Source organism: Streptococcus mitis (genome assembly GCF_013305725.1).
GTDB classification, from domain to species: Bacteria; Bacillota; Bacilli; order Lactobacillales; family Streptococcaceae; genus Streptococcus; species Streptococcus mitis_BO.
On the sequence record NZ_CP047883.1, the window covers coordinates 280344 to 395686 of the forward strand.

Annotated in this window: 107 protein-coding genes, 6 pseudogenes and 1 riboswitch (2 of these 114 cut by a window edge); of the genes and pseudogenes, 80 read left to right on the plus strand and 33 right to left on the minus strand. The window is 38.8% G+C overall.

From position 1 onward, the window contains the following. Window positions 1-1212 carry the 5' portion of a TrkH family potassium uptake protein gene (locus M594_RS01440; protein ID WP_173875776.1) on the minus strand. The gene continues 228 nt to the left of window position 1, outside the view, so the window shows 1212 of its 1440 coding nt (coding positions 1-1212); it begins with the start codon at window positions 1210-1212; its stop codon lies beyond the left edge, outside the window. 3 nt (window positions 1213-1215) lie between these two features. Beyond that, window positions 1216-2565, minus strand: coding sequence for a Trk system potassium transporter TrkA (gene trkA, locus M594_RS01445; protein WP_173875777.1), 1350 nt, complete (start codon window positions 2563-2565; stop codon window positions 1216-1218). A gap of 188 nt (window positions 2566-2753) precedes the next feature. On the opposite strand from trkA, the gene M594_RS01450 reads away from it, so the two are divergent. From M594_RS01450 to pheT, 11 genes are all read left to right on the plus strand, one after another. Continuing rightward, window positions 2754-3602: an SAM hydrolase/SAM-dependent halogenase family protein gene (locus M594_RS01450; RefSeq protein ID WP_001063590.1), complete on the plus strand. Its 849-nt coding sequence runs from the start codon at window positions 2754-2756 to the stop codon at window positions 3600-3602. 15 nt (window positions 3603-3617) lie between these two features. Next, window positions 3618-4163 (plus strand): ECF-type riboflavin transporter substrate-binding protein, encoded by a 546-nt coding sequence (locus M594_RS01455; RefSeq protein WP_004257224.1) that lies wholly within the window; start codon window positions 3618-3620, stop codon window positions 4161-4163. 167 nt (window positions 4164-4330) lie between these two features. Beyond that, on the plus strand, window positions 4331-6013 hold the full coding sequence (locus M594_RS01460) for an ABC transporter ATP-binding protein (protein ID WP_173875778.1): 1683 nt from the start codon (window positions 4331-4333) through the stop codon (window positions 6011-6013). Then, window positions 5998-6828, plus strand: coding sequence for an energy-coupling factor transporter transmembrane component T family protein (locus M594_RS01465; RefSeq protein WP_001148089.1), 831 nt, complete (start codon window positions 5998-6000; stop codon window positions 6826-6828). The genes M594_RS01460 and M594_RS01465 overlap by 16 nt, the downstream gene beginning before the upstream one ends. A 192-nt stretch (window positions 6829-7020) precedes the next feature. Next, the gene (locus M594_RS01470; RefSeq protein WP_000181382.1) at window positions 7021-7524 is read left to right on the plus strand and encodes a tRNA (cytidine(34)-2'-O)-methyltransferase; all 504 of its coding nucleotides are present in this window, start codon (window positions 7021-7023) and stop codon (window positions 7522-7524) included. A gap of 59 nt (window positions 7525-7583) precedes the next feature. Continuing rightward, a riboswitch (FMN riboswitch) is annotated at window positions 7584-7802 on the plus strand. 153 nt (window positions 7803-7955) lie between these two features. Next, window positions 7956-8519 carry an ECF transporter S component gene (locus M594_RS01475; RefSeq protein WP_000185833.1) on the plus strand — a complete coding sequence of 188 codons (564 nt, stop codon included), beginning with the start codon at window positions 7956-7958 and terminating at the stop codon, window positions 8517-8519. Continuing rightward, window positions 8509-9159 carry a phosphatase PAP2 family protein gene (locus tag M594_RS01480; RefSeq protein WP_173875779.1) on the plus strand — a complete coding sequence of 217 codons (651 nt, stop codon included), beginning with the start codon at window positions 8509-8511 and terminating at the stop codon, window positions 9157-9159. Before M594_RS01475 ends, M594_RS01480 begins: the two co-directional genes overlap by 11 nt. Before the next feature lie 27 nt (window positions 9160-9186). Continuing rightward, complete coding sequence (locus M594_RS01485; RefSeq protein ID WP_000867293.1) at window positions 9187-9606, plus strand: hypothetical protein; 420 nt, start codon at window positions 9187-9189, stop codon at window positions 9604-9606. A gap of 4 nt (window positions 9607-9610) precedes the next feature. Continuing rightward, window positions 9611-10060 (plus strand): GNAT family N-acetyltransferase, encoded by a 450-nt coding sequence (locus M594_RS01490; protein ID WP_025171197.1) that lies wholly within the window; start codon window positions 9611-9613, stop codon window positions 10058-10060. A 270-nt stretch (window positions 10061-10330) separates the two neighbouring features. Then, window positions 10331-11377, plus strand: coding sequence for a phenylalanine--tRNA ligase subunit alpha (pheS, locus tag M594_RS01495; RefSeq protein WP_031237702.1), 1047 nt, complete (start codon window positions 10331-10333; stop codon window positions 11375-11377). Window positions 11378-11506: 129 nt separating this feature from the next. Next, window positions 11507-13912, plus strand: a complete 2406-nt coding sequence (pheT, locus tag M594_RS01500; protein WP_173875780.1) for a phenylalanine--tRNA ligase subunit beta — start codon at window positions 11507-11509, stop codon at window positions 13910-13912. Here pheT and M594_RS10170 read toward each other — a convergent pair. Beyond that, a complete protein-coding gene (locus tag M594_RS10170) occupies window positions 13909-14031 on the minus strand; it encodes a hypothetical protein (RefSeq protein WP_265182512.1) in 123 nt (40 codons plus the stop codon). The genes pheT and M594_RS10170 overlap by 4 nt on opposite strands. 116 nt (window positions 14032-14147) lie before the next feature. Between M594_RS10170 and M594_RS01505 the strand changes: the two genes are divergently transcribed. The 4 genes from M594_RS01505 to rpsI all read left to right on the plus strand — a co-directional run bounded on the left by M594_RS01505 (window position 14148) and on the right by rpsI (window position 17310). Continuing rightward, window positions 14148-15041, plus strand: coding sequence for an ABC transporter ATP-binding protein (locus M594_RS01505; RefSeq protein ID WP_000895284.1), 894 nt, complete (start codon window positions 14148-14150; stop codon window positions 15039-15041). Beyond that, window positions 15038-16237, plus strand: coding sequence for an ABC transporter permease (locus tag M594_RS01510; RefSeq protein WP_173875781.1), 1200 nt, complete (start codon window positions 15038-15040; stop codon window positions 16235-16237). Before M594_RS01505 ends, M594_RS01510 begins: the two co-directional genes overlap by 4 nt. Before the next feature lie 215 nt (window positions 16238-16452). Further along, on the plus strand, window positions 16453-16899 hold the full coding sequence (gene rplM, locus M594_RS01515) for a 50S ribosomal protein L13 (protein ID WP_001044624.1): 447 nt from the start codon (window positions 16453-16455) through the stop codon (window positions 16897-16899). Between the two features lie 18 nt (window positions 16900-16917). Beyond that, the gene (rpsI, locus tag M594_RS01520) at window positions 16918-17310 is read left to right on the plus strand and encodes a 30S ribosomal protein S9 (protein WP_000075973.1); all 393 of its coding nucleotides are present in this window, start codon (window positions 16918-16920) and stop codon (window positions 17308-17310) included. Window positions 17311-17442: 132 nt separating this feature from the next. Here rpsI and M594_RS01525 read toward each other — a convergent pair whose 3' ends face one another. Then, on the minus strand, window positions 17443-18597 hold the full coding sequence (locus M594_RS01525; RefSeq protein WP_173875782.1) for a tyrosine-type recombinase/integrase: 1155 nt from the start codon (window positions 18595-18597) through the stop codon (window positions 17443-17445). A gap of 51 nt (window positions 18598-18648) precedes the next feature. Continuing rightward, window positions 18649-19167 (minus strand): helix-turn-helix domain-containing protein, encoded by a 519-nt coding sequence (locus tag M594_RS01530; RefSeq protein WP_000181350.1) that lies wholly within the window; start codon window positions 19165-19167, stop codon window positions 18649-18651. 147 nt (window positions 19168-19314) lie between these two features. Between M594_RS01530 and M594_RS01535 the strand changes: the two genes are divergently transcribed. The 6 genes and pseudogenes from M594_RS01535 to M594_RS01555 all read left to right on the plus strand — a co-directional run. Continuing rightward, window positions 19315-19596 (plus strand): hypothetical protein, encoded by a 282-nt coding sequence (locus tag M594_RS01535; RefSeq protein WP_000005472.1) that lies wholly within the window; start codon window positions 19315-19317, stop codon window positions 19594-19596. 8 nt (window positions 19597-19604) lie between these two features. Further along, window positions 19605-20444 (plus strand): phage replisome organizer N-terminal domain-containing protein, encoded by an 840-nt coding sequence (locus M594_RS01540; RefSeq protein ID WP_001014727.1) that lies wholly within the window; start codon window positions 19605-19607, stop codon window positions 20442-20444. Beyond that, a complete protein-coding gene (locus M594_RS10025) occupies window positions 20437-20796 on the plus strand; it encodes a hypothetical protein (RefSeq protein ID WP_000092745.1) in 360 nt (119 codons plus the stop codon). The genes M594_RS01540 and M594_RS10025 overlap by 8 nt, the downstream gene beginning before the upstream one ends. A gap of 7 nt (window positions 20797-20803) precedes the next feature. Further along, window positions 20804-21136: a hypothetical protein gene (locus M594_RS01545; protein WP_001220782.1), complete on the plus strand. Its 333-nt coding sequence runs from the start codon at window positions 20804-20806 to the stop codon at window positions 21134-21136. Further along, entirely contained in the window at window positions 21117-21311 is a 195-nt protein-coding gene (locus M594_RS01550; RefSeq protein ID WP_000469564.1) for a hypothetical protein, read from the plus strand. Before M594_RS01545 ends, M594_RS01550 begins: the two co-directional genes overlap by 20 nt. Window positions 21312-21623: 312 nt before the next feature. Then, window positions 21624-22143: pseudogene (locus M594_RS01555) on the plus strand (methylase); the annotation flags it as partial. A 256-nt stretch (window positions 22144-22399) separates the two neighbouring features. Here the strand turns inward: M594_RS01555 and M594_RS01560 are convergent. Together M594_RS01560 and M594_RS01565 are read right to left on the minus strand one after the other, a co-directional pair. Next, window positions 22400-23859 (minus strand): annotated as a pseudogene (locus M594_RS01560) (IS1182 family transposase). Between the two features lie 398 nt (window positions 23860-24257). Next, the gene (locus M594_RS01565; RefSeq protein ID WP_084888180.1) at window positions 24258-24725 is read right to left on the minus strand and encodes an 8-oxo-dGTP diphosphatase; all 468 of its coding nucleotides are present in this window, start codon (window positions 24723-24725) and stop codon (window positions 24258-24260) included. Between the two features lie 311 nt (window positions 24726-25036). On the opposite strand from M594_RS01565, the gene M594_RS10185 reads away from it, so the two are divergent. From M594_RS10185 to M594_RS01635, 14 genes and pseudogenes are all read left to right on the plus strand, one after another. Then, entirely contained in the window at window positions 25037-25258 is a 222-nt protein-coding gene (locus M594_RS10185; RefSeq protein WP_368039306.1) for a helix-turn-helix domain-containing protein, read from the plus strand. Continuing rightward, a complete protein-coding gene (locus tag M594_RS01575; protein WP_173875783.1) occupies window positions 25248-26294 on the plus strand; it encodes an S-adenosylmethionine:tRNA ribosyltransferase-isomerase in 1047 nt (348 codons plus the stop codon). The genes M594_RS10185 and M594_RS01575 overlap by 11 nt, the downstream gene beginning before the upstream one ends. A 187-nt stretch (window positions 26295-26481) precedes the next feature. Then, window positions 26482-26763 carry a hypothetical protein gene (locus M594_RS01580; protein ID WP_084930088.1) on the plus strand — a complete coding sequence of 94 codons (282 nt, stop codon included), beginning with the start codon at window positions 26482-26484 and terminating at the stop codon, window positions 26761-26763. Further along, window positions 26738-27646, plus strand: coding sequence for a thymidylate synthase (locus M594_RS01585; RefSeq protein WP_084930089.1), 909 nt, complete (start codon window positions 26738-26740; stop codon window positions 27644-27646). The genes M594_RS01580 and M594_RS01585 overlap by 26 nt, the downstream gene beginning before the upstream one ends. Beyond that, complete coding sequence (locus M594_RS01590) at window positions 27609-28211, plus strand: RuvB-like domain-containing protein (protein WP_084930090.1); 603 nt, start codon at window positions 27609-27611, stop codon at window positions 28209-28211. Before M594_RS01585 ends, M594_RS01590 begins: the two co-directional genes overlap by 38 nt. Continuing rightward, window positions 28201-29184: a hypothetical protein gene (locus tag M594_RS01595; RefSeq protein ID WP_084930091.1), complete on the plus strand. Its 984-nt coding sequence runs from the start codon at window positions 28201-28203 to the stop codon at window positions 29182-29184. Before M594_RS01590 ends, M594_RS01595 begins: the two co-directional genes overlap by 11 nt. A gap of 2 nt (window positions 29185-29186) precedes the next feature. Beyond that, window positions 29187-29447 carry a PqqD family protein gene (locus M594_RS01600; protein WP_158086604.1) on the plus strand — a complete coding sequence of 87 codons (261 nt, stop codon included), beginning with the start codon at window positions 29187-29189 and terminating at the stop codon, window positions 29445-29447. Between the two features lie 18 nt (window positions 29448-29465). Continuing rightward, window positions 29466-30146, plus strand: coding sequence for a hypothetical protein (locus M594_RS01605; RefSeq protein WP_084930093.1), 681 nt, complete (start codon window positions 29466-29468; stop codon window positions 30144-30146). Window positions 30147-30441: 295 nt separating this feature from the next. Beyond that, the gene (locus M594_RS01610; protein WP_173875784.1) at window positions 30442-31242 is read left to right on the plus strand and encodes a phosphotransferase; all 801 of its coding nucleotides are present in this window, start codon (window positions 30442-30444) and stop codon (window positions 31240-31242) included. Beyond that, entirely contained in the window at window positions 31226-32272 is a 1047-nt protein-coding gene (locus M594_RS01615; RefSeq protein ID WP_173875785.1) for an NUDIX domain-containing protein, read from the plus strand. Before M594_RS01610 ends, M594_RS01615 begins: the two co-directional genes overlap by 17 nt. 58 nt (window positions 32273-32330) lie before the next feature. Next, window positions 32331-33125 carry an ABC transporter permease gene (locus tag M594_RS01620; protein WP_173875786.1) on the plus strand — a complete coding sequence of 265 codons (795 nt, stop codon included), beginning with the start codon at window positions 32331-32333 and terminating at the stop codon, window positions 33123-33125. 15 nt (window positions 33126-33140) lie between these two features. Next, window positions 33141-34112 (plus strand): ABC transporter ATP-binding protein, encoded by a 972-nt coding sequence (locus M594_RS01625; protein ID WP_173875787.1) that lies wholly within the window; start codon window positions 33141-33143, stop codon window positions 34110-34112. A 34-nt stretch (window positions 34113-34146) separates the two neighbouring features. Further along, window positions 34147-34917, plus strand: a complete 771-nt coding sequence (locus M594_RS01630; RefSeq protein ID WP_173875788.1) for an ABC transporter permease — start codon at window positions 34147-34149, stop codon at window positions 34915-34917. Window positions 34918-34975: 58 nt separating this feature from the next. Next, window positions 34976-35728, plus strand: a pseudogene (locus tag M594_RS01635) (ATP-binding protein); the annotation flags it as partial. Between the two features lie 513 nt (window positions 35729-36241). On the opposite strand, the gene M594_RS01640 reads toward M594_RS01635, so the two are convergent. From M594_RS01640 to M594_RS01665, 6 genes are all read right to left on the minus strand, one after another. Further along, window positions 36242-37459: a tyrosine-type recombinase/integrase gene (locus tag M594_RS01640; RefSeq protein ID WP_173875789.1), complete on the minus strand. Its 1218-nt coding sequence runs from the start codon at window positions 37457-37459 to the stop codon at window positions 36242-36244. Between the two features lie 68 nt (window positions 37460-37527). After that, on the minus strand, window positions 37528-37788 hold the full coding sequence (locus tag M594_RS01645) for a helix-turn-helix transcriptional regulator (RefSeq protein ID WP_125837281.1): 261 nt from the start codon (window positions 37786-37788) through the stop codon (window positions 37528-37530). A gap of 48 nt (window positions 37789-37836) precedes the next feature. Next, on the minus strand, window positions 37837-39207 hold the full coding sequence (locus tag M594_RS01650) for a Rep family protein (protein WP_254597175.1): 1371 nt from the start codon (window positions 39205-39207) through the stop codon (window positions 37837-37839). Between the two features lie 409 nt (window positions 39208-39616). Beyond that, the gene (locus M594_RS01655; RefSeq protein ID WP_173875791.1) at window positions 39617-40339 is read right to left on the minus strand and encodes a hypothetical protein; all 723 of its coding nucleotides are present in this window, start codon (window positions 40337-40339) and stop codon (window positions 39617-39619) included. Window position 40340: 1 nt separating this feature from the next. Continuing rightward, window positions 40341-40877: a hypothetical protein gene (locus M594_RS01660; protein WP_173875792.1), complete on the minus strand. Its 537-nt coding sequence runs from the start codon at window positions 40875-40877 to the stop codon at window positions 40341-40343. A 15-nt stretch (window positions 40878-40892) separates the two neighbouring features. After that, a complete protein-coding gene (locus M594_RS01665; RefSeq protein ID WP_049548126.1) occupies window positions 40893-41285 on the minus strand; it encodes a hypothetical protein in 393 nt (130 codons plus the stop codon). Window positions 41286-41467: 182 nt separating this feature from the next. On the opposite strand from M594_RS01665, the gene M594_RS01670 reads away from it, so the two are divergent. Further along, window positions 41468-42208: a hypothetical protein gene (locus M594_RS01670; RefSeq protein ID WP_173875793.1), complete on the plus strand. Its 741-nt coding sequence runs from the start codon at window positions 41468-41470 to the stop codon at window positions 42206-42208. A 75-nt stretch (window positions 42209-42283) separates the two neighbouring features. Here M594_RS01670 and M594_RS01675 read toward each other — a convergent pair whose 3' ends face one another. Then, complete coding sequence (locus M594_RS01675; protein ID WP_173875794.1) at window positions 42284-42622, minus strand: helix-turn-helix domain-containing protein; 339 nt, start codon at window positions 42620-42622, stop codon at window positions 42284-42286. A gap of 131 nt (window positions 42623-42753) precedes the next feature. Between M594_RS01675 and M594_RS01680 the strand changes: the two genes are divergently transcribed. The 6 genes from M594_RS01680 to M594_RS01705 all read left to right on the plus strand — a co-directional run bounded on the left by M594_RS01680 (window position 42754) and on the right by M594_RS01705 (window position 49600). Continuing rightward, entirely contained in the window at window positions 42754-45465 is a 2712-nt protein-coding gene (locus M594_RS01680) for an SEC10/PgrA surface exclusion domain-containing protein (RefSeq protein ID WP_173876728.1), read from the plus strand. Window positions 45466-45982: 517 nt separating this feature from the next. Continuing rightward, on the plus strand, window positions 45983-46669 hold the full coding sequence (locus tag M594_RS01685) for an XRE family transcriptional regulator (protein ID WP_173875795.1): 687 nt from the start codon (window positions 45983-45985) through the stop codon (window positions 46667-46669). A 3-nt stretch (window positions 46670-46672) separates the two neighbouring features. Next, window positions 46673-48088, plus strand: coding sequence for a Y-family DNA polymerase (locus tag M594_RS01690; RefSeq protein WP_173875796.1), 1416 nt, complete (start codon window positions 46673-46675; stop codon window positions 48086-48088). After that, window positions 48085-48447, plus strand: a complete 363-nt coding sequence (locus M594_RS01695; RefSeq protein WP_173875797.1) for a hypothetical protein — start codon at window positions 48085-48087, stop codon at window positions 48445-48447. The genes M594_RS01690 and M594_RS01695 overlap by 4 nt, the downstream gene beginning before the upstream one ends. Then, complete coding sequence (locus tag M594_RS01700; protein WP_173875798.1) at window positions 48440-48733, plus strand: DUF5960 family protein; 294 nt, start codon at window positions 48440-48442, stop codon at window positions 48731-48733. The genes M594_RS01695 and M594_RS01700 overlap by 8 nt, the downstream gene beginning before the upstream one ends. 78 nt (window positions 48734-48811) lie before the next feature. After that, window positions 48812-49600, plus strand: a complete 789-nt coding sequence (locus M594_RS01705) for an ADP-ribosylglycohydrolase family protein (RefSeq protein ID WP_173875799.1) — start codon at window positions 48812-48814, stop codon at window positions 49598-49600. A 139-nt stretch (window positions 49601-49739) separates the two neighbouring features. Here M594_RS01705 and M594_RS01710 read toward each other — a convergent pair whose 3' ends face one another. The 6 genes from M594_RS01710 to M594_RS01735 all read right to left on the minus strand — a co-directional run bounded on the left by M594_RS01710 (window position 49740) and on the right by M594_RS01735 (window position 58997). After that, window positions 49740-56486 (minus strand): G5 domain-containing protein, encoded by a 6747-nt coding sequence (locus M594_RS01710; RefSeq protein ID WP_173875800.1) that lies wholly within the window; start codon window positions 56484-56486, stop codon window positions 49740-49742. A gap of 342 nt (window positions 56487-56828) precedes the next feature. After that, window positions 56829-57305, minus strand: a complete 477-nt coding sequence (locus tag M594_RS01715) for a glutathione peroxidase (protein WP_173875801.1) — start codon at window positions 57303-57305, stop codon at window positions 56829-56831. Next, window positions 57302-57880: a DUF3278 domain-containing protein gene (locus M594_RS01720; protein ID WP_173875802.1), complete on the minus strand. Its 579-nt coding sequence runs from the start codon at window positions 57878-57880 to the stop codon at window positions 57302-57304. Before M594_RS01720 ends, M594_RS01715 begins: the two co-directional genes overlap by 4 nt. A 12-nt stretch (window positions 57881-57892) precedes the next feature. Next, a complete protein-coding gene (locus M594_RS01725; protein WP_173875803.1) occupies window positions 57893-58234 on the minus strand; it encodes a hypothetical protein in 342 nt (113 codons plus the stop codon). 10 nt (window positions 58235-58244) lie between these two features. Continuing rightward, a complete protein-coding gene (locus M594_RS01730) occupies window positions 58245-58787 on the minus strand; it encodes a DUF3278 domain-containing protein (protein ID WP_173875804.1) in 543 nt (180 codons plus the stop codon). Between the two features lie 15 nt (window positions 58788-58802). After that, window positions 58803-58997, minus strand: a complete 195-nt coding sequence (locus M594_RS01735) for a helix-turn-helix transcriptional regulator (protein ID WP_001082471.1) — start codon at window positions 58995-58997, stop codon at window positions 58803-58805. Between the two features lie 165 nt (window positions 58998-59162). Here M594_RS01735 and rsmH point away from each other — a divergent pair, with 165 nt between their 5' ends. Genes rsmH through mraY form a run of 4 tightly spaced genes read left to right on the plus strand, consistent with a single transcriptional unit; the run spans window position 59163 to window position 63683 of the window. After that, window positions 59163-60113 carry a 16S rRNA (cytosine(1402)-N(4))-methyltransferase RsmH gene (gene rsmH, locus M594_RS01740; RefSeq protein ID WP_173875805.1) on the plus strand — a complete coding sequence of 317 codons (951 nt, stop codon included), beginning with the start codon at window positions 59163-59165 and terminating at the stop codon, window positions 60111-60113. An 11-nt stretch (window positions 60114-60124) separates the two neighbouring features. After that, complete coding sequence (ftsL, locus tag M594_RS01745; RefSeq protein ID WP_125452823.1) at window positions 60125-60442, plus strand: cell division protein FtsL; 318 nt, start codon at window positions 60125-60127, stop codon at window positions 60440-60442. A 3-nt stretch (window positions 60443-60445) separates the two neighbouring features. Then, window positions 60446-62701 carry a penicillin-binding protein PBP2X gene (pbp2X, locus tag M594_RS01750; protein WP_173875806.1) on the plus strand — a complete coding sequence of 752 codons (2256 nt, stop codon included), beginning with the start codon at window positions 60446-60448 and terminating at the stop codon, window positions 62699-62701. A gap of 1 nt (window position 62702) precedes the next feature. Then, on the plus strand, window positions 62703-63683 hold the full coding sequence (gene mraY / locus M594_RS01755) for a phospho-N-acetylmuramoyl-pentapeptide-transferase (protein WP_173875807.1): 981 nt from the start codon (window positions 62703-62705) through the stop codon (window positions 63681-63683). A gap of 53 nt (window positions 63684-63736) precedes the next feature. On the opposite strand, the gene M594_RS01765 is transcribed toward mraY, so the two are convergent. Continuing rightward, complete coding sequence (locus tag M594_RS01765) at window positions 63737-69190, minus strand: SIALI-17 repeat-containing surface protein (RefSeq protein ID WP_254597178.1); 5454 nt, start codon at window positions 69188-69190, stop codon at window positions 63737-63739. 327 nt (window positions 69191-69517) lie between these two features. On the opposite strand from M594_RS01765, the gene M594_RS01770 reads away from it, so the two are divergent. The 10 genes from M594_RS01770 (at window position 69518) to yidD (ending at window position 75680) form a co-directional block, all read left to right on the plus strand. Continuing rightward, window positions 69518-69766 carry a YneF family protein gene (locus M594_RS01770; protein ID WP_173875808.1) on the plus strand — a complete coding sequence of 83 codons (249 nt, stop codon included), beginning with the start codon at window positions 69518-69520 and terminating at the stop codon, window positions 69764-69766. 198 nt (window positions 69767-69964) lie between these two features. Beyond that, window positions 69965-70759, plus strand: a complete 795-nt coding sequence (gene racE, locus M594_RS01775; protein ID WP_033684754.1) for a glutamate racemase — start codon at window positions 69965-69967, stop codon at window positions 70757-70759. Continuing rightward, a complete protein-coding gene (locus M594_RS01780) occupies window positions 70756-71727 on the plus strand; it encodes a nucleoside-triphosphate diphosphatase (protein ID WP_173875809.1) in 972 nt (323 codons plus the stop codon). Before racE ends, M594_RS01780 begins: the two co-directional genes overlap by 4 nt. Next, a complete protein-coding gene (locus M594_RS01785; RefSeq protein ID WP_173875810.1) occupies window positions 71703-72224 on the plus strand; it encodes a metallophosphoesterase in 522 nt (173 codons plus the stop codon). Before M594_RS01780 ends, M594_RS01785 begins: the two co-directional genes overlap by 25 nt. Continuing rightward, complete coding sequence (gene cbpB, locus M594_RS01790) at window positions 72221-72682, plus strand: cyclic-di-AMP-binding protein CbpB (protein WP_173875811.1); 462 nt, start codon at window positions 72221-72223, stop codon at window positions 72680-72682. The genes M594_RS01785 and cbpB overlap by 4 nt, the downstream gene beginning before the upstream one ends. Further along, a complete protein-coding gene (gene xerD / locus M594_RS01795; protein WP_302478534.1) occupies window positions 72679-73413 on the plus strand; it encodes a site-specific tyrosine recombinase XerD in 735 nt (244 codons plus the stop codon). Before cbpB ends, xerD begins: the two co-directional genes overlap by 4 nt. Beyond that, complete coding sequence (locus M594_RS01800; RefSeq protein ID WP_173875813.1) at window positions 73413-74141, plus strand: segregation/condensation protein A; 729 nt, start codon at window positions 73413-73415, stop codon at window positions 74139-74141. The genes xerD and M594_RS01800 overlap by 1 nt, the downstream gene beginning before the upstream one ends. Before the next feature lie 18 nt (window positions 74142-74159). Beyond that, on the plus strand, window positions 74160-74729 hold the full coding sequence (scpB, locus tag M594_RS01805) for an SMC-Scp complex subunit ScpB (RefSeq protein ID WP_173875814.1): 570 nt from the start codon (window positions 74160-74162) through the stop codon (window positions 74727-74729). Further along, the gene (locus M594_RS01810) at window positions 74716-75438 is read left to right on the plus strand and encodes a pseudouridine synthase (RefSeq protein WP_001222228.1); all 723 of its coding nucleotides are present in this window, start codon (window positions 74716-74718) and stop codon (window positions 75436-75438) included. Before scpB ends, M594_RS01810 begins: the two co-directional genes overlap by 14 nt. Next, complete coding sequence (gene yidD, locus M594_RS01815; RefSeq protein ID WP_173875815.1) at window positions 75438-75680, plus strand: membrane protein insertion efficiency factor YidD; 243 nt, start codon at window positions 75438-75440, stop codon at window positions 75678-75680. Before M594_RS01810 ends, yidD begins: the two co-directional genes overlap by 1 nt. A gap of 111 nt (window positions 75681-75791) precedes the next feature. Here the strand turns inward: yidD and M594_RS01820 are convergent, their stop codons facing one another. The 4 genes and pseudogenes from M594_RS01820 to M594_RS01835 form a co-directional block, all read right to left on the minus strand. Then, on the minus strand, window positions 75792-76757 hold the full coding sequence (locus M594_RS01820; RefSeq protein ID WP_173875816.1) for a siderophore ABC transporter substrate-binding protein: 966 nt from the start codon (window positions 76755-76757) through the stop codon (window positions 75792-75794). Between the two features lie 95 nt (window positions 76758-76852). Beyond that, window positions 76853-77605: pseudogene (locus M594_RS01825) on the minus strand (ABC transporter ATP-binding protein). Then, window positions 77602-78558: an iron chelate uptake ABC transporter family permease subunit gene (locus tag M594_RS01830; RefSeq protein WP_173875817.1), complete on the minus strand. Its 957-nt coding sequence runs from the start codon at window positions 78556-78558 to the stop codon at window positions 77602-77604. The pseudogene M594_RS01825 and the gene M594_RS01830 overlap by 4 nt, the downstream one beginning before the upstream one ends. Then, entirely contained in the window at window positions 78548-79507 is a 960-nt protein-coding gene (locus M594_RS01835) for an ABC transporter permease (protein WP_173875818.1), read from the minus strand. The genes M594_RS01830 and M594_RS01835 overlap by 11 nt, the downstream gene beginning before the upstream one ends. Window positions 79508-79743: 236 nt before the next feature. Here M594_RS01835 and pepA point away from each other — a divergent pair, with 236 nt between their 5' ends. Together pepA and M594_RS01845 are read left to right on the plus strand one after the other, a co-directional pair. Continuing rightward, entirely contained in the window at window positions 79744-80808 is a 1065-nt protein-coding gene (gene pepA, locus M594_RS01840; RefSeq protein ID WP_033684763.1) for a glutamyl aminopeptidase, read from the plus strand. Between the two features lie 19 nt (window positions 80809-80827). Beyond that, a complete protein-coding gene (locus M594_RS01845) occupies window positions 80828-81124 on the plus strand; it encodes a bacteriocin immunity protein (RefSeq protein WP_173875819.1) in 297 nt (98 codons plus the stop codon). Between the two features lie 97 nt (window positions 81125-81221). Here M594_RS01845 and M594_RS01850 read toward each other — a convergent pair whose 3' ends face one another. Continuing rightward, window positions 81222-82853, minus strand: a complete 1632-nt coding sequence (locus M594_RS01850) for a Na/Pi cotransporter family protein (RefSeq protein ID WP_004255933.1) — start codon at window positions 82851-82853, stop codon at window positions 81222-81224. Between the two features lie 337 nt (window positions 82854-83190). On the opposite strand from M594_RS01850, the gene M594_RS01855 reads away from it, so the two are divergent. The 5 genes from M594_RS01855 to glnA all read left to right on the plus strand — a co-directional run bounded on the left by M594_RS01855 (window position 83191) and on the right by glnA (window position 92595). Beyond that, the gene (locus tag M594_RS01855; protein ID WP_173875820.1) at window positions 83191-88455 is read left to right on the plus strand and encodes an endo-beta-N-acetylglucosaminidase; all 5265 of its coding nucleotides are present in this window, start codon (window positions 83191-83193) and stop codon (window positions 88453-88455) included. 273 nt (window positions 88456-88728) lie between these two features. Then, window positions 88729-89928 carry a phosphoglycerate kinase gene (locus M594_RS01860; protein WP_084861906.1) on the plus strand — a complete coding sequence of 400 codons (1200 nt, stop codon included), beginning with the start codon at window positions 88729-88731 and terminating at the stop codon, window positions 89926-89928. A 323-nt stretch (window positions 89929-90251) separates the two neighbouring features. Beyond that, complete coding sequence (locus M594_RS01865) at window positions 90252-90779, plus strand: FUSC family protein (protein WP_000119915.1); 528 nt, start codon at window positions 90252-90254, stop codon at window positions 90777-90779. A gap of 76 nt (window positions 90780-90855) precedes the next feature. Continuing rightward, window positions 90856-91212 (plus strand): transcriptional repressor GlnR, encoded by a 357-nt coding sequence (gene glnR / locus M594_RS01870; RefSeq protein ID WP_000659548.1) that lies wholly within the window; start codon window positions 90856-90858, stop codon window positions 91210-91212. Between the two features lie 36 nt (window positions 91213-91248). Next, entirely contained in the window at window positions 91249-92595 is a 1347-nt protein-coding gene (gene glnA, locus M594_RS01875) for a type I glutamate--ammonia ligase (RefSeq protein ID WP_173875821.1), read from the plus strand. Window positions 92596-92684: 89 nt separating this feature from the next. Here the strand turns inward: glnA and M594_RS01880 are convergent, their stop codons facing one another. After that, on the minus strand, window positions 92685-92792 hold the full coding sequence (locus M594_RS01880) for a glutamine synthetase (RefSeq protein WP_173876730.1): 108 nt from the start codon (window positions 92790-92792) through the stop codon (window positions 92685-92687). A gap of 116 nt (window positions 92793-92908) precedes the next feature. Here M594_RS01880 and M594_RS10230 point away from each other — a divergent pair. From M594_RS10230 to M594_RS01900, 3 genes and pseudogenes are all read left to right on the plus strand, one after another. Next, window positions 92909-94267: pseudogene (locus M594_RS10230) on the plus strand (restriction endonuclease subunit S); the annotation flags it as partial. Between the two features lie 56 nt (window positions 94268-94323). Next, a pseudogene (gene psrA, locus M594_RS01895) lies at window positions 94324-95120 on the plus strand (tyrosine-type DNA invertase PsrA). A gap of 10 nt (window positions 95121-95130) precedes the next feature. Beyond that, window positions 95131-95730, plus strand: coding sequence for a restriction endonuclease subunit S (locus M594_RS01900; RefSeq protein ID WP_173875822.1), 600 nt, complete (start codon window positions 95131-95133; stop codon window positions 95728-95730). Here M594_RS01900 and M594_RS01905 read toward each other — a convergent pair. Genes M594_RS01905 through hsdR form a run of 3 tightly spaced genes read right to left on the minus strand, consistent with a single transcriptional unit; the run spans window position 95684 to window position 101028 of the window. After that, window positions 95684-97219, minus strand: a complete 1536-nt coding sequence (locus tag M594_RS01905) for a restriction endonuclease subunit S (RefSeq protein ID WP_173875823.1) — start codon at window positions 97217-97219, stop codon at window positions 95684-95686. The genes M594_RS01900 and M594_RS01905 overlap by 47 nt on opposite strands. Continuing rightward, window positions 97219-98682, minus strand: a complete 1464-nt coding sequence (locus M594_RS01910) for an HsdM family class I SAM-dependent methyltransferase (RefSeq protein WP_173875824.1) — start codon at window positions 98680-98682, stop codon at window positions 97219-97221. Before M594_RS01910 ends, M594_RS01905 begins: the two co-directional genes overlap by 1 nt. Before the next feature lie 12 nt (window positions 98683-98694). Next, window positions 98695-101028: an EcoAI/FtnUII family type I restriction enzme subunit R gene (gene hsdR, locus M594_RS01915; protein ID WP_173875825.1), complete on the minus strand. Its 2334-nt coding sequence runs from the start codon at window positions 101026-101028 to the stop codon at window positions 98695-98697. A 537-nt stretch (window positions 101029-101565) separates the two neighbouring features. On the opposite strand from hsdR, the gene M594_RS01920 reads away from it, so the two are divergent. The 7 genes from M594_RS01920 to dnaJ all read left to right on the plus strand — a co-directional run bounded on the left by M594_RS01920 (window position 101566) and on the right by dnaJ (window position 108435). Then, a complete protein-coding gene (locus M594_RS01920; RefSeq protein WP_173875826.1) occupies window positions 101566-102078 on the plus strand; it encodes a DUF2812 domain-containing protein in 513 nt (170 codons plus the stop codon). A gap of 160 nt (window positions 102079-102238) precedes the next feature. Beyond that, window positions 102239-103273: a heat-inducible transcriptional repressor HrcA gene (gene hrcA / locus M594_RS01925; RefSeq protein WP_173876731.1), complete on the plus strand. Its 1035-nt coding sequence runs from the start codon at window positions 102239-102241 to the stop codon at window positions 103271-103273. Between the two features lie 26 nt (window positions 103274-103299). Beyond that, window positions 103300-103824, plus strand: coding sequence for a nucleotide exchange factor GrpE (gene grpE, locus M594_RS01930; RefSeq protein ID WP_000046029.1), 525 nt, complete (start codon window positions 103300-103302; stop codon window positions 103822-103824). Between the two features lie 376 nt (window positions 103825-104200). Beyond that, window positions 104201-106024, plus strand: coding sequence for a molecular chaperone DnaK (gene dnaK, locus M594_RS01935; protein ID WP_000034661.1), 1824 nt, complete (start codon window positions 104201-104203; stop codon window positions 106022-106024). Window positions 106025-106156: 132 nt separating this feature from the next. Continuing rightward, a complete protein-coding gene (locus tag M594_RS01940; RefSeq protein ID WP_173875827.1) occupies window positions 106157-106399 on the plus strand; it encodes a hypothetical protein in 243 nt (80 codons plus the stop codon). Window positions 106400-106469: 70 nt separating this feature from the next. Then, a complete protein-coding gene (locus tag M594_RS01945) occupies window positions 106470-107102 on the plus strand; it encodes a DJ-1/PfpI family protein (protein WP_173875828.1) in 633 nt (210 codons plus the stop codon). Between the two features lie 196 nt (window positions 107103-107298). After that, on the plus strand, window positions 107299-108435 hold the full coding sequence (gene dnaJ / locus M594_RS01950) for a molecular chaperone DnaJ (protein WP_136936942.1): 1137 nt from the start codon (window positions 107299-107301) through the stop codon (window positions 108433-108435). A gap of 279 nt (window positions 108436-108714) precedes the next feature. Here the strand turns inward: dnaJ and M594_RS01955 are convergent, their stop codons facing one another. Then, the gene (locus M594_RS01955; RefSeq protein WP_000777752.1) at window positions 108715-109002 is read right to left on the minus strand and encodes a hypothetical protein; all 288 of its coding nucleotides are present in this window, start codon (window positions 109000-109002) and stop codon (window positions 108715-108717) included. 9 nt (window positions 109003-109011) lie between these two features. Further along, the gene (locus M594_RS01960; protein WP_001278317.1) at window positions 109012-109422 is read right to left on the minus strand and encodes an HIT family protein; all 411 of its coding nucleotides are present in this window, start codon (window positions 109420-109422) and stop codon (window positions 109012-109014) included. Between the two features lie 67 nt (window positions 109423-109489). Here M594_RS01960 and M594_RS01965 point away from each other — a divergent pair, with 67 nt between their 5' ends. Then, a complete protein-coding gene (locus M594_RS01965; RefSeq protein WP_050251578.1) occupies window positions 109490-110221 on the plus strand; it encodes an ABC transporter ATP-binding protein in 732 nt (243 codons plus the stop codon). Beyond that, window positions 110218-111267, plus strand: a complete 1050-nt coding sequence (locus M594_RS01970) for an ABC transporter permease (protein WP_173875829.1) — start codon at window positions 110218-110220, stop codon at window positions 111265-111267. The genes M594_RS01965 and M594_RS01970 overlap by 4 nt, the downstream gene beginning before the upstream one ends. Before the next feature lie 62 nt (window positions 111268-111329). On the opposite strand, the gene M594_RS01975 is transcribed toward M594_RS01970, so the two are convergent. Further along, window positions 111330-111659 (minus strand): helicase BlpT, encoded by a 330-nt coding sequence (locus tag M594_RS01975; protein WP_084947397.1) that lies wholly within the window; start codon window positions 111657-111659, stop codon window positions 111330-111332. A 295-nt stretch (window positions 111660-111954) separates the two neighbouring features. Here M594_RS01975 and M594_RS01980 point away from each other — a divergent pair, with 295 nt between their 5' ends. From M594_RS01980 to M594_RS01995, 5 genes are all read left to right on the plus strand, one after another. Continuing rightward, a complete protein-coding gene (locus M594_RS01980; protein ID WP_173875830.1) occupies window positions 111955-112692 on the plus strand; it encodes a response regulator transcription factor in 738 nt (245 codons plus the stop codon). Window positions 112693-112705: 13 nt separating this feature from the next. Next, a complete protein-coding gene (locus tag M594_RS01985; protein ID WP_173875831.1) occupies window positions 112706-114055 on the plus strand; it encodes a sensor histidine kinase in 1350 nt (449 codons plus the stop codon). A gap of 68 nt (window positions 114056-114123) precedes the next feature. Next, window positions 114124-114480, plus strand: coding sequence for a hypothetical protein (locus tag M594_RS01990; protein ID WP_120719177.1), 357 nt, complete (start codon window positions 114124-114126; stop codon window positions 114478-114480). Window positions 114481-114800: 320 nt separating this feature from the next. After that, on the plus strand, window positions 114801-114881 hold the full coding sequence (locus M594_RS10085) for a hypothetical protein (protein WP_419991826.1): 81 nt from the start codon (window positions 114801-114803) through the stop codon (window positions 114879-114881). A gap of 454 nt (window positions 114882-115335) precedes the next feature. Beyond that, on the plus strand, window positions 115336-115343 hold the beginning of the coding sequence (locus tag M594_RS01995) for a hypothetical protein (RefSeq protein WP_020903123.1). It continues 397 nt past the right edge of the window; only the first 8 of its 405 coding nucleotides appear in the window; the start codon lies at window positions 115336-115338; the stop codon falls past the right edge of the window.

Below are 115343 nucleotides of genomic sequence, written 5' to 3' on the forward strand. Positions count from 1 at the left end.
CAAAATCATAGCATAGATGACAAAGTACTTGAGAATCTTATGCTGGGTATCTTTGTCAATCACCGTTTTATTAACATGGAGGGTCAAAACACGGTGGGGCGATAGGATTGACAAAATTTGGTTTTTGGCAATTTTTGAAAGGATGAGGCCTCGAACAACCTTGAGTCCACCTGCGGTTGAACCAGCAGAACCACCGATTGCCATGAGGAAGAGAAGGATAAACTGGGAGAAGAGGGGCCAGTTGGTAATATCTCCGTATCCAAAACCAGTCGTTGTAATGATATTGGAAACTTGGAAGAAGGCCATTTCAAAGCTCTTGGAAAATCCTGGGTAGAGATAGAGGGTATTAAGGCTAATCAAGCCTGTAGAAACCAGCACGATGACTAAGTAAGCACGAAGTTCCTCGTCACCAAAGAAGGCTTTAATGCGACGGAGCATGAGATAGTAGTAGAGATTGAAATTTACCCCAAAAACCAAAACCCCGATACTAACCAGATAGGTAATCAGTGAGCTACCATAGTGAGCAATTCCATCGTTATAGACTGTAAAACCTCCTGTACCTGCTGTTCCCATGGCAATGACAAAACTATCAAATAGGGGCATGCCAGCCAGATAATAGATGATGACAAAGAGGGAGAAGAGAGCTAGATAAAGGAGATAGAGAATCTGGGCAGTGTTTTTTAGTTTGGATACAACCTTGCCAAAAACAGGGCCAGGAACCTCAGCCTTCATCACTTCTAGGTGGCTATTCTTGGCATTATCCATAATAGCAAGTGCAAAAACAAGCACTCCCATCCCTCCAATCAAGTGGGTAAAACTTCGCCAGAAGAGGAGGGAACGACTGAGAACCGAAACGTCGTTCAGAATAGTTGCTCCAGTAGTTGTAAAGCCCGAACTGATTTCAAAAAAGGCATCGATAACGCTGGGAATTTGACCAGCAAAAACAAAGGGGAGACCGCCAAAGAAAGACCAAAGAATCCAACAGAGGGCTACAATCAAGATTCCCTCCTTGGCATAAATCCGTTGATTTTTTGGCTTTTGTAAAATTCCTGAACCTCCTAGTAATACGAGAATCCCAATTGTTGTAAAGAGGGCCGTAAAGACTTGGCTCGATTCACGGTAATAGACAGCGACAGACACAGGAACCAAAAGAAGAACAGCTTCAATCAAAAGTAATTTTGAAAGGAGGTAACGAATCATACTTTTATTCATTTCTTACCTCGCAATCAAGTCATAAATCTTGGTGATGTTTGGCAACAGGGTTGTTACTAGGAGCTTGTCTCCAACTTCCAGCATATCCTCCCCAGTTGGGAAAATAGTCTTGCCCTTTCGAATGATAGCTGCAATCAGAACCCCTTTTTTCAATTTCAGTTGAGAAAGAGGTTTGGCAGTCATCTTATTAGCTTCCTTGATATGGAATTGTAGGGTTTCGATTTGGCCATTGGCTAGATGGTGCATGGCCTGAAGGTCTGAATACTGGGCATTAACCCGACCACGAATAAAGTGCATGATTGTATCTACAGCGATGCTTTTAGGTGTGATGATACTTGAAAAATCAGGCGCATTGATAATCTCGAGGAGACTGGTACGATTGACCTTAGTAATATTTTTCTGTACACCTACCCTGTCAAGGAACATAGAGGTAATCAGATTTTCCTCATCGACCCCTGTTAGAGTCGCAACGGCATCATAGTTTTGAGCACTTTCTTCCAGCAGGATATCTTTTGCGGTACCATCTCCTTGAACGATGTAGAGGTTTGGGAATTTCTCGCTAAAGAAGCTAGCGATTTCAGGATTGATTTCAATAACCTTGGTATCGATACGACTGTCTTTGAGGATACCTAGTAGATAATAGGCAATTCTACCAGCTCCAACGATGAGAAGGCTCTTCACAGCACGAGATTTGAAATAATTATGGAAGAGCATCATATCAACACGGTTACCAGTGACAAAGATTCTATCTTTATCATGTATGGTCATATCACCACTTGGGATGATAATTTGATGATTCCTTTCTATGGCGCAGACAATGACGTTGCCAAATTTTTTTCGAAAATCAGAAATGGGCATTTGGCAAAGACCGCTAGTGGATTTGACGACAAATTCCATGAGGCTAACGCGTCCACCCGCAAAGCGTTCGACAGATAGAGCGTTGGGAAAGTCAATGATGTTGGCGATAGCGCGGGCAGCCAAGAGCTCAGGGTTAACGATAAGAGAAAAGCCGAGAATATTCTTTTCTTTGAAATAAGAGTTAGAGTATTCAGGATTTCGCACTCGAACGATGGTCTCTTTAGCTCCCATTTTTTTGGCTAGAACGGCTGCAATCATGTTCACTTCATCGTATTCAGTCAGGGCGATAAAGATATCACAATCCTGGACACTGGCTTGCTCAAGGATGGTAAAATCGGCCCCGTTACCAAGGATACCCATGATATCAAAGCGATTAACAATATGATTGAGGACAGCTTCGTCTTGCTCAATCAGTAAAACATCATGCTTTTCTGCAACCAAGGAGCGACAGAGGGCAGAACCAACTTTTCCCCCTCCGACAAGGATAATTTTCATAATAAAACCTACTTCTTCATTATGTAACTATCATACCTTTTTTCAAGAAAAAATGCACCTACTAGCTAATCACCAGAGTTTTTAGCAGGAAATTTGCTATAAGGTAAAACTATACCCTAATCAATTGAAATAGCTATTAGCACCTTTCTATGAAATATGGTATGATAAAGGATATACAAGGAGATAAAATGAATAATAATTTACTGGTATTACAATCAGACTTTGGTCTGGTTGATGGTGCGGTATCGGCTATGATTGGAGTGGCTTTAGAAGAGTCTCCAACCTTAAAAATCCATCACTTGACGCACGATATCACGCCTTATAATATTTTTGAGGGGAGCTATCGTCTCTTTCAGACGGTGGATTACTGGCCTGAGGGAACGACTTTTGTATCGGTTGTCGATCCGGGTGTCGGCTCAAAACGTAAGAGCGTGGTTGCCAAGACTGCAAAAAATCAATATATTGTCACGCCAGACAATGGGACGCTTTCTTTTATCAAGAAACACGTTGGTATTGTAGCCATTCGTGAAATTTCTGAGGTAGCCAATAGACGTCAAAACACAGAGCATTCTTATACCTTCCACGGTCGTGATGTCTATGCCTATACTGGTGCTAAACTGGCCAGCGGTCACATTAGTTTTGAGGAAGTAGGGCCGGAGCTCAGTGTGGATCAGATTGTGGAACTTCCAGTCGTAGAGACCATCATTGAAGATCATCTGGTAAAGGGAGCTATTGATATTCTGGATGTGCGTTTTGGTTCGCTCTGGACCTCTATCACGCGAGAAGAATTTTACAAGCTGGAACCAGCATTCGGTGACCGTTTTGAAGTGACTATCTATCACGCTGATATGCTGGTCTATCAAAATCAGGTTGTTTATGGCAAATCATTTGCAGATGTGAGAATTGGGCAACCCATCCTTTACATCAACTCTCTCTATCGTTTAGGTCTGGCTATCAACCAAGGTTCCTTTGCCAAGGCCTATAATGTGGGTGTCGGTTCATCTTGGACCATTGAAATAAAGAAAATAGAATCATAAAATAGGAGAATATAGATGAAAAATCAATCAATTAAACAAGTTGTTGCTGTCGGAATTGGCGCTGCCCTCTTTGTCGTCATCGGGATGATCAACATTCCGACCCCTGTTCCAAATACAAGCATCCAGCTTCAGTATGCGGTACAAGCGCTACTTTCTATTATTTTTGGACCGATTATCGGTTTGCTTGTCGGGTTGATTGGTCATGCAATCAAGGACTCTATTGCTGGATATGGTCTGTGGTGGACTTGGATTATCGCTAGTGGGCTCTTTGGTCTAGTCGTCGGACTCTTTAGAAAATACATTCGAGTAACACAGGGTGTTTTTGAGTTGAAGGATATTGTCTTCTTTAACCTCATTCAGATTGTTGCAAATGCTCTTGTTTGGGGTGTCTTGGCACCACTTGGAGATGTTGTGATTTATCAAGAAGCAGCAGAAAAAGTATTTGCCCAAGGGATTGTTGCGGGAATTGCTAATGCTGTAACTGTAGCTATCGCAGGTACCCTTCTCTTGCTAGCTTATTCACGTACGCAGACTCGTTCAGGAAGTTTGAAAAAGGATTAATATAAGGGAAAAGGCTGGGAAACCAGTCTTTTTGCTGTTTATAGGCTAGTCGGGTAAGCAATTTAGGCTAGGAATCTTGTTGGCGCTAAGATTTTAAGAGAAGAGACTGCAAGAAGGGGTAGATTTATGATAAAATAGAAGTCTAAGAAGCGAATGAAGAGAGTAAGATGAAAGAAGCTATAATTGAGTGGAAGGATTTCTCTTTCCAGTATGAAACGCAACAAGAACCGACCTTGCAAGGAGTGGACTTAACCATTTATAAGGGAGAGAAAGTCTTAATTGTTGGGCCATCCGGGTCAGGTAAGTCGACCTTGGGTCAATGTTTGAATGGGATTATTCCCAATATTTACAAGGGTCATATGTCTGGAGAATTTTTGATCAAGGGGCAAGCAGCCTTCGATATGAGCATCTATGATAAATCTCATCTAGTCAGCACAGTTTTGCAGGATACAGATGGGCAGTTTATCGGGTTATCCGTGGCAGAGGATTTGGCTTTTGCTCTGGAAAATGACGTGACAGCTCTAGATGAGATGAAAAATCGTGTTCATAAATGGGCTGAAAAGCTGAACCTTCTTGATTTACTAGCTCAGCGACCTCAGGATTTGTCTGGTGGGCAAAAGCAGCGAGTTAGTCTGGCTGGTGTCTTGATTGATGAGAGTCCGATTCTCTTGTTTGATGAACCACTCGCCAATCTAGATCCCAAGTCAGGTCAGGATATTATCGAATTGATTGATCAGATTCATAAGGAAGAGGGGACGACGACTCTTATTATCGAGCACCGTTTGGAGGATGTTCTGCATTGCCCTGTGGATCGGATTGTCTTGATAAACGATGGTCGTATCCTTTTTAATGGGAGCCCTGACCAGTTACTGGCGACTGATTTATTGACACAAAATGGAATCCGGGAACCCCTTTATCTAACGATTCTCCGTCAATTGGGTGTGGATTTAGTCAAGGAAGAACAATTAGCAGATCTGGATAACTTGTCTATCTCAAAAGGTCAGGTTCAGTTGCAGAATGAACTGGTAAAAGAAACTCCAGAATTGCAGTCACTCTTTAAATTAGAGGAACTGTCTTTTTCTTATGATGATAGACCGATTTTAAAATCCATTTATCTGGATATTAAAAAGGGCGAAAAGATTGCCATTGTCGGGAAAAATGGAGCAGGGAAATCAACCCTAGCCAAGGCCTTAAGTAGCTTTATCCAGACGGAAGGCCGTTATCTGTGGGAAGGACAGGATATCAAAGGAGATTCGGTTGCAGAGCGGGCGGAACGAGTAGGCTATGTGCTGCAAAATCCCAATCAAATGATTTCGACCAATATGATTTTTGATGAGGTGGCTCTGGGACTTCGTTTGCGAGGTGTAGACGAGCAGGAAATTGAAACGAGAGTCTATGAAACCTTGAAAATCTGTGGTCTTTATGAATTCCGTAATTGGCCCATTTCTGCCCTTTCGTTTGGACAGAAAAAACGTGTCACTATTGCCTCGATTTTGGTTTTAGGAGCTGAAATTATCCTCTTAGATGAACCAACAGCAGGTCAAGACCAGAAGAACTATACTGAGATTATGGAATTTCTCGAAGAACTGCATCAAAAAGGTCATACCATTGTCATGATTACTCATGATATGCAATTGATGCTGGATTATTCAGACCGAGCTCTTGTCATGGTGGATGGGGAACTGATTGCCGATACTGATCCAGCTAGTCTTTTGAGCAATCCTGAGCTGTTAGTAAAAGCCAATCTAAAAGAAACTTCAATCTTCAACTTGGCCAAGAAACTAGACGTGGATCCACTTGCTTTAACGGCATTTTATAAAGAAAGGAGAGAAGGATGCAAGCTAAATTAATCGGTTACCAGCATAGAGATACTGTGATTCATCGCTTGTCAGGAGCTGGTAAACTCCTCTTTTTCATCCTTGTATCATTGGCGGCCATGATTAGCTATGATACCAGACTGCTTGTTCTGATTGCTATTTTTTCGGTCTTTCTCCTCTATTTGTCAGAAATCCGCTTTAAAGATGTTTCCTTTGTAGCCGTTTTTGCGACGGTATTTGCCGTTTTAAACGTCTTGATGGTCTATCTCTTTTCTCCCGAGTATGGGGTTGGACTTTACGGAGAGAGGAGTGTGATTTGGCAGGGAATCGGTGCCTACACTCTGACCAGCCAAGAGCTCTTTTATCTGCTAAATCTGGCCATTAAGTACCTTTGCACTATTCCTCTGGCTATTATCTTTTTGATGACAACCCATCCTAGTCAGTTTGCTTCCAGTTTAAATCAAATTGGTGTGCCTTACAAGATTGCCTATTCAGTCAGCCTGACTTTGCGCTATATTCCAGATTTGCAGGAAGAATTCTTTACTATCAAGATGTCTCAGGAGGCGCGTGGGATGGAATTATCCAAGAAAGCTTCTCTTATGCAACGAATCAAAGGCAATCTGCGCATTATTACGCCCTTGATTTTTAGCTCGTTAGAACGCATTGATACCATCGCGACCGCCATGGAGCTTCGGCGCTTTGGGAAAGAGAAAAAACGCACTTGGTATAGTTATCAGGCCTTGAAAAAAGGAGATTATCTTACCTTGCTCTTGGCAGCCTTGTTTTTAGTAGCTAGTTTACTACTTATCTTGCAGAATCAGGGACGATTTTACAACCCTTGGAAATAGCTTGAAAAAATTGAAAAAATCAAGTCGTTTCTATTGACAATGATTCTGAAAGTGTTATACTAAGAAAGTAGTTTCGCTGATTTACTTCAAACCTGTTGTGAGGTAAGTTAACGATGCCTTAACCACGCTGTTTGCTGAGCTTGACTCCGGGCAGTGTGGCTATTTTTTTGCAATGGTGAAAGGAAGCAAGTCATGACAAATCACATTGTATTATTTGAACCTCAAATTCCACAAAATACAGGCAATATCGCGCGTACTTGCGCTGCGACCAATTCTCCCCTCCACATCATCAAGCCAATGGGCTTTCCTATCGATGATCGCAAGATGAAGCGGGCGGGGTTGGATTATTGGGATAAGCTAGAGATTTATTTTTACGAGAGTTTGGAGGATTTCATGTCTCAGATGAAGGGCAAACTCTACCTGATTTCTAAATTCGCTGAGAAAGTGTATTCTGATGTGGATTTATCGACTGACGAGGACCATTATTTTCTTTTTGGACGTGAAGACAAGGGTTTACCTGAAGACTTTATGCGCGAACATCCTGAGAAGGCTCTTCGTATTCCTATGAATGATGAACATGTCCGCAGTCTTAATGTGTCTAATACCGTCTGCATGATTGTCTATGAGGCTCTTCGCCAGCAGAACTTTGCAGGTCTTGAGCTTGTTCATACCTATGAAGTGGATAAATTGAAATAAAAAATGAAAATGAAAATGAACAAAATGCTTGCGCTTGCAAGCGTTTTTTGTTATGATAAAAGAGTCTTCAGGGCAGGGTGTGATTCCCGACCGGCGGTAAATTTGACTAGCTATTTTAGCTTTCTCGTCGTTGTCTTGTCTCGATATACTTTAAGTATTATCTTCGACTGCGACGCCTAGATAAATCTAAAATATCTTAGCCAAATAAGTCCGCGAGCGCAAGCTGATGTGGTGAGATTCCACAACCGACAGTATAGTCTGGATGGGAGAAGACGAAAGAATAGCTTTGTCTGTTCTGATAGATTTATAGCCAAACTGTAACCGCTTGCTCAACGGAGTTAGAGGGAACTTTTGGGATATAAAAAGTGAGAATAGATAGAGGAATCCTTTCTAACTTCTTCTGATTTTATAGAAAATTGGAGGAACCTGTTATGACAAACACACGTCGACTTTCGACCATTGCGATTTTATCAGCCATCTCATTTGTGCTGATGTACTTTGACTTTCCGCTTTTACCAGCGGCGTCCTTCCTCAAGATCGAATTTAGTATCTTGCCAGTCCTTGTGGGCTTAGTGGTCATGGATTTGCCTGCTGCTCTAGGAGTTCTCTTGCTTCGCTCACTCTTGAAACTGCTTCTTAACAGTCAGGGAGTGAATACTTACATTGGTTTGCCAATGAATATCGTAGCTTTGGGAGTTTTTGTCATCGTATTTGCTTTGATTTGGAAAAAGGAACGGACAACCCTTCGTTTCCTACTAGGCTCTCTAGCTGGGACTATTGGTTTAACCGTGGCTATGTTGGTTCTCAATTATGTTTATGCTGTTCCTTTGTACGCTAAGTTTGCTAACTTTGATATTGGAAAAATTTTGGGACTTTCCAACTACCTAATGACCATGGTATTACCTTTTAACTTGATTGAGGGAGTAATCTTTTCCGTTTCATTCTGGTTGTTGTATATTCTCTTGAAACCAACCTTAAAACATTATGAAAGATAAACAAACATTTTTAATGAAGGGCAGTTTTGCCCTTTTACTTTTCGTTATTCTTGGCTACATGGTCAAATTTTACCCTGAAACGCTGGTCGGTTTTGACCAACCGATACAGACTGCCGTTCGAGGAGACTTGCCAGATTACTTGACTATTCTTTTCCGAGCCATCACACGCCTGATTGATATCCCAGTGATTATCACTTGGGTTGTCATCGTAGCCTTTATCTTTTATCGTAAGCGGTGGAAGATAGAAAGTTTCTTCATGCTGGGAAATCTGGCTTTGGCAGGTCTTTTAATCGTGACCTTTAAAAATATCTACCAGCGCCCACGACCAGCTATTTTACACTTGGTTGAGGAGAAGGGATTTTCCTTTCCAAGTGGCCATTCTCTGGCTGTAACCTTGATGGTCGGTTCTCTGATTGTCATTCTCAGTCAACGGATGAAAGATCCAGTCTGGAGAAAAATCGTGCAAATCGTCCTTGTTATCTACCTAGTCAGTGTGTTGGTATCAAGGGTCTATCTGGGAGTTCATTACCCATCAGACGTTCTTGCCAGTCTCTGTGTGGGCTTGGGAGTATTGTTTATCGAATTTCCCTTCTATGACAAGCTCCGCTTCCAATGGCGATTTAAAGGCAAGCAGAAGTGACTATCAAATTCCTTTGAGGAGAAAGAAATGAAAGTCAATATAGCAGATCTTCATCCGACTCAACTATACTTATCAGAAAAGAAGTTGCAAGATATTCAGATGCTTTACCAGTCGGCAGAAACAATCCAAGTCGATCCAATCAGTATTCTTGCCTTTGGAGATTGCTTGTTGATTACAGATGGGCATCACAGGGCTTATCAGGCTTTATTGGCAGGTCGGGATACGATTTCTGCTGAGTGGGATAGAGATGGTGGTGATGAACTATATCATCTCTATGCGCAAGCCTGCGAAGAAAGAAAAATTTACTCTGTTCTGGATTTAAAAAATCATATCTTAGCTCAAGATGAGTATGAAGCAAAATGGTATAACTGGTGTGATGGTTTTAATCAAGCAGCAACTCTTTTGTTGAAAAGGAAAGCAGATGAAACAGACCCTACAAATAGATAATTCACTGCGTCTTGTTCCTTATTATAAGGTCAATCATTGTGAAGAAGCTCTTGCTTGGTATCAGGATGTGAACTTGGTTCACCTCGTAGATGGGGTGAAGCTTCCTTATAGTCAAGAAACTTTGGAAGCCATGTATTCCTATTTGGATCAGCATGGTGAGCTTTTTTGGATTGAAGTCAAGGAGAAGGGTGAATGGTTTCCAATTGGGGATGTTACACTATCTCAGGACAATCTCCCCATTGTGATTGGAAATCCCGCTTACCAACATCGAGGACTTGGAAAAAAGATCCTAAGTACTTTGATTGAATTGGCTCGAATAAAAGGATGGAAAGAATTGAGAGTCAAGGAAATCTACACTTACAATCATGTATCTAGGCGCTGTTTCAAGTCGCTTGGATTTGTGGAAAATGGAGCAACAGAAAAAGGAACGAGTTTTGTATTGAAATTAGTCTAATCTAACTTGTTTTTTAACTCAAAATCTGATAAACTATGTAGTAATTGAATAGAAATCTGCAAGACTAGTAACTCAAGGGAAGTATATCAGGGAGGAGAGCCGTGACTGCAAGCTCTTTATATGAAAGCTGGGTGAATTCACTTGCGCATGGATTTAGAAATGAAGGTCTGACTTGTCAGATGAAAACGGATGGTACCGCGTGTCAACGCTCCGAGTGGAGTTTTTGGCATGTGGTTTTCTTTTTATCTACGAGCGACTGATGGAGGAATTATGTCAACTATTGAAGAACAATTAAAAGCGCTTCGTGAAGAAACGCTGGCTAGCTTGAAGCAGATTACTGCTGAAAATAAAAAAGAGATGCAAGATTTGCGTGTCTCTGTCCTTGGTAAAAAGGGATCGCTCACTGAAATCCTCAAAGGGATGAAAGATGTCTCTGCTGAGATGCGTCCGATTATCGGGAAACATGTCAATGAAGCGCGTGATGTCTTGACAGCAGCTTTTGAAGAAACTGCTAAGCTTTTGGAAGAAAAGAAAGTTGCAGCTCAATTAGCAAGTGAGAGTATCGATGTGACCCTTCCAGGTCGTCCAGTTGCGACTGGTCACCGCCACGTCCTCACACAAACCAGTGAAGAAATCGAAGATATCTTCATCGGTATGGGTTACCAAGTCGTGGATGGTTTTGAAGTGGAGCAAGACTACTATAACTTTGAGCGTATGAACCTTCCCAAAGACCACCCAGCTCGCGATATGCAGGATACTTTCTATATCACTGAAGAAATCTTGCTCCGTACCCACACGTCTCCAGTTCAGGCGCGTGCTATGGACGCCCATGATTTTTCAAAAGGTCCTTTGAAAATGATTTCACCAGGGCGTGTGTTCCGTCGTGATACAGATGATGCGACCCACAGTCACCAGTTCCACCAAATCGAAGGTTTGGTTGTTGGGAAAAATATCTCTATGGCCGATCTTCAAGGAACGCTTCAGTTGATTGTCCAAAAAATGTTTGGTGAAGAGCGCCAGATTCGTTTGCGGCCATCTTACTTCCCATTCACTGAGCCATCTGTTGAGGTGGACGTTTCATGCTTTAAGTGTGGTGGAGAAGGCTGTAACGTATGTAAGAAAACAGGTTGGATCGAAATTATGGGTGCCGGTATGGTTCACCCACGTGTCCTTGAAATGAGTGGCATCGATGCGACTGTTTACTCTGGCTTTGCCTTTGGTCTTGGACAAGAGCGTGTAGCTATGCTCCGTTACGGAATCAACGATATCCGTGGATTCTATCAAGGAGATGTCCGTTTCTCAGAACAGTTTAAATAAGATTGAAACCTGAAACGCAGTCCTATACAGTTCTAGTCATTTTCTCTAGATGAGAATGGCAAAGACTGACTCGAAGAAAAAGAAAGGAATTGAAAAGGTCCCGCTTGGTGGGATCTTACAATTAGAATTATGCTTGTATCTTATAAATGGTTAAAAGAATTGGTGGACATTGATGTGCCATCACAAGAGTTGGCTGAAAAAATGTCAACTACAGGGATAGAGGTAGAAGGTGTGGAATCACCGGCCGCCGGTCTCTCAAAAATTGTCGTCGGTGAGATCTTGTCTTGCGAAGATGTGCCAGAAACTCACCTTCATGTTTGTCAGGTTAACGTTGGCGAAGAAGAAGCACGTCAAATTGTTTGTGGTGCACCGAATGTGCGTGCTGGTATTAAGGTCATGGTGGCTCTTCCAGGAGCTCGTATCGCTGACAATTACAAGATCAAAAAAGGGAAAATCCGTGGCTTAGAGTCACTTGGGATGATCTGTTCACTTGGTGAATTGGGAATTTCTGATTCAGTTGTGCCTAAGGAATTCGCAGATGGCATCCAAATCTTGCCAGAAGATGCTGTTCCTGGGGATGAAGTCTTCTCATACTTAGACTTGGATGATGAAATCATCGAACTTTCTATCACACCAAACCGTGCAGACGCCCTTTCTATGCGTGGGGTGGCTCACGAAGTAGCAGCTATCTATGATAAGGCAGTCAACTTTAAAGAATTTACTCTTTCAGAAACTGACCAAGCTGCAGCAGATGCTCTTTCTGTGGGTATTGAGACAGACAAGGCGCCTTACTATGCCGCTCGTATCTTGGATAATGTTACTATCGCACCAAGTCCACAATGGTTGCAAAATCTTCTTATGAACGAAGGAATCCGTCCAATCAATAACGTAGTGGATGTGACCAACTACATCCTTCTCTACTTTGGTCAACCAATGCATGCCTTTGACTTGGATACCTTTGAAGGAAATGACATTCGTGTGCGTGAAGCGCGTGCTGGTGAAAAATTAGTGACTTTAGATGGTGAAGAACGTGATTTGGACGTGAATGACCTAGTCATCACTGTCGCAGACAAGCCAGTAGCTCTTGCAGGTGTTATGGGTGGTCAAGCAACAGAAATCTCTGAAAAATCTAGTCGTGTTGTCCTTGAAGCTGCTGTTTTCAATGGCAAATCTATCCGTAAGACAAGTGGTCGCCTGAACCTTCGTTCTGAATCATCTTCTCGCTTTGAAAAAGGGATTAATGTGGCAACTGTTAACGAAGCCCTTGATGCGGCGGCTAGCATGATTGCAGAACTTGCAGGTGCGACGGTGCGTAAAGGTATCGTTTCAGCGGGTGAGCTTGATACCTCTGATGTGGAAGTTTCTTCAACTCTTGCTGATGTTAACCGTGTCCTCGGAACTGATCTTTCTTATGCTGATGTAGAAGACGTCTTCCGTCGTCTTGGCTTTGGTCTTTCTGGAAATGCAGACAGTTTTACAGTCAGCGTCCCACGCCGTCGCTGGGATATCACCATCGAAGCAGACCTCTTTGAAGAAATCGCTCGTATCTATGGATATGACCGCTTGCCAACTAGCCTTCCAAAAGACGATGGTACAGCTGGTGAATTGACTGCGACACAAAAACTCCGCCGTCAGGTTCGTACGATTGCTGAAGGAGCAGGTTTGACAGAAATCATCACCTATGCTCTAACAACTCCTGAAAAAGCAGTTGAGTTTACGGCTCAACCAAGTAACCTTACTGAACTCATGTGGCCAATGACAGTGGACCGTTCTGTCCTCCGTCAAAATATGATCTCAGGTATCCTAGATACAGTTGCTTACAACGTAGCTCGTAAGAACAAAAACTTGGCACTTTACGAGATTGGAAAAGTCTTTGAACAAACAGGTAATCCAAAAGAAGAACTTCCAAATGAGATCAACAGCTTTGCCTTTGCCTTGACCGGCTTGGTTGCTGAAAAAGATTTCCAAACAGCAGCAGTTCCAGTTGATTTCTTCTATGCTAAAGGAATCCTTGAAGCGCTCTTTACTCGCTTGGGACTAGAAGTGACCTATACAGCTACAGCTGAAATTGAAAGCCTCCACCCAGGTCGTACAGCAGTCATTTCACTAGGTGACCAAGTTCTTGGTTTCCTTGGTCAAGTGCATCCAGTCGCTGCTAAGGCTTACGATATTCCAGAAACGTATGTAGCTGAGCTCAACCTTTCAGCCATTGAAGCAGCGCTTCAACCTGCTGCTCCATTTGTGGAAATCACCAAATTCCCAGCAGTCAGCCGTGACGTGGCTCTACTCCTCAAGGCAGAAGTCACTCATCAAGAAGTTGTAGACGCTATCCAAGCTGCAGGCGTGAAACGTTTGACAGATATCAAACTTTTTGACGTTTTCTCAGGTGAAAAATTGGGACTTGGTATGAAGTCAATGGCTTATAGCTTGACTTTCCAAAATCCAGAAGATAGCTTAACGGACGAAGAAGTCGCACGCTACATGGAAAAAATCCAAGCGTCTCTTGAAGAAAAAGTCAATGCAGAAGTGCGTTAACTCATCAATCCATCCTCCAGGGTGGATTTTTGCTTTTCAAATAACAATTCAGGATCAAAAATAGACAGTTGAGGAACAGAGAAGATAAATTGGAGTTCACCAGTGTATAATGTACTCATAACTCAAAGTACCCTAAGATTTTTTACTAAAATGAGGATGATAAAAATGGACAGAAATCATTGTAAAGGCTATCAAAAAAGGGTATAATAAGTGCAAGACATTTCGGAGGTGAAAGATGCTAGAAGTAAGAAGTCTAGAGAAAAGTTTTGGACCTAAGCAAGTTTTGTTTGGTATTGACTTTCAAGCGCGACCAGGTCGTATTTTGGGATTAGTCGGAAAAAATGGTGCTGGGAAGACAACAATTTTCCACAGTATTTTGAAGTTTTTAGAATATCAAGGAGAAATTAGTCTTGATAATCAGGATATTCGTCAGGAAACGTACGCTCGGATTGGCTATCTGCCTGAAGAACGCAGCCTCATGCCTAAATTGACAGTCCTTGAACAAGTTCGTTACTTGGCGACTCTAAAAGGTATGGATGCCAAGGAGATCAAGGAAAAACTCCCTCAATGGATGAAGAGGTTGGAAGTGAAAGGGAAGCTGACTGATAAAATTAAGAGTCTGTCAAAAGGAAATCAGCAGAAGATTCAGCTCATTATTACTCTGATTCATGAGCCAGACTTGATTATCTTGGATGAGCCTTTCAGTGGATTGGACCCAGTCAATACAGAATTGCTCAAGCAAGTCATTTTTCAAGAAAAAGAACGTGGGGCAACCATTATCTTTTCTGACCATGTCATGACCAACGTCGAGGAGCTTTGTGACGATATTCTCATGATTCGAGATGGCCGTGTGGTCTTGCATGGACCAGTTCAGGATGTTCGCAATCAATACGGGAAAACGCGTCTCTTTGTTTCAAGTGAACGAAGCAAGGAAGAATTGGAGAATCTTCCTCATGTCAAACAGGTGAGCTTGACCAAACAAGGTAGTTGGAAATTAATCCTAGAGGATGAGAGCGCTGGAAGGGAACTTTTCCCAATCTTGACTCAAGGGCAATATATCGCAACCTTTGATCAACAAGCGCCAACAATTGATGAAATCTTTAAACTAGAATCAGGGGTGGAAGTATGAGAAATATGTGGGTTGTAATGAAGGAAACCTATCTTCGACATGTCAAATCGTGGAGTTTCTTCTTTATGGTGATTTCACCATTCTTGTTTATCGGTCTATCTGGGGGAATTGGCTACCTCCAAGGGTCTTCTATGGCCAAGAATAGTAAGATAGCAGTAGTAACAACTGTGCCATCTGTGGAAGATGGGCTCAAGAGTACCAATGGTATCAACTTTGATTATAAGGATGAAGCCAGTGCCCAAGCTGCTATCAAAGATGAGAAAATCAAGGGTTACTTAACCATTGACCAAGAGGACAGCGTCCTCAAGGCCGTCTATCATGGTGAAACTTCTCTTGAAACAGGCATCAAGCTAGCAGTAACCAATAAGCTCAACGAACTGCAATACCAACTCAATCGCTCGGCGGCTAATTTGTCTCAAGAACAGGAAAAACGCCTGAGTCAAACCGTTGATTTTACTGAGAAAATTGATGAATCTAAGGAAAATAAAAAAATGATTCAAACCTTTGCGGCCGCAGGGCTTGGTTTCTTCCTTTATATGATTTTGATTACCTATGCTAGTGTCACTGCTCAGGAAGTGGCTAGCGAGAAAGGAACCAAAATTATGGAGGTGGTCTTCTCTAGTATCCGAGCTAGTCATTATTTCTACGCTCGCATGCTGGCTCTGCTTCTTGTGATTTTGACCCATATTGGCATTTACGTCGTAGGTGGACTTGCTGCCATTCTTCTCTTTAAAGACCTACCAATCTTGGCACAATCTGGTATTTTAAACCATATAGGAGAGGCTTTCTCGCTCAACACCTTATTGTTTGTCTTGGTTAGCCTCTTTATGTACGTTGTTTTAGCAGCCTTCCTAGGTTCTATGGTTTCTCGTCCTGAGGATGCAGGGAAAGCCTTGTCGCCTTTGATGATTTTGATTCTAGGTGGTTTTTTTGGAGTGACAGCTCTAGGTGCAGCTGGTGACAATCTCCTCTTGAAGATTGGTTCTTATATTCCCTTTATTTCGACCTTCTTTATGCCGTTTCGAACTATTAATGGCTATGCAAATGGGTTAGAAGCATGGATTTCACTTGCGATTACGATTGCTTTTGCAGTAACAGCAACAGTCTTTATCGGGCGTATGTATGCTAGTCTTGTTCTGCAAACAGATGATTTAGGTCCTTGGAAAACCTTTAAACGTGCCTTATCTTATAAATAGAAGAGCCTCGCGAAAGCGAGGTTTTCTACAGATAAAAAGAGTGGAATTCAGAAAAATATTTTTCATATCTATTGACTTTTAGGGGTGAAATTTGGTATTATAGTAGGCGGTATTGTTTACCCCATTTGAAAGGCCCCGGAACCTTCCAAATACTTTTCGATGGGAAGGAACACCCATCACCGTAAACAAAAATCGAACTATATATAGGAGAAATCATGAACAAAACAACATTTATGGCTAAACCAGGCCAAGTTGAACGTAAATGGTACGTAGTTGACGCAACTGATGTACCACTTGGACGTCTTTCTGCAGTAGTTGCTAGCGTACTTCGCGGAAAAAACAAACCAACATTTACACCACACACTGATACAGGTGACTTTGTGATTGTTATCAATGCTGAAAAAGTTAAATTGACTGGTAAAAAAGCAACTGATAAAATCTACTACACTCACTCAAACCACCCAGGTGGATTGAAACAAATCTCTGCAGGTGAACTTCGTTCTAAAAATGCAGTACGTTTGATTGAGAAATCAGTTAAAGGTATGCTTCCACACAATACTCTTGGACGCGCTCAAGGTATGAAGTTGAAAGTATTTGTTGGAGCTGAGCACACTCACGCTGCACAACAACCAGAAGTTCTTGATATTTCAGGACTTATCTAAGGAAAGGAACAATAAAGTATGTCACAAGCACAATATGCAGGTACTGGACGTCGTAAAAACGCTGTTGCACGCGTTCGCCTTGTTCCAGGAACTGGTAAAATCACTGTTAACAAAAAAGATGTTGAAGAGTACATCCCACACGCTGACCTTCGTCTTGTCATCAACCAACCGTTCGCAGTTACTTCAACTGTAGGTTCATACGACGTTTTCGTTAACGTTGTAGGTGGTGGATACGCTGGTCAATCAGGAGCTATCCGTCACGGTATCGCTCGTGCCCTTCTTCAAGTAGACCCAGACTTCCGCGATTCATTGAAACGCGCAGGACTTCTTACACGTGACTCACGTAAAGTTGAGCGTAAGAAACCAGGTCTTAAGAAAGCTCGTAAAGCATCACAATTCTCAAAACGTTAATCAATACGATTATATCAACGTTTCAAAGCACTTTGCAAAGATTTTGCAAAGTGCTTTTTTGTCGATTTTTGAGCTAGAATAGCTTTGTGATAACCTTCTGATAACCTCTTCAAAATTTTAAAAATCATAATTCTATTTTGCTTTATTGAGATAATCTGCAAATTTGTCAATAGAGTTTTTCTCACCAGTTTTTGTGGTGTGAGTGTAGACATCTAATGTCATCTGACTGCTTGCGTGGCCAAGTCGTTTTGAGGTATTAGAAGGGTCGATTCCAATTTCAGACATGAGTGTTGCATGTGTATGTCTGAACCCATGTGGGCTAATTGGTTTTAATTTATGATTTTTAATAATTCGATTCAGCACATTATTAATGTAGTCAGCATGCAAAGGTTCAATTTTGTCATTGCTTGATATGTAAGAGAACATATATTCGTTACTGATATTTAGTTTTGTAAGAGGCAACTGAGATTGTTCTTTCAGATAGAAATTTCTCCATTGCTTAATAATATCGATTGTCTCATCATCAAGATAGATTGTGCGAACTGAAGATTCATTCTTTGTGCACTTTTCAATCGCTTTACCGTCAATTCTTCCTAGACTTTTGTCTATGTTCAATAGATTGCTATCAAAGTCAATATCAGCCCATTTTAAAGCGTATAACTCCCCTTTTCGTAGTCCACTAAATGCAAGCAGTCTAAATAAAGCAAAATGTTTAAATGGCTCAGTTTCTTTCACTATATCAAGGAAATGATGTAATTCCTCCAGAGACCAAAAATTATCTGATCTAGTTTTTTTGATTTTAGGCATGATAACATTCTTCATTGGATTTCGATCAATGTAGTTCATGTTGATTGCAAAATCAAAAATTTTTGAGGTATAGGATTTTATCTGTTTGATATTTTTGAAAGTCTGAGATTTTTGTGTAATAAAGTTTTGACAGTCTAAAGGACTGATTTGGTCAATAAATTTATCGCCAAATATTGGTAGAATATGTATTCGATAGATATTCTTAGTTTGGGAAGAAGTTGTTTCTTCAACGGTACCAACATAGGCATTAAACCATTCTTGATAAAGTTCTTTATAAGTGACTTTGGGGTTAGGTTTGTCGGTACTTACTGTGGGGGCAACGACACCAGCTTCTAAACGAGCTTCGTACAATTTTGCCTCTTTTTTGGTTTTGAACCCTCTCTTTAAGTGCCTTTTTTTCTTTCCATAAGCATCTAAGCCAATGTAAAAGCTGACATAGTATAGGATTCCTTTTTTTGTTTTGTATTTGTGTATAGACATTTTTTCTCCGTATCTAAGTTTTCGGAGCTTATGTAATTGAGAAATGAGTGTCTATCTATTTTTTCTATCTTCTTGGCGGATAGCGTATTCGTCTGTTTTAATCCAGCTCTGCCAAACTTTAGAATCTTTATTTTGGTGATTCATATAATCTATAAACTCAGACATAAAACGTTTGTTTTTCTCAGCTAGATATTCTGAGAATATATGACGAAATTCATCTGAAAAACTATCATCAAGTGGTAGTGTTAATGCCCTTTCGCCAAATTCGATGCTCTTCTTTAACTTCTCCATATCGCTTTTAAAAGGTGTCACAGAACCAATTTTAGATGTTTTGAAACTATCTGTAACAATTTTAAGATTTGATGGAGCGTGTGGGTTGCTATCAAGTCCCATAATGTAAGCGACGGAAACATTAAAGTATTTTGCCAATTTTTCAGCATTATCTTTTTTAGGTTTGCGGATTCCTTGATTGTATCCAGAAAGTGTAGGATAGGCTATATTTGTAGCTTCGCTAATTTCTGTCAATTTTTTTCCGCTATTTTCTATCAGTTTAGTAATATGATTCGTCATAAGAACCTCCTTTTTATCATTATAACACATTTTATTCTTTTTGAATAAAAAAGCTTGACAAAAATTCAAAAAGGATATATAATTCAAAATGAATAACAAATTAAATGGTTTCGGAGCTTATTTAATTTAGAAATGAGGTGTGAATTTATGTCGGAAACTACTTTAGTTGTCCAGCTTCCTAAAGAATTAGAGAAGCAATTACGTGCTCACTATGATGAGATGATTTCAAATGCTGTAGCAAGAGTATTTGAAGATAAAGAACTTTATAAACCTATGGTTCGTATGTCAGGTTTGTCTAGGTGGTTAGATGTATCTACGACAACAATCCAAAAATGGACGAAAGAAGGAATGCCAACCATGGTGATTGATGGAGTGACTTTATACGATAAAAGAGCAGTAACACGATGGTTGAAGCAATATGAAAGATAGGTACTCGTATGAATGGTGTTCAGTGGATCAAGATAACAACAGATATATTTGATGATGAAAAAATTCAGCTAATAGAATCAATGCCAGAAGGAGATACTCTTATTGTAATATGGTTTAAAATTCTGGTGCTTGCAGGAAAGCAAAATAATAGTGGCATATTAAGTCTAGGGAACAAGGTTTATTACACAGAAGAGATGCTTTCAACAGTGTTTAGGCGAAAGGCTACATCTGTAAAATTAGCTCTCAGCATGTTTGAAGAATTTGGCATGATAGAAATCATAGATGGCGCTATTACCATTCCAAAATGGGAGAAACATCAGAATATAGATGGACTAGAAAAGATTAGAAAACAAACTAGGGAACGTGTTGCTCGTCATAGACAAAAACAAAAAGCACTAATTACAGGCGAGCCACAACTCGTTTTAGACTGTAACGTTACAGTAACGGATGAAAATGATAATGTAACGCAAGAGATTAAGAACAAGAGTAAGAATAAGAAAGAGATTGAGAATATACTGGATAATAGTTCTAGAAAGCCTGAAACTTATATTCCACCCAAATATTATTCTTTGTTAGAATCCATTTCTTATAAGTACAATGATAGATTTTTGTATCCTAACAATTACACTTTAACACATGCTCAGAAGATGAAGATAGGCGAGTATTTGGCTAGTGGGTATGTAACTAGTGATGAAGTCATTAGCATGATTGAACGGATTCCTGAGGATGCGACGTCTCCTTTGGCGTATTTATTTAAGTCTATGGAGAATTTAAAGCAGGAACGTATGCTGGAGTGCAAAGCTATTGCCCATGAAAATGCCCGAAAGAAGTATATGATAAATGAGTAGATATAGGACTGTTCTAAAGAAATGTTACATCACTGAGGAGCAAAATGAAATAGTGAATAACTTGATTGAAATGACAAATCATCTAAGTTTTTCCTCTTATGCCAGAAAAATGTTATTTAAGAGCTCGCCTATTTATCTTCAATTTGATTTTGAATCTTATCATGACTTTATATTTCAAGTTAGAAGAATTATCAATAACTTACGTCAGTTAGAAAGAATAGCAGAACAAAGTGAGGATTTGGATAATGTAAGGATATTTCACTACTGCGTTGAGCTGATGATAGAATATGAAAAGAAGACAAGTAAACAAGTGAAAGAACTTGTAAAACGACTAAATAAGAAAACGAGGTGATAGGACCATGAGAATAAAATCTGTGTTGAAACAGGTGTTTTTGACGGAAGAAGAAAATAAAAAATTAAATGATTGTATGAGGAAGGAAAATATTCGTAATTTTTCTGAGTTTGCTAGACAAAAATTAATACGAACAGATTTGAACATCCAAAAAGTCTCTTTTGAAGGTTTAGTTCCTTTAACAGAAGAGTTGGAACAAGTCGGAAAGAATATCAATTCTATAGCCCGTCTTGCAACTGTAGTTGGGAGAATAAGCTATGAAAACAAAATGGATATGTCTATTTTGATGCAAAAAATAGTTGATGTGATGGAGGAAAAAGATGTTTATTTTCAAAAGTAATATGGATAAGGATTTTGATCAGATATGTGAATACATATTGAAATTAAAGCGAGCAGAATTATTTCTTCATGGAATTAAACAACAAGATAAAACGAAGGCTCGTTTGTATCATGCGATGCTGGAATACTATGATGCTAACCATAAAAAAGAAAGACATATGAGAATTTTAAAATAAGGAAACGCTGTTAAAAATTTTGCAGCGTTTTTTATATATCTTCTTAAAATATTTGTACACACAAATGACAGTCAAATTGATTTTTGGGATTATTTTATCGAGAAGGAAAGATTTCTCATAATATGACTTTGCGAGCTCAGAGTCTGTATACACACACTCCCAAAATCATCCTAAAATTTGTATACACAAAGTGTATGTACTTTTTGGGATGATTTGAATTTTGGGGAATCCCCAACCCCCTTTAGAAATAGTTAGATATAAGATTAAAAAATGGTATAATCTTAAAAGATAAACGTTTTTAAGGAGTAGACTTTGAAAGAGAATTTAATCAAATCAAAAAAGCGTGTTCAAAAGCATGGAGAGGTTTTTATACCATTCTGGATGGTACAGAAAATATTAGATACTCCAGGTATTAAAGAGACTTGTGAAGATATTTCTGCAACATTTTTAGAACCTTCTGCAGGAGATGGGAAATTTTTGCAAGCTATTTTAGAAAGAAAATTATCTGCTGTTATCATGTAATATGCAATATGATGAAAGAAGTTGGAAGACAAAATCATTGATTGCATTATCATCTATATATGGGATAGAATTTCTCGAAGATAATTTAGAAGTAGCACGTTCACGTATGTTTCTTTATTATTTAGATTGGTACGAACAAATTTTTAGTACTAAGCTAACTAGTAGAAGTGACATCTATAAATCTGCATATTATCTTATTCATAAAAATATAGTTAGAGGAAATACCTTAACTCAACGTCATCCTGTTACAGATGAACCTATTTGGTTTAATGAATGGCAACTTTTCAAAGGCCATTCTAGTTTGGTAAGACTGGGCAAAAAGTCTTTAAAATTAGAAAACGCATAGTATCAAGTGTTAAATCCTTGATATTATGCGTTTTATTGTTAGAAAATTTGCTTTATTTTCTCCTTAAGTTGAGTTTTTGCCCAGCCTCTATCAGAGCTTTTAGGTAAAAAGTTGAGGATAATACAGTTGTAGAAGGACGAACCCACTGAAAAAATAAGGAGCTTACTTTTAATGAAAGGAAAATCGAGGAATCTTTCATCAATTTGAGCGAATTCCTCGGTTATTTTGTATTTATTAAGGTCATAATTCGTTTTATATTGACCACGAAGATGGTTGTGGCTGCCTGTAACTCCATGCTGAAAAGACCCGATGCTCTCGCGACATCAAAGCCATGTCTCTGTTTTAGTTCGGCATTCTTCGCTTCGATTTTATAGCGATGTCTGGCCATTTCTTTAAAATAAGGTGTTTCCTGAAATTTCTTCTGGAAAAGATGGTCGTTACTCTTAATAGCCAATGAATAAGTTTTAAACTTTGCTCCCTCCTGATAACACCCTTCCTTGGAAAGACAATTCTTGCACTTTTCAATGTCAAAGTAATGAGTGACAACTTGATTCTTATTTTGATATTTTTTCCCTGTCCTTGCTTTGCGAACAGCCAAGTGTCCTTCTGGACAGACAAATAGCCCTGCGTCTTTATTAAATTCAAACGCATCCTCTTCTTTACGGTAACTTTTTGAAAAACAGAAGGGTTCAGTTTTGACACCAAATGAATCTTTTCTTTGCGAGTTAGTTGAATGTTGTTCTTTCCCGAATAAGCTGCATGACCAATAATAGTCTCGATGTCCAGACTATTTTCCTTTGTTTTGGCATATAACTCAGGTAAATATTTCCCATCGCTTTGTTCACCAGAAGTGACCACGCAAGCAGTAATAATCCGTTCATCCGTCATAGCGATATGACTTTTATATCCATAGAAAGAGGTGTCGGCTGTCTTATGTCCGAGCCTAGCCTCCTCCTTAACAGAAGCTTCCAAATGTTCTAAGTCGTCCTCGACAGCCTCTTTTAGGTAATTGAACTTTTGAGAAACAGCCGGTAGGGCTAAGAGTTCCTCGTGTTTTTCAACCACAGCCATTAACTCCTCTGTATAGGTCAACTCTGCTTCGAGGTTATCTTCTTGAGGTTTCTTTGGAAATTCTATTTTGATATCTTCTGAATGTTGATAAATTGTTTTACGTAAAGCTTTTGAACGCTCTCTAAGGATTTCTTGGGGTTTCTTATGATTATAATGAGATTTGGTGTGAGTGGCATCCACAATGAGGATTTTACTCTTAATCAAGTTATGTTCGAGTGCAATTTGAACAGACTTCTGAATCAATACATCAAGCAGTTTGTCATCTTTAATTCTTAGCTTTCTAAATTTCGTCAGAGAGGATGGCTCGATAACAGAATCTTCAGGAGCTAGACCAAGAAAAAATTTAAAGGCCATATCTGACAAGGAACGTCCTACCACATCTACATCTGATAACTTATAAATATCTTTTAACAAGAGATATTTGAACATCATAATCGGTGAATAAGCTTTACGCCCAAAATCGGGACGATAATTCTTTTCTAGTTCATCATAAATAAAGCTAAAATCACAGAGTTCAATTAGCTGACGTAAAAAGTGGGTTTTAGGAACCACGATATCATACAAACTAGAATAAGGACTGACATCCATAGTTAACTGATTATCAAGCATTATTTCACCTCATCTCTAGTATAACAAAAAAGCCATCAATTTGATGACTTTTTCAGTGGGCTCATGAAACGCTATGAGTTTTTTTGTTGTACTATATTTTACAATTTATCATTATAAAATAAATGCTGAACTTTTTGAAAGCTTCTAATTTGGAAAAATTAGAATTGCTGAAAAGTAAGAGTACATTAATGATATTTTATGAATATATGTACACACACTAATTAGTTATAAATATGAGAAACGAAAATTATATTAGTGTTGTTGAACTCGGCTAAAGGAAAATGGGAGAAAAAGTTATCAATTGAACGATACTTCAGTACCAATAAAATTGAGTACTAAAGTATACAAAAATTACTAATGGATTGAGACTTTTGTATTTGATTATACTGTAGAGAATATTAGTCAAATAAAATTGTTTTGTTTTCACTAATGCATTTCTTATTATTATCCCAGTAGTTAATACTTTCAAAGCTTCCTTTTCTTAAATAAAGCGGTATCCTTTTTCTTATATCATCTTGCATTGGTATTTTATCAATATCTTTTAGATTCCACCATTTTGGCTCACCTTCATCAGATGTGCTTAGTTCACCAGTAAACTGAGTACATAAAAAGTCATAGAAGACAAATCTCTCATTACCAATTGAATTAGTAAAGCCTGAAATTCCCTTTAATTCAAGATTTAATGCAGTGAGTCCAGTTTCTTCCTTAAGCTCCCGTAGTGCAGCTTCAAAAAAACTTTCAGGGAATTCAACTTTTCCCCCCGGTGGAATCCAGCCAGGAAAATTATCGTGCTGTCTATTAAGTAATAAAATTTCTTGATTTTTCAAAACGCAAATATTAACCCAGTTTTTGATTTTTTCAGTCATATTATCAACCTCCAATAAGTATTTTTTCATATATTAGACTATATGTCAAGAACTATATGCTATTTATGATTGTGACAAATGTGTCTCAGCTAAAGATTGATGATTTTTATGAAATAGCTGATAAACTCTCAGATATGACGATAAAATAATTTTTATAAGGCTAGTTACCCTTATTATACTGTGGCAAAAAATAGAATTTCATTGATTTTCTGTATATATTTTCTAGTGATTCAAATGGGACATATGTGGGTCTTGTTTTACTTTTAAGAAAAGTTGATAATAAAATCAAGATATCTGAAGGATGTGAAGAAATGGATGGTATAGGTTATGTATTGAGGAATTTAAGACTTAATAAAGGATTAACTCAAAAATATATTTATAAGAATTTGTGTAGCCGGAAGCAATTATCTAGAATAGAGAATAATACTTCTTATCCCTCAGTATATCTTTTGTATTATATTTGTCAAAGATTAGAAGTTACTACAGACTATGTTATTAGTCTAACGTTAGAAAGAGGAAATCATGCTAAATGACACAAATAAATTGAAATATGAATTACCGGTTGAATTAGCTGCTCGGGAGCCAGTAGAACTTATGTCAGGGAGTCGAGATAGTTCAAGATTGATTATTGGATTTAAAAATTCAGATAAAATTATTGATGACTATATCTTGAATTTTCATAATTACATTAATCCAGGAGATTTGATTATTCTAAATAATAGTAAGACAGTCTCTCCTATATTTTATGCGTACTCTGAAAAATATGGGGAAGTAAAGTTTCATATAAAAACAAAAAATGAAGAAGGTTATGTAATTTATATCAGAATTAGGTCAGATTTACAGGATGGAATCATATCAGAAAAATTTTTTCTTAGCGATAAAATAAATGTTACAGTAGATAAAAATATTAATGGTGAGGAATTTTTGTGCAGTTTTAATTGTTCACAAGAAGACTTATATGATTATCTCCTAGTACATGGTGAAGCTGTAAGGTCTATTTATACGAGAAAAAAGTGGTCCATTGCTTATTATCAAAATGGAATTGCTAATAAATTAGGTTCATTTGAAAATCCTGCTGCTAACCGACATTTTTCTAATAGAATTTTAAGAGCTTTAAGAAAAAAAGGCGTAAAAATTGGATATATTACTTTAAATTGTGCATCAGTTGATACAAAAATTTTTGAAGAATTTATTGAAGAACATAGCGTTTTCAAAGAATACTACGAAATACCAGAAGAAACTGCAGAATTAATTCGAGATACTAAATTAAATGGAAACAAAATATTTGCCGTGGGTACGACTGTTATAAGGACTTTGGAAAGCTGTGAGTATGATAATTTTAAAATTGTATCTCCATTAAAAAATTATACTGATTTATATATATATCCAGGTTACAACTTCAAAATCACGGATGCATTAATTACAAATTTTCACGGTTCAATGACTAGTCGCCTTGCGTTATCAGCAGCAGTAATTGGCACGGAAAATATTATGAATTTATATCGACATGCAATAGATGAGCAGTATTTATTCTATGAGTTTGGAGATGCTAATTTATTATTTATGTAATCCAATAATTATAGTTCATGGAAAGGAGGTGATCAAATGAAAAAATTAACTTTGAAAGAATTGGTTAATAAAGCAAGTGATTTGCTTGCCTGTTGCAATGCAACTAAATAATTAACCGAATTCAAATTTTTAACTTCAATGAAAAAAATATCAAATTTTTTCATTGAAGTTGTTTATGGAGGAATTTATGGCATATAAAATTAGTCACGATATAGATATTACAGAAGATAATGGATATCAAGTATTGCATCGATACTCAGATGATACGTATTTTTCATTGCAGAAAGACTATTTATTTATTCTGTTAAGTTATAATGGTCTGAATAATTTAAATGATATTGCTAAAGTCTTTTCAAATCATAAAGGAATTTCAATTAACTGTTCATTAGAGTATGTAGAAAAAGTTCAAAATTATTTTATTTCAGAAAGAATTATATTCAAAGATGAAAACAAAAACCATTCTTACTAATAATCTATGTGAAAATAATATTGATTCGCTATATGTTAAGTTATGTAAATTGCTTGAAGATAATGGGCAACATATTGTTTCAAGAGGGATGGCAGTAAAAGAATTAATTGGCGTTAGTATTGTTCTAACGGAGCCCAAAAGACGATTTTTAGAGAACTCTGCTAGGAATCTTAAACTTTATTATGCCATAGGAGAATTTTTATGGTATTTACGAGGGAGCAATGATTTATCCGAAATCGAGTATTATGCTCCGAGTATGGCAAAGTTTTCAGATGATGGTTCAATACTTCAAGGGGCATACGGTCCCAAAATAGTACCCCTAATTGATGACTTAATCCAGCTTTTAAAGAATGATACAGGAACTCGGCGTGCTGTAATACCCTTATATAGTGCAGATGATCTTGGTAAGGAAAGTAAAGATATCCCATGTACTCTTTCTTTAGAATTTTTAATTCGAAATAATAAGCTACACCTTATTACAAATATGAGATCAAACGATATCTTTTTAGGTCTACCATATGATATTTTTTCTTTTACAATGCTTCAAGAGTATATAGCGTATCAACTTGGAGTAGACTTGGGATGCTATTATCATTATGTAGGAAGTTTACATGTATACCAGCGTAATTTTAAAAAAATAGAAGAGATATCTCAAATGAGTCCTCATGAGACGGCAATATTTAACAAATCAGATTCAATATTTAAAAATTTTAGTGAGATAATTGATTTAGAAGAATCTATAAGAAAAAATAAAACTTTTAATCATAATTTAAATTTATTAATGGACTCAGATTTTCAAAAAATTAAGACAGAGCTAGAAAATTATAGGTATAGTAGGGAAAAGAATGTCGAACGGAAAACTGATATATATATGCGGTATTGATGGGTCTGGTAAGACTACATTATCCAAAAATCTTTCCAAAAATTTAGGAAGTAATTCTATTTTTTTGCCTTTGAATCAATCTAAGATATTTTTTAAAGAACTAGATTCTATTTGTCGTAAATACAATACAAATAGATGGGCAGAGTTTTCCGAAATTTTTAGAGGCTGTTTATGGGCATTAGAAATGGTTTATTTTTCTGAAAAAATTTTAAAACCAGCATTGGAACAGTATGATTATGTAATTATTGATAGGTACATGACTTGCAATAAAGTTTATTCTAATTTATCAATTACAAACACCTTGGTAGATAGATTACATGAGCTCCTTATACAGCCTAAAATCACAATGTATATCGATATAGAGCCAAAGATAGCTTTTAGTAGAGTTATTAAAAGGAATGAGCAACAAACGCCTAAAGAAACTTTAGAAAATTTAAAAATTGCCAAAGAATTATATGCTAGATACTTAAATAATTTAGAATATTATCGATTAGATGGTAGAGAATCTGAGGAAAGATTATTACAATCTGCACTAGGAATATTAGGAGATAAAAATGAAATTTGAAACTATATTAGATTTTTACATATTTTATTTAGAGGAGTTACTTAATGGATCTCAAAAGCAGAAAGTACCCTATTCAGCTATTTCTGATAAAATTGAAATTTTCAATAATAGTGTAGAGATATCTCATGGAAATCTCATTAATATGATGTTTAGTAAATCAGAATTAAATTATAATATTGTGCACACATTATTTTCTTTAAGCGGCAGGACAGATGCGTATATTTTAAAAAAATATAAAAGTGCGTACCTGAGATATTCAGATGATGGGTTTTATCAAAATACTGTAGGTGAACGCTTGTATACTTTATACGGTAATCAAATAAAAAGAAGTTATGGTTTTTTAAAGGATGATATTTTTTCACCAGATGCTATTTGCTTTATGAAGGCAAATGATAATAATAATATTGATTGTACTTTTTACGTACATTTTTATTATAGAGAGGAGCGTTTAAATGTAGAGCTTACATATAAAGGCTCTCACTTATTGGAGTATACGAATTCTGATTTATTTATTTACTCTTCATTACTGTCATTAATGAGTCATTGGCTAGGTGTTAAAGCAGGTAGTTTAATATTAAAAACTCACTCAATCTTTATTTCGGAACGTGATAAAGAACGAACTGAAAAATTATTAGATAGCTGTAGATTATTAAAAAAAGTTGATTTATCTCTAAATCATGATTTCTCTTCAAGTTTAAAAAGCTATCGAGAAGAATTTTCTGATGCAATTAATCGTGTTATTACTTGGGATATTGTAGAAGTATCAAAAAGATTAAACAATGAGATTGAATATATAAACAATAATTTCACTCCATATACTCAGGATTTATTGTTTATACTCCTTGCAGATAGATTTCATAGTAATACTGAGGAGTACAAAACTATACTTGATAAAATAAATAATGACTCTATTAGGTGTTTTAAAGAAACAGTTGATAGAACAGAATTCAATTCCATTTTAGAGGTGGTTTAATTTTGAACTATAAAAAAAGTTTATCCGCAGTACTGCATTCGTCGTCAGATAAGGATTTTCTACTAAATTTATTGAGTGATCGAACATTCTTGCTTAACGATGTTTCATTATATATTTGGAATAGTATTGAAAAATACAGTTTGGAAGATATTGCTATTAACTTATCGAATTTATATAATGAGAATTTAGATATAGTTAGACAAGACTTACATGAAATGATTGAAATACTGGTTTCTGAGGGTCTTATAGAGATAAAAAATTAAAAGATAGGGAGAATTTATATGTGTAATAATGACTACACTTTAATTACTAAAGAAATATCAAATTTAGTATCAGAAAAAAATATAGTAATTTGGAAATCTGAAATGGATGGCTTAGGTACATCTTTATCTGATATTGATGCATATTGTATTTGCGATGAAGAAAAAAATTTTAAAAATTTTTCTTTCAATGGCATCCCTGTAGATATTGAATATATTGGATTAAATAATCTAAAAGAAAAATTAGAAAATATTGATAAGTTTGCAAAGCATGGATTAGCGTATAAAGGACTAGATGAAGATTTAAAATTGTTTTACAGGCTAGAACGAGGTCACAAGAGTCAGCAATTCAATCTCAATGATATAGAATTACCTACAATTGATGTTATTTCTAAAATTGCAGCTCAATATTATAATGAACTTTTTCTAGCATTGTATGAAGATGCATTTAAAATGTTTCATGGGAAAAATTTTTTAGATGCCTTTATACTCTCATTAGAGGCATTACAAATGTCAGTTGCAACATATTTAGCCAGAATAGGAAAACCTCAGTTCAAGAAAAAGTGGTTATTCAAATATTTTGATAATCTGACGGATTGCTCTTACTATGAAGAATTAAGGATTGAATTGGAGTCAGATACAATTTTACCTGAACGCATAAGTAAAATATTATCTGATTCAAAAAAAATCCTAGAATTTTAAATTTTCATATTGAAAGGAGGTGAGGATTATGGCTTATAAAAAACCTATCGTAAAAGATATTAAATTGAGTGCTTCTACAATTCTTCGTTAATATCTTGACTCTTAAAGTAGAGATTTGAACAGGATTACGGATGGTTAAAGCTAATAAAAATCAATATGAAATATATTCTTGATGCTAGACTATTAGTATTGAATTAACAATGTATTTATGGCTCTAAAGTTTTATAATCTACAGTTCACCTCTCTGCTTTTTTTGTGATATTGAATATTAATAATGAAATTTAAGATACTATGTGTGAAATTCTTATTAAATATATATTATGGTCTAAGCGATATCAAATTTATTGAGCGACTTGAAAATATGAATGTCGTCTATATTTTCAAAAATAGTAAAACAGGAAACAAAATTTTGCTAAAAATTTTCTCATCTTCGAAGGTTGACACTATAGTATTTCAAAATGAACTTGCAAAATATAAGTTATCTCCGAATTTGATAAAAACTAACAAGGGTAATATATATATAAGAGTGTTTAAATATCTAATTTTTGTACAATACTTCGTTGAGGCAAGTAGTCGGAGAATCGAGTATAGTGAAATGGTTATATTTTTCAAAGATTTTTATGCAAAGCTTGATTATTATAAGAATTTTTTTTTAGAAACAAGTATTGGTTTTCCTAATTATAAAACCAACGCAATCAGTCAACATTTTAGCATGATACATGGTGATTTACGACCACCGAATGTAATTATAACTGCGAATAATTTTAGTGTAATTGATTTTGAATATTTAAGACTCGGAGTAAGAGAAGTAGAAGTGATTAAATATATAGTTCTGTACACTAATTTTAATAATTGTGAAGTTGAAATTTTATATAGTAAGTTTCTGGAAGCTGGTATAGTAGAGATAAGTTTACAAGAATCAATTAGGTTTTTACTTTTTGAATTACTAAAATCAGATTTTCCAGAGAAATACATCGTGAGAATTACTCTAGATTATTATAATGAAATTATATCCGAGAGAATAAAATTAATTGAATTTTGTGATAATTATTTAAATAAAAAGAAAGGGGGGGACTTAAGTGTCAGTAGAAGTTGAGAAGAAATATTTGCTTACAAGTGATGAGTATTACGCTCTTAGTAAAAGTCACTTTGAAGGTGCAATAATTCAAGAACAGCTTAATTACTATTTTGATAGTTTAGATTTTTCACTTTTAAAAAGGGGGATAACTCTTAGAATCAGAGAAAAGGCGAATAATCTGATTCTAACTATAAAGAGAAAAATTTCAATTAATGACGTAATTGAGTCAGAAGAAAATGATTTTTTAATAAGTCGAATAGAATTTATGGAAGCAGTATTGCGTGGAGAATTCCCTAAAAAGGTAGAGCAAAAGTTAAATGTTTTAATCCCCAAAAAGAAAATCTTTTATTTGGGATTGCTAAAGACACAGAGACTAATTAAAGAAAAAGATTCAATTTTATATTGTTTGGATAGGAATACTTACTTTGATAAACAAGATTTTGAATTAGAAATTGAGGGAACACGAGAATCATTACAGAAAGTTAGCGTTGATATTCCAGAAAAAAAGTTTAATAGAGTTGGGAAATATTCTAGGTTTATAAGTGAATTATTGAAAGGGAATGGTAATTCATTAATTAAGATTCAAGTATCTGCCATTATTTTAAATGAAGATAAAGATGAAGTATGTCTTATTAAGAAAAATGCACCTACATCAAGTGTGCATAATATCTGGATTCCTCCAGGTGGTCATGTAGATATTGGGGAAGACCTCTTGAAAGCTGTAAAGCGTGAAACAATTGAAGAAACAGGATTAGAAGTTGAAATATTAGCTTTGTCAAGTGTCGTTTCTTTTCAAATTCAACAAACTAGTCAAGCCATATGTTTCTTTTATCTGGTTGAGGCTAAAAATTGTGGTGAGATAACAATGTTAGAACCAGGAATGGATTGTAAGTGGTTTAATTTAGCAGATGTGATAAGTGGAAATATTACAAATTTAACAGACTACCATAAGTTGATTATTTCTAATTCAAAAAATACAAATACTTTATATTTAGATTTAGAAAAAAAAGGCCTTGATTACAAAATTTTAAATTCAAAGATCCTCTAAAATGTTTTAGTGTACTATAATTAAAATTATAGTTTTGGTAAAAATATAAGGAGTGAATATGCTGACTGCTATTATAAGAAGAAATTGGCAAATGTATGTAAGATATTTTCCTATAACTTTATTTTTTAATCGTATTTTAGATATTGGATTTAAACTTCTAGGACTCTGGTTAGTGTCTAATTTTTTATTTGATAATAAAATACAGGTAAATAACGTAATAGAGTATAGAGATTACTTTAGTTATGCTGCAATTGGGTTAATTTTTTATAATGTATCAATAGCTATTTTAATGAATGTAGGTCGAGCATTAATAACAGAAGTTAGAGAAGGTACTTTAGAAAGCACGTTAGTGTCACCGTATAGTATAGTGAAGTACTATTTTGGAATCTTTTTTGAACAATTAGGAAGGACTTTTCTTGAATTTCTTTCTTCGTATTCAATAGCGTTTTTTTTAGGTGCCAATTTGCAAAGTATTTCATTATTAAATTTAATTATTTGTTTTTTATATGTATCGTTGATTTCTTTCTCAATGGGAACGCTTTTATCAAATATCATGTTATGGTTTCGTGATACTTTCATAACCCAAAATACATTGTTTTTAATTATTTTTTTAGTCTCAGGGATTACCTTTCCAAAAGAATTGCTACCTAGTTTTTTGCAAAAAATTAGTAAAATGATTCCTTTATCTCATTCGCTTGATGCTATTAGAAACTTATTTTTTAATACTTCTCATTTTAATATATATAATTTTGATTTTTTACAAGGTATTTTAATTTCGGTAGTATATTTTATTGTAGGGCTTTTGGTGTATAAAAAAATTGAACAAAAGATAGTAAGTTATATTTCATATTGAGTTTAGGAGATAATTATGTTAAAAGCAATTAATATATCAAAAAATTATACTTTTAAAAAAAGAACAGGCTTATTTCAGTATGAAAAGCAAATAAAAAAAGCTATAGTAAATGTAAACTTATCTTTACCAAAAGGAAAAATTATTGGAGTACTGGGAGAAAATGGTGCTGGTAAAACGACACTTATAAAAATGCTGACAACACTTTTAACGAATGATACGGGTATAATTTTAATTGATGGAGTAGATATCAATGAAAACTTAAAAAATACAAGGAAAAAAATTAATATTATTAGTGGGGGAGAGAAAAATTTATACTGGAGATTGACTGCAGTTGAAAATTTGATATATTTTGCATCCTTGTACGGAATTTCAAAGAGGGAAGCATTACCTAAAATAGAAAAACTGTTGATAGAATTAGGATTATGGAACAGTAAAGATATTCCTGTAGAAAAATACTCAAAGGGAATGAAACAGCGTTTACAGATTGCAAAGGGTCTAATAAATGATCCAGAGTATTTATTCCTAGATGAACCAACTCTTGGTTTAGACGTGAGTGTCGCTCATGAATTACGTAAAAAATTAAAGGAAATAGCGATTAAGCGGAATACGGGTATTTTATTAACTACACATTATATGGCTGAGGCAGAAGAACTCTGTGATTATATCTATTTTTTAAAGAAAGGTAAAATCATCATTTCTGGTACTAAAGACGAAGTTTTTGACAAATTAGAATTAGCCCCAGAGATACATATTACACTTGCACCTCAATTTCAATGGAATTCAATGGAGATTAAACGGTTGAGAGATTTATTTCCAGAATTAGAGTATAGGAAAGAAGAAAATCTTACATTGATAAAATTTTCGTTACTAAAATATAAAGTTCAAAGTGTAATAAAGACTATATACGAAAGGAATATAGATATTATTGAAATAAAACACACGGAGCCTTCACTAGAAGATGTAGTTCTGCATTTAGAGAGGAGATGAGTTGCTTTGTTTTTTTAACATATTTAGGAGTGAAATGAGAAGAACCCTCTTCAATGATAGTACCAATATTTTTTATTTTTTTTCAATGATATTATGGCCAATTTTTTCGCTACTCCAGGTTTATTATAATATAGGAGCATTTCCGATTTCAGATTTAAAAATTTTGGACTTAAGTAATGAGGAGCAGCTATTTTATTTTATTTTTATAGGATACTGTACCTATATTATTTTTTCTAATGCTTTTCAGAGTGCTTGGAGACTGGGGGGAGAACGTTATCAGGGGACTCTAAGTCAGATTTTTATTGCTCCACTGAAAAAAATTCTATGGCTTTACGCCCGGACATTTTCATCGATTTTTAGTCAGTCATGGTTTTTTATGGTTATTTTTGTAATTGGTAATTTTGCTTATATAGATTTTTCATTAAAATCGATCTTTCATATTTTATTAGCAACCATTATTTTAATTACTTCATCATGGATTTGGACTAGCTTTTTGAGTAGTATTTGCATTGTTATGAGAGATGCTACTATAGTTTATGTATTATTAGAAGGCTCACAAGATACGTTTAGCGGTGCTAAAGTCCCTTTATCTATTTCTCCAAAATTGGTAAAATTTATTGGAAGTTTATTTCCAGTTAGCTATACTATTATTTATTTACGAGATATGCTTCTTTTCAATAAATTTTATAGTTTAAATTTTTATTTGCTCATCGGTATAAATATTGTTTGTTTTTTACTGACTAATATCATTTTAAGAATTGGTGAATCTCACATGAAGAAGCATGGAAGTTTTGATGTGGTTTAATTTGGTGTTAATAATGTTAGATATTGCAGAAGGGACATTACAATAGTGAGTAAATTATGGGGTAGATGTAGGTACAGGAAGTGAATTTAATGTTATTAAGGAAGTAACGTTTGATGATGCATTGCCTAAATTAATTGTTAAAGTTAGAGATTTTATTCGAACCCAGCTACGAGAGTTTCAGTATCTAGATAGTGATGGTAGATTTCAGATACTTCCAGAATATCCTGAATTTGCCTGGTTTGAAGGAATTGTAAATGCAGTAACCCACAGGAATTATTCAGTATACGGAGATCATATCAGGGTATTGATGTTTGATAATCGTTTAGAGATTCATAGCCCAGGAAAACTACCGAATATTGTAACTGTTGAGAATATAAGACATGAACGTTTTTCTAGAAATCCGCGTATCGCTCGTACCTTAACTGAATTTGGATGGGTCCGAGAAATGAATGAGGGAGTAAAACGAATCTATTCTGAAATGGAATCTGCTTTTCTCCATGAACCGTGTTACTCTGAACCAGGTAACAAAGTAGTTTTAACATTAGAAAACAGTATTACAAGTAGAACATTGAGAACGCGTGATTCTTTGGAAAGTAAACTTAGAGATTATAGTGATTTAAGTGTTGATGAAAAACTATTGATACAGTATATGTACAATACAGCAGAACCTATGACAACTAAAAAAGTAGCAGAGTTCTTAGGTAGGAGTGTTTCTTACTCGTCCAAATTATTGAAAACAAAAGGCATTTTAACATGGTATGGGACAAGTACGAAAGATCGCAGTCAATACTATAAATTAGAAATGAAATAAAAAAGAAGAAAAACGAAGAAAACATAGTTACTAATTAGTGAATTTAAAAGTAAGCTTACTTTTAAATTCATAAAATTTATTTGCTTTATAGTTTTGCAATTCAATTGTTTGTATGGGAATGTGATTTTTATTATACATCATTTTACAACAAGTAACGAAACGAAGAAAAACGAAGAAAAACGAAGAAAAATAAATCGTTGTTTCTCAACTACATAAGCTCCGAAAACTAAAAGTGATAACCCTTTGATAACCTCTCAATTTTTAAAAGGGTTATATATGTAAAGATTGAGGATTTATCTCTTAAAATTACTTGATTTTAGTGATAATTTACCATAAATATCATGATGTAGAAAAAACCAGGTCTTAAGAAAGCTCGTAAAGCTAGCCAGTTCTCTAAACGTTAAGAATCAGCTACAATACAGCATTTACAACACTTCATGGTTCACACCATGGGGTGTTTTTTTGATGATTTTTAGCAAAATTCACACCATTTTTCACACCAAATTCACACCATTACTTTTTAAGATTGCGATAAGCAATCTCTCCAACAGCCATTGGAATGATATTCGAAGTATTGACATAAGTCTTTGTTGTAATCGTGTCACTATGGGTTAGAGCCTCAGATATAGCTTCAATAGATGTTCCAGCCTGTTTTGCTAATGTTGCCCCTGTATGTCGTAATTTATGAGGTGTAGCATGCTTAAGTTCAGGATGACGACGTTTGACAGATTTCATTTTATTATTAAGATAGTCAGAGTGTAGAGGGCTATTAACATTACCCTTCATATCGATATAAGTAAAGACATACTGTTCATTGGATTGGATAATTCCAAATTTTGCTAGTTCATCTTTTTGCTGTTTTTTCCATTCTTTAAGTAAGTTAGTCAATTCAATGGGAATTCGGAAAGTTGTCTTTTTATTCCCTTTGGTAGACTTTGGATTTTTGTATTTATCCAAAGCTTGTACTAACTGAATTTCCTGATCACTTGTATTGATATGCTTCCATTGTAAAGCGTAGCTCTCTGATTTTCTATCTCCCAAGAAAAAGGTGGTATAAAACAAAACATAGTCTTTGAATAGAATTTTTCCAGTATCTAAATCCTTTTCAAAAGCTGTAAACCATGCTTGAAGTTCTTCTTGAGATAGGTATAAATCTTCATCTTTTTTAGATTCTTGCAACTTGATTTTCTTAGTGGCTTTGATACGACTTATTGTTTTAGATAGGCGGTTTGTTTCGATGTATTCTAATTCTTCCGCCCAGTCAAAGATAGAATTAACGTAGCTCCTGATAACTTTGAAATTTGCATATTCTTCAGCCTTTTGAGTTAATAGATTTAAAACAACTTGTTTATTTTGATTGAGAAACTCAATAGAGTAGTTACCAAGCATAGGTAAGATATGTTTTCTAAAGGCAATTTCTGTACCAGTTATGGTAGCTTGAGAAGGTGGCTTAGTTGTAGAAGTGGTTTGTCCTGCTTTGTAGGATTCCCACCAAACGTTTTTATAGAAGTCGGAAAAGAGTATAGAACCATTATTTTCTAGTAAGGCTGATTCTCCACTAATAATTTTGTCAATCTTGTTTTGAAGTTCTAGTTCGTATTTTTTTGCTTCACTCCTTGTTTTGAACCGTTTTTCAATCACTTTCTTATCAACACCTAGTGAAGACTTAACTTCCTCAGGAATATAGATTCGTAAGCGATAAGTTCCATTTTTAGTTTTTGTAATTGACATAGTATTCTCCTTTTTAATTGAGCTAGAAAAATACCGTGATTTCATTATAACAAACCACGGTAGAAATGCTACTGATTTTGTAACCAGCGATTGATTTCTGCTTTATCAAAACGAATAGTTTTTCCAACTCTAATGTAAGGTAATCCTTTTTTAATCCAACTGTCGAGAGTATTGTTTGAGATACCCAAGTAGTGGCAAGTCTGTTGTTTGTTTAAAAACGGACTGTCAAGGTTACTATTGTTTAATCTATTTTCAATTTCTTTCTTGATAAGTTCAGCAAGTAGGAGCTGAATTTGTTGAACTTGTTCATCTGGTAGAATTACTTGCATCTGTTCCTCCAATGTATGGTATAATAGAGGTATCAAGAGATACCCTACTTACTTTTCTTGATTATCTGCAACCTCGTCCTCGCTCGCCAAAGTTTCGGATGGGGTTTTTGATTTGCCTAATTCTAAGATATCCCACTGATTATTAATCGCTATTTTAGAAAGCAATGTTGATAATAAATCCTGTCTACTATTAAGTAACGAATCATTTGCAAAGTCATAAGATAAGGAAACTTCCTGCTCATTTTCTAAGATAGTTTTTACAGGTTCTTCCATTCGTTGAGGATATGATACATAAAACTTAGGATTTTTATCATTTCCTCTTATTCTAGCCAGACACTCAATTCTTCTAACATACTGTGATAGGTCTTCTCTATCGTTCCCTTTTGTGTTGTAAAAGAAATCTAGTGGGTATTTCGAACTGGTGATAATGATAACTTTTGCTGCTCCCATCTTATTTTGATAGCGTGCAGAAATTGGGCTTATGTTGAAGGGGTCTAATAGTTTTAGCCAATCTGACGCGGTTAAACTATCTCCTCGAACGTCGTCAAGAAAAAGGATCTCTTCTCCGTTTACCTCGTCAAAGATGTTTGTGGCAGCAGTCACTACTGATTGCCAGTTTTGACCATTTAATTTTGCCAACTGAATGATGGCTTTGGATAAGTCCTTTGCAAAGGTTGACTTTCCAAGACCAGTACTACCATGAATGAAGAGAATGGTTTTTTTAAATTCTCCGTTATCTAACTCATATTTAGTACGAGTTCCTTTGATTTCTCCGACGGTACGAAATGTATCGTTTATCCTAGCTTTGTGGACTGCGTACAGTGTACGATATTTCTGTTCAAGAAGTATTTCATTTTTGGTGATATACTCGTTTAGAATGTTATCGATAAGTAAGTCAATATCTTCGTAGGTTTGGTTTACCTCTTTTTTGGCTTTTCCTTTAAGCCAGATTTCTTTCCTTTTGTGATATACTTCTAAGTAGTCTTTACCTGCTAGAGTAACTACTTCATCAGGGCTATATTGATATTTATCTTTATCTTTTGCATGAATTAAGTATGCTAACAAGTTATCGTAACCATATCTTCCAGACTTTGATTTTTCGAGATACTCTTCTGCTAATCCGATTATTTCCGCTAAAGTAGATAGTGTTGCACCTTTGCATTTTTTAAACTTGAGTAAAGCATGAATGTGTGGTTGGGCAAGTTCAGTAGTTGTTTCTTGAAGTTCTTTGTCGAATACTACAGATGTGTCCTTATCATGCTTAATTGCATATGCTTCAGTAACAGTTGCTATTTCACTAACTCTTCTGACTATTTCTTCAAGAATTTTTTCGATATTTTCGGACTTAATGAGTTCTTCATCCCAACCATTCTTCCAATAAGTCGAATCAAAATATTGTGTAATTGCTATAGAAGTCAAAAGCGCTTCCTTCTTCTTTGAAGTCATTTATATTAAACCTTTCTTTTTTAACTATTCTTTAATTATTCTTTTAATTATTATAGTGTTAGACTATCGACAAGCCCAGTCTAACACGCGTTAGAAATAATTAAAATTAAATTCAGATACTCTTGGGGCTTTGCCCCAAGCCCCAGCCTCCCCTGCCCGATGATGAATCATCGAACCGAGAACGCTTGCCAGCTAACAAGGGACGGGTAGTATTTTTCTTCGCTTCACTCCTTGCCTTCGGCATCGTTACGCTTGAAAAATCTCCACCCTCTAGCCCTTGCAAGCAGGCATTTTTCTGCAGGCAATGTCGTGCCGACACCTATACCGATGAAATCCCTAGGTAAGGTCAGTTTCGCATCAAACAAGTGTAGCAGAAAAAACGCTAGCTATACCTTGAAAATAGCTCTTGCATCCGTTGATTTAACCGTTCCTCGTCTTTTACTTGGATCGTACGAAACATTTTGACAGCTTCGCCCTCTAATTGAAAATATCCATACCCTCGCGGTTTTACGATGACTTCGGATTTTTCCATGTCTGGAAATAGAAGTTGTCTGTTGTTTGTTGCTAGCAGAAAGCTCGTTGATAAGGATATGACACAATTAAAATTGTAGCGACCTGGAAGGTCAGACATCAAGAAACGCTGACTAGACAAAATAATTCGTAAACCTAAACTTCTGCCCATACTGTTCATCATCAATATCTTAGAAAGTACTTCCTTATGTTTTTTCTTATCTGTCTGTTCGAGATAGGCGAGAAAAGCTTGCCATTCATCAAAAATTAAGTAAAGATTATGAGAATTTTCTTCTTGCTTATTTAGTCTCGTTTCAAAGCGTTGATAGACGATTTCGAAAAGTTCTAGACAGTTAAATCCTCTTGCAACGTGATTGCCAGTCATTGAAAACATTTCTTCATCTGCTTTAAAATCCATAAGGTAAACTTCAGCATCAGTATCATGAAATGAAATGAGTCCTAAAAGTCTTCTCAAAAAAGTGGACTTTCCAGAGCCAGAAGGGCCTGCGATTATCCAAGCGAAATATCGGTTTATGTCAATGGTGATAGGGGAAGGATCTCCCCGATTGTTGACTTCAAAAACGTTTTTGATCATGCTAGAAGTCCTCTTCTCTTTGATTTTTTTGCACGAGCATTGTATCAGCTGATACTAACCGAACCTTGATTGCAAGGAAGGGCTCACGTTTAGAGCGACTTACAACGCAATCAGTAGAACCATTTGAAAGAGTTTTTACGACTTGTCTTACTTTTGTTTCAAAACTTTCGAGAAGTTCATCAGTGATTTCTTTGTCAATATGAACAAAGTAAGTATATGGTTTATCTGCTTCTACCCCTTGGGTGAATTTTAGTGAGGAAATTGGTAGTTCTGTTACCCCTTTTTCGGTTAACCAGTGATATAACTCCTCGTACAAAGGATTGCCAGAGGTTTGATTTCTTTGTTTGTATCGTTGCCAAGCAAAAGCGATAATTTCTCCTTCGTTGTAAATTATGAGAAGACCAAAAATCACTAGAAAAATAGGAGCAATCCATACCAAAAATTTGATAAGAAGTGCTAGTAAAACAAAGATTACTGAACTTATAAGTAGTTGATAATACCACTCTATATCCATGAATTTTGTTACAAGTTTCTTCATGTTGCCACCTCTCTTCTATTTGAGCGAAATGTCGGCAAGCTCAGCGACAAGAGCTAGTCCGACTGGTTGCTTGAGTTTATCAAGTACAAATGATAAGTCATACTTGCTAATTACGATGTCAGCGTTAATCAAACCATCTAAATTCTCGTTCTGATAGTTTTTCAACTTGACTTTGAAAGTTGGACAGTAAGATTCTTGATTAATGCTAGCGAACTGTTCATAGAGTTTGACATCTACGCATGTTAGAGATGCCCAAGGGCGTTGGTTTTCCTGACCTTCGTTGATGATGCCATTGTTTTTGTCAACAACTTTAACAGCTGATGGGACATCAACAGAAGTTGATAAAGCATCCAAAAATGCTCTTGCACTTTCGTGGTTGCCAGGTGTTAATTTTTTTTCTTTTGACATGTTAATTCCTCCTGTCAAAAAAGCATGGTCAGCTTATCGCGAATGCTGACGAGTAAAAGAGCTCTTGTGTTAACAAAAACATGATACAAAATTTTTGACCCCTTTGCAATGCTTTTTATTGCGTTTCTAGGTTCATCGTGATATAATTTTTTGAACCCCAAATAATTACAAAGGAGTTAAGGATGCTACATGAGTTTAAAAACTTGAGTGATGTAAGTAAAAGAGAATTTGTTTTAAAATATTACCCATTAATATTACGTAGTCAACAGAAAAAGGAGCGATTAAGTAAAGAAAAATTCTTGATGAGATATTTTCAAGTAAAAAGAGGGGAACATGCTGGAAAACTACTAATTTCAAAACCAGCATATAAACGTTATTTGCGACTTATTAAGTATATAGGGATTAGTCGCTATGATTATATAGATGATGTAATCAAAAACGAGGATGTAATCAAAAACGAGGATGGTTCCTATTCAATGTCTTTGGGTGATTATCCTATGTTTGATTATCCTATGTTTGATGTAGTAGAGCCTCATTTTTCAGAATTAGACATTCCGAATATTCATCAAAAAAAATATGGTATTGATATACCTAAACATATTATTGAAAAATTTGATGATGATGTTTTGGAAGAAATTTGGTCGATTGTGAGTCGTAATACACTTTCAGATAGATTTCTTAAAGGTAGGCAATTATACTTATCTGGAATTGGTCAAGAGATACTTAAATCATTGGCCGAATTGAATCTTACTGAACTGCTTTATGCTACATTAAATAATTTACGGATTGATGAGGGAGGAAAAAAGGAATATCATATAGAAAGATACGAATTGGTGAAAAGAATGGTATCAGAGCTAGAGAGGTTAGCTAAATCGGAATATGATAAAGCAATTAAGTTAGAGGAATTCGTAGAAAACTTTTAATGATTTTTTGAAGAAATTTGTTAAAATAGGCAAGACTGTAAAACAAAACCCAACCAAAATTTATTTTGGCTGGGTTTATTTGATATTTTTTACAATTTCATTAAATGAAGATATAATTTTTCCTTGTTTTTCTTTGGGTAACTTTGTTAAATTTTCAAAAAGTATTTCTGGGGAGTCTTCTCTTTCTGATTCATATGATTGTAGATCAAAGAACTCCTCGACTGTTAGATTTAGGGCTTTGATTACGGATTCAAGAGTTTTTATCTTAAAATCATACTTCATGTTCTCTATATTTTGAATCGCTTTAACGCCTAGCCCAGCGATTTCAGATAATTTTTCTTGACTTAATCCCTGCTCTTTTCTGCATTCACGTATTCGAAATGCGATATGCTTTTGTAATTTATTATATTCCATACTATATACCATTGTACTATCTGTTTTCTCTAAAAATAAGTATAATAAACTATCCAAAAAACGATAAAAGTATGGTAGAATAGTACTATATTAAATAAAATGCATAGGGCATTGTACAAAGGAGTTTATAGATGTCAAAAACTACGGAAAATAGTCATAGTACTACTAAAAAATTGTATACAGGTGCGGTTATTTCTGTCATCGCAACTGGTCTTGTCAGCACAATCGGAACTGCTCATGCAAATGAGGTAGAGATTCCATTACCTACAACTGCTAAAACCGAGCCAGCTTTGGTAGAGAAAGAAGCGCCTAAGAACACTGAAGTAAAAGTTCCTACAAAGGATGAAGTTGCTGAACTTGGTGCAACTGCTAAAAAAGCGCAAGACGATGCAGACAAAGCAAAAGAAGTCTTGGATCAAGCCAACGAAAAATCTGATAAGGCAGAAAAGAAAGCTGCAGGCTTGAAACAAGATGTCGCAGATGCTCAAAAGACTGCTGACAAAGCGACACCTGAAACGATTCAAAACGCAGAGAAGAAAGTGGAAACTGCAAAAGCAAGTGTTCCAACTGCTGAACAAGGGGTATCAACTGCTAAAACTGCTAAAGATGATGCAGACCGTGAGGTTGCCGTACACGGTAAAACCGTAGGCACTAAGCAAGCAGAAGTGACTCAAGCTCGTAACCAAGTCGCTACTGCCAAAACAAAAGTAGAAAACGCACAAAAAGCTCTCAATGGCGAAGGTCTTGCTGATGCTAAAAACAAACAAGCAGATGCTATCAAAGAAGAGAGCGAAAGCAAACAAGCTCAAGAAATGGCACAAAAGGCTCTTGATAGTGCTAAAGCACAAAATCAAGACCACGATGCTCAACTAAAACAAGCAGAACAAGCGGTTAAAACTGCTCAAGCAACTCTTGAAAGCAAGTCTCAAGAGAAAGAAACTGCACAAACTAATGCAGAGAAAGCAACTGCTGATTACAACCAAGCGGTATCCACTCTTAACAATCTTCAAAAAGAGGATGCGAAAGCTACTATCACTCTTGCTCCAGACTTCATCAAGGCTGTGAAAGAGAAAATTGCGTTTAAACGTGAAATTCGTACTAATGGGGATAAGTTGTCCGAGGAATATCTTGACTCTAAGTCAGATGAACTTTACGACCGTATCGTAAATTCTCAACTCCAAAACCGCACCCTCAACAAATACACACCATCAGCAAAAGACCAAGCAGATGAAACTCGTTATGACATTAACAATCTTCCTAAAGAAGTCACAGATGAACTTAATTATTTCGTAGCTGACCTCATCAACCAAATGCGCCGCCAACTTGGACTTCCAGATGTTGTTCTTTCAAAATCAAGTCTTGAATTTGCGAACAAAATCGCTAAAGAATATGTAAAAGCAAATTGGTCACACGCTATGATTGATGACTACCGTGCTAAAGGCGGTGCAGGTCACTACGCTAAAGGTGTTTACAAAGCAGCTAGTGATTATGGTTTGAAGAGTGGTTATTCCGAAGCGAAAGACAAAGAGTATATGGAAAAAGGTTTCCAACCTTATGAAAACTCTGTAACCAATCCGCTTTACCATGATTTTGATGATGCAGACGGAGTTTACCGTAAAACTCTTGGAGAAATGAAAGAGAAATTGTACGATGACCTCATTGAACTTGTTTCTCACAAAAATGACTATCTCCATACTCAGGGTATCCTCCAATTCGACTACGCTGATGAAGTCGCTTATTTCGGTGGTGTAGCGCAAAGCAAGTCCAATGAGATTTACACTACCCACTTTATCACAAGTCTTCGCAGTAGCCACGTAGACGGCTCAAAATGGGATAAAACTCCTATTGTGAACCCACTTTCAAACACAAACAAAGAGCAAGAAATTGCCAAAGTTCGCCAAACTCTTGCTGATGCTATGGTAGCTCGTAAAAACGCTCAAGACAAACTTGAAGCAACCACAAAAGCAGAGTCAGATGCCCAAACTACTCTTACGACTGCACAAGCTCACTTGTCTGCCTTGAACAATGGCGAAAGCCCACTTGCAAACGCTCAAAAGGTTTTCAACGAAGCGAAAGACCGTCATGATAAAGCAGTTGTGACACTTGCTAATGCTAATGCTCTTGTCAATAACTTGACTGCTTCAAAAGCAACAAAAGAGGAAACTCTGACACAAGCACAAGCAACTCTTAAAAACGCTGAGAAAGCTCTCAAACTTGCACAAGATGCTCTTAAAGCAGAAGAAGATAAGATGGCAAATCTTGAAGCTCTCGCTTCAAATAAAGCCCAAGTGGTATCTACTGCTAAGAAAGCTCTTCAAGATGCGAAAGACAACGTTAAACAAGCTGAGAAAGAACTTGCAGACCTTAAAGGTGCAAAAGCTCGCTTGACAGAAGTTAAAGCTCAACTTGAAAAAGCCCAAGCAGAGCTTAAAGATGCTTACAAAGCACAAAATAAAGCCAAAGTAGACTACGAAGTTAAGAGCCTTGCAGCAGGTCAAGTCCGAACTGCTTACGAAACTGCCAAAGCGAAGTTTGAAGAAGCCGAAACAAAACGCTTGGTAGCACAAGCAGATGCCAAACGTAAAGAGCTTGAAAAAGCGGGTTATAAACCAGTTCCAGTTGTAGATGGTAAGGGTAATGTTGTGGATTATACAGCAGAAAAAGTAACCGTAGGAACTAAAGACGATAAGACTTATCAAGCGCCTGCACAAGCTACAAATGCAAAAGCAGAGCCTAAGAAACAACTTCCAAATACAGGAACAAAGGAATCGAATCTCCTCGCATTGCTTGGAGCAAGTGTTGGACTATTGGCTTTAGCAGGAAAACGAAAATATAATAGATAAAAAGAAAGAGAGCGGTGGCTCTCTTTTCTCTATTACAGTTCAGTTATATATAAATTTTATATGGTGTGAACTTTTTGGTAAAATCTAGCTCAATTCGTGTATTTTTAGGGTAAAATTCACACCATTCAACTGAAATTTATTCAAATTAGATGAAATTCTGTTTTCTGAAAAAGTGGGAAAACATTGATTTTAAGCATTTACTGAAGGTTATTCAAATCATAGTTTTTCCAACCAGGTCTTAAGAAAGCTCGTAAAGCATCACAATTCTCAAAACGTTAATCAATACGATTATATCAACGTTTACAGACATTCAAGAATTTACTCTTGGATGTCTTTTTTGTTCAGAATAGATAAGTGGTACTGTTTAAACTTGATTTTCCCAGTGGACAATCGTTCACTTTTTTTATATAATAAAACTAAATCAAATTGGTTGAGTTTTGAAAATGTAAGCTCAACCATCGATGTGTCTTTCTAAGGGAGATAATGTCCATTAAAGCATCACACTAGGAGGTGAATCATGTACCAACCAGAAAAACTCAGGGCTCGGAGGAAAGAGCTAAAACTGACACAAAAAGAGATTGCAGAGGAATTAGGGATTAGTTTTCAGGCTTACTCCGCTTGGGAGCGTGGCATCAAGGAACCGTCCCAGGAGAAAGTTGCTCAGCTGGAGAAGATTTTAAAAGTAGCAAAAGGGTATTTTACTCAGATTGAGATTGTTCGTCTCTACAATAGCCTCTCCAAGCAAGGGAAGGACAAGGTTGTGCTCTATGCTCGCAACCTGGCTCAAGAAGAACAAACTCAGAAGGTGGCGACCATGCCAGAGCGTCTCTACGAATATCGTGTCTATGAACGCATGTCAGCAGGGATCGGGGCTTCGGTTTATGATGATCGGAATTTTGATACGGTTTACTTTAATGAGGAACTAGCCCACGATTTTGCTTCCTGGGTGGCTGGGGACTCCATGGAACCTAAATATCAAAATGGTTCCGTGGCTTTGATTCGAGAGACCGGATTTGATTATGATGGGGCGGTTTATGCAGTGGTTTGCAACAACCAGACCTATATCAAACGGGTCTATCGAGAGGAGAATGGATTGCGTCTGGTCTCTATCAATCCTAAATACAAGGATATTTTCATCTCCTATGAGGAAGATCCTCGGATTGTGGGGATTATCGTTGGGAACTTTGTGCCGATGGAGGGCTAGCCAATGGGCTACTTTGATTATTCCAGAGAGCCCAAAAGTGACATTGCCTTTGTCGATATGAAATCCTTTTATGCTAGTGTTGAGTGCGTGAAAAGGGGCTTGCATCCGCTGAAGACCTCGCTTTGTGTCATGAGTCGCGCGGATAATTCAACTGGTCTTATCCTAGCCTCCTCTCCCCTGTTTAAGAAGATTTTTGGCAAGTCAAATGTTGGTCGAGCCTATGATCTGCCCTTTGATATCAAGACCCGTAAATTTTCCTACTATAATGCTAGAAAGCAAGGGCTACCTACCGACTCAGACTATGTTCGCTACATCGAAGATTGGGCTCAAGTGACCTTGATTGTGCCACCCAGGATGGATGAGTACATCGCAGTCAATATGGAAATCCAGCGAATCTTTCAGAATTATGGCAGTCCAGATGATATTTATCCTTACTCTATCGATGAGGGCTTTATTGACCTGACTAGTTCACTTAATTATTTCATTTCGGACAAGAGTTTCTCTCGCAAAGACAAGCTGGATATGCTTTCTGCTCGTATTCAGAGGGATATTTGGAGGCAGACAGGAATCTACTCTACAGTAGGTATGTCCAATGCCAATCCCTTACTGGCCAAGTTGGCTCTGGATAATGAGGCTAAGCACACTCCGACCATGAGGGCTAACTGGTCTTACCAGGATGTGGAAGAGAAGGTCTGGTCCATTCCCAAGATGACGGATTTTTGGGGGATTGGCAGGCGGATGGAGAAACGCTTGCATGCTCTGGGGATTTTTTCCATCAAGGAATTGGCAACCAGCAATCCCGACCAGCTAAAGAAAGTTCTGGGTCAGGCTGGTCTTCGTTTGTGGTTTCATGCTAACGGAATTGATGAGAGCAATGTTCATAAGCCCTATAAAGCCAAATCCAAGGGCCTGGGAAATTCTCAAATCTTGCCGAGAGACTACGTGAAGCTACGGGATATTGAAATTATTCTCCGGGAAATGGCGGAGCAGGTGGCTATTAGATTGAGAAGGTCTGGCAAGAAAACAACCCTTGTCTCTATCTATGTCGGTTTCTCTAAACAGGAGGTCAGGTCGTCTATTCACACACAAATGAAGGTCGAACCGACCAATAATACAGCTGTCTTAACGGATTATGTTTTGAAGTTATTTCAGAACAAATATACTTCTGGAGCGGTTAGAAGTATTGGAGTTAACTATTCAGGATTTGTAGACGAGTCCTTTGGTTTGATATCTCTCTTTGATGATGTTGATAAGTTAGAAAAAGAAGAAAGGCTCCAGACGGCCATTGACTCCATTCGGGAACAATTTGGTTTCACTTCCCTTTTAAGAGCAAATGCACTGGAAGAAGCCTCTAGGAGTCTTGCCAGAAGCAAGCTGATTGGGGGACATTCTGCTGGAGGATTAGATGGATTAAAATGATTGATCGTTCTTATTTACCTTTTCAATCTGCGCGAGATTATCAAGATCCAGGTATGCAGAAGTGGATGGGATTTTACCTCTCAGAACACACCAGTTCGCTCAGTGAAGAAAAAAAACGTGTTGATTTTTCGATAGATTTGGACCCAGTTGAGAAACTACATTTACTTTCTCAGCTTTATATTAGCCAGCTAAAGGGATGCTTTGTGGTTAAGGAAAAGAGGCAGAAGGCGACTATCATCGGTGAGGTAAGAGAGTTATCACATCAGACTCTATCTATTAGGACAAACGAGGGATATAGGTTAATAGAGGTTGCAGATGTCCTCGAAATTCGACTGTGGGAGGAGGGAGTTTATGACTAGAAAAGAGCTGTATGAAAACAAACTGCAGATGGATTATTTTTCAGATGACTATATTCGTTTTGAAGAGGATTTTCAAAAATACTCTGCCATGAACGTACCCTTGACTTTCTTGATTGATGACATCCTACGAACCATGGCAATGAATCAGAAGAACTACTTTGTCTTAAATAAGGAAAATGCCAAGGATGGGCGGGAGCATCGTTTTTATTTTAGGGTGGTAACGGAAAAAGCGTGTCCCAGAAATAGGACCTATGTATATGTTGGGGTTAAAAATAGTGACCAGTAGGCTAGGTGTGTTAGAATGAAGGTATTGGGCAGATATTGTCCTTGTAACAACGTAATAAAATAGAATAGGAAGTAAACTATGCTAGGAACAATTATAGGAGATATTGTCGGTTCTCGTTTTGAGTGGGACAATCATAAAAGTAAAAATTTTGATTTGTTTACCTCGGATTGTTCACCAACTGACGATAGTGTAATGAGTTTAGCAGTTGCTAAGGCGTTGTTGGCTAGTAAGGAAGATTGGAGTCATCTTTCGGAAAATGCTGTTAAGTACATGCAAGAGATTGGGAGAGACTATCCAAATTGTGGATATGGTGGGAATTTTTTCTATTGGATTCTGTCTGATAATCCGCAGCCTTATGCTAGCTATGGTAATGGGGCTGCGATGAGAATCAGTGCAGTCGGTTTTGTAGCAGATAGTATAGAGCAAGCAAAATACTTGTCACAAGCAGTGACACAAGTGAGTCATAATCATCCTGAGGGGATCAAAGGAGCAGAAGCAGTTGCAGTAGCTATTTTCTTAGCTCGAAAGGGTTATGGTCTTTTTGAAATCAGAGATTATATCGATGAAAACTACTATCCCATGGACTTTACTTTAGATAAAATCAGAGATTCTTATACATTTGACGTTACTTGCCCAGGCTCTGTTCCCCAGGCTTTCCAAGCTTTTTTCGAGTCAACTAGCTTTGAAGATGCTGTCAGAAATGCCATTTCTATAGGAGGAGATAGTGATACTATTGCAGCCATCTGCGGAGGACTTGCAGAAGCTTATTATGGTCTTTCTGACGAGATTAGACAAGAAGCCCTATCTTTTTTAGATAATCGTTTACTTGAAATTGTTGTTGAATTTGAAAATACTTATCCCAAATAATCATTCTGTTTTATATATACTAAGACATCCATATAAATTCATGGATGTTTTTTGATTTATATATCGAAAAAGAGAAGACCGGCTGGTCTTCTCTTTGGGGGAACTAGAATCATTGAAAAGAATTAAGTAAAGATTTTAATTAGTCTTTTAAATTCTTTTGGAAGATGAGTAGAGACAATACTGAAGTAATAGCAGCCAAGAATAAGAAGGCATTTGCTTCTTGTTCTCCAGTTTCTGGGAGTTGTTTTTCCTTGTCTTGTTTAACTGTAGTAGCAACAGGTGCTTTTTCATCTTTTCTTGGCGAATCTTCTGTTACAACTGCAGGAGCTGGTTTTTCAGTTTCTCTAGGTAGAACATACTCAGGGAGAGTCACAACTGGTGGTGCCTCTGTTCCTATAGAACTTTGTTTAGTTCCAACCTCAATTACTCTATCTAGAGCTGGAGTTGATTTGGTTTGGACTACCTTGCGATTGTTACCATCTACTTCGACATACTCAACTAACAAACCGTCTTTCCCTTCTGCTAGAACTTTCTCTTTTCCTTTATCTAAGTTTGGATTTTCGTGACGGATAGTCTTGAATGGTACTGCCTTCTTGACAATATCCAAGCTTGGAAGTTTAAAGACAAGGTCCTTAACCCCTTCTTCAGGACTTGAAGAAGTAATTGGTTTTCCAGGTTCTTTTGGTAGAAGGTACTCAGGGAGAGTCACAACTGGTGGAGTATCTGTTCCTACAGAACTTTGTTTAGTCCCAACTTCAATCACTCGGTCTAGAGCTGGAGTTGATTCGGTTTGGACTACCTTGCGATTGTTACCATCTACTTCGACATACTCAACTAACAAACCGTCTTTCCCTTCTGCTAGAACTTGTTCTTTTCCTTTATCTAAGTTTGGATTTTCATGACGGATAGTCTTGAATGGTATTGCCTTCTTGACAATATCCAAACTTGGAAGTTTAAAGAGAAGGTCTTTAACTCCCTCTTCAGGACTTGAAGAAGTAATTGGTTTTTCAGGCTCTTTTGGTAGAAGGTACTCAGGAAGAGTAACAACTGGTGGAGTATCTGTTCCTACAGAGCTTTGTTTCGTTCCAACTTCAATCACTCGGTCTAGAGCTGGAGTTGATTCAGTTTGAACTACTTTACGATTGCTGCCATCTACTTCTACATACTCGATTATAGCACCATCTTTCCCTTCTGCTAGAACTTTCTCTTTTCCTTTATCTAAGTTTGGATTTTCGCGACGGATAGTCTTGAATGGTACTGCCTTCTTAACAATATCCAAACTTGGGAGTTGGAAGACAAGCTCTTTAACCCCTTCTTCAGGACTTGAAGAAGTAATTGATTTTTCAGGTTGTTTCGGTTCAACCGGTTGTTCTGGTTGGCTAGATTGCAATTGCTTGATTTGTTCAAGAGCGTTATTGAGGGCTTTATTGACGTCTTCTTGAGTCTTCGCTTCTTGGATAGCTGCGATTGCTTTATCAGTAATTTCAACTAATTTTTTCTTAGCATCGTTGTTAGTACCAAGTTCAGCCACTTTTTTCTCAATAGCTTCAGTCAAGCTAGCCATAGCCTTATCATAATTGATTTCAGGCTGTTCAGGTTGTTTCGGATTAACCGGTTGTTCTGGTTGGCTAGGTTGCAATTGCTTGATTTGTTCAAGAGCGTTATTGAGGGCTTTATTGACGTCTTCTTGAGTCTTCGCTTCTTGGATAGCTGCGATTGCTTTATCAGTAATTTCAACTAATTTTTTCTTAGCATCGTTGTTAGCACCAAGTTCAGCTACTTTTTTCTCGATAGCTTCAGTCAGGCTAGCCATAGCCTTATCATAATTGATTTCAGGCTGTTCCGGTTGTTTTGGTTCAACTGGTTGTTCTGGTTGGCTAGGTTGCAATTGCTTGATTTGTTCAAGAGCGTTATTGAGAGCTTTGTTGACGTCTTCTTGAGTCTTAGCCTCTTGAATAGCTGCGATTGCTTTGTCAGTAATTTCAACTAATTTCTTCTTAGCATCGTTGTTAGCACCAAGCTCAGCCACTTTTTTCTCGATAGCTTCAGTCAGGCTAGCCATAGCCTTATCATAATTGATTTCAGGCTGTTCCGGTTGTTTCGGATCAACCGGTTGTTCTGGGTCTGTTTCGTCTCCAGGTTTTTGGTAATTTTCATCTTTGCTAAGAATATCTTGCAAAGCAGTGACTGTTGACATCACATCTTGTACATTTACCGTATCAGAACTTAATTGTGCAGTGAGTTTATCAAGATTAGACTTGAACGCTTGGCGTGCAGTTGCAGTATCTTTCAATCCAGCAGGATTAAAGTTAGACAAATCTTCTTTCCATTTAGAGATAGATTGAAGGATTTCTGCTTTGCTGTATAGCTCGCTTCCTTCGCCTTTTGTAATGAATTGATCCACTTGCATACCAATATTTTTAGTCAAATCATTCTTGTCAGGGTCTAGTTGGAGAGTTACTGCGTGCAAGTTTTCATCAAGTCCTTTTAGGCTGACTAGAGTCTGATCACCTTGACGGTTAGCGGCATGACCGCTAAAGTATTTCTTGCCATCAATAGTAGATGCATTTCCCATTCCATCTTGATAGGTGACTTCCTTACCGTCAAGGAATACTTTATAGACACCATGACCTGGGTCAACAAATCCTTTGATTTCTAAGCCTGTACCATAGAAATAAGCAGTCACAGTTGTCTTTTTCTTCTGATCCTCTGTCAGATGTCCAAATGATACCCATGATTCAGTGTTTTGGTATTTTCCAGAAGAGTTGGTTTCGTGTCTCCAGCCAGAACTGTAATCTAATTGGCTAGCCTGGTCGTCGTAATTTGTCTGATTCGTCTTCAATAAATCAGCCTTCATTACTCGAATAGTTGCGTCGGTAGCAAAACCGAGTAGGGCACCATCAGACGCAGAAGTGAGTTTGGCTTTGAAGTCAAAGATTGAGTCAGCTTGTTCGGTGAAGTCGATAGTTGGAATGGTAACAGTTTTCTCTGTTTCACCATCTGCAAAGGTCACATCTTGAGTTGTATCTTGGTAAACCTTACCGTGAACACCTGTTCCAGGTTCCGTAATGAAGCGAACGGTAGCAGCTCCCTTGCTTCCACCAACACGCTTAATTGTAACAGTAACAGGTTTTCCTTTTTCGACATCGTAAGAAGTTGCTTCAAGCTCAAACATACCCTTGCTGTTATTGTTTAGAGTGTAGATTCCTTCTGTAGCAATTGGTTCACCTGTTTTATTAACGAGAGTAATAGTGTGTTCTCCAGGCGCTAAATCACCAGTTTCGTAAACTTTTTGGCTACGTTTACGGCTACTGTTCTTGGTTTGTACATCTGCGACTTTTTGACCATCCACGTATACAGACATTTCACCATGGTTTGGATCTACTGTTGATACAACATAAGCCTTGGTTCCTGTGAAACGATAGGTGACTTTGGCGTCTTTCTTGTTGGTCCACATAGAAGTACCGCGGATACCTTCTGACTCGTTGTACCAAGTTGTACCTTCCTTGTCAGCCGTTGTATTTGAGTGGTATTCTAGTCCAAGAGGATATCCATCATTCTTTTCGATAGTGCTTGGAGTTTTATAGACTGAGAAGTTGGTTAGGATTGGTGTAGCTTGTGAGCCAGTAATCGTAACTCGGATTTTTTGTGCTTCTACAGGTTGACCCTGGATCAAACGACGATAGCCTACGGTTGAACCTTCACCATATGGAACCCAGCGTCCGTTGATTTCGACTTCAATCTTGAATCCAGAAATACGTTGTCCTTTGGCAATATCTTCCTTGAGTTCTACGACGTCAAAACGTCTCTTTTGTCCCAAATCAACTGTGAAGCTACCAGTTGTAGCATCATTTGAAAGAGCCCAGCTAGTATCGTCTTTACCGTCTGTAAGGTGGCTTTCTTTGTAGAGATGGTTCTGACGAGTCGAACTTGCTGTTACAGTTGCACCTTTGGCAAAGTCAGTCGCATACATTTGATCTAGAGTCGCTTTGAATTCTTTCAAGCGAGCCACGTCAGCATCTGCGAATTTACCTTCTTTGTTTGGTGGAATGTTGAGAAGAAGTGGCGTTCCACGACCAACAGACTTGAAGTAGATATCCATCAATTCTTTGAGGGATTTTGGCTGCTGGTTATCATGGTAGAACCAGCCGGAGCGGATGGAAACATCTGCTTCCCCTACAGAGTACATATCTCCGTCAGGGTCACCGTGGTTAAGGTATTCGTTCTTAACGTTTTCGGTGATATTTGCTTTCTTGACCTTATGCCATACAGGGTCACCGGCGATACCACGCTCATTTCCAATCCAACGGATACTTGTTGGTTCGGCAGAGAAGATAGCGATATCTCCTTCAGCTTCCTTGATGTATTTGAACCACTCATCAAAAGTGTAGGTTACTTTTTGGGCACCGCTACCGCGTGCTCCATCCATCCAGACTTCGATAAATTTACCCTTATTACCGTATTTTGGATTACCAAGGATTTCTTTTAGTTGATTGAGGTAGTATTCGTTGTATTCTTTTTGAGTAGCTACCTTATATTTAGGGCTATTAACATCCCATGGTGATAGGTAAACACCCATGTTCATATCGTATTTAGTAGCCGATTTAGAGATTTCTTCTAGAAGGTCACCTTTTCCATCTTTCCATGGACTTGCAGCTACGGTATGATTTGTATATTTAGATGGGTAAATAACGAAACCATCGTGGTGTTTGACAACCATAATAGTTCGTTTGAAACCAGTTTCCTTTAGAGTACGGATCCATTGGTCTGTATCTAAGTTAGTTGGATTGAAGTTTTTAGGGTCTTCATTTCCATGTCCCCACTCAGAATTAGTATAAGTATTCATACCATAGTGGATGAAGGCAGCTAATTCTTCCTTGTGATAATCAAGCTGAGCCTTGCTTGGAAGCGGACCGTGATTTCCGATTTCTGTTTCTTTATCTTCTGGATGAACAGCAGGTAAAACATTTGAAGTCGGACTAGAGCTATCAGAGATTTTTTCGTATTCAAAGACAACATCATTCACACCCTTGTGCTGGATGCTGGCTTCTAAGCGTGGAGTGATTGCGCGGTAGCCTGCGATTTCTTTTGCTTCAAAAGTGTTTACAAAGGAAACATCGTATTCTTTTCCGTCATTATTATCAGTAACAACATCTGCTAATTCTTGCTCTGAGCCTTTCAAACGATAATGAATGGCAAATGAACCTTTATTCACTTTATAAATCACCTTGATGACCCGTGTTCCTGGAGCTGTTTTGCTGACGACGTTGTAGGTCCACTCATCTTTGAGTTGTTTGTTGATTTCGACGCCATCAATAGAGACAATCTGGTATTTCTCTTGATTTTTTGTATAGAAGTCGGTCTTAGCGATTTCTTTTTTGAAGTCATAATCAAAAGCTGTTCCAACTTCAGTTTTTTCGACAAAAGTATCATCAGTTTTGATTGGATTACCAGTTTCATCTACGTGTTGAACCACTACACGTCCGTAATCGATTCCTTTAATGAGTGTCGCAACACCATTTTCATCGAAAGAATATTGATTTTCACCAATAACAGCAGTTTTATTTCTGAACATTTCTCCTTCAGGAGTAAAGTAATATCGTTTCCCGTTATCACCTTGGTACCAACCTTTGACACCATATTTTGCGATAATATCTTTTACCCATTTGACTTGCTCAGGTGAGAGGACGATCCCACCACCGAAACGGTCTTTGTCAGGGATGCCGTTTTCAATTGTGCCGTGTTGGTGAACACCGACTACTTTACCATCACCGTTGATAATACCAGCACCTGAAAGGCCTGAAACAGAAGTCATATGATAGGTAATGCCTTTTGAGCCTTTATCATTATAATTATCAACAGATTTCACGACACCATCAGCCTTGTAAAGTTGACCAGCGACAATTGGTTTTTTGAGCTCAGGTGAGCTTGAATCGGTCGGATATCCAATTGTGCTAACAGGATCTCCTGGTTGATAGGTTTTGTTTTCTGCCAAGGGAACAAAGGTAGCAGCTTTATTCGGGCTAGCGATTTGAAGAGGAACAGGTGCTACAACAGCAGCCAAGTCATTTTGATATCCTTTTCCAAATTCTTTCTTGTTCCAAAAATGAATATCTTCTTCTTTGAAAAGAGTAGTATTACCCGTTACAGGTTGAGAATTGCGAACAGCAGAATTGGAACCGAGGTTATAGTAAAACTTAGCAGAATCTCCACCTCGAATATGTCCTTCTTTTGTATCACGGTCTGATTCTAAAAAGTTGTGAGCGACAGTTAAGATGACATTTGGTGCCACAAAAATACCAGAACCAGACACGATATAGCGTTGGGAACCACCATTGTAAATAGTGTAAATCATACTAGCAGCAGTAGCAGGTTGTCCTTCATAAGGGACGTGCTTCAAATCTAGACCACCGTTGATGATCGCACGATTACCATTTTCAGCTTCTTTTGGAAGTTCTTCCTTGTTTTTTAGAATGCTTTCTGTCTCAACTTTAGGGCTATCCTTCTTGTCTACGATTGCTGAAGTATCTATGTTTTTCACGGGCGTATCAGGATAAGCTTGATCGTGGATTTCTTCAGGAAGCAAGTCAGTAGTTTTAGTTTCTGCTACAGTCTTCTCTTCTACTGGTTTAACAGTTTTTTCTGATTTCTCTGACTCTTGAGGTTTAGAAATTACAGGACTTTCATTTTTGACTTCTGGTTTAATTTTTTCAGCTTCGGCCAATTTTTCTACATTTGGTTGAGAGCTTGTAGTTTCAATTTTTGCTTCGTCAGCTAGTGCTGTTCCAGATGCAAAAAAAGCGAGACCAACCATAACCGAAGCAACACCAACGGTTAATTTTCTGATGCTAAAAGTTTGCCCTTTTTCAAAAAGGTATCGATTCATAATGTACTCCTAGTTTGAATAAAGACAGTCAGCTACTGTCTGAGCCCAAGTATGACTTGGAAACAATTTTTCTTTAGCGTTAGTTAAATTTTGTGCAATAGTTTGAGATTAATTACCCCTCCTGTTTAAGCGCTTTCATTTTAAGATAAAAAAATTAAAATTGCCATCTTAATCTTTAAAATGACCTAAAAACCTTAATATAACAAATATACTAAATTATTCCAAGAAATGCAATAGAGAAATGTAAGAAAATCAATCTAACTTAAAGAAATTCATTTGCTTTTTAAAGAAAAAATACATCCTTTCAAAAATTAAACTAAATGAAAGGATGTATTCAAAAAATCAGAGTAATTTTCGTATGGCCTCTTCAATTTGTTGTGGGTCTGTTTTGGAAGAGAAGCGTTCAAAGACTTGCCCATCTCGACCGATGAGAAACTTAGCGAAATTCCATTCGATTCGTTTTCCTAGTGGACCAGATTTCTGGTCTTTCAACCAAACATAGAGGGGATCTGCCTCCTTACCGTTGACCTTGATTTTGGCAAAACGTGGGAAGCTGGTTTGATAATGTAGGCTACAGAAGGCGTTGATTTCCTCTGCGCTGCCTGGTGCTTGTCCCATAAACTGATTGCAAGGGAAGTCTAAAATCTCAAAACCTTGTTCCTGATAGCGATCATAGAGTTCTTGAAGTCCTTGGTACTGGGGCGTTAAACCACATCCAGTAGCAGTGTTGACAACCAAGAGAACTTTCCCACGATAGGCATTTAGTGGGGTTTCTTGATGGTCTTGGTTTAAGACTGAAAAATCGTATAGTGTAGTCATTGATTGCTTTTCTCCTTCTGTTTAGTATTTTTAGGAGTTTTCTCCTCCTGAAGTGATAGAAATCCGTAGGTCAGGGTTCCAAAAATGCTACCGATAATCAGACCGTACATTAGGAAAGGACCACTTTTATCGAATTGCAGGAGCAACTTTCCAAAATCTGAAAGGGACATCTGCTGAACGAAGACTTTATGAAAGATGAGTAAGGTAAAGAAGCCAATCTGAATACCGATAAACACAATCCAGCTTCGGAATTTGATTTGGGCTTTGCTGTAGGTTTTGAGAATGATTTCTGATTTGTCATCCTTTTCAAGATGAAGCTCTTGGACGGCTTTTTGAGCTTTTATACTCATGAACAAAATGAGTCCAAAATAGATGTAGGGCATAACATTTCGAACAATTTCTATAAAGCTTCCGAACAAAATATAGAATAGGAAGAGAATGAAGGAAGAGTAAAAGATTTGGATCATGGAACGGGCGCAAGCCTTGTAGATAACCTCTTGACGGCATTCATCAAAAGGCCCTTGGATATGAAAGAAATTTCGAAGTAGGCGAGTTGTTAAGTCTTCTTTTTTCATGCTAGTAACCTCCTAAATGAGCGGTTTTTGATTGACTTCTTTAACGAGTTGATAGAAAGTATAGAAGTAAATCAAGCTAAAAATGATACAAATTGTTAGAAATACTAGATATCTCCAATCTGCAGGATTCCTTAAAAGTTGTGGGAAGGATAGAATCATAAAGATTAGTGCTAAGTTGAGTATGCGCGTTTTTTGGGAGTCGATTTTTAGATAAGTCAATCCTTTGTTGAGGGCTGGAACAAAGACTGGAAGGAGGACTATATCGTAGATTGGCAAGTTCCCTGAAACGATGATGAAGATGAGCAGTGAAGCAAACAAAAGATGATAGGTAAGTAAAGTTACTAGTGATTTCATAGGGCACCTCCTAATCCTCATCTTGATCTTTCTTAGTTTTTGCAATGCGACGGGAGATGAGGAACTGTATGCTCGCTCCGAAGAAAATAGAACCGAGAATGCTTGATACACCATTTCTTATAGTGAGAAGAGAATGAAAATAGTCCTGACCTTCACCTATGAGTATATGGAGAAGAGGAGTTATAAAAAACATCCATAGACCAAAGAACAAACCTGCTTTAAGACCTGGGGAATGTAGTTGCTTGCTTTCTTTCTCATTCAGCATATCTGGTTCAATAGTTGTAATCCCTGTTTTTTGCATTTGGTAGGTGAGATAGCTAGCAGCGATGAGGGCAATCACTAAAATCAGAGGAGGATAGACCAGAGCCACTAGTTGAGGAAATTTATAGGCTAAAACGAGTGGAATAAGATTTCCGAAAATCATCAGATAAAAGAGGATGATAAAGACTTGGTTACCGATACGATCGGCCTCACGCCGTTTGTATTCGTCAAGGGGATCAGAAATGCCGTATGTGCGTTTGATCAGTTTTTCAGTAAAGGTTTCTTTTTTCATAAGTTTGCTCCTTTTTTAAAAATTATCCTCCCAAAAGAGACTATTGAGGTCAGTTTGGAGGCTGCGGGCGAGATTGAGACAGAGTTCCAGGGTTGGATTGTACTTGTCGTTCTCAATCATATTGATGGTTTGTCTCGAGACACCGATATCCTTGGCTAGTTCGAGCTGGGAAATACCCAATTCCTTGCGAAATTCTTTCACACGATTCATCTGGACTCCTTTCTGACTCATGTCGTATATATTTGACTATATTATATTCTTCTATGAAATAGATGTCAAGCATATTTGACATATTTCTTAAAGAAATCTTACTTTTTTTGACCTATTTGTCTGACTAGTGCAAGCTAGTCGGATTTGTGGTAAAATAGATAAGATATGACAAAAGAATTTCATCATGTAACGGTCTTACTCCACGAAACGGTTGATATGCTTGACGTAAAGCCTGACGGTATCTACGTTGATGCGACTTTGGGTGGAGCGGGCCATAGCGAATATTTATTAAGTAAATTAAGTGAAAAAGGCCATCTCTATGCCTTTGACCAGGACCAGAATGCCATTGACAACGCGCAAAAACGTTTGGCACCCTATATCGAAAAAGGGATGGTAACCTTTATCAAGGATAATTTCCGTCATTTACAGGCACGTTTGCGCGAAGCTGGTGTTCAGGAAATTGATGGAATTTGTTATGACTTGGGAGTGTCTAGTCCTCAATTGGATCAGCGTGAACGTGGTTTTTCTTATAAAAAGGATGCGCCACTGGACATGCGGATGAATCAGGAAGCTAGTCTGACAGCCTATGAAGTGGTGAACCACTATGACTATCATGACTTGGTTCGTATTTTCTTCAAGTATGGTGAGGATAAATTCTCTAAACAGATTGCGCGTAAGATCGAACAAGCACGGGAAGTCAAGCCAATCGAGACAACGACTGAGTTAGCAGAAATTATCAAGTCGGCTAAACCTGCTAAGGAGCTCAAGAAGAAGGGCCATCCTGCCAAGCAGATTTTCCAGGCTATTCGGATTGAAGTCAATGATGAACTGGGAGCAGCAGATGAATCTATCCAGCAGGCTATGGAGATGTTGGCTCTAGATGGTAGAATCTCAGTGATTACCTTTCATTCACTAGAAGACCGCTTGACCAAGCAATTGTTCAAGGAAGCTTCAACGGTGGAAGTTCCAAAAGGCTTGCCTTTCATCCCAGATGATCTCAAGCCCAATATGGAATTGGTGTCCCGTAAGCCAATCTTGCCAAGTGCAGAAGAATTAGAAGCCAATAACCGCTCGCACTCAGCCAAGTTGCGCGTGGCCAGAAAAATTCACAAGTAAGAGGGGAAAAGATGGCAGAAAGAATCGAAAAAACAAGCCAGTCGCTGCAAACCAAGTTTAAGAGATTTTCACGAGTAGAGAAGGCATTTTATCTTTCGATTGCTTTGACTACAATTGTTTTAGCAATTAGCGTTGTGTTTATGCAGACAAAGCTATTACAAGTTCAGAATGAATTGACCAAGGTTAATGCTCAGATAGAAGAAAAGAAGACAGAACTCGATGATGCTAAGCAGGAAGTGAATGAATTGATTCGTTCAGAGCGCTTGAAAGAGATTGCAGATAAAAAAGATTTGAAATTGAATAACGAAAATATCCGAACAGCGGAGTAAGATATGAAACAATTGAAAGAAAAAATTATCCGTTTTGCCGTTCGCAACCGTAAATCACCAGAAGAAAATCGCCGAAGAGTAGGGAAGAGCTTAAGTTTATTGGCAGTCGTACTCTTCGCTGTCTTTTTGGTCAACTTTGCGGTCATTATCGGAACGGGTAGTAAATTTGGTAAAGACTTGGTCAGAGAGGCTAAGAAGGTTCACCAGACAACGAAGACCATTCCGGCGAAACGAGGAACCATCTATGATCGAAATGGAACGCCAATAGCAGAAGATGCGACTTCTTATAATGTGTATGCTGTTATTGACAAGACCTACAAGTCAGCTACTGGGAAAGTTCTTTATGTAGAAGATTCACAATTTAGTAAAGTTGCAGAAATTTTTCATAAATACCTAGATATGGATGAGTCCTATGTGACAGAACAACTTGCTCAGCCCAATCTGAAACAGGTATCGTTTGGTACAAAAGGAAATGGTATTACTTATGCCAATATGATGGCTATTAAAAATGACCTCAAGACTGCTGGTGTGGAGGGGGTTGATTTTACAACTAGTCCTAACCGCAGTTATCCGAATGGTCAGTTTGCTTCATCATTTATTGGTCTAGCACAACTTCATGAAAATGAAGATGGTAGCAAGAGTTTGTTAGGGACATCTGGTTTAGAGAGTTCTCTAAATAGAATTCTTGCGGGAACAGATGGGGTTATCACTTACGAAAAAGATCGTCTGGGAAATATTGTACCAGGTACAGAGCAAGTTTCTCAACAAACTGTAGACGGGAAGGATGTTTATACCACTCTTTCAAGTCCCTTGCAGTCCTTCATGGAAACACAGATGGATGCCTTTCAAGAAAAGGTAAAAGGCAAGTACATGACAGCTACCTTGGTCAGTGCTAAGACAGGTGAAATCCTCGCTACTACTCAAAGACCTACCTTTAATGCAGACACTAAGGATGGTATCACTAAAGACTTTGTCTGGCGTGATATCCTCTATCAAAGTAACTATGAGCCAGGGTCAACCATGAAGGTGATGATGTTGGCAGCAGCTATTGATAATAAGACTTTCCCTGGTGGAGAATACTTTAACAGTAGCGAGTTGAAACTGGCAGATGCAACCATTCGAGACTGGGACGTTAACGAAGGTTTGACGAGTGGTGGAACAATGACCTTTTCTCAAGGTTTTGCCCACTCTAGTAATATCGGGATGACCTTGCTTGAGCAGAAAATGGGAGATGCGACTTGGCTCGATTATCTCAATCGCTTTAAGTTTGGAGTGCCGACGCGTTTTGGTCTGACTGATGAGTATACAGGTCAATTGCCTGCAGATAATATTGTCAATATTGCCATGAGTGCATTTGGTCAGGGGATTTCTGTAACGCAGACCCAGATGCTACGTGCTTTTACAGCCATTGCCAATGATGGTGTTATGTTAGAGCCGAAATTTATCAGTGCCCTTTATGACCCTAATGATCAATCTGTTCGTAAATCTCAAAAAGAGGTTGTCGGAAATCCTGTATCGAAAGAAGCGGCATCAGTCACGCGTGACCACATGGTTATGGTCGGAACAGACCCTACATATGGAACTATGTATAATCATAGTACAGGCAAGGCAACTGTCAATGTTCCGGGTCAGAATGTGGCCCTTAAATCAGGGACTGCGCAGATTGCGGATGAGAAAAATGGTGGTTATCTTACAGGTTCAACAAACTACATTTTCTCAGTTGTTTCTATGCACCCAGCGGAAAATCCTGACTTTATTCTCTATGTAACGGTTCAACAACCTGAGCATTATTCAGGTATTCAACTTGGAGAGTTTGCCAATCCAATTCTTGAAAGAGCCTCAGCTATGAAAGAATCACTTAATCTTCAGTCAACTGCTAAGAATTTGGAGCAGTTTAGTAAGATTACAAGTTATGCAATGCCTGCAACTAAGGATTACACGCCGGGTGATTTAGCAGAGGAATTACGACGTAACCTTGTTCAACCAATCGTTATTGGAACAGGAACTAAGGTTAAAGATAGTTCTGTTTCTGAAGGGAATAATTTGGAAGCCAATCAGCAAATCTTAATTCTATCTGATAAGCTTGAAGAAATGCCGGATATGTATGGATGGACACAGGAAAATGTTCAAGCATTTGCCAAATGGTTGAACATTGAAGTAGAGTGGGATGGTACAGGTAAAACGGTTCAAAAACAGAGTGTTCGTGCCAATACTGCCATCAAAGATATTAAAAATTTGAAAGTAACTTTAGGAGATTAACATGATTAGTTCCATTAGTGCTGGAATTCTTAGCTTTTTATTAACAGTTATTGGTATTCCAGCCTTTATCCAATTTTATCGAAAAGCCCAGATTACTGGACAGCAGATGCATGAGGATGTCAAGCAGCATCAGGCAAAAGCTGGAACTCCAACTATGGGGGGACTTGTTTTCCTTGTTGTTGCAGTTGCGGTGAGTTTCCTCGTCGCTCTTTTTTCAAAACAATTGACCAATAATGTTGGTATGATTTTGTTTATTTTGGTCTTGTATGGCTTGGTTGGTTTTTTAGATGACTTCCTCAAGGTCTTCCGCAAGATCAATGAGGGGCTAAATCCCAAGCAGAAATTGGCTCTTCAGCTTCTAGGTGGCGTCATTTTCTATCTTTTTTATGAGCGTGGGGGCGATATGCTCTCTGTCTTTGGTTACCAAGTGCATCTAGGGATTTTCTATATTATCTTCGCTCTTTTCTGGCTAGTCGGTTTTTCAAATGCAGTGAACTTGACAGACGGTATTGACGGTTTAGCGAGTATTTCCGTTGTGATTAGTTTGTCTGCCTATGGAGTTATTGCCTATGTGCAAGGTCAGATGGATATTCTTCTAGTGATTCTTGCCATGATTGGTGGTTTGCTAGGCTTCTTCGTCTTTAACCATAAGCCTGCTAAGGTCTTTATGGGAGATGTGGGAAGTTTGGCTCTCGGTGGAATGCTGGCAGCTATTTCAATGGCTCTCCACCAAGAATGGACTCTCTTGATTATCGGAATTGTTTATGTCTTTGAAACAAGTTCAGTTATGATGCAAGTCAGTTATTTCAAACTGACAGGTGGGAAACGTATTTTTCGTATGACGCCTGTGCATCACCATTTTGAGCTTGGAGGATTGTCTGGTAAGGGAAATCCTTGGAGCGAGTGGAAGGTTGACTTCTTCTTTTGGGGAGTGGGGCTTCTAGCAAGTCTTTTGACGCTAGCCTTTTTATACCTACTGTAAAAAATAAATCAGGATGAAGCTTATCTTCATCCTGATTTTTGTGTGGTTAAACGTTAGTTGGATTCATCCTTTTTACTCTTAAGTAGAAAAGTTGCTGTTAGGACTAGACTCAATCCTGACAAGAATAGTAGTGGATTGGATGTTTCACCAGTAGCTGGAAGTTGTTCTTTAGGAGAATCATTTGCAGATTGAACAAGGTCTGGACTAGATGAAACTTGCTTAGAGCTGTTGGCTAATGGTTTGATATCTGTTTCACTTGGTTTTTGATTTGCAGTAATTGATGCTCCATTAGCTCGATAAACGACTGCATAGGTGCTGAAATGACTAGTCGTAAATTCTGCCATTCCCTCGCGAATAGTAAAATCGAGTGCCTGTAACTCTTTTGATGGAGTTAGGTAGTAAACATTTTCGACAGCAGAGGAAATAGGCAAGCGAACCAAGACAGATCCTTTTGGTTGTAAACTCTGGTCTGTTGAATTTTTAAGGTGAAGATCGTAAGCATCATAGGTCTTACCAAATAGTTCTTGAGCTAAGACATGTCTGCTAGAAATATGAGAAATTCCCTCTAAGTCAGTCGCTCCTCCAATAATTTCAACTCCAGTCCTTTCATCCTTTAAGACACGAAGTTTATATCCAGGAACAGAAACAGTAGGTGCTTGCTCCTGTCCTGCTGTGCCGATAGGTTTCGTGTACTCAGGAATAGAAACCGTAAGTGCTTGCTCTTGTCCTGCTGTGCCGATAGGTTTCGTGTACTCAGGAATAGAAACCGTAGGCGCTTGCTCTTGTCCTGCTGTGCCGATAGGTTTCGTGTACTCAGGGATAGAAACCGTAGGTGCTTGCTCTTGTCCTGCTGTGCCGATAGGTTTAGTATATTCAGGAATAGAAACGGTAGGTGGCTGTTCTTGTCCCATCGTGCCGATAGGTTTAGTGTATTCAGGGATAGAAACCGTAGGTGCTTGTTCTTGTCCCACTGTGCCGATAGGTTTAGTGTATTCAGGGATAGAAACCGTAGGTGCTTGTTCTTGTCCCACTGTGCCGATAGGTTTAGTGTATTCAGGGATAGAAACCGTAGGTGCTTGTTCTTGTCCCACTGTGCCGATAGGTTTAGTGTATTCAGGGATAGAAACCGTAGGTGCTTGTTCTTGTCCCACTGTACCGATAGGTTTAGTGTATTCAGGGATAGAAACCGTAGGTGGTTGTTCCTGTCCTGCTGTGCCGATAGGTTTAGTGTATTCAGGAATTTCTACAATAGGAGCAGGATCATCTCCCTTGCTTGTAGTTGGTTGCTGATTCTCAACCTTCTTCTCATCCTTTTTGGTAAAGACAGCTACTACAGGACTGCTTGTTGTATTTTCCTGGATAGAATAAGCTTCTATCGCATTTCCAACTTTTCGATTGGTTTCGTCAGGGATAGGGATTTGTACCTGTTTATCTTGGATTGATAAGACAGTCTGATCCCCAGTCGTAACCAGATGATTATCGTCTATCCTGCGTAAAACGAGTGGATCTTTGATACCAGGGAAGGTTACAGCGATGGCTTCCCAATCTCCAGCTGGAAGAGTTAAAGAGATGTTTTTATCCCCTTCCTTAAGTGGTGCGATACTTGGACTATCCAAGCTTACAGCTGGAGATTTAATCACATCAAATGAATCTAGAGAAATTTTCTTGCGACCTGCTGGTGAATTTGGATCAACTTTCAATGTCAAAATATGATTACCATCGGTCAGATTAGTAAATTCTCCAATTAAGGTTGCCTTTTGGGTAGCTCCAGCTGTGTAGAAGTCTAGACTTGGCATTTCTTTGCCATCTAGTGTCACGAGAGCTTTTCCGAGAGCGGATGTTTTAAGTCCGTAAATTCGAATACCTGTTCCAGTAAATGGAATGGTTGCTTGAGCTTCTGAAGCAGTACTTGGGTCACTGTTATTGATGTCCGCATATTTTTCTGTGCTCTTATATAATTCAGTGTCGCTCCAATCTTTGAATTGAGATCCGTATTGAATGCGAGAGTCACGGTCATCCATTTTTTCAATAGTTGTTCCCTGTCCAGGTAAAACTTTAAAGTAGTCTAAGGAAATTTTGGAACGTTCACTGCCACGGTGTTTATGCTCTTGTTTTACAGTGATGGTCATCACATGAGCACCATCTGACAATCCTGTGAAGCGACCGATAAGGCTCCCTTTTTCAGTTGCACCTGCAGTATAAAAGTCCAGTTCACCGACTGATTTACCATCGATTTTGACTTCAGCGATTCCCAATTGAGATGATTTGAGACCATAGATTTCAATGCCAACACCATTGAAAGGAATGGTTGCTGTCGCATCTTTATCTGTATAGTTACCTAGTGAAAGGTCGGCAAACTTCTCTGTTCCTCCAAATAATTCTGAGTCTGCCCAGTTTCCAAATGCAGAACCGTATTGGATTCGGCTATCACGGTCATCCATCAATTGGTTATAGGTTTCGACATTGGCCTTTTCGGATACCTGTGTAGAAACATTACCTAGCATAGCCTTAACAGTATAAGTGTAGACGAGTTGAGGATTGAGTGAGCGGTCGATAAAATGGGTTTGATTGGTTACAAATTCTCTGCTTGCAGAGGTTTGGCCAGATTCGTCTTTCGCTTGTCTTTGGATAACATAGTGGGTAGCGCCTTCTACTTGGTTGAAGGTAAGTTCGGCAGTGACGCCATTTTGTCTAACTGCTGTCAGACTGGTTACACGACCAGGGAAATGTTCAAAGGTAATGACATCACCTTTTTGTGTTGCCAGTTGAATGCGGCCATCTTTAAGAACAGTTGCTTTGACAGATTTGCCATTAACCTTAACCTGACTGGCTTCGATATTTGGATAATCTACAACTAGGTCTCCACCGACATTTGAAAGGAAGGACAAGCTTTGCAGGTTTTTATCTTTCCACTTCATGCTAACTTCAAAGTTACCACGGGCAACCAGACCAGAAACCTGACCGTCTTTCCAAGCATCTGGAAGGGCTGGCAATGGTGCAATGTAGCCAGTGTGTGATTGAAGAAGCATTTCTGCAATTCCACTGGTTGCTCCAAAGTTTCCATCGATTTGGAAAGGTGCGTGCGTATCCCAAAGGTTTTCTAGGGTTGAATACTTGAGCTGTTCAGCGAGCAAGCGATGGGCGCGGTTACCGTCCAGCAGACGAGCCCAGAGATTGATTTTATTAGCCTTAGACCAACCAGTACCACCATCTCCGCGGTGATTGAGGGTAGCACGTGCAGCCTCTAAGTATTCAGCCTGGTCCTTGCTAAAGAGTGTACCTGGGAAGAGGCCAACTAGGTGGGAAACGTGGCGGTGGTTATTTTCAATCCCTTCATTAGTGAATTGTGGACTGTCTTCCTCGTACCATTCCTTGATGCGTCCCTCTTTGTTGATGTGAAGGGGTTTTAGTTTGTCAAATTTAGCCTTGACCTCTGTTACTAAGTCTTGGTCGACTTTTAGATGGTTTGCAACTTCCATGTAGTCGTGGAATAGCTGCCAGACTAGCGACTGATCAAAGGTGTTTCCGATGGTGATGGTACCATGTTCTGGTGAGTAGGATGGAGAAGACACCCAACGGTCACTGGCCTGGTCATAGTGCAAGAAGGAGTTCCAGAACTTAGCAGTCTCTTTCAACATAGGATAAATCTTTTCTTTGAGATAAGTCTCATCCTTGGTGAATTTATAGTAGTCATAGACGTTCTGCATCATCCAGGCATTAGCTGCTGGCGACCAACCCCAATAGTAATTCCAACCAGGAGTAGTCCAGCCAAAGGGTGTAGCTTGAGTGTGGACCAGCCAGCCATTTTCTTGTCCATCTTTGGATTCGATGCCAGCGTATTCCTTAGCAGCGATACGGCCATAGTAACGCATATCGTCAATGTAATTGATCATTGGCTTGGCTGTTTCAGCTAGATTGCTCATGTAGGCTGGCCAATAGTTCATTTGCAAATTGACATTGAGGTGGTAATCAGCGTTCCAAGGTGGATTGTCTACGGCATTCCAGACTCCTTGTAGGTTGGCAGGAAGGGCATCTGTCCGATCACGAGACGAACTAATCAATAAATAACGTCCGTATTGGAAGAAAAGTTCTTCCAGTTTTTGCCCTTTTGTTGGGTTATAGGTTTGAAGGGCCTCTTTTGTCGTTTGAGCAATATTGCTTCCACCTAGGTTTAGTTTAACGCGGTTAAAGAGGCTTTGATAGTCTTTGATATGGTTCCTTTTAAGTGTCTCGTAGTCTTTGCCCTGAGCAGCTTCTACAATCCCTTTAACTGTTTTTTCGAGGTCAATGTCTTTTCGATAGTTGGTTTTAGGATTTTGAGCAAAGTTAGTCTTGGCACTGAGTAAAAGCGTAGCGTAGCTGGCCCCTGTGATCGTTAAACTATCCTCATGAACAGTAACTTTTCCGTCCGTTTTAATTCCTAGATAGGATGCGAACTGGAGGCCATTATCTTTGACTGTACCTTTTAGTAGGATACCATTTGGGTCTGTCGTAACATGGCCACTCTTGTAGTTAGAATACTCCGCTGAGTAGTCTCCGTTAGCAAGTAAATCTTCTGTTAAGCTATTCCAAACTGTAAAATCAAGTTTTTTGTCCCCTTTTTGGGTCAAGTGGGTCACGGTGACATCATCAGGGTAACTTGAGAAGGTTTCTCTTTTAAAGGTCGTTCCATCTTGGGTGTAAGAAGTTGTAGTAGTGGCTTCTGTGATATCCAAACCACGGTGATAGTCTGTAACTGTATCCAGCCCCTTTTTCTGGTTATTGAAGACCATGAAGATATCACCAAAGGCTAGATAACGTCCATACTGGGCATTGTTTGGTCCAACTAGATTTTGTTCAGCTAATCGTTTGGCTTTTTGGCGATCTCCGTCTTCAAGAGCCTTACGAATTTCTGCTAAAATTTTATACCGTTCCTGATAGTTTCCTCCATTATAGTCGGTACTGTCGGGACGCGGTCCACCTGACCAAAGAGTTTTTTCGTTGTATTGGATTCTCTCCTCGCCGATGAGACCAAAAACCTTAGCACCCATTTCACCATTCCCAACTGGAAGGGCTTGTTTTTCCCAGCCATCATAGGAAGGAGCTGTTGGTCGATCATAGTTTAGCTGATAGTTGCTTTGTTCTGTCACAGGTAGTTCTTGTTTTTCGGTTTCCTTATTTTCATTAGGTTTGACAATAGCCTCAGTACTGGCTTGATTAGTTGTAGCAGAGGCAACATTAGCCTCAGCGGGTCTGCTTTCAGAAACACTATTATCAGCTAGAACTGGTTTTGAATGGTCAACTGCTTCGCTTGGCTGTGTGTGCTCGGTTGATTCAGTTGTTTTCGTAACGGTATCTGTCTTAGTTGTAGTTTTCTCTAGTGTAGACTCATTTTGCTTTACTTCAGTAGTATCAGCAGAGACGGTATGACTAGCTAGAAAAACTGCTCCAAGCAAAACAGAGGCTGTGCCGACTGTTAGCTTTCGAATACTGTAGCGACAGGATTTCTCCCTCCAAATTTTTTCCATAGAAACCTCCTTCATTAATTAAAAGCGCTTTCATTTTTATGAGACGAACTTTTATTTCTATATTGTATTGTTAATCTAATTTTACCAGCTAATGAAGTATTGTCAAGGGGATTTGAGAAGGATATATATTTGATATTGTTTTGTATTAAAAAAGTGGAGGGAACGAATGGTAAGAGAGTGTATTTTTAATATTCTTTCTAGTTTTGATTAGAACAATAAGCCAACTTTATTACAGTCTACCCATCCCTGAAAGCGTAAAACAAACTAGTCAGGGTGGCTAGTTTATGGTATAATGAAAGAGACTCAAAAAGAAACAGGAGAAATATGATGGATTTACTATTAGCAATTGTATTGATTGTGCTAGCTTTTCTAGGAGGAGCTCTTGGAGGAATGTACTTGGTTCGTAAGCAAATTGAAAAAGAATTCGCTGACAACCCACGTTTGAATGCTGAAGCAGTTCGTACTCTTTTGAGTGCAAATGGTCAAAAACCAAGCGAAGCTAAGGTACAACAAATTTACCACCAAATCATCCGCCAACAAAAGGCAGCCCTTGCTAACAATAAAAAGAAAAAATAAATAAGGAAAAGTCTGGGATGAAAGTTCCAGACTTCTCACTATGTTGGTTATGGTTTAGGGATGAGACTTTTTCCTTGCATTCTATTGATATTTGATTATGATTAAGAGAGATAGTTATTGATTAGGCTGTCATTCAGTTCATAAGGATCAATAATCATAATGAACTATCAATCAGAAAAAAACTAGAAAGAAGACTGTATGGATAATCGACCAATTGGTTTTTTGGATTCGGGTGTCGGGGGCTTGACCGTTGTGCGCGAGCTCATGCGCCAGCTTCCCCATGAAGAAATCGTCTATATTGGAGATTCGGCACGGGCGCCTTACGGACCCCGTCCTGCTGAGCAAATTCGTGAATATACTTGGCAGTTGGTCAACTTTCTCTTGACCAAGGATGTCAAAATGATTGTCATTGCTTGTAATACTGCGACTGCGGTCGTCTGGGAAGAAATTAAGGCTCAACTAGATATTCCTGTCTTGGGTGTGATTTTGCCAGGAGCTTCGGCAGCTATCAAGTCCAGTCAAGGTGGGAAAATCGGAGTCATTGGAACGCCCATGACAGTACAATCTGACATCTATCGTCAGAAAATCAACGATCTGGATCCGGACTTACAGGTGGAGAGTTTGGCCTGTCCCAAGTTTGCTCCCTTGGTGGAGTCTGGTGCTTTGTCAACCAGTGTCACCAAGAAAGTGGTCTATGAAACCCTGCGTCCCTTGGTTGGAAAGGTGGATAGCCTGATTTTGGGCTGTACCCATTATCCACTTCTCAGACCTATTATTCAAAATGTTATGGGGCCCAAGGTTCAACTTATCGATAGTGGGGCAGAGTGCGTACGAGATATCTCAGTCTTACTTAATTATTTTGAAATCAATCGTGGTCGCGATGCTGGACCACTCCATCACCGTTTTTACACAACAGCCAGCAGCCAAAGTTTTGCACAAATTGGTGAAGAATGGCTGGAAAAAGAGATTCATGTGGAGCATGTAGAATTATGACAAATAAAATTTATGAATATAAGGATGAACAGGACTGGTATGTCGGGTCCTATGGTATTTTTGGTGGCGTCCGGACGTTGACGGATGATGACTTGGATTTTCCTCTATTGGAGTTTGCCCAAAGATTTCGAGATGAGGATCGAGGTTTTCCTGTTTCTGTTACTGTTTTACGCTATGGTTCTCTCTACCGTTTATTGTCTTTTGTGGTAGATATCCTCAACCAAGAAATGGGACGAAATCTGGAAGTCATCCAACGTCAGGGAGCTTTTCTCTTGATTGAAAATGGGCAACTCCTGCATGTAGCATTGCCTAAAGAAGGGGTCAATGTTCATGATTTCTTTGAGACAAGCAAGGTCAGAGAAACCTTATTGATTGCGACTCGAAACGAAGGCAAGACCAAAGAGTTCCGAGCTATCTTTGATAAGTTAGGCTACGATGTGGAAAATCTTAATGACTATCCTGACCTGCCTGAAGTAGCTGAAACAGGCATGACCTTCGAAGAAAATGCCCGTCTCAAGGCAGAAACCATTTCTCAATTAACGGGCAAGATGGTTTTGGCAGATGACTCAGGTCTCAAAGTCGATGTCCTTGGTGGCTTGCCAGGTGTCTGGTCAGCTCGTTTCGCAGGTGTGGGAGCTACTGACCGTGAAAACAATGCCAAACTCTTGCACGAATTGGCCATGGTCTTTGAACTCAAGGACCGCTCGGCTCAATTCCATACAACCCTAGTTGTGGCCAGTCCAAACAAGGAAAGCTTGGTTGTTGAAGCAGACTGGCCAGGCTACATTAACTTTGAACCTAAGGGTGAAAATGGATTTGGTTACGATCCTCTCTTCCTTGTAGGAGAGACAGGCAAGTCCTCAGCTGAATTAACCCTTGAAGAAAAAAATAGTCAATCTCACCGCGCCTTAGCCGTTAAGAAACTTTTGGAGGTATTTCCATCATGGCAAAGCAAACCATCATTGTAATGAGCGATTCCCATGGCGATAGCTTGATTGTGGAAGAAATCCGTGATCGCTATGTAGGCAAAGTTGATGCCGTTTTTCATAACGGCGATTCTGAACTGCGTCCTGATTCTCCCCTTTGGGAAGGCATCCGCGTTGTTAAAGGGAACATGGACTTCTATGCCGGCTATCCAGAACGTTTGGTGACCGAGCTTGGTTCGACCAAGATTGTCCAAACTCATGGCCACTTGTTTGACATTAATTTCAACTTTCAAAAGTTGGACTACTGGGCTCAGGAAGAAGAGGCCGATATCTGCCTTTATGGTCACTTGCATGTGCCAAGTGCTTGGATGGAAGGCAAGACCCTTTTTCTAAATCCAGGCTCCATCAGTCAACCACGTGGGACCATCAGAGAATGTCTCTATGCTCGTGTGGAGATTGATGATAGTTATTTTAAAGTGGACTTTTTGACACGAGACCATGAGGTGTATCCGGGCTTGTCCAAGGAGTTTAGCCGATGATTGCCAAGGAGTTTGAGACTTTCTTGTTGGGGCAAGAAGAAACTTTTTTGACCCCTGCTGAAAATCTAGCTGTGTTGATTGATACCCACAATGCGGATCATGCGACCCTCTTGCTCAGTCAGATGACCTATACCCGTGTTCCCGTTGTAACAGATGAAAAACACTTTGTTGGGACGATTGGGCTCAGAGATATTATGGCTTATCAGATGGAGCATGACTTGAATCAAGAAATTATGGCGGATACGGATATTGTTCATATGACCAAAACGGATGTAGCGGTTGTTTCGCCTGATTTTACCATTACGGAGGTCTTGCACAAGCTGGTAGATGAGTCCTTCTTGCCGGTTGTGGATGCGTCTGGTATTTTCCAAGGAATTATCACGCGCAAGTCTATCCTAAAGGCAGTGAATGCCCTCTTGCATGACTTTAGTAAGGAATATGAGATTCGATGCAAATGAGAGACAGGATTTCAGCCTTTTTAGAAGAAAAGCAGGGCTTATCTGCCAATTCCAAACAGTCCTATAAGTATGATTTAGAGCAATTTTTAGACATTGTGGGCGAGCGGATTTCTGAGACCAGTCTCAAGATTTACCAAGCCCAACTAGCCAATCTAAAAATCAGCGCCCAGAAGCGGAAGATTTCAGCCTGTAACCAATTTCTCTACTTTCTCTATCAAAAAGGAGAGGTGGACAGCTTTTACCGCTTGGAATTAGCTAAACAAGCTGAAAAGAAAACCGAAAAACCAGAAATTTTAGACCTAGACTCTTTTTGGCAGGAAAGTGACTATTCAGAGGGTCGCTTGCTAGCGCTCTTAATCCTAGAAATGGGGCTCTTGCCGAGTGAGATTTTAGCTCTCAAGGTTGCGGACATCAATCTGGATTTTCAGGTGTTGCGAATCAAGAAGGCTTCCCAACAGAGGATTGTCAGCATTCCCACGACCTTGCTTTCAGAATTGGAACCCTTGATGGGCCAGACCTACCTTTTTGAAAGGGGAGGGGAAGCCTATTCTCGTCAGTGGGCCTTTCGTCAGCTAGAAGCTTTTGTCAAGGAGAAAGGTTTCCTAGCCTTATCAGCCCAAGCCTTGCGGGAACAGTTCATTCTACGACAAATTGAAAACAAGGTCGATTTGTACGAAATTGCAAAAAAATTAGGATTAAAAACAGTCCTGACCTTAGAAAAATATAGATAATGGATATTAAATTAAAAGATTTTGAAGGACCCCTGGACTTGCTCTTGCATCTTGTTTCTAAGTACCAGATGGATATCTACGATGTGCCCATTACGGAAGTCATCGAACAGTATCTAGCTTATGTTTCAACCCTGCAGGCCATGCGTCTGGAAGTGACGGGCGAGTACATGGTCATGGCCAGTCAGCTCATGCTGATTAAGAGCCGCAAGCTTCTTCCAAAGGTAGCAGAAGTGACAGATTTGGAAGATGACCTAGAGCAGGATCTTCTCTCCCAAATCGAAGAATACCGCAAGTTCAAGCTCTTGGGTGAGCACTTGGAAGCTAAGCACCAAGAACGGGCCCAGCACTATTCCAAAGCGCCGACAGAGTTGATTTACGAAGATGCGGAGCTTGTGCATGACAAGACGACCATTGACCTCTTTTTGGCTTTTTCAAATATCCTAGCAAAGAAAAAAGAGGAGTTTGCCCAGAATCACACGACTATCTTGCGGGATGAGTATAAGATTGAGGATATGATGGTTATCGTGAAAGAGTCCTTGACTGGACGAGATCAATTGCGCTTGCAGGATTTGTTTAAGGAAGCCCAGAATCTCCAAGAGGTCATCACCCTCTTTTTGGCAACCCTAGAGTTAATCAAAACCCAGGAGCTGATCCTCGTGCAAGAGGAAAGTTTCGGAGATATTTATCTCATGGAAAAGAATGAAGAAAGTCAAGTGGCCCAAAGCTAGACTTGATAGAGAGGAAAGATGAGTACTTTAGCAAAAATAGAAGCGCTCTTGTTTGTAGCGGGTGAAGATGGGATTAGAGTCCGCCAGTTAGCTGAACTCCTCTCTCTGCCACCGACAGGTATCCAACAGAGTTTAGAAAAATTAGCCCAAAAGTATGAAAAAGATCAAGAGTCGAGCTTGTCCCTGATTGAGACAGGTGGAGCTTATAGATTGGTGACCAAACCTCAACTTGCAGCGATTTTGAAGGAATATTCCAAAGCTCCCATCAACCAGAGCTTGTCTCGGGCAGCTCTTGAGACCTTGTCCATCGTTGCCTACAAGCAACCTATCACACGGATAGAAATTGATGCCATCCGTGGGGTCAACTCGAGTGGAGCCTTGGCAAAGTTGCAGGCTTTTGACCTGATAAAGGAAGACGGGAAAAAAGAAGTGTTGGGGCGCCCCAACCTCTATGTAACTACGGATTATTTCCTAGATTACATGGGGATAAACCATTTAGAAGAATTACCAGTGATTGATGAGCTTGAGATTCAAGCCCAAGAAAGCCAATTATTTGGTGAAAGGATAGAAGAAGATGAGAATCAATAAGTATATTGCCCACGCAGGTGTGGCCAGTAGGAGAAAAGCAGAAGAGCTGATCAAGCAAGGCCTGGTGACGGTTAACGGCCAAGTGGTACGTGAACTAGCAACCACTATCAAGTCAGGCGACAAGGTCGAAGTTGAAGGTCAACCTATCTACAACGAAGAAAAGGTCTATTATCTGCTTAACAAACCACGCGGTGTCATTTCCAGTGTGACAGATGACAAGGGGCGTAAGACTGTTGTCGACCTCTTGCCCAACGTGAAGGAACGCATCTACCCTGTAGGTCGTTTGGACTGGGATACATCAGGAGTCTTGATTTTGACCAATGATGGGGATTTTACGGATGAGATGATTCACCCTCGTAATGAGATTGACAAGGTTTATGTCGCGCGTGTTAAAGGTGTGGCCAATAAGGATAATCTCCGCCCCTTGACTCGTGGACTTGAGATTGATGGCAAGAAAACCAAGCCGGCTGTTTATGAGATTCTCAAAGTGGATCCGGTCAAAAACCGCTCTGTGGTGCAGTTGACTATCCATGAAGGGCGTAACCACCAGGTTAAAAAGATGTTTGAAGCTGTCGGTCTCCAAGTGGACAAGTTGTCACGGACTCGTTTCGGACATCTAGACTTGACAGGACTCCGTCCAGGAGAATCCCGTCGTCTTAATAAAAAAGAAATCAGTCAACTACACACCATGGCTGTAACTAAGAAATAATGAAACGAATTTTAATAGTGCCTGTGCGCTTTTACCAACGGTTTATCTCACCAGCCTTTCCCCCCTCTTGTCGCTTTGAGCCGACTTGTTCCAACTACATGATTCAGGCTATTGAAAAACATGGCTTCAAGGGTGTTTTGATGGGCTTGGCTCGGATTTTACGTTGCCATCCCTGGTCGAAAACAGGTAAGGACCCCGTCCCAGATCATTTTTCACTCAAACGAAATCAAGAAGGAAAATGAGGCTAGGGAAAAATATTTTAGTGAAATGATAAAAACGCATCCTATCAGGTTTGAGTGAGCTTGATAGGATGCGTTTTGTCATGTAAAGATGTTAGTTGAGTTTGAAGTAGCTTATTTCAAGGCTTTTTGAGCGTCTTCAATCATGAGTTTTGTTGATTCAAGACCGCCTCCACTTAGATACCAGAGGTCTGGTGTGAGTTGGATAATTTTACCATTTTTAGAGGCAGGAGTTTCAGCGATGAGGGCATTTTCTAGGACGCCATCGTTGCTAGAATTGTCGCCACCGATGGCAAGGGTGCGGTTGATGACAAAGAGGATATCGGGATTGATTTCTTTGACACTTTCAAAGCTGACTTCTTGTCCGTGGCGTGACTCTTCAAATTGAGTATCAGTTGGCTTGAATTTCAAGGTTTGGTATAAGAAAGAGAAACGAGATTGGGCACCAAAGGCAGCCATTTTTCCTTCGTTGAGGAGGATAGCAAGGGCTTTTTTGTCAGAACTTTCGTTTTTAGTTGCGACTTCTTGGATGCTCTTGTCTAGCTTGGCCAATTCTTCCTTGGCTTTCTGTGTACCAGTTTCACCAAAGGCGCCTGATAAGGATTCGATATTAGCCTTGGTAGAAGTCCAGTAGTCGTCCTTGCCTGCTTGGAAGAGAACAGTCGGAGCGATTTCGTTGAACTTATCTACGAATTTTTGGGTACGTGGTGAAGCGATAATTAGGTCTGGTTCAAGAGCAGCAAGGGCTTCTAGGTCTGGCTCAACCATAGAACCAACATTTTTAACTTTTCCAGCTAGGTCTTTAAGATAAGTCGGAACAGTTTTTGTAGGCATTCCGACGATATTCTTTTCAAAACCTAAAGCGCGAATAGTATCCGCAGCACCGAGGTCAAAGGTCACAATCTTTTCAGGGACTTTTGAAAGTGTGACTACACCTAGTGAACTTTTAATGGTTACCTCTGTTGGAGCAGAGCTACTTGACTCCGTCTTACTAGTGCTTGAGTTTGTACTACATGCACCAAGTAGGAGCAAGAAGCTGGCCGCTAGGGCAGTGAGATAAAGTTTAAGGGATGTTTTCATGATTTCTCCTTTTTAAAATGTGATAACGACTTAGGGAGTCTCTAGGTTTTATTGACTAAGAGACAAAGTTTCTTCTAACTCGAGTTTCTGAGTTGCTAGCTATAGATACAAATCTTTTTGCCATTGATATCAGCTAGCGTGATGGGAATCTCATAGAGTTGACTGAGCAGGTCAGCCTGCATGATTTGATTGGTTGTTCCTTTGCTAAAGACTTGACCGTCCTTGAAGGCGACAATCTCATCTGCATACTGACTAGCCATGTTGATATCGTGGAGGACGATGATAATGGTTTTGCCGAGTTCCTCCACCAGTCGCTTGAGAATCTGCATCATGCTGACGCTTTGCTTGATGTCGAGATTGTTGAGTGGTTCGTCCAGCAAGATAAAGTCCGTATCCTGGGCCAGTACCATAGCGATAAAGACCCGCTGGAGTTGTCCCCCAGACAGGCTATCGATGTAGCGGTCTTTTAAGTTGGTCAGTTCTAAATAGTCCAGAGTTTCTAGGATTTTTTCCCAGTCTTCTGCTTTCAGTCGACCTCGGCTGTAGGGAAAACGTCCAAAACTGACCAGTTCTTCAACAGTCAATTTGGCTTGGTAATTGATTTTCTGCTTTAGGATAGTCAGTTCTTAAGCCAGTTCTTGCGAATTCCAGCTCTCGATTTCACGGCCTTTGATACTGAGAATTCCCTGATCTTTCTTGGTCAGTCTGCTCATGATGGAGAGGAGAGTCGATTTTCCAGCACCATTTGGGCCAATAAAGGCTGTCAGTTTCTGAGGACTGACTTCAAGCGAAATGCCTTGCAAAATATCCTGTTTTTGAATGGATTTGTCAATGTTTTCCAGTTTCACCGACGCGCCCTCCTATAAAGTAAGATAAAGAATAAGAGACCACCTACGCTCTCGATGACCATGCTGATGCGAATTTCCAGTGCAAATACTCGTTCAATCAGGGCCTGCCCCAAGGTCAAGCTAATAAATCCAACCAGAATGGCCACGATAAAGAGCAACTTGTGTCGATAGTCTTTGACGATTAGGTAGGTGAGGTTGGCCAACATAAAACCGAAGAAGGCCATAGGTCCTACCAGGGCAGTGGCCGTTGAGGTCAAAAGCACGATGCCCCAGAGGAGTTCTTTCTGTTCTTTTTCAACATCGAGTCCCAATATCTGAGCTGTTTCTCTTTGCAGGTGCAAGACATCCAGAATGACTGCTTTCCGAAAGAAAAAGATTGTCAAAGTAAGGATAATCAGAGAACCGATGGCTAGGATGGAAGTGTTGAGATGTTGAAAGGAGGCAAAAAGGCTGTTTTGCAGTTTATCATATTCATTTGGATCCATCAGGACCTGAAGGAAGGTACTGATATTTCGAAAGAGACTTCCAAGGGCTAGACAGATTAGCAGGATAAAGACCAGATCTTGCTTCATCAGCGTCTTCAAGTAGCCTTGCAAGGCGAGAAAGAAGAGAGATTGGACGAGAAGTAAGATTAGGAATTCTAAGATGGGAGACTTCCCGAGTTGAAGAAACTTACTTTCAAAAACCAGTAGTAGGGTTTGCAGTAGGACGTAGAAGGATTCGATTCCTAAAATACTTGGCGTCAGGAAACGATTTTCCGTCAGTGTTTGAAAACTAATGGTCGAAATCCCTGTCGCGATAGCTACCAAGAGATAAACGATGATCTTTTGGGAACGCAGCTTCCAAGCGAAGGTGGACAGGTGAGTAATGGGCCAAAAGTAGAGAAGGCAAGCTCCGATGGCAAGAATAATGAGAAGCCAGAATAGCTTAGTATGTTTGCTTTTAGACTGCATCTTTTCGTCCCCCTCTCCAGAGAAGTAGGATAAAGACGAGGCTACCAATGATTCCTAGTAGAAGACTGACAGACAGCTCATAGGGCCGAATTAGAACTCGGGATAGGATATCGCAGGCTAGGACCAGATTGGCACCGACCAGTGCGACCATGAGCTTGGTTTGGCTCAGATTATCTCCGTAGCGCTTGCGAACAAGATTGGGAACGATGACCCCGAGAAATGGCAAGCCACCCACAGTAATCATGGTGACACTAGTCGTTAGTGCCACCAGAAAGAGGGCCAGTTTTTCAAGTAGGGAGTAGGAAATCCCCAAACTTTCGCTAGTTTCTTTTCCTAGATTCATGATGGTAAAAGTTTGGGATAATTTCCAAACGGCTATCAGGATAATGAGGCCTAAGAAGAGCCACTCATACTGATGAGTCTGAATCATGGAGAAGGAGCCCTGGGTCCAGGCTGTCATACTCTGAACCAGATTGAAACGGTAGGCGATAACTTCTGTCACAGAACCAATAATCCCGCTATAGATGATCCCAATCAGAGGCAACATCCACCTTTCCTTTACAGTAAAAATGGTCATAAAGGCTAGGAAGAAGAGGGTGAATACGATGGATGAAACAAAAGCGAAGAGCATCTTTTGGGTCAGACTAGCCGACGGAAAGACAAAGAGGCTCAATACCATTCCCAGTTTGGCGGCTTCAGTGGTTCCAACTGTACTCGGAGCAGCAAACTGATTTTGAGTGATAGTCTGCATGAGCAGTCCTGCCATACTCATACTAGAGGCCGTCAGGAGAATACTGATGGTTCTTGGAAGACGGGACTCTTGAAAGAGAAGCAAAGTTTCATGATCCAGAGCAAAGAGTTTTCCCCATGAAAAATCACTGGTCCCAATGCTAATAGAGAGAAAGACTAGGAGTAGAAGTAAGCCAATTAAATAATGAGAAAGTTTCATGCCCCATCCTTTCATGTAGATTTGGTACCGAAAGATACCTGCGGATATTACTGTAACACGATTTATTTAATCTGTCAATAAATTTTCTGACAATTTAATGTAAAAAGAAAGAAAAATTCCTGAAACAAGTGCGAAATCCCTCTTTTATAGGATAAACTTGCAAAACCCAATCCACCTTCCCGCTATCCTTCTCCTTTAAAAAGTGGTAAAATGGATGAAAGAAAGAAGGAACTGAAATGACAACATTATTTTCAAAAATCAAAGAAGTAACAGAACTTGCTGCGGTCTCAGGTCATGAAGCACCTGTCCGTGCTTATCTTCGTGAAAAGTTGACACCGCACGTGGATGAAGTGGTGACAGATGGTTTGGGTGGTATTTTCGGGATTAAACATTCAGAAGCTGCAGATGCACCGCGCGTCTTGGTCGCTTCTCATATGGACGAAGTTGGTTTTATGGTCAGCGAGATTAAGCCAGACGGTACCTTCCGTGTCGTAGAAATCGGTGGCTGGAACCCCATGGTGGTTAGCAGCCAACGTTTCAAACTCTTGACTCGTGATGGTCATGAAATTCCTGTGATTTCAGGATCTGTTCCGCCACATTTGACTCGTGGTAAGGGCGGACCAACCATGCCTGCTATTGCAGATATCGTCTTTGATGGTGGTTTTGCGGATAAGGCTGAGGCAGAAAGCTTTGGCATCCGTCCTGGCGACACCATTGTTCCAGATAGTTCTGCAATCTTGACAGCCAATGAAAAAAATATCATCTCAAAAGCTTGGGACAACCGCTACGGTGTTCTTATGGTTAGTGAATTGGCAGAAGCTCTGTCAGGTCAAAAACTCGGAAATGAACTCTATCTTGGCTCTAACGTCCAAGAAGAGGTTGGTCTCCGTGGTGCTCATACTTCTACAACTAAATTTGACCCAGAAGTTTTCCTAGCAGTTGACTGCTCACCAGCAGGTGATGTCTACGGTGGTCAAGGCAAGATTGGGGATGGAACCTTGATTCGTTTCTACGATCCAGGTCACCTGCTTCTCCCAGGTATGAAGGATTTCCTTTTGACAACGGCTGAAGAAGCTGGTATCAAGTACCAATACTACTGTGGAAAAGGCGGAACAGACGCTGGCGCAGCTCATCTGAAAAATGGTGGTGTCCCATCTACAACAATCGGTGTTTGCGCTCGTTATATCCATTCTCATCAAACCCTCTACGCTATGGATGACTTCCTAGAAGCTCAAGCTTTCTTGCAAGCCTTGGTGAAGAAATTGGATCGTTCAACAGTTGACTTGATTAAAAATTATTAAACTTAAGGAGGTGGTAGGGATGGTAGAACCAAACCTAGAAATCCTTGTAAAAGATCTTTACAATCATGCTCGACATGATTTGAGTGAAGATTTAGTTGCTGCTCTCCTAGAGACTGCTAAAAAACTGCCTTCTACAAATGAGCAATTGCTGGCAGTTCGTCTCTCAGGCCTGGTCAATCGTGAATTGCTCCTAAATCCCAAACATCCGGCACCTGAGTTGCTCAACTTAGCTCGCTTTATTAAAAGAGAAGAAGCTAAGTACAGAGGAACCGCAGCTTCTGCGCTTATGTATGGGGAGCTCTTTAAAATGCTTTGATTCCATTGTGAATCAAAGCATTTTTCTATATGTTAGAAAAGCAATTCTAGATTAGGAAAAGAAAAAAGCCATCCTATTTAGGATAGCTTCTTGGTTCTTAGATTTGTTCAGCGATGACCTTTTCAGCTAGATTCATAGCGTGGTCAGATACACGAGTATAGTGGGAAATGATGTCGATAAAGTTGACCCCAGCTTGTGTTGAACACTCGCCCTTGTTGAGGCGTTTGATGTGGGTCTTTCTGAGAACACGTTCCATATTGTTGATTTCTTTATGGCGTTCAATCAGACTTTGAGCTTTTTCAATATCATTGTTTTCCACGCTGTCAAGGGCATCTTTGATAAAGCCAGTGGTCTTTTGATAGATATCAGCTAATTCCTGTAAAGCAGCTTCAGAGAACTCAACGTTTTTACGTTGAAGGTAGTCAGTCAGGTTGATTAGCGCTTCTGCGTGGTCCCCAATTCGTTCCAAATCGCGGGATGAATCAAGAATGTTGGTGAGCACTTCACTTTCTTTCTGGCTAAGAGCTTCACTTGAAAGAGTAATAAGGTAACGAGTCAATTTTTCATCAATGGTATTGATGGCTTCTTCTGTCTTGTGGCCTTTTTCAGCAACCTTTTCATTGAGGTTAATGATGTAGTTGTATGAAAGGTCAAAGGCTTTAGAAGCATAATTTCCCAAGTGAAGGAGTTCTTTTTTGGCATTTCCGAGAGCGATTGATGGAGCTTGTTTAATCAAATGCTCATCAAGATAAAGTGGCTCGTACTTGACAACTTCATCTTCACCAGGGATGAGCTTGGTTACAAAGTAGGCCAAGGCTCCGATGAATGGAAATTGGATAATAGTATTTGTGATATTAAAGGTTCCGTGGGCGAAGGCAATGGTCATTTCTGGAGCCAGATTGAGTGTAGATTCAAACCATTGAATCAAGCCAGTGAAAGGTACAAGGAAGACAATACAGATAACCGTACCAATCACGTTAAAGGCGACATGGGCACCAGCAACACGTTTGGCAGCGATATTGGCTCCAAGAGAAGCAATAATAGCTGTAATGGTCGTTCCGATATTATCACCAAACAAGACTGGTAGGGCACCTTGTAGATCAATCAAACCACTTGCGTAAAGATTCTGTAGGATACCGATAGTTGCGGAAGAAGCTTGAATGAGTAGGGTTAGTCCAGTTCCGACAAAGACACCTAGAATAGGACTCTTACTTAGTTCAACCATATAGTCTCTAAAGACTTGCAGGTCTTTTAGAGGTTCCATTGCACCGCTCATAAGATTGAGAGCGAAGAAGATACCACCTACACCAAAAATGATACGTCCGATGTTATTGATAGAGCGATTCTTGGTGAAGAAGAGACAAATCGCTCCGATGAAAAGCATTGGTAAGGCGTAATCTCCTAGCTTAAAACCGATGATAAAGGATGTAACGGTAGTTCCAATATTGGCACCCATGACAATACCGATAGCTTGACGCAAGGTCAAAAGTCCTGCGCTGACTAGCCCCACTGTAATGACTGTGACCCCAGAACTTGACTGAATTAGCGCCGTCATACCGATACCAACTAGCACACCGAAGAACGGATTGCTAGTGTACTTGTCAATGTAAAAACGAAGGCGATCTCCAGCAGCTTGTTGCAAACCGTCTCCCATGGTCTTGATACTATATAAGAATAGTCCCAGACCACCTAAAAAGTGAAATAAAATTTCCTGCCAATTAATGGACATTTCTTTTTCCTCCGAAAAATAATAACGGAATTTCTCCTATTCTATTTTAAAGGATAAAAGTAAATCTAACAAGTGTTTAGATGAAATTTTCCTAAGAAAAGGCAACTTTCTTTAAAAATAGTGAGTAAATTTACTTTCCAAGAGTGGGTTTATGGAATTATGTCCAAATTTTACTGATTATTATCCTAGTTATAGTTTTTATGTTAATTAGATTGACATCGCTTTCGTATAGGATAAAATGAAGATGATCCTGTTCTGATGGTTGTCATGAGAACAGTTACTTTTTGCAAAAAAGTAAAGCGCTTACTTTTAACTTTTATTTTAATAGGAGGAAAAGATGAAAGATCTATTCTATGAAAAACGTTGCCGTTACAGCATTCGTAAGTTGTCAATCGGGGCTTGTTCCTTGATGATCGGTTCAGCTTTGTTTGCGAGTCCAGTCCTCGCCGAACAGCTCTCAGTCTCTGACACAGCAGTAAATACGAGCGCTCAAGCGACAAGTACTAATGAGACAACTAATCCAGATACTGCAGCTATCGAAAAACAATTATCGGAAGCAGAGAACAAAGTAGCTGAGCAACCAATTTCAGAAAACACTCCAGCAATAACTGATTTGCTTAATGAAAAAGAAGAAGCGAAGCCTGCTCCGATGGATAAAGCTGAAAAACCTGCTCAACCAACTGACAAAGAAGGAGTCAAGCCTGAGGAAGCTCCTCAAGTGGTTGACAATAAAGCCGATAAACCAAGTCTAGCAGACGTTCCTAAAAATGAAGAAAAGAGTCTCCGACCAAAAGAAATCAAATTTGATACTTGGGAGGATTTGTTGAAATGGGAACCGGGTGCGCGTGAAGATGATCCCATCAATCGTTCCTCAGTTGAACTAGCCAAGCGCCATAGAGGCCAGCTGGTAAATGAAAAAGCAAGTAGAAGAGCCAAGGTTCAGGCGCTAGCAAATACCAACTCAAAGGCTAAAGACCACGCTTCTGTTGGTGGAGAAGAATTCAAGGCCTACGCCTTTGACTACTGGCAATACTTGGATTCAATGGTCTTCTGGGAAGGTCTAGTCCCAACCCCAGATGTCATTGATGCAGGCCACCGCAATGGAGTTCCCGTTTATGGAACACTTTTCTTCAACTGGTCCAACAGTATTGCTGACCAAGAGAAATTTGTTGCTGCTTTGAAACAAGATGAGGATGGAACCTTCCCTATTGCACGAAAACTTGTCGACCTTGCTAAGTACTATGGCTTTGATGGGTATTTTATCAACCAAGAAACAACGGGTGAATTAGTAATGCCACTTGGTGAAAAAATGCGTCAATTCATGCTCTATACAAAAGAATATGCGGCAAAAGTCAACCATCCAATCAAGTATGCTTGGTACGATGCCATGACCTATAAATATGGTCGTTACCACGAAGATGGTCTAGGTGATTACAACTACCAGTTCATGCAAAAAGAAGATGACAAGGTCCCTGCGGATCAATTCTTTGCCAATTTCAACTGGAATAAGGAAAAGAATGACCACTCTGTAGAAATAGCAAAATGGCTGGAACGTAGCCAATATGATGTCTTTGCAGGCTTGGAATTGCAACAAGGTGGTTCTTATAAGACAAAAGTTAAATGGGATGCCCTCTTAGATGAAAAAGGCAAGTTACGTTTGTCACTTGGACTCTTTGCACCAGATACAATTACCAGTCTAGGAAAAACAGGTGAAGATTATCATAAAAACGAAGATATCTTCTTCACAGGTTACCAAGGAGATCCGACAGCTCAAAAACCAGCGGACAAAGAGTGGTATGGGATTGCTAATTTAGTTGCAGACCGCACACCAGCAGTAGGCCGGACCTTCACTACCTCCTTTAATACAGGCCATGGTAGAAAGTGGTTTGTAGACGGAAAGGTTTCTAAGGATTCTGAGTGGAACTACCGTTCGGTTTCAGGTATCTTGCCAACATGGCGCTGGTGGCAGACTTCAACAGGGGAAAAACTTCGTGCAGAATATGATTTTACAGATGCCTACAATGGCGGAAATTCCCTTAAATTCTCAGGTAATGTAGCTGGTAAGACGGACCAGGATGTGAATTTGTATTCTACTAAGTTAGAAGTAACTGAGAAAACCAAACTTCGTGTTGCCCACAAGGGAGGAAAAGGCTCGAAAGTTTATATGGCCTTCTCTACAACTCCAGACTACAAATTCGATGATGCAGATGCATGGAAAGAGCTAACCCTTTCTGACAACTGGACAAATGAAGAAATTGACCTTAGCTCACTAGCAGGTAAAACCATCTATGCAGTCAAACTCTTCTTCGAACATGAAGGGGCTGTGAAAGATTATCAGTTTAACCTAGGTCAATTAACAATTTCAGACAATCACCAAGCACCACAAGCGCCTACAGGCCTTTCTGTGGTGAAACAATCTCTTAAGAATGCCCAAGAAGCTGAAGCAGTGGTCCAGTTTGCGGGTAATCAAGATGCGGATTTCTATGAAGTCTATGAAAAAGATGGGGATAACTGGCGTTTGTTGACAGGTTCATCTGCTTCAACCATCTACTTGCCAAGAGTTAGCCGTTCTGCTAATGCGACTGGTACGACGCAAGAATTGAAAGTTGTTGCAGTTGGTAAAAATGGCCTTCGTTCAGAAGCTGCGACGACATCCTTTAACTGGGGCATGACTGTTCAGGATACGACTCTCCCAAGACCTTTGGCTGAAAATATTGTTCCAGGAGCAAAGGTTATCGGTAGCACTTTCCCTAATACCGAAGGTGGAGAAGGTATTGAAGGTATGTTGAACGGTACCATTACCAGTCTTTCAGACAAGTGGTCTTCAGGACAATTGAGCGGTAGTGTTGATATTCGTTTGACCCAACCACGTCGTGTTGTCAGATGGGTAATGGATCATGCGGGAGCTGGTGGTGAGTCTGTTAACGATGGTTTGATGAACACCAAGGACTTTGATCTTTACTACAAGGATACAGATGGCGAGTGGAAACTAGCTAAGGAAGTCCGCGGCAACAAAGCACACGTTACGGATATCACTCTTGACAAACCAATCACCGCCCAAGACTGGCGTTTGCATGTCATTACATCTGATAACGGAACACCTTGGAAGGCCATTCGTATCTACAACTGGAAGATGTACGAAACCTTGGACACAGAAAGTCAAAATATTCCAATGGCTAAGGTAGCTGCTCGTTCGCTTGGAAACCACCAAATTCAACTAGGCTTCTCTGATGTTCCGGCAGGCGCAACCATCACCGTTTACGACAAGGCTGATTCACAAACACCAATTGCAACCTTGAAGACTGAAACTGGAGGTGACTTGGCAACAGCTCCATTGGGCTTTGACAAGCAACCAACTCTCCTCTACTATCGTACCCAACTACCTGGCAAAGAAATCAGTAACACCTTGGCTGTAGCGATTCCACAGGATGAGAGAAAAATTGCTGCGGTTAGCCTGGAAAAAGAACCTAAAAAGACGGTTTACAAAGTAGGAGAAAAACTGGACCTCAGAGGCGGAACACTCCGTGTTCAATACGAAGGGGGACGAGCCGACGAGCTGATTAACCTTACTCACTCAGGTGTGACGGTATCTGGATACGATGATCATCAAAAAGGGGGACAAAACCTAACACTTCAATACCTTGGTTTACCAGTGTCAGGTGATCTAAAAGTCCAAGTGACAGGACAGGATGAAGGAAAAACAAAAGAAGTAGCGGGCTTGTATATTACTAAGAAACCAAAAACAGACTATCTAGTAGGAGATCAACTGGATCTCTCTGAAGGTCGCTTTGGTGTTCTCTATGATGACGAGACAGAAGAGACTCACAGCTTTACTGATGAAGGTGTTGAAATCACGGGATACGATGCTCAGAAGACTGGACGCCAGACCTTGACCCTGCATTACAAGGGGCACACAGCTGAGTTTGATGTCTTGGTTTCTCCAAAGGCTGCAGTTAATGATGAATACCTTAAACAAGAAATCACTGCTGCCCAAGGCCGTCAGTCAACCCTTTCCTATACCTTCTCAAGTGAGGACAAACAAGCTGTACTAGTAGAGAAACTCAATGCAGCGAAAGCTGTTGCAGAAAACCATGATGCCAGTCAAGAAGAAGTCAACAAAGCCTTGAATGAATTGAAACAAGCAGGGACAGACTTGGATGGAAATCAACGTTATCAGACAGCTAGAGAAGAATTGGAAGGTTTGCTCGAATCTATCCGTGAAAAAGATCCTAAAGCTGAGTTGATTGAACAAGCAGAAACTTTGTTGGCTTCAGAGATGCCAACTCCACAAGCTTTTGCGGACATGAAAGAAAAGCTGAATAAGAAACTAGCTCCTGCAGAAGAAAGTCATCATGTTGGTAGTATGGATCCAAGTGAAGTAGCCCCAACAGTTGAGGTTCTCCCTGAACTAGTTGTTGAAACTGAAACAACAGCCTTTGAACGTCAAGAAAGACCAAATTCGGATCTTCTTAAGGGTCAACGTCAACTTGTCCAAAAAGGAGAAGAAGGTCAAGTTCGTCATTTTGTAGAAGTAGATGGCCAAGGCAATCGTATCCTTCGTACAACAGAAATTCTTAAGGAAGCTGTTCCAGAGATTACCGAAGTAGGTACAAAAGTTCTATCAAGTAATCAACCAGCAGAAGGAGCAAAAGACCTAGTTTTAGAAACTCCGAAACTAGAAGTTGAAGAGGGCACAGTTTCCTTCGAACATCAGGAACGACCAAATGCAGCCCTTCTCAAAGGACAACGCCAGCTAGTTCAAGCAGGTGTGGAAGGACAAGTTCGTCATCTAGTAGAAGTAGATGCCCAAGGCAATCGTATCCTTCGTACAACAGAAATTCTCAAGGAAGCTGTTCCGGAAATTACCGAAGTGGGAACAAAAGTTCTATCAAGCGACCAACCAGCTGAGGGAGTAAAAGACCTGGTTCTAGAAACTCCGAAACTAGAAGTTGAAAAAGTTGCAGTATCCTTTGAACGTCAAGAACGTCCAAACTCAGAACTTCTCAAAGGTCAACGTCGTATTGTGCAAGCTGGAGAAGAAGGACAAGTTCGTCATCTAGTAGAAGTAGATTCCCATGGCAATCGTACCCTTCGTTCGACTGAAGTTCTCAAGGAAGCTGTTCCAGAGATTACCGAAGTAGGTACAAAAGTTCTATCAAGCAATCAACCAGCTGAGGGAGTAAAAGACCTAGTTCTAGAAACTCCGAAACTAGAAGTTGAAGAAATTGAAGTATCCTTTGAACGTCAAGAACGTTCAAGCTCAGAACTTCTCAAAGGTCAACGTCGTATTGTGCAAGCTGGAGAAGAAGGACAAATTCGTCGCTTTGTAGAAGTAGATGCTCAAGGCAAACGCACCCTTCGTACAACAGAAGTTCTCAAGGAAGCTCTTCCGGAAATTGTTGAAGTTGGAACGAAAGAAGAGCAAGACTCTCAAAAAACAGGTCAAGCTCTTTTAGCAACACCGACAAATGAAAAAGTAGGTAAAGAACTTCCAAATACTGGAGTAACAAGAGATGCTAGTCTAGTAGCACTAGGACTCCTCGGAGTGATGAGTGGCTATGGCCTACTTGCTGGAAAGAAGAGAGAAAACGAATCGATTTAGGATTCTTGCATTTCCTCATAACAACTAAAAACAAGGTTTGACTGCAGATTAGTCAAACCTCGTTTTAACTAGTAAAAATCAGTGGAAGAATGAGATGGCTTAACTAGTTTTTCTTGTATTACTTAGTGATTTGGAAAGGTTTTTCTAGTTTTGATTTTCAGAAATGCTAGTTTTCGTTGCAAGAAAGAACTGGAAAAGTTTAGGGTTTTTCTATCTCTTTTGCTGATTTTGTGATATAATTAACACGTATAAAAAAAGAAGGAGTCATATCTAATGGCAAAATTGACTGTTAAAGACGTTGAATTGAAAGGGAAAAAAGTTCTCGTTCGTGTTGACTTCAACGTACCTGTAAAAGATGGCGTGATTACCAACGACAACCGTATCACTGCAGCTCTTCCAACTATCAAGTACATCCTTGAACAAGGTGGACGTGCTATCCTCTTTTCTCACCTTGGCCGTGTAAAAGAAGAAGCAGACAAAGCTGGTAAATCACTTGCTCCTGTAGCTGCTGACTTGGCAGCTAAATTGGGTCAAGACGTTGCTTTCCTTCCAGGTGTCACTCGTGGTGCTGAATTGGAAGCAGCTATCAACGCTCTTGAAGATGGACAAGTTCTCTTGGTTGAAAACACTCGTTACGAAGATGTTGACGGCAAGAAAGAATCTAAAAACGATCCTGAACTTGGTAAATACTGGGCATCACTTGGAGATGGTATCTTCGTAAACGATGCATTCGGTACAGCTCACCGTGCACACGCATCTAACGTTGGTATCTCAGCAAACGTTGAAAAAGCAGTTGCTGGTTTCCTTCTTGAAAACGAAATTGCCTACATCCAAGAAGCAGTTGAAACTCCAGAACGTCCATTCGTAGCGATCCTTGGTGGTTCAAAAGTTTCAGACAAGATTGGTGTTATCGAAAACTTGCTTGAAAAAGCTGATAAAGTCCTTATCGGTGGTGGTATGACTTACACATTCTACAAAGCACAAGGTATCGAAATCGGTAACTCGCTTGTAGAAGAAGACAAATTGGATGTTGCGAAAGCTCTTCTTGAAAAAGCAAACGGTAAATTGATCTTGCCAGTTGACTCAAAAGAAGCTAACGCATTTGCTGGCTACACTGAAGTACGTGACACTGAAGGTGAAGCAGTTTCTGAAGGCTTCCTTGGTCTTGACATCGGTCCAAAATCTATTGCTAAATTTGACGAAGCTTTGACTGGTGCCAAAACAGTTGTATGGAACGGACCTATGGGTGTATTTGAAAACCCAGATTTCCAAGCTGGTACAATCGGTGTGATGGACGCTATCGTGAAACAACCAGGCGTTAAATCAATCATCGGTGGTGGTGACTCAGCTGCCGCAGCGATTAACCTTGGCCGTGCAGACAAATTCTCATGGATTAGTACGGGCGGAGGTGCTTCAATGGAACTTCTCGAAGGTAAAGTATTGCCAGGTTTGGCTGCACTTACAGAAAAATAATTTCAGCCCGTTAGTCTCTACAAAATCCTGATTTTGTAGAAAAAGGAACAAAACTGAAACGTTAACAAAAAGGTGGCTATGTCACCTTTTTGTGTTAGTGTAGGTATTTGTGACGCGGTGGTGGAGCATCAATGGAACTTCTTGAAGGTAAAGTTCTTCCAGGACTTGCAGCTTTGACAGAAAAATAAGATTTCATAAATGAATCAAAGAAGAGAGGGATGACAGTTCCTCTTTTCTTTTACTTAAAATAAAAACGCTTCCTCTCAACTATTGCTCATAAAATCAGCCAATTTATGATAAAATGGAAATAGAAAGTTGAGATTATGAGTTATTTTAAAAAATATAAATTCGATAAATCCCAGTTCAAACTTGGTATGCGAACCTTTAAAACAGGTATTGCTGTTTTTCTAGTTCTCTTGATTTTTGGCTTTTTTGGCTGGAAAGGTCTTCAAATCGGTGCTTTAACAGCCGTTTTTAGCCTGAGGGAGAGTTTTGATAAGAGTGTCCATTTTGGGACTTCGCGTATTCTAGGAAATAGTATCGGTGGCCTCTATGCCCTAGTCTTCTTCTTATTAAATACCTTTTTCCACGAAGCCTTTTGGGTGACCTTGGTAGTTGTTCCAATCTGCACCATGTTAACCATTATGACAAATGTAGCCATGAATAACAAAGCAGGAGTTATTGGTGGTGTAGCAGCTATGTTAATCATTACCCTATCGATTCCGAGCGGCGAAACAATTTTGTACGTATTTGCGCGTGTATCAGAAACTTTCATGGGAGTTTTTGTCGCAATTCTCGTAAATTACGATATTGATCGTATTCGGCTCTTTTTAGAGAAAAAAGAAAAATAATGTTACATTTTATAACATTATCAATTGACGTTTGTCTTTTTTTAGACTATAATAGACAGAAAGAAGGAAATTGTAAATGAAGGAAAAAGAATTTCGCCGAAATATGGCTGTTTTTCCTATCGGCAGTGTTATGAAGTTGACCGATCTATCGGCGCGTCAGATTCGTTATTATGAAGATCAAGAGTTGATTAAGCCTGATCGAAACGAAGGGAACCGTCGCATGTATTCCTTGAATGACATGGATCGTCTGCTTGAAATCAAAGATTATATCTCTGAAGGTTATAATATCGCTGCCATTAAGAAAAAATATGCTGAACGTGAAGCGAAATCCAAGAAAGCGGTGAGTCAGACTGAGGTGCGTCGTGCACTTCACAATGAACTCCTCCAACAGGGTCGCTTTGCTTCGGTACGATCACCTTTTGGTCGCGGTTAGCCAACCGCAAGTAGTCATACATTAAGGAGAAAACTCATGCCAATCACAGCTGCAGATATTCGTCGTGAAGTCAAGGAAAAAAATGTTACCTTTATCCGTCTCATGTTCTCAGATATTTTGGGAACCATGAAAAACGTCGAAATTCCTGCTACAGATGAACAGTTAGATAAAGTCTTGTCAAACAAGGCTATGTTTGATGGATCTTCTATTGAAGGTTTTGTACGTATCAATGAGTCGGATATGTACTTGTACCCTGACTTGGATACATGGACAGTCTTCCCTTGGGGAGATGAAAATGGAAGTGTTGCAGGTTTGATCTGTGATGTCTATACAACAGAAGGTGAACCATTTGCGGGTGACCCTCGTGGCAATCTCAAACGTGCTCTTCGTCATATGGAAGAAGTAGGATTCAAATCTTTCAACCTTGGGCCAGAGCCAGAATTCTTCCTATTTAAACTAGATGAAAATGGAGACCCAACACTTGAAGTAAATGACAAGGGTGGCTACTTTGATTTGGCACCTACTGACCTTGCGGACAATACACGTCGTGAGATTGTCAATGTCTTGACCAAAATGGGATTTGAAGTAGAAGCGAGTCACCATGAGGTTGCGGTTGGACAACATGAAATTGACTTTAAGTACGATGAAGTTCTCCGTGCCTGTGATAAGATTCAAATCTTTAAACTTGTTGTTAAAACCATTGCTCGCAAACATGGTCTTTATGCAACCTTTATGGCAAAACCAAAATTTGGTATTGCTGGATCAGGTATGCACTGTAATATGTCCTTGTTTGATGCAGAAGGAAATAATGCCTTCTTTGATCCAAGTGATCCAAAAGGAATGCAGTTGTCAGAAACGGCCTACTATTTCCTTGGCGGTTTGATTAAGCATGCCTACAACTATACTGCCATCATGAACCCAACGGTTAACTCATACAAACGTTTGGTTCCAGGTTATGAAGCGCCTGTTTACATTGCTTGGGCTGGTCGTAACCGTTCGCCACTTGTGCGCGTGCCTGCTTCACGTGGTATGGGAACTCGTCTTGAGTTGCGTTCAGTGGATCCAATGGCGAACCCGTATATCGCTATGGCGGTTCTTTTGGAAGTTGGTTTGCATGGTATTGAAAATAAAATCGAAGCACCAGCTCCTATCGAAGAAAATATCTACATCATGACAGCAGAAGAGCGCAAGGAAGCTGGTATCACAGATCTTCCATCAACCCTTCACAACGCCTTGAAAGCTTTGACAGAAGATGAGGTTGTCAGAGCAGCTCTTGGAGAACATATCTATACTAGTTTCCTTGAAGCAAAACGAATTGAATGGGCAAGTTATGCAACTTTCGTTTCACAATGGGAAATTGATAACTATTTAGATCTTTACTAATATAGAAGAAAGATTGCCTGTGGGCAAACAGTCATACAGCAGTCTAAGCCATCAAATACCTATAACCCTTAAAATAGCGATTTCGGTCGCTATTTATTTTTCAAAAAATCCTCTTGACTCTTTTGAGAATTAGATTTATCATCAGACGTGTAGAAGAAAACCAAGGAGTAACTGCAGAAAAGGTGGAGGTTTTGAATATTCGATTGGAAGTAAAAAATTGAATTATCTATAATCTCATCAACAATAAACCTATTTCAACCCCATTATCTATAGGCGTATTTTTATGCCTTTTTATATACTTGAAGCACATAAGAAACCTTATGAGAAGTTCGCTGATGGAAGTGTTCAAGAAATTAAGGTTCCTTATGATATTCCTGAGAATTGGGAGTGGGTGAAGGTTGGTAATATTTGTACTACAAATATTGGGCTGACTTTTAAACCGAGTGAAGTTCAAGAAACAGGAATACCTATCTATAAGGCTAATAATATTAAAAACGGGAAAATTAGCACACTAGATTTAGCCTTTGTATCTGAAAAAACGATAATAAAGGAAAATGAGTGGCTAAACAAAAATGATATTTTAATGGCTGTTAGAAGCGGTAGTAAGCAGCTTGTCGGAAAGACAGCTATTGTCGAAAATTTAAAGACGAAAACGAGTTTTGGTGCATTTATGTCAGTAATTCGTCCTATATCCATTTCTTCCACTTTTATGAACTATTTTTTTCAATCAAGTCATTTCAGAAGTCAGCTTGACGATGCAAACACAACTACGATTTTTCAAGTTACTCAAAAAATGTTAAAGGAGACTCTCCTCCCCCTTCCACCCCTCGCCGAACAAAAACGGATTGTTGCTCAAATTGAACGAGCCTTGAAAAAGGTTGAAATTTACGCTGAAAGCTACAATCAACTCCAAAAGTTAGATAAAATTTTTCCAGATAAACTAAAAAAATCTATTCTTCAATATGCTATGCAAGGAAAATTAGTTGAACAAGACCCAAATGATGAATCAGTCGAAGTTTTACTTGAAACAATACGAGCAGAAAAACAAAAACTCTTTGAAGAAGGCAAGATTAAAAAGAAAGATTTGGAGATTTCAATTGTTTCCCAAGGAGATGATAACTCTTATTATGAGGAAGTTCCTTATGAAATACCAAAAAGTTGGGAGTGGGTGAGGTTTTCTACATTGGTTGAAATTGTTAGAGGTGGTTCTCCACGACCAATCAAAGATTATCTTACTTCTGAAGTAGATGGAATAAATTGGATAAAAATAGGTGATACTGAAAAGGGTGAAAAGTATATAAATAATGTTAAAGAAAAAATCAAAAAATCAGGGCTTAACAAAACTAGATTTGTAAAAAAAGGTACATTTTTGTTAACTAATTCTATGAGTTTTGGTAGACCTTATATTTTGAATGTTGATGGTGCAATACACGATGGATGGTTGGCTATTTCGAACTATGAAAACTCATTAAATAGAGATTACCTATTCTATATTCTTTCATCAAATGTAGTTTATTCTCAATTTTTATCTCTAATTAGTGGAGCTGTTGTGAAAAACTTGAATAGTGATAAAGTTGCTTCTATTCTAATCCCCCTCCCCCCACTATCCGAACAAACTAGAATCGTTGATAAAATCGAACAATCTTTCGCCCATATTGACGCACTAATTTAGTATAATAGTTTTACGTGCGGTGGAATTTCTATCAAACATAAGATAGGAGTTTTACGTTGAAAGATTTTGAATTACATTTGAAGAAAGCTGGTTTAGCTGAAAATACTGTGCGTTCGTACCTTTATGGTGTTCGATTTTTCTTGGAGAATTACGAACTCAAAATGGAAGAATTATTTGAATACAAAGGATATTTATTAGACAATTTTAAACCTAAAACTGTCAATTTGCGACTACAAGGAGTAAATAAATATCTGGCTTTTATTGGTCATGATGATTTGAAATTAAAATTTATCAAAGTACAGCAAAAACCGTTTTTAGAAGATGTCATTAGCCATGCTGATTACCTTTTTCTTAAACGTAGTTTGAAAAAAGATGGTATTTTAAAATGGCATTTTGTTGTTTGGTTTTTAGGTGCAACTGGGGCTCGTGTAAGTGAACTTATTAAACTAAAAGTAGAGCATGTAGAAATCGGTTATTTTGACATTTACTCAAAAGGTGGTAAAATTCGTAGACTGTACATTCCTAAAAAATTAAGAAATAGTTGTCTTAGTTGGTTAGAATCAGAAAATCGCCGAAGTGGCTATTTATTTTTGAATAAATTTAACGAACCAATTACAGCAAGAGGAGTTGCTCAACAGTTAAAAAATTATCTGATAAATACAAAATGAATCCTAAAGTAATTTACCCTCATTCTTTTAGGCATTTATTTGCTAAGAATTTTTTAGCGAAGTATAACGATATTGCCTTGCTCGCAGATTTGATGGGACACGAAAGTATAGAAACTACTCGAATTTATCTAAGGAAAACAGCTACTGAACAACAAAATATTGTAGATAAAATTGTTAATTGGTAAAAAATAACAGGTGGTCAAACTGACCACCTGCTATTTTTGTGATTATGGCTCTTATTATGGGAATGTACCTATGAATTGGGTTGTTATAAAAATAAAAGATATTTTTTCAATAAATACAGGTCTTTCTTACAAGAAGGGCGATTTAAGCATTAATAATAAAGGTGTTAGAATTATACGTGGTGGTAATATTAAGCCTTTAGAATTTTCTCTGTTGGATAATGATTACTACATTGATACACAATTCATCTCCTCTGAGCAAGTTTATTTAAAACGTAATCAGCTAATAACACCTGTATCAACCTCTTTAGAACATATTGGAAAGTTTGCAAGAATCGATAAAGACTATGATGGTGTTGTGGCTGGTGGATTTATTTTCCAATTAACACCATTCGAAAGTTCAGAGATTATTTCAAAATTTCTATTATTCAATTTGTCCTCTCCGTTATTTTATAAACAATTGAAAGCAATAACTAAACTATCAGGTCAAGCTTTATATAATATTCCTAAAACTACACTGAGCGAGCTATTAATTCCGTTAGCTCCTTTTGAGGAACAGGAACTTATTACTCAAAAAGTTGAGAAACTTTTTGAAAAAGTAAATCAACTTTAGAAATGATTCTTTTCATCTCTTCATGGTTAGAAATAGGGATTAATAATTCGGAGATGCTGGTGCTATTTAATGTTTTCCCTTTGATAGCATCTTTTGAATCACCTAAAGTAGAGATGAGTGGCAAAAATATCATTAAGTAATCTCTGATAATATTTTCTTTATTAGCATAGGGGAATATCGATATAATGGCTTCATTATGAGTGGCAGGAATATCCAATATGGCAACTTTTCCAATAGATAATTTAAAACTCATTAATAAAGTTCCTTTAGGTGAAATGTCTATTTTCTTTGATTTTAATGCTAATTTAGAAATAGATTCTCTCGTATTAGTTACATAACCAGATATAGGCATATCTGATATAGATACCCAAGGTATTTCAGTTCCCCAAAAAGTAGCTTCACTGCGTGGAGGAGTTTTTCCTATTCTGAAGTTAACTAGGCTAGCAAATTTAATATATCTCCATGCTTCTGGAATTTCATATATAGGATAAGAGATTGTTTCATCTTTGTTCCCATAATAAGAGTTATCATCTCCTTGGGAAACAATTGAAATCTCCAAATCTTTCTTTTTAATCTTGCCTTCATCAAAGAGTTTTTGCTTTTCTGCTCGTATTTTTTCAAGTAAAACTTCGACTGATTCATCGTTAGGATCTTGATCAACTAACTTTCCCTGCATAGCATATTGAAGAATAGATTTTTTTAGTTTATCTGGAAATTCTTTATCTAGCTGTTCTAGTCTATTATAACTTTCAGCATATTCATCTACTTTTTCTAAAGCTGATTCGATTGCTTCTACTATTCGTTGTTGTTCAGATAGTGGGGGAAGAGGGATAAGAAGAGCTAAAAGTGTCCCTCTCGAAATTCCGGGAATCATGGACTGAGCTTGTAGTTTAATGTTGGGTAATAATTGTTGCAATTGATATTTTAGAAACACTAGATTTAAGTGAGTAGACTGAATAGCCATAATTTGTCGTGCGATATGTGCTTTTTGAAAATAATTAAAAGCTAATTCACCAATAGTGCCTTTAACAGTAATCAATAAGTCCCCTTTATAAGATAAGACAGTGGGATGATTAGTGTATCTATTGGTATTTACCAAACCATTAGAAAAATTACTAGCTCCAGTTATATATGGAGTGTCACCTACTTTCCCGTCAAAATAATTAGATTTGTTTAAATCTCTCCCAGATAATAGGCTAATAGCTCTCCCCAACCTCACCCACTCCCAAGTATCAGGAATATCATAAGGAACATCAATTTCTTGAGTGCTTCCATCAGCAAACTTCTCATAAGGTTTCCCATCATCACCACGAAATATCTCAGTTTCCTTTTTATCTCGTTTGATTTTTCCTTCACTGATAAGTTTTTCTTTTTCAGCTTTGATTCTCTTTAATAATTCACTTGCAGGTTCGTCATTGGGATTTTGCGGCACTAATTTCCCTTCCATCGCTCTTTGGAGAATACTTGCTTTAAGTTGTTCTGGTGTCATTATTTGTCCTCCAACAACTGCAAAATATCAGCTAATACATTATCAATCTTATGATTTAAAGTTGCTCTTTCCGCTTGATAATTCTGAATCAACTCAAAGGGATTTAAGATTTCCTCTTCCTCTTTTGGAAAACCACACTGGTCTAAATTATAATTCAACTCAGCCAATTCACTAGGTGTAAATGATTTAGATTTGTAGAACTTACCTTCCAGAATCTCTTCACGATTTTCCCACCAGTCACGAACAGGATTGAAGTGTTCTGACTTCATTGGCTTAGTTTTCGAGAAATTTTTATAACCATCTGGCATATCTAAACGATAAAACCAAGTTTCTTCTGTTTTCTTTGTTTTATCAAAGAAAAGAATGTTCGTATGGATTCCTGTATACGGTGCAAAGACACTATGAGGCAACCTAATAATCGTATGCAAGTTGAACTCGTCTACCAGTTTTTGTTTCAAGCGAGTTTTTACACCTTCACCAAATAGAAAACCATCAGGTAAAATAACTCCAACACGACCATTTTCTTTCAAACGATACATAATGACAGCCATAAATAAATCAGCTGTTTCAGAACTCCGTAATTCTGCTGGAAAGTTATTTTTTATTGTTTCTAATTCTGACCCTCCAAAAGGTGGATTCATCATAATAATGTCAAATTTTTCATCATCCGTATATTCACGAACATTTCTCTCCAGAGTATTTCCGTGAACAATTTTAGGGTCATCAATTTCGTGAAGAAACAGATTTGTAACTGCTAAAAGATGAGGAAATGCTTTCTTTTCAATACCAAAAACAGCTGTATTATATTTTTTGGTATCTTCACTAGTTTTACGTTGACTACTTAAACGGTTCAGAGTCGAAGTCAAGAAGCCTCCTGTTCCGCAAGCAAGGTCTGCCATTGATTCTCCAAGTTTTGGGTCAAGGACTTCGGCGATAAAATCAGTCGCTGCACGTGGCGTATAAAATTCTCCTGAGTTCCCAGCATTTTGAATATCTTTAAGAATTTTTTCGTAAATATCATTAAACGAATGACGATCTTCAGGGCTATTGAAATCAACTTCATCAATAACATTGATGACTTGGCGTAACAAGACGCCATTTTTCATATAGTTGTTCGCATCTTCAAAAGCTGATTTAACAATCGTTTTTCGAATAGGCATATTTGAAGTTATTTCAAGCTCTTTCAACTCTTTGAATAACTTGTTATTGACAAAATCAAGTAATTCATCGCCTGTCAATACCCGTTCCCCATTTTGAGAATGAGCCCAATTCCGCCATTTTAATCCCTCTGGGATAATTGACTTATACTCGTCTTCTTCTAATTCCCAAACCATTTCACGGCTATCATAAATTTTTAAGAATAATAACCAAGACATTTGCTCAATACGTTGAGCATCACCATTAACACCAGCATCGTTTCGAGTGATATCTTGAATTCTTTTTACAAATGATGTAATTGACATACTTTCCTTTCATTAAGCTACTGTAAATAGCTCTTTCTCCAATTCTTTAATTGCTTGTAAATATCGTTTTTTATCTCCAAAATAAGTATTGATGATTTTGAAGGTTCCACCATATATCTGAAATTCTGGAAGTTTTAATGTTTCAATGCTTTCGAGTTCTCCAATACCTTTATCCATGTATTTGTCCAGTAAAATTTCCAAAACAGCACGTGCTTCTTCACTATATTTATATAAATATCCGCTTTGTTTGAGTTTATTGATACGTTCCGTTTTGGTTAATTCTTTTTGGCCATAGGCAAGTTTTAGGAGTAAATCAAAATCATCGATTTCTTGTTCTGATATTCCCTCCGACTCTCGAATAGCATCTAGATAAACTCCTTTTTTATAAAGTTCGTCTAAGATAAGCTTCTTTTTATCCGCCGTATGCCAAACTGTGATAAAATCGTTCAAAGTGGCGTAGCTACCTAAGATATTCTTCCGAGTGTAGTCGGTCAGGCTTTCGGTAATCAGTTTCCCGTTTTCATCCAATACTTGAACAGTAGAATTAAGAATGGTAACCTGCTTGTCTGTAACGATATATTTTTCTACTGGGTCACCTTCCTCACCTACGAAACTGGGCGTAGAACCACTGACTGTTTTCGCACCTGTTTCCAGCACCTTCACTGGCTCACCATCAAAATCAGGGTCAGCAAACAAATTGGTAACATTTCGAAAATCAATAATCGTAAAAAATTCTTTCCCTTTTTGAGGGTAGAGACGAGTTCCACGACCAATAATTTGTTTAAACTCAGTCATGGATTGGATATTAGAGTCTAAAACAATCAAACGACATGTTTTAGCATTAACTCCTGTCGTTAATAATTTAGACGTTGTTACAATAGCGGGAAAATTAGAATTGACATCCATAAAGTTATCCAGTTGAGCTTTTCCTTCAGCGTTGTCACCAGTTACTTGCATAATATAACGATAGTCTTCTTGGACTAAGTCTAGATTCTCTTTTATAAGTGCAGCACGCATTCGCTCGGCATGGTCAATATCAACACAAAAAACAATTGTTTTATCAAATCGTGCATTGTTTTGCTTCATATAATCAGAAACAAACTTGGCAACTCTTTGAGTTCTATCATCAATGACAATGGTTTTGTCAAAATCTTTCCTGTCGTAGTACCTATCTTCTATTAATTGTCCGTTAGCATCAACTTTTCCAGTTTCTGGACGATAACCATCCACATCCACATCTAAATTAACCCTCATAACACGATATGGAGCCAAAAAACCATCCTCGATTCCCTGTTTTAAACTATAAGTATAGATTGGCTCACCAAAGTATTCCATATTGGAAGCATTCTTGGTTTCTTTAGGAGTAGCGGTCATCCCAATTTGTGTAGCAGAACTGAAATAATCAATCACCTTACGCCAGTTACTGTCTTCCTTAGCTGAGCCACGGTGTGCTTCATCAATTATGATTAAATCAAAGAAGTCTTTGTCAAACTTTTGATAATGTGTTTCAGTTCCATCTTCACCAGTTAGCTGCTGATAAAGTCCTAGATAAATTTCAAAAGAATTTAATTTTTCAGGAGCAGTCAAAAGTTTTGGTGTAATTTTCGTCATTACCTTTTCGAATGGCTTAAAGTCTTCAGCCATCGTTTGGTCTACTAAGATGTTTCTATCTGCTAAGAATAAAACTCGTTTAGCCAAACCAGCTTTTCGAAGGCGATGAATAATTTGAAAAGCCATGAACGTTTTCCCTGTTCCTGTTGCCATCACAAACATTACTCGTTTTTGTCCTCTGGCAACTGTTTCAATAGTACGGTTGATAGCTATTTGCTGATAATAGCGTGGCGTTTTCATTGAGAAGGCGTCTGTATAGTATGGAGTTGAGATAGCTTCTGTAATTTCGTACGTCAATTCTTTTTCCTTCGTCATACGAGAAAATAATTCTTCACGAGTAGGGAATTCGTCTAACTTCAGCTCACGTTCTTCTCTCGTGATACGGTCGTGTTCAATAAAGCCATCACCATTCGAAGAATAAACAAATGGAACATCTAAAATCTCTCCATATTCAATAGCTTGTTGTAATCCTGCTCGAACGCTGTGTTTATTATCCTTTGCCTCAACAATTGCAATTCGAGTTCCAAATTGGTAATACAGTGAATAGTCTGATTTTTTTCCTTCTTTACGACGAGCCTTATCTCCTCTAACCTCAATTCGACCATCAGTGAAGTATTCTTCGTAAGCGATATGCTCACCATTTTTCCATCCTTTGGATACAATAGCAGGAGTCATAAAATTTGCTTTAATATCCTCCTCACTCATTTCTTTCTTAGACTTTATAAACTCAACCATATTGAACCTCCGCATTCTAAAAGTCTACTTCTCCATAAAATAAACTATCAGAACAAATTATACTTCTATTATATCACACTTATAAAAACACTCTGCTGAATTGTTGAAAATAAGTATGCAATATACTTTCGCATTGCGTCAGATTATCTCCGCATAACACCGCTATTTTTCAAAAATAAATAATCACATTTAAACATTTTGAAAGTATAAAATATCTACATCAGCAGTTCAAAAATTGGCGTAAATTTTACCATAATATTTTTGTTTAAATAAAGATTTTTTATGTCAAACGGATTTTAACGAGGCGGATGTTTCCTATTTTGCTTCTCTTTTTAGCTCTACTACCGGTTTTCTCAAAGTTTGTCAGTGGAGGTAGTTCTTTCAGTTGGGTAGTGTTTTTGATTTTCATAATAGATTGGGTTTTATTGATAGTTTTTGCGATTCAGATTTCTTATATTTTTTGGAGATTGTTTCAAAAGTGGAAAGAATTATCTGATAAATAACGCCAGGCATGTTTTCTAATTTTGGGGTAAGACAATGAATAGCAGAGTAGAATTTCGGATTTTCACCATTGTTGATTTGGACAAGGAAGAAGAATATTTACATGAGATGCATTTGAAAGGCTGGAGGTATAGAACTAGTCGTTTTGGTTTGTTCTATTTTGACCAATGTCAACCAGACAATGTCATCTACTGTATCTATGATTCTAGATTTCTTAAAAAATATAAGCATGAACTGCAAGATTTTAGAAACAGAGGTTGGGAATTGATAGAAGCAGGTTCTTGTTCGATTCTTCATAAATCGTCTTCTCATTTACTTCCAGAGGATCAAGTTTATATGAGTAAGGGGCTCAGATGGGAAGTTATGCGAAATAGACTTCGTTCATGTACAGTTGCTTTCTCAGGTGGTCTTGTAGTTTGTATGAGTTCGTTTAGAGAAGATCTTTCTGTGTCTTTCTTCGTTATTTTTCTTTTATATGCTTTTCTGATTTCTTATTTAATTTTTGGTTATTTTAGACTTAACAGGGTATACCGAGTAGATAAACAGTAAGGTTCTAGGTCTTCAGACCGATTTTTAGCACTCTTGGTAAAAGAGTGCTAATTTTTTGAGTTTTTATCTTGACATTCTCTTTTAAGGGTGTATAATAGAATCATAAGTTAGCACTTGAGTGTATCGAGTGCTAATCGATCAGACAGAGAGGAGTGATGAGGTGGTTACAGAGCGTCAGCAGGATATTTTAAATCTGATTATTGACATCTTTACCAAAACGCACGAACCTGTCGGATCCAAAGCCTTGCAAGAGTCTATTAACTCTAGCAGTGCAACCATTCGTAATGACATGGCGGCTCTAGAAAAGCAAGGTTTGCTTGAGAAGGCTCATACTTCAAGTGGTCGGATGCCAAGTGTTGCTGGTTTTCAGTACTATGTAAAACACTCACTGGATTTTGACCGACTGGCTGAAAATGAGGTTTATGAGATTGTCAAAGCCTTTGATCAGGAATTCTTCAAATTGGAGGATATTCTGCAAGAGGCTGCTAATCTACTAACAGACTTGAGTGGCTGTACGGTAGTAGCACTGGATGTTGAACCGAGCAGGCAACGTTTAACAGCCTTTGATATCGTTGTTTTGGGGCAACATACAGCCTTGGCAGTATTCACTCTAGACGAGTCTCGAACGGTTACCAGTCAGTTTCTGATCCCAAGGAACTTCTTGCAGGAGGATTTGCTGAAACTGAAGAGCATCATTCAGGAACGTTTCCTCGGTTATACCGTTCTAGATATTCACTACAAGATTCGGACGGAGATTCCGCAGATTATCCAGCGTTACTTTACAACAACGGACAATGTGATTGATCTCTTTGAACATATCTTTAAGGAAATGTTCAACGAAAACATTGTGGTGGCTGGCAAGGTCAATCTCTTGAATTTTGCCAATCTGGCAGCTTATCAGTTCTTTGACCAACCGCAAAAGGTGGCCTTGGAGATTCGTGAGGGGCTGCATGAGGATCAGATGCAAAATGTCCGTGTTGCAGACAGTCAAGAGTCCTGTCTAGCTGACCTAGCGGTGATTAGTAGCAAGTTCCTCATTCCTTATCGGGGAGTTGGAATTCTAGCGATTATCGGTCCAGTCAATCTGGATTACCAACAGCTAATCAACCAAGTCAATGTGGTCAACCGTGTTTTGACCATGAAGTTGACAGATTTTTACCGCTACCTCAGCAGTAATCATTACGAAGTACATTAAGATTGAAATCATTAAAGGAGGCGAAAATGGCCCAAGATATAAAAAATGAAGAAGTAGAAGAAGTCCAAGAAGAGGAAGTTGTGGAAACAGCTGAAGAAACAACTCCTGAAAAGTCTGAGTTGGACTTGGCAAATGAACGTGCAGATGAGTTCGAAAACAAATACCTTCGCGCTCATGCGGAAATGCAAAATATCCAACGCCGTGCCAATGAAGAGCGTCAAAACTTGCAACGTTATCGTAGCCAGGACTTGGCAAAAGCGATTCTTCCTTCTTTGGATAACCTTGAGCGTGCACTTGCAGTTGAAGGTTTGACAGATGATGTGAAGAAGGGCTTGGAAATGGTGCAAGAAAGCTTGATTCATGCTTTGAAAGAAGAAGGAATCGAAGAAATCGCAGCTGACGGTGAATTTGACCATAACTACCATATGGCCATCCAAACTCTCCCAGCAGACGATGAACACCCAGCAGATACCATCGCCCAAGTTTTCCAAAAAGGCTACAAACTCCATGACCGCATCCTACGCCCAGCAATGGTAGTGGTGTACAACTAAGATACAAAGCCCGTAAAAAGCTCACAGTAAAAATAGGAGATTGACGAAGTGTTCGATGAACACAAGGAAATCTATCTTTTTTACCCAGAGCTTAGGGCGTGTTCGATTAGGCAATTCTGACGGTTGCAACATATATAATAGAAACCTTGTCCGAAACGACAATAAACTATGAAGAAAGATAAAAAGTAGTTTAGCTTTGCAATAGTGAGCGAAGCGAACCAAAGACGATACTCTTCGCCGTGGCGTTATTTGCGCAAACTTTGAGACCTTAGGCTCAAAGTTTAGTCAAAGAGATTGACGAAGTCAAGCTCTGACGGCGCCGCCACCTAAGAAGAGTATCAAAAAGAAAGAATATAAAATTTAAGGAGAAAAACACATGTCTAAAATTATCGGTATTGACTTAGGTACAACAAACTCAGCAGTAGCAGTTCTTGAAGGAACTGAATCAAAAATCATCGCAAACCCAGAAGGAAACCGCACAACTCCATCTGTAGTCTCATTCAAAAACGGTGAAATCATCGTTGGTGATGCTGCAAAACGTCAAGCAGTTACAAATCCAGATACAGTTATCTCTATCAAATCTAAAATGGGAACTTCTGAAAAAGTTTCTGCTAACGGAAAAGAATACACTCCACAAGAAATCTCAGCTATGATTCTTCAATACTTGAAAGGTTATGCTGAAGACTACCTTGGTGAAAAAGTAACCAAAGCAGTTATCACAGTTCCTGCTTACTTCAACGATGCTCAACGTCAAGCAACAAAAGATGCTGGTAAAATCGCGGGTCTTGAAGTAGAACGTATCGTCAACGAACCAACTGCAGCAGCTCTTGCTTACGGTTTGGACAAGACTGACAAAGAAGAAAAAATCTTGGTATTTGACCTTGGTGGTGGTACATTCGACGTCTCTATCCTTGAATTGGGTGATGGTGTCTTCGACGTATTGTCAACTGCAGGGGATAACAAACTTGGTGGTGACGACTTTGACCAAAAAATTATCGACCACTTGGTAGCAGAATTCAAGAAAGAAAACGGTATTGACTTGTCTACTGACAAGATGGCAATGCAACGTTTGAAAGATGCAGCTGAAAAAGCGAAGAAAGACCTTTCTGGTGTAACTTCAACACAAATCAGCTTGCCATTTATCACTGCAGGTGAGGCTGGACCTCTTCACTTGGAAATGACTTTGACTCGTGCGAAATTTGACGATTTGACTCGTGATCTTGTAGAACGTACAAAAGTTCCAGTTCGCCAAGCCCTTTCAGATGCAGGTTTGAGTTTGTCAGAAATCGACGAAGTTATCCTTGTTGGTGGTTCAACTCGTATCCCAGCTGTTGTAGAAGCTGTTAAAGCTGAAACTGGTAAAGAACCAAACAAATCAGTAAACCCTGATGAAGTAGTTGCTATGGGTGCGGCTATCCAAGGTGGTGTCATTACTGGTGATGTCAAAGACGTTGTCCTTCTTGATGTAACACCATTGTCACTTGGTATCGAAACAATGGGTGGTGTCTTCACAAAACTCATCGACCGTAACACAACAATTCCAACATCTAAATCACAAGTCTTCTCAACAGCAGCAGACAATCAACCAGCCGTTGATATCCACGTTCTTCAAGGTGAACGCCCAATGGCAGCAGATAACAAGACTCTTGGACGCTTCCAATTGACAGATATCCCAGCTGCACCTCGTGGAATTCCTCAAATCGAAGTAACATTTGACATCGACAAGAACGGTATCGTGTCTGTTAAGGCCAAAGACCTTGGAACTCAAAAAGAACAAACAATTGTCATCCAATCAAACTCAGGCTTGACTGACGAAGAAATCGACCGCATGATGAAAGATGCAGAAGCAAACGCTGAAGCAGATAAAAAACGTAAAGAAGAAGTTGACCTTCGTAATGAAGTAGACCAAGCAATCTTTGCGACTGAAAAGACAATCAAGGAAACTGAAGGCAAAGGCTTCGATGCAGAACGTGATGCTGCCCAAGCTGCCCTTGATGACCTTAAGAAAGCTCAAGAAGATAACAACTTGGACGACATGAAAGCAAAACTTGAAGCATTGAACGAAAAAGCTCAAGGACTTGCTGTGAAACTCTACGAACAAGCCGCAGCAGCGCAACAAGCTCAAGCAGGAGCAGAAGGCGCACAAGCAACAGGAAACGCAGGCGATGACGTCGTAGACGGAGAGTTTACGGAAAAATAAGATGCAAAGCCCGTTAAAACCTCACAGTGAAAATAGGAAATCTGACGCAGAAACTTTAGTTTCTAGAAAGATTTATCTTTTTCACCAAGAGGTTAGGGCGTGCTCGATTCGGTAAGATGTTGAGGTATTAATATGAATGATAGAGTTGAATTGGAACTCATCTCTGATGAAACACATGAAAATGGTACATATGATGAGAGAGTGAGAACTTATAAATGCCCTTGTGGTCAAGGAACTGTCGTCTGGTCTAAAGAACGTCCGAATGGTAGTGGTTACGGCTATCAAGCAACTTTTTCAGATGCATTTTGCTATTGTGACAATTGTAAAGATAAATATGATGTTAGCGAATGGAAAGGCTATGCGATTCCGCTATAAATCATAAAATATGGAAATCCAGAGGTTGCAACCCAGCCTCTGTTTTTCGATAAAATAGAGGATGTTGCGTATGAAAAAAGTACTTTGTGTCATTTATCCTAATTTTTCTCTTTATGAGATAACCACTTTAACAAGTGCTTTAGCTCTGTCTTTTGATATCACGATTGATTATGTAGCTTCTGAGAATTCGATGGTGGTCTCTGAGGATGGTTTGTCCTGTCAACCGACGAAAACATTGGATCAGATCCGTATAGAAGATTATTCTTGTGTGATTTTGCCGGGAATGGTAAATATAGGTCCTGCTCTACAAGATGAGAAATTGATCTCGTTTTTGAGAAGTCTTAATGAGCAAGATATCCTAATTGCAGCCATTTCTTCAGCGCCCCTTTTATTGGCGAAAGCAGGCTTATTGAACGATACGAAATTTACAGGTGGGATTTGGCAAAACTTCTTTGACTATTTTGAATTTCTTCCACGTGAGAATTTCCACCCCAAACTGGTTGTGCAAGATAAAAATATCATTACGGCTATAGGCTTTGCGCATCAAGAGTTTGCAAGAAAAGTGATTTTCGGTTTAGGGTTGGCAGAGAATACGGACAACTATTTTAGAGAACAGAACGAGTATGCTGAAGAGGATTTGATATTTACTCTATCAGATGAAGAGTTTAATCAAGTGAAGCAGAGTATAGAAAACAGCCTCTAAAGATTTACATGAAAATTATAGAAAGGAACAAAGGTGTTCGTAACTGAACACGGGTTCCCAAATTTCTTACTCAATATAACAGAAAGGAATTGAACCCGACCTAAATTCTCGGAAAAAAGATAAATCTGCCTAGGAGCATCGCTCCAGCGTCAGATTTCCTATTTTTCAGTCGAATTTTACGGTCTTGGTATCTTGTATGAACAATACTGAATTTTATGATCGTCTGGGGGTGTCAAAAAACGCTTCGGCAGACGAAATCAAAAAGGCTTATCGTAAGCTTTCGAAAAAATATCACCCAGATATCAACAAGGAGCCTGGTGCTGAGGAAAAGTACAAGGAAGTTCAGGAAGCCTATGAGACTTTGAGTGACGACCAAAAACGGGCTGCCTATGACCAATATGGTGCGACTGGAGCCAACGGTGGCTTTGGTGGTGCTGGTGGTTTCGGCGGTTTCGATGGGGCAGGAGGCTTCGGTGGTTTTGAGGACATCTTCTCAAGTTTCTTCGGCGGAGGCGGTGCTTCGCGCAATCCAAACGCTCCTCGCCAAGGGGATGACCTCCAGTATCGTGTAAATTTAACCTTTGAAGAAGCTATTTTCGGAGCTGAAAAAGAAGTTAAGTACAACCGTGAAGCAAGCTGTCGTACATGTAATGGCTCTGGTGCTAAGCCAGGGACAAGTCCAGTCACTTGTGGACGCTGTCATGGCGCTGGTGTCATTAACGTCGATACACAGACTCCGCTTGGTATGATGCGTCGCCAAGTAACCTGTGATGTCTGTCATGGTCGCGGAAAAGAAATCAAAGATCCATGTACAACCTGTCACGGAACAGGTCATGAAAAACAAGCCCATAGTGTACATGTCAAAATCCCTGCTGGTGTGGAAACTGGGCAACAAATTCGCCTAGCCGGTCAGGGTGAAGCAGGATTTAACGGTGGACCATACGGTGACTTGTATGTAGTAGTTTCTGTGGAAGCTAGCGATAAGTTTGAACGTGAAGGAACGACTATTTTCTACAATCTCAACCTCAACTTTGTCCAAGCGGCTCTTGGTGATACAGTAGATATTCCAACTGTTCACGGTGATGTTGAATTGGTTATTCCAGAGGGAACTCAGACTGGTAAGAAATTCCGTTTACGTGGTAAGGGAGCTCCGAGCCTTCGTGGCGGTGCAGTTGGTGACCAATACGTTACCGTTAATGTCGTAACACCGACAGGCTTGAACGACCGCCAAAAAGCAGCGCTTAAAGAATTCGCAGCTGCAGGTGATTTGAAAGTCAATCCAAAGAAAAAGGGCTTCTTTGACCATATTAAAGATGCCTTTGAAGGAGAATAAAGCAAAAAGAGCCGTTGGGCTCTTTTTGTTTATAGATTTTTTAAAACTTTCCTTAAGTAATGACGGACGGTAGCGACCTTCTTCGAAGTTCCATACCTAAACTTTGAGCCTAAGTCTCAAAGTTTCCGGACACCTGAAACCAAGCTGTTTCAGGTGTTTTCATTACGGCGGAAAGTCTTCGATTTAGTTGTGAAATGGTGAATGAGTTGCCTAAATTATGATGTATAGTTAATGGGATATAACTTGTTTACCTTTTAAAAAAGAGCCGTCGGGCTCTTTTTACTTATCTTCAGTTTCCTGCAGTTCTTTTATCACAGCTAGTCTAGTCTGAATATCCTTTTCCAAGACTTTAAATTTGTAAGTCAGGTCTTCTTGGTATTCCTTGATGAGTTCTTTTTGCTGGTCGATGATTTGCAGACTGTTTTGGATAATATCTACATCGTCCTTGATAGCTTGAACGCGGTCAGTGGTATTCAAGACTTCATCTGTGATGGTTTGGCGATTTTTTGTGACCAGATAACTTCCGGCTGCAGCTCCTGCAAATAGCAGTAGGTTGGATAATTTCATGGCAACTCCTTAGGCATTTTTGATGGTTTCAGCGACTTGAGCGAGTTTGTCAAAGTCTGGTTCGTGGGCGATAAAATCAATCTTGAGGTCATCGTCCGCACTGTAGCGAGGTACGAGGTGAACGTGGGTATGAAAGACGGTTTGCCCTGCGATTTCTTCACAGTTAGCAATGATATTCATACCAGCAGCCTTGGTAGCTTTCATGACTTTTTGAGCTACTTTTGGTACTTGGGCAAAGAGTTGGCTAGCGCTAGTAGCGTCCATCTCCAAAAGATTGCGATAGTGTTCCTTTGGCACGACTAAGGTGTGTCCTGGTGTCACTTGAGAGATATCAAGAAAGGCAAGAACCTGCTCATCTTCATATACTTTTGAAGCAGGAATTTCCCCTGCGATGATTTTACAAAAAATGCAATCTGACATAAAATCTACCTCTACTGTATTGAATTTTGATATAATATAGCTACATTATACCAGATTTGGAGAAAATATGTTAGAAATTAAAAACCTGACAGGTGGCTATGTTCATGTTCCTGTCTTGAAAGATGTGTCCTTTACTGTTGAAAGTGGGCAGCTGGTCGGTCTGATTGGTCTCAATGGTGCTGGGAAATCGACGACTATTAATGAGATTATCGGTCTGTTGACACCTTATAGTGGCTCCATCAATATCAATGGCTTGACCCTGCAAGAAGATGCAACGAGCTACCGCAAGCAAATTGGCTACATTCCTGAGACGCCCAGCCTTTATGAGGAATTGACCCTCAGAGAGCATATCGAAACGGTTGCCATGGCTTATGGTATTGAGCAGAAAGTGGCTTTTGAGAGAGTGGAGCCTTTGTTAAAAATGTTCCGTCTGGATCAGAAATTAGACTGGTTCCCTGTTCATTTTTCAAAAGGGATGAAGCAGAAAGTCATGATTATCTGTGCTTTTGTGGTGGATCCGAGTCTCTTTATCGTGGATGAGCCTTTCCTTGGTCTTGATCCGTTGGCTATTGCAGACTTGATTCAGCTTTTGGAAGTGGAAAAGCAAAAGGGTAAGTCTATTCTCATGAGTACTCACGTGCTGGATTCGGCGGAGAAGATGTGTGATGCCTTTGTCATTCTTCACAAGGGAGAGGTGCGTGCCAAGGGGAATCTCCTGCAACTGCGCGAAGCCTTTGATATGCCTGAGGCCAGTTTGAATGATATTTACTTGGCTCTGACCAAAGAGGAGGAGCTATGAAAGACTTGTTTTTAAAGAGAAAGCAGGCTTTTCGTAAGGAGTGTCTTGGTTATCTGCGCTATGTGCTCAATGACCACTTTGTCTTGTTCCTGCTTGTTCTGCTGGGCTTTCTAGCCTACCAGTACAGTCAACTCTTGCAACATTTTCCTGAAAATCATTGGCCTATTCTTTTGTTTGTAGGAATTACGTCTGTTTTACTTTTGCTTTGGGGAGGAATTGCTACCTATATGGAGGCTCCAGACAAGCTCTTTCTCTTGGTCGGAGAAGAGGAAATCAAGCTCCATCTCAAGCGTCAAACTGGCATTTCCCTAGTCTTTTGGCTCTTTGTCCAGACCCTTTTCTTGCTGTTATTTGCGCCTTTATTTTTGGCAATGGGCTATGGCTTGCCAGTTTTTCTGGTCTATGTGCTTTTATTGGGGGTAGGAAAATATTTCCTCTTTCGTCAAAAGGTCAGCAAATTTTTCACTGAAACTGGACTGGACTGGGACTATGTCATTTCTCAAGAAAGCAAGCGTAAGCAAGTCTTGCTTCGTTTCTTTGCCCTCTTTACGCAGGTAAAGGGAATTTCAAACAGCGTCAAGCGTCGTGCCTATCTGGACTTTATCCTAAAGGCTGTTCAGAAGGTTCCTGGGAAGATTTGGCAAAATCTCTATCTGCGTTCTTACTTGCGAAATGGAGATCTCTTTGCCCTCAGTCTCCGTCTTCTCTTGCTTTCTTTGCTGGCGCAGGTTTTTATCGAGCAAGCTTGGATTGCGACAGCAGTTGTGGTTCTCTTTAACTACCTCCTGCTCTTCCAGTTACTGGCCCTCTATCATGCCTTTGACTACCAGTATTTGACCCAACTCTTTCCACTTGACAAGGGGCAAAAGGAAAAAGGCTTGCAGGCGGTAGTCCGAGGATTGACCAGTTTTGTTTTACTTGTGGAATTAGTTATTGGGTTGATTACCTTCCAAGAAAAATTGGCTCTTCTAGCCTTGCTGGGTGCAGGTTTGGTTTTACTAGTCTTGTATTTGCCTTATCAGGTAAAACGTCAGATGCAGGACTAATCTTGCTTATATGACACTAAAAAAGAAGTTGAGTTCGGTTTGTCTCAGCTTCTTTTTAGTTACTACAAGATAATGGTTGGTCCGTAGAGGCTCAACTTGGTCTTGACTTGATCAAAGTGGAAACGGTCATAGGCCCGCCAAGCGGCGCGAGTAGGGGCATCTGGCTCAAGAGCGCTGAGTCCCATGAGAAGACTGGAAGTCTGGTAAAATTTTTCCAGTTCAATCAAGACTCGATTATCCACTGTTTCAGCCTTGGCTAGAAAGCCAAGAATAGAGTTTAATTGCTCCTGAAAGCGGACGTCGTCAGCGGTTGCCTGTTTGCATGCTTGGTAGGCTTTGTTTAAGTCAGTAATCAAAGTCTGAGCTCTTTTGATAGGGTCTGTATCTGTCATGAGAATTCCTCCTTTAATCTGGGTGCCAGTCTTGTTTCTAGCAACTGTGTTTTGATACTGTCAGTTTATCACTTTTATCTCCTTTTTTATCTACAAATCTTTAATTGTTCTTGAAATTTCCTGAATGGTACTGTTAAGATTTTATGATAAAATAGTTGTAAGATTATCATGCTTATTTGAGGAACAAGACACCCTTCAGGAGCGTTAAAGGCCTGTTTAAGATTTGGTGGGCTTGTGTCAGAGTATTTTTGCTATTCTCTTTTTAGGAAGAAATCGAAACAAGGAGAGTAAGAAGATGAGAATATTTGTTTTAGAAGATGATTTTTCCCAACAGGCTAGGATTGAAACGACGATTGAGAAACTCTTGAAGGAGCATCATATCACTCCGAGTTCTTTTGAAGTCTTTGGTAAGCCAGATCAACTGCTGACAGAGGTGCATGAGAAGGGAGCTCATCAACTATTCTTTTTGGATATTGAGATTCGAAATGAGGAGATGAAGGGGTTGGAAGTGGCTAGAAAGATTCGGGATCGGGATCCGTATGCCCTGATTGTCTTTGTGACGACTCACTCAGAGTTCATGCCCCTGTCCTTTCGCTACCAAGTGTCTGCTTTGGACTACATTGATAAGGCCCTTTCGGCAGAGGAGTTTGAATCTCGTATCGAGACAGCCCTCCTCTATGCCAATAGTCAAGACAGTAAGAGTCTGGCGGAAGATTGCTTTTACTTTAAATCAAAATTTGCCCAGTTTCAGTATCCTTTTAAAGAGGTTTATTATCTTGAAACATCGCCCAGAGCCCATCGTGTTATTCTCTATACCAAGACGGACAGGCTGGAATTTACAGCGAGTTTGGAGGAGGTTTTCAAGCAGGAGCCTCGCCTCTTGCAGTGCCACCGCTCTTTTCTCATCAATCCTGCCAATGTGGTGCGTTTGGATAAGAAAGAAAAACTCCTTTTCTTTCCCAATGGTGGGAGCTGTCTGATCGCGCGTTATAAGGTCAGGGAAGTGTCTGAAGCTATCAATAACTTACATTGAGTTAGGAGAGCTTATGTATAATATTTGGATTATATTGTATACACTAGTTATTATTGGGCTAGAAATTATCATGTTCTTTAAGGTAGATGGAATTGGTCTAACTTTTGAGAGAATTTTTAAGGCCTTTCTTCTGAAATTTCTTCTAGCAGCAATTGTTACAACTTTTAATTATTTAGTCTTGACTGACTATCTGTCATACTTTATAGAACCCTTGTTCGGCCTCAGCTTGTCTTTCTTATTGTTAAGAGGACTTTCTAAAAGACTCCTTTTCTTTTATGGTCTCTTTCCAATTGTATTGATGGATATCTTTTACAGAAGTGTCTCCTATTTTGTGTTTCCGTTTTTTGGGAAAGGGATTGTAGATGGAGATGGAAATCCTGTCTTTTTGTTGATTATGCTATTCGTTTGCTCCATAGTATTAGTCTTTTTGAAATGGTTGGACTATGATTTCACTAGCTTGAGAAGGGAGAGTCTAGATAAAGATTTTCAAAAATCTCTGACTACGATTAACTGGATAATGGGGGCTTACTTTCTAGTCATGGAAACTTTGTCTTTCTTTGAATATGAACAAGTTATCCAATCAAAGACTGTTCGCCATTTGATTCTAGTGTTTTACCTCATCTTTTTTATGGGAATTGTCAAGAAGCTAGATACCTATTTGAAGGAAAAACTTCAGGAAAAACTGAACCAAGAGCAGGCCTTGCGCTACAGAGATATGGAACGCTATAGTCGGCATATAGAGGAACTTTACAAGGAAGTACGGAGTTTTCGCCATGACTACACCAACCTCTTGACCAGTTTACGTCTGGGTATTGAAGAGGAGGATATGGAGCAGATAAAAGAGGTCTATGACTCGGTCTTAAAGGATTCTAGTGAAAAATTGCAGGACAATAAATATGACCTGGGCAGATTGGTGAATGTTCGAGACCGTGCCCTCAAAAGTCTTCTAGCAGGGAAATTTCTAAAAGCTAGAGATAAGAACATAGTCTTTAATGTCGAAGTTCCAGAGGAGATTCAGGTCGAGGGGATGAGTCTACTTGATTTTCTAACCATTGTGTCTATCCTTTGTGACAATGCTATTGAAGCTAGTGTGGAAGCCAGCCAACCTCATGTTTCAATCGCCTTTTTAAAAAATGGAGCACAGGAGACCTTTATCATTGAAAATTCCATCAAAGAAGAGGGCATAGATATCTCTGAAATCTTCTCCTTTGGAGCCAGTTCTAAAGGGGAGGAGAGAGGAGTTGGTCTCTATACCGTTATGAAGATTGTGGAAAGTCATCCCAATACCAGTCTAAATACCACCTGCCAAAATCAAATCTTTCGTCAAGTTTTAACGGTTCACTCGATGTCAGTTGATGATTAGAAGACTTGTGTAAAGAAGTATTGCCTGCAGTCATCGATTAAAATACTATAGTGTATGAGGTGTTTTATATGAATAAGAAATCATTTTTTATCATCTGTTCTACGTTAATCATAGCATCGAATCTTCTCATGATTTCTGTGGTGAATAAGGGAGAAGAAACGGGGAGTAATCTGTTTGTGATTGCTATAGCCTGTGTTTTACTACCAGCCTTTTTATATGCGGTTGAGAACCGAATGGCTTCTTTAATTAGGACAGAGTCAGTAGCTTTACTCTTATTGACAGTATTGTCTTTAGTCCGTCTCGTCAACAGAATAGAGAGGACGCCTGAAATTCTCAACATTATTATTACCCTCCTCGTTTTGGCAGGTGGGACAGCCTGTATCCTTATTGCGATTATGAGAATATATGAGAACAGACGGAAGTAAGGGTGAATAGTTAGATCTTTACGTTGTTAAATTCCCCTAGGGCAAGTATGTTTTTCATGCTTGCTTTTTAAATTTTTTACAATTCAAGATGTTTTGATGACCATTTGTGATTTGGATGGAAAATTTTAAAAAATAGTAGTATACTAACCTTATTAAGGTTGTAATAGGACGAAAGTAAAAAGAGGTATTCCTCGTGAATGCAAAAACAATGCTACAATTGACTATTATGCTTGCTTAAAGGTTTGAGCTTGTATGTAGAGGAGCTGTACTTGGAGGTAATTATGGATTTCAAAAGTTTTCTTATTGCTTTTGTTGTTAGTATGTTTGTTTCTTTTATTACTTCTTTAATTAGGAAAAAATTTTTAAAATCTCCAAAGAAGAATAAAGATAGATCTAATTAGATAAAAAGATTTTTTATCGCTAGTTTAATCTACAGTGGAGTTTCTTTAATATTGTTTCGCCTGTTAAAATGATATGTGATAGCAGGATAAAAAAATCTACAAATTAAGTTGGTATCAATATGGTGTAAAGGGCAAGTATGTTTTTCATGCTTGCTTTTTTAAATTTTTTACAATTCAAGATGTTTTGATGACCATTTGTGATTTGAGTGATCCAAGGTCAAAATGAGTGCTATACTAGCAGTGTAAAGGTTGTAGCTTAACTAAGATAAAGCATACATTTAGGAGGAAATCTTATGAAGAAAAAAATACTGATCATTTTCGTTCTGTATCTGATTATGTCTATCCTTCTTTATCCGCTTAGGGAGAGTATTTGGTATCATCTATTTTATACAATAGCCTATATGATTGCGGTTATAATCTATCTTGCTTTAACTAAAAAGAAAGGAGCAAAGAAATGAAAAC

Coding starts and splice junctions, on each gene's coding strand:
- dnaJ (WP_136936942.1), top strand. CDS start 107,299: ATGAACAATACTGAATTTTATGATCGTCTGGGGGTGTCAAAAAACGCT.
- M594_RS01970 (WP_173875829.1), top strand. CDS start 110,218: ATGAAAGACTTGTTTTTAAAGAGAAAGCAGGCTTTTCGTAAGGAGTGT.
- M594_RS01505 (WP_000895284.1), top strand. CDS start 14,148: ATGCTAGAAGTAAGAAGTCTAGAGAAAAGTTTTGGACCTAAGCAAGTT.
- M594_RS01865 (WP_000119915.1), top strand. CDS start 90,252: ATGAGTTATTTTAAAAAATATAAATTCGATAAATCCCAGTTCAAACTT.
- M594_RS01620 (WP_173875786.1), top strand. CDS start 32,331: ATGCTGACTGCTATTATAAGAAGAAATTGGCAAATGTATGTAAGATAT.
- M594_RS01680 (WP_173876728.1), top strand. CDS start 42,754: ATGTCAAAAACTACGGAAAATAGTCATAGTACTACTAAAAAATTGTAT.
- mraY (WP_173875807.1), top strand. CDS start 62,703: ATGATTAGTTCCATTAGTGCTGGAATTCTTAGCTTTTTATTAACAGTT.
- M594_RS01450 (WP_001063590.1), top strand. CDS start 2,754: ATGAATAATAATTTACTGGTATTACAATCAGACTTTGGTCTGGTTGAT.
- M594_RS01455 (WP_004257224.1), top strand. CDS start 3,618: ATGAAAAATCAATCAATTAAACAAGTTGTTGCTGTCGGAATTGGCGCT.
- racE (WP_033684754.1), top strand. CDS start 69,965: ATGGATAATCGACCAATTGGTTTTTTGGATTCGGGTGTCGGGGGCTTG.
- M594_RS10085 (WP_419991826.1), top strand. CDS start 114,801: ATGTTTGTTTCTTTTATTACTTCTTTAATTAGGAAAAAATTTTTAAAA.
- M594_RS01960 (WP_001278317.1), bottom strand. CDS start 109,422: ATGTCAGATTGCATTTTTTGTAAAATCATCGCAGGGGAAATTCCTGCT.
- M594_RS10025 (WP_000092745.1), top strand. CDS start 20,437: ATGAGTAGATATAGGACTGTTCTAAAGAAATGTTACATCACTGAGGAG.
- M594_RS01710 (WP_173875800.1), bottom strand. CDS start 56,486: ATGAATCGATACCTTTTTGAAAAAGGGCAAACTTTTAGCATCAGAAAA.
- M594_RS01985 (WP_173875831.1), top strand. CDS start 112,706: ATGTATAATATTTGGATTATATTGTATACACTAGTTATTATTGGGCTA.
- M594_RS01565 (WP_084888180.1), bottom strand. CDS start 24,725: ATGACTGAAAAAATCAAAAACTGGGTTAATATTTGCGTTTTGAAAAAT.
- M594_RS01830 (WP_173875817.1), bottom strand. CDS start 78,558: ATGCAGTCTAAAAGCAAACATACTAAGCTATTCTGGCTTCTCATTATT.
- M594_RS01725 (WP_173875803.1), bottom strand. CDS start 58,234: ATGAAATCACTAGTAACTTTACTTACCTATCATCTTTTGTTTGCTTCA.
- M594_RS01480 (WP_173875779.1), top strand. CDS start 8,509: ATGAAAGATAAACAAACATTTTTAATGAAGGGCAGTTTTGCCCTTTTA.
- M594_RS01705 (WP_173875799.1), top strand. CDS start 48,812: ATGCTAGGAACAATTATAGGAGATATTGTCGGTTCTCGTTTTGAGTGG.
- M594_RS01640 (WP_173875789.1), bottom strand. CDS start 37,459: ATGTCAATTACAAAAACTAAAAATGGAACTTATCGCTTACGAATCTAT.
- M594_RS01810 (WP_001222228.1), top strand. CDS start 74,716: ATGAGAATCAATAAGTATATTGCCCACGCAGGTGTGGCCAGTAGGAGA.
- trkA (WP_173875777.1), bottom strand. CDS start 2,565: ATGAAAATTATCCTTGTCGGAGGGGGAAAAGTTGGTTCTGCCCTCTGT.
- M594_RS10170 (WP_265182512.1), bottom strand. CDS start 14,031: ATGAGTACATTATACACTGGTGAACTCCAATTTATCTTCTCTGTTCCT.
- M594_RS01655 (WP_173875791.1), bottom strand. CDS start 40,339: ATGATCAAAAACGTTTTTGAAGTCAACAATCGGGGAGATCCTTCCCCT.
- M594_RS01630 (WP_173875788.1), top strand. CDS start 34,147: ATGAGAAGAACCCTCTTCAATGATAGTACCAATATTTTTTATTTTTTT.
- M594_RS01720 (WP_173875802.1), bottom strand. CDS start 57,880: ATGAAAAAAGAAGACTTAACAACTCGCCTACTTCGAAATTTCTTTCAT.
- M594_RS01685 (WP_173875795.1), top strand. CDS start 45,983: ATGTACCAACCAGAAAAACTCAGGGCTCGGAGGAAAGAGCTAAAACTG.
- M594_RS01535 (WP_000005472.1), top strand. CDS start 19,315: ATGTCGGAAACTACTTTAGTTGTCCAGCTTCCTAAAGAATTAGAGAAG.
- M594_RS01595 (WP_084930091.1), top strand. CDS start 28,201: ATGAAATTTGAAACTATATTAGATTTTTACATATTTTATTTAGAGGAG.
- M594_RS01735 (WP_001082471.1), bottom strand. CDS start 58,997: ATGAATCGTGTGAAAGAATTTCGCAAGGAATTGGGTATTTCCCAGCTC.
- M594_RS01965 (WP_050251578.1), top strand. CDS start 109,490: ATGTTAGAAATTAAAAACCTGACAGGTGGCTATGTTCATGTTCCTGTC.
- M594_RS01525 (WP_173875782.1), bottom strand. CDS start 18,597: ATGTCTATACACAAATACAAAACAAAAAAAGGAATCCTATACTATGTC.
- rsmH (WP_173875805.1), top strand. CDS start 59,163: ATGACAAAAGAATTTCATCATGTAACGGTCTTACTCCACGAAACGGTT.
- M594_RS01835 (WP_173875818.1), bottom strand. CDS start 79,507: ATGAAACTTTCTCATTATTTAATTGGCTTACTTCTACTCCTAGTCTTT.
- rplM (WP_001044624.1), top strand. CDS start 16,453: ATGAACAAAACAACATTTATGGCTAAACCAGGCCAAGTTGAACGTAAA.
- M594_RS01770 (WP_173875808.1), top strand. CDS start 69,518: ATGGATTTACTATTAGCAATTGTATTGATTGTGCTAGCTTTTCTAGGA.
- M594_RS01855 (WP_173875820.1), top strand. CDS start 83,191: ATGAAAGATCTATTCTATGAAAAACGTTGCCGTTACAGCATTCGTAAG.
- M594_RS01540 (WP_001014727.1), top strand. CDS start 19,605: ATGAATGGTGTTCAGTGGATCAAGATAACAACAGATATATTTGATGAT.
- M594_RS01765 (WP_254597178.1), bottom strand. CDS start 69,190: ATGGAAAAAATTTGGAGGGAGAAATCCTGTCGCTACAGTATTCGAAAG.
- M594_RS01715 (WP_173875801.1), bottom strand. CDS start 57,305: ATGACTACACTATACGATTTTTCAGTCTTAAACCAAGACCATCAAGAA.
- M594_RS01545 (WP_001220782.1), top strand. CDS start 20,804: ATGAGAATAAAATCTGTGTTGAAACAGGTGTTTTTGACGGAAGAAGAA.
- M594_RS01510 (WP_173875781.1), top strand. CDS start 15,038: ATGAGAAATATGTGGGTTGTAATGAAGGAAACCTATCTTCGACATGTC.
- cbpB (WP_173875811.1), top strand. CDS start 72,221: ATGATTGCCAAGGAGTTTGAGACTTTCTTGTTGGGGCAAGAAGAAACT.
- M594_RS01585 (WP_084930089.1), top strand. CDS start 26,738: ATGAAAACAAAAACCATTCTTACTAATAATCTATGTGAAAATAATATT.
- M594_RS01905 (WP_173875823.1), bottom strand. CDS start 97,219: ATGACACCAGAACAACTTAAAGCAAGTATTCTCCAAAGAGCGATGGAA.
- M594_RS01590 (WP_084930090.1), top strand. CDS start 27,609: ATGTCGAACGGAAAACTGATATATATATGCGGTATTGATGGGTCTGGT.
- pbp2X (WP_173875806.1), top strand. CDS start 60,446: ATGAAACAATTGAAAGAAAAAATTATCCGTTTTGCCGTTCGCAACCGT.
- M594_RS01940 (WP_173875827.1), top strand. CDS start 106,157: ATGAATGATAGAGTTGAATTGGAACTCATCTCTGATGAAACACATGAA.
- M594_RS01850 (WP_004255933.1), bottom strand. CDS start 82,853: ATGTCCATTAATTGGCAGGAAATTTTATTTCACTTTTTAGGTGGTCTG.
- M594_RS01690 (WP_173875796.1), top strand. CDS start 46,673: ATGGGCTACTTTGATTATTCCAGAGAGCCCAAAAGTGACATTGCCTTT.
- M594_RS01460 (WP_173875778.1), top strand. CDS start 4,331: ATGAAAGAAGCTATAATTGAGTGGAAGGATTTCTCTTTCCAGTATGAA.
- pheS (WP_031237702.1), top strand. CDS start 10,331: ATGTCAACTATTGAAGAACAATTAAAAGCGCTTCGTGAAGAAACGCTG.
- M594_RS01695 (WP_173875797.1), top strand. CDS start 48,085: ATGATTGATCGTTCTTATTTACCTTTTCAATCTGCGCGAGATTATCAA.
- M594_RS01955 (WP_000777752.1), bottom strand. CDS start 109,002: ATGAAATTATCCAACCTACTGCTATTTGCAGGAGCTGCAGCCGGAAGT.
- xerD (WP_302478534.1), top strand. CDS start 72,679: ATGAGAGACAGGATTTCAGCCTTTTTAGAAGAAAAGCAGGGCTTATCT.
- M594_RS01470 (WP_000181382.1), top strand. CDS start 7,021: ATGACAAATCACATTGTATTATTTGAACCTCAAATTCCACAAAATACA.
- ftsL (WP_125452823.1), top strand. CDS start 60,125: ATGGCAGAAAGAATCGAAAAAACAAGCCAGTCGCTGCAAACCAAGTTT.
- grpE (WP_000046029.1), top strand. CDS start 103,300: ATGGCCCAAGATATAAAAAATGAAGAAGTAGAAGAAGTCCAAGAAGAG.
- M594_RS01665 (WP_049548126.1), bottom strand. CDS start 41,285: ATGTCAAAAGAAAAAAAATTAACACCTGGCAACCACGAAAGTGCAAGA.
- pheT (WP_173875780.1), top strand. CDS start 11,507: ATGCTTGTATCTTATAAATGGTTAAAAGAATTGGTGGACATTGATGTG.
- hsdR (WP_173875825.1), bottom strand. CDS start 101,028: ATGGTTGAGTTTATAAAGTCTAAGAAAGAAATGAGTGAGGAGGATATT.
- M594_RS01820 (WP_173875816.1), bottom strand. CDS start 76,757: ATGAAAACATCCCTTAAACTTTATCTCACTGCCCTAGCGGCCAGCTTC.
- M594_RS01730 (WP_173875804.1), bottom strand. CDS start 58,787: ATGAAAAAAGAAACCTTTACTGAAAAACTGATCAAACGCACATACGGC.
- glnA (WP_173875821.1), top strand. CDS start 91,249: ATGCCAATCACAGCTGCAGATATTCGTCGTGAAGTCAAGGAAAAAAAT.
- glnR (WP_000659548.1), top strand. CDS start 90,856: ATGAAGGAAAAAGAATTTCGCCGAAATATGGCTGTTTTTCCTATCGGC.
- scpB (WP_173875814.1), top strand. CDS start 74,160: ATGAGTACTTTAGCAAAAATAGAAGCGCTCTTGTTTGTAGCGGGTGAA.
- M594_RS01670 (WP_173875793.1), top strand. CDS start 41,468: ATGCTACATGAGTTTAAAAACTTGAGTGATGTAAGTAAAAGAGAATTT.
- M594_RS01800 (WP_173875813.1), top strand. CDS start 73,413: ATGGATATTAAATTAAAAGATTTTGAAGGACCCCTGGACTTGCTCTTG.
- M594_RS01780 (WP_173875809.1), top strand. CDS start 70,756: ATGACAAATAAAATTTATGAATATAAGGATGAACAGGACTGGTATGTC.
- M594_RS01990 (WP_120719177.1), top strand. CDS start 114,124: ATGAATAAGAAATCATTTTTTATCATCTGTTCTACGTTAATCATAGCA.
- M594_RS01910 (WP_173875824.1), bottom strand. CDS start 98,682: ATGTCAATTACATCATTTGTAAAAAGAATTCAAGATATCACTCGAAAC.
- M594_RS01980 (WP_173875830.1), top strand. CDS start 111,955: ATGAGAATATTTGTTTTAGAAGATGATTTTTCCCAACAGGCTAGGATT.
- M594_RS01530 (WP_000181350.1), bottom strand. CDS start 19,167: ATGACGAATCATATTACTAAACTGATAGAAAATAGCGGAAAAAAATTG.
- M594_RS01945 (WP_173875828.1), top strand. CDS start 106,470: ATGAAAAAAGTACTTTGTGTCATTTATCCTAATTTTTCTCTTTATGAG.
- M594_RS10185 (WP_368039306.1), top strand. CDS start 25,037: ATGGATGGTATAGGTTATGTATTGAGGAATTTAAGACTTAATAAAGGA.
- dnaK (WP_000034661.1), top strand. CDS start 104,201: ATGTCTAAAATTATCGGTATTGACTTAGGTACAACAAACTCAGCAGTA.
- yidD (WP_173875815.1), top strand. CDS start 75,438: ATGAAACGAATTTTAATAGTGCCTGTGCGCTTTTACCAACGGTTTATC.
- M594_RS01700 (WP_173875798.1), top strand. CDS start 48,440: ATGACTAGAAAAGAGCTGTATGAAAACAAACTGCAGATGGATTATTTT.
- M594_RS01575 (WP_173875783.1), top strand. CDS start 25,248: ATGCTAAATGACACAAATAAATTGAAATATGAATTACCGGTTGAATTA.
- M594_RS01975 (WP_084947397.1), bottom strand. CDS start 111,659: ATGACAGATACAGACCCTATCAAAAGAGCTCAGACTTTGATTACTGAC.
- rpsI (WP_000075973.1), top strand. CDS start 16,918: ATGTCACAAGCACAATATGCAGGTACTGGACGTCGTAAAAACGCTGTT.
- M594_RS01675 (WP_173875794.1), bottom strand. CDS start 42,622: ATGGAATATAATAAATTACAAAAGCATATCGCATTTCGAATACGTGAA.
- M594_RS01625 (WP_173875787.1), top strand. CDS start 33,141: ATGTTAAAAGCAATTAATATATCAAAAAATTATACTTTTAAAAAAAGA.
- pepA (WP_033684763.1), top strand. CDS start 79,744: ATGACAACATTATTTTCAAAAATCAAAGAAGTAACAGAACTTGCTGCG.
- M594_RS01580 (WP_084930088.1), top strand. CDS start 26,482: ATGGCATATAAAATTAGTCACGATATAGATATTACAGAAGATAATGGA.
- M594_RS01660 (WP_173875792.1), bottom strand. CDS start 40,877: ATGAAGAAACTTGTAACAAAATTCATGGATATAGAGTGGTATTATCAA.
- M594_RS01860 (WP_084861906.1), top strand. CDS start 88,729: ATGGCAAAATTGACTGTTAAAGACGTTGAATTGAAAGGGAAAAAAGTT.
- M594_RS01475 (WP_000185833.1), top strand. CDS start 7,956: ATGACAAACACACGTCGACTTTCGACCATTGCGATTTTATCAGCCATC.
- M594_RS01605 (WP_084930093.1), top strand. CDS start 29,466: ATGTGTAATAATGACTACACTTTAATTACTAAAGAAATATCAAATTTA.
- M594_RS01550 (WP_000469564.1), top strand. CDS start 21,117: ATGTTTATTTTCAAAAGTAATATGGATAAGGATTTTGATCAGATATGT.
- M594_RS01485 (WP_000867293.1), top strand. CDS start 9,187: ATGAAAGTCAATATAGCAGATCTTCATCCGACTCAACTATACTTATCA.
- M594_RS01845 (WP_173875819.1), top strand. CDS start 80,828: ATGGTAGAACCAAACCTAGAAATCCTTGTAAAAGATCTTTACAATCAT.
- M594_RS01465 (WP_001148089.1), top strand. CDS start 5,998: ATGCAAGCTAAATTAATCGGTTACCAGCATAGAGATACTGTGATTCAT.
- M594_RS01785 (WP_173875810.1), top strand. CDS start 71,703: ATGGCAAAGCAAACCATCATTGTAATGAGCGATTCCCATGGCGATAGC.
- M594_RS01645 (WP_125837281.1), bottom strand. CDS start 37,788: ATGCAAGTAATTCTACCAGATGAACAAGTTCAACAAATTCAGCTCCTA.
- M594_RS01920 (WP_173875826.1), top strand. CDS start 101,566: ATGAATAGCAGAGTAGAATTTCGGATTTTCACCATTGTTGATTTGGAC.